The 93,218-nt window shown below is 71.8% G+C and carries 82 protein-coding genes and 1 tRNA gene (1 of these 83 running past the window's edge); 75 read left to right on the forward strand and 8 right to left on the reverse strand.

Annotated features, from left to right (window positions below):
- The 7 genes from QUG98_RS09275 to rbfA all read left to right on the forward strand — a co-directional run.
- Positions 1-94, forward strand: partial view of a cysteine hydrolase family protein gene (locus tag QUG98_RS09275; RefSeq protein ID WP_289470267.1) — the 3' portion only. 482 nt of this gene lie to the left of the window's left edge; only the last 94 of its 576 coding nucleotides appear in the window; its start codon lies beyond the left edge, outside the window; the stop codon is at positions 92-94.
- A 50-nt stretch (positions 95-144) separates the two neighbouring features.
- Complete coding sequence (gene ispG / locus QUG98_RS09280; RefSeq protein ID WP_224443121.1) at positions 145-1,278, forward strand: flavodoxin-dependent (E)-4-hydroxy-3-methylbut-2-enyl-diphosphate synthase; 1,134 nt, start codon at positions 145-147, stop codon at positions 1,276-1,278.
- A gap of 160 nt (positions 1,279-1,438) precedes the next feature.
- Positions 1,439-3,193, forward strand: coding sequence for a proline--tRNA ligase (locus QUG98_RS09285; RefSeq protein WP_289470268.1), 1,755 nt, complete (start codon positions 1,439-1,441; stop codon positions 3,191-3,193).
- Between the two features lie 143 nt (positions 3,194-3,336).
- The gene (gene nusA / locus QUG98_RS09290; RefSeq protein ID WP_289470269.1) at positions 3,337-4,332 is read left to right on the forward strand and encodes a transcription termination factor NusA; all 996 of its coding nucleotides are present in this window, start codon (positions 3,337-3,339) and stop codon (positions 4,330-4,332) included.
- 99 nt (positions 4,333-4,431) lie between these two features.
- On the forward strand, positions 4,432-4,749 hold the full coding sequence (locus tag QUG98_RS09295) for a YlxR family protein (RefSeq protein WP_082687788.1): 318 nt from the start codon (positions 4,432-4,434) through the stop codon (positions 4,747-4,749).
- Positions 4,750-4,824: 75 nt separating this feature from the next.
- Entirely contained in the window at positions 4,825-7,686 is a 2,862-nt protein-coding gene (infB, locus tag QUG98_RS09300) for a translation initiation factor IF-2 (protein WP_289470270.1), read from the forward strand.
- A gap of 88 nt (positions 7,687-7,774) precedes the next feature.
- Positions 7,775-8,221: a 30S ribosome-binding factor RbfA gene (gene rbfA, locus QUG98_RS09305; RefSeq protein ID WP_289470271.1), complete on the forward strand. Its 447-nt coding sequence runs from the start codon at positions 7,775-7,777 to the stop codon at positions 8,219-8,221.
- Positions 8,222-8,320: 99 nt separating this feature from the next.
- On the opposite strand, the gene QUG98_RS09310 is transcribed toward rbfA, so the two are convergent.
- Positions 8,321-9,187 (reverse strand): HhH-GPD family protein, encoded by an 867-nt coding sequence (locus QUG98_RS09310; RefSeq protein ID WP_289470326.1) that lies wholly within the window; start codon positions 9,185-9,187, stop codon positions 8,321-8,323.
- A 148-nt stretch (positions 9,188-9,335) separates the two neighbouring features.
- Between QUG98_RS09310 and QUG98_RS09315 the strand changes: the two genes are divergently transcribed.
- From QUG98_RS09315 to QUG98_RS09335, 5 genes are all read left to right on the forward strand, one after another.
- Positions 9,336-9,782, forward strand: a complete 447-nt coding sequence (locus QUG98_RS09315) for a hypothetical protein (RefSeq protein ID WP_289470272.1) — start codon at positions 9,336-9,338, stop codon at positions 9,780-9,782.
- Positions 9,783-9,832: 50 nt separating this feature from the next.
- On the forward strand, positions 9,833-10,795 hold the full coding sequence (gene truB / locus QUG98_RS09320) for a tRNA pseudouridine(55) synthase TruB (RefSeq protein WP_289470273.1): 963 nt from the start codon (positions 9,833-9,835) through the stop codon (positions 10,793-10,795).
- On the forward strand, positions 10,792-11,157 hold the full coding sequence (locus QUG98_RS09325; RefSeq protein WP_289470274.1) for a hypothetical protein: 366 nt from the start codon (positions 10,792-10,794) through the stop codon (positions 11,155-11,157). Before truB ends, QUG98_RS09325 begins: the two co-directional genes overlap by 4 nt.
- Before the next feature lie 72 nt (positions 11,158-11,229).
- Complete coding sequence (locus QUG98_RS09330) at positions 11,230-11,670, forward strand: hypothetical protein (protein WP_058727268.1); 441 nt, start codon at positions 11,230-11,232, stop codon at positions 11,668-11,670.
- Between the two features lie 8 nt (positions 11,671-11,678).
- Complete coding sequence (locus tag QUG98_RS09335; RefSeq protein ID WP_289470275.1) at positions 11,679-12,641, forward strand: bifunctional riboflavin kinase/FAD synthetase; 963 nt, start codon at positions 11,679-11,681, stop codon at positions 12,639-12,641.
- A gap of 211 nt (positions 12,642-12,852) precedes the next feature.
- Here QUG98_RS09335 and QUG98_RS09340 read toward each other — a convergent pair whose 3' ends face one another.
- Both QUG98_RS09340 and QUG98_RS09345 read right to left on the reverse strand, forming a co-directional pair.
- On the reverse strand, positions 12,853-14,085 hold the full coding sequence (locus QUG98_RS09340; protein WP_289470276.1) for a DUF349 domain-containing protein: 1,233 nt from the start codon (positions 14,083-14,085) through the stop codon (positions 12,853-12,855).
- A 148-nt stretch (positions 14,086-14,233) separates the two neighbouring features.
- On the reverse strand, positions 14,234-15,046 hold the full coding sequence (locus QUG98_RS09345; protein ID WP_289470277.1) for a peptidylprolyl isomerase: 813 nt from the start codon (positions 15,044-15,046) through the stop codon (positions 14,234-14,236).
- Positions 15,047-15,154: 108 nt separating this feature from the next.
- Here QUG98_RS09345 and QUG98_RS09350 point away from each other — a divergent pair, with 108 nt between their 5' ends.
- The 9 genes from QUG98_RS09350 to aroB all read left to right on the forward strand — a co-directional run bounded on the left by QUG98_RS09350 (position 15,155) and on the right by aroB (position 25,587).
- Entirely contained in the window at positions 15,155-16,558 is a 1,404-nt protein-coding gene (locus QUG98_RS09350; RefSeq protein ID WP_434533428.1) for a replication-associated recombination protein A, read from the forward strand.
- A 253-nt stretch (positions 16,559-16,811) separates the two neighbouring features.
- Complete coding sequence (gene rpsD, locus QUG98_RS09355) at positions 16,812-17,441, forward strand: 30S ribosomal protein S4 (protein WP_058726527.1); 630 nt, start codon at positions 16,812-16,814, stop codon at positions 17,439-17,441.
- Positions 17,442-17,571: 130 nt separating this feature from the next.
- A complete protein-coding gene (locus tag QUG98_RS09360; protein ID WP_289470278.1) occupies positions 17,572-17,754 on the forward strand; it encodes a hypothetical protein in 183 nt (60 codons plus the stop codon).
- A 56-nt stretch (positions 17,755-17,810) separates the two neighbouring features.
- The gene (gene alaS, locus QUG98_RS09365; protein WP_289470279.1) at positions 17,811-20,468 is read left to right on the forward strand and encodes an alanine--tRNA ligase; all 2,658 of its coding nucleotides are present in this window, start codon (positions 17,811-17,813) and stop codon (positions 20,466-20,468) included.
- An 8-nt stretch (positions 20,469-20,476) separates the two neighbouring features.
- Entirely contained in the window at positions 20,477-20,920 is a 444-nt protein-coding gene (gene ruvX, locus QUG98_RS09370; protein WP_289470328.1) for a Holliday junction resolvase RuvX, read from the forward strand.
- A 90-nt stretch (positions 20,921-21,010) separates the two neighbouring features.
- A complete protein-coding gene (mltG, locus tag QUG98_RS09375) occupies positions 21,011-22,624 on the forward strand; it encodes an endolytic transglycosylase MltG (RefSeq protein ID WP_289470280.1) in 1,614 nt (537 codons plus the stop codon).
- A 55-nt stretch (positions 22,625-22,679) separates the two neighbouring features.
- Positions 22,680-23,915, forward strand: coding sequence for a chorismate synthase (aroC, locus tag QUG98_RS09380; protein ID WP_289470281.1), 1,236 nt, complete (start codon positions 22,680-22,682; stop codon positions 23,913-23,915).
- 68 nt (positions 23,916-23,983) lie between these two features.
- Positions 23,984-24,493 (forward strand): shikimate kinase, encoded by a 510-nt coding sequence (locus tag QUG98_RS09385; RefSeq protein WP_289470329.1) that lies wholly within the window; start codon positions 23,984-23,986, stop codon positions 24,491-24,493.
- Between the two features lie 11 nt (positions 24,494-24,504).
- Positions 24,505-25,587, forward strand: a complete 1,083-nt coding sequence (aroB, locus tag QUG98_RS09390) for a 3-dehydroquinate synthase (protein ID WP_434533432.1) — start codon at positions 24,505-24,507, stop codon at positions 25,585-25,587.
- Here the strand turns inward: aroB and QUG98_RS09395 are convergent.
- Positions 25,584-25,766, reverse strand: coding sequence for a hypothetical protein (locus QUG98_RS09395; protein WP_289470283.1), 183 nt, complete (start codon positions 25,764-25,766; stop codon positions 25,584-25,586). The genes aroB and QUG98_RS09395 overlap by 4 nt on opposite strands.
- A gap of 177 nt (positions 25,767-25,943) precedes the next feature.
- On the opposite strand from QUG98_RS09395, the gene QUG98_RS09400 reads away from it, so the two are divergent.
- From QUG98_RS09400 to QUG98_RS09470, 15 genes are all read left to right on the forward strand, one after another.
- Positions 25,944-26,075 carry a hypothetical protein gene (locus QUG98_RS09400; protein WP_289470284.1) on the forward strand — a complete coding sequence of 44 codons (132 nt, stop codon included), beginning with the start codon at positions 25,944-25,946 and terminating at the stop codon, positions 26,073-26,075.
- A gap of 122 nt (positions 26,076-26,197) precedes the next feature.
- Positions 26,198-27,886, forward strand: a complete 1,689-nt coding sequence (locus tag QUG98_RS09405) for an ABC1 kinase family protein (RefSeq protein WP_289470285.1) — start codon at positions 26,198-26,200, stop codon at positions 27,884-27,886.
- 121 nt (positions 27,887-28,007) lie between these two features.
- On the forward strand, positions 28,008-28,571 hold the full coding sequence (gene efp / locus QUG98_RS09410; protein ID WP_058729119.1) for an elongation factor P: 564 nt from the start codon (positions 28,008-28,010) through the stop codon (positions 28,569-28,571).
- 11 nt (positions 28,572-28,582) lie between these two features.
- On the forward strand, positions 28,583-29,101 hold the full coding sequence (gene nusB / locus QUG98_RS09415) for a transcription antitermination factor NusB (protein ID WP_420865273.1): 519 nt from the start codon (positions 28,583-28,585) through the stop codon (positions 29,099-29,101).
- A gap of 57 nt (positions 29,102-29,158) precedes the next feature.
- On the forward strand, positions 29,159-29,767 hold the full coding sequence (gene pyrR, locus QUG98_RS09420; protein ID WP_289470286.1) for a bifunctional pyr operon transcriptional regulator/uracil phosphoribosyltransferase PyrR: 609 nt from the start codon (positions 29,159-29,161) through the stop codon (positions 29,765-29,767).
- The gene (locus tag QUG98_RS09425) at positions 29,764-30,726 is read left to right on the forward strand and encodes an aspartate carbamoyltransferase catalytic subunit (protein ID WP_289470287.1); all 963 of its coding nucleotides are present in this window, start codon (positions 29,764-29,766) and stop codon (positions 30,724-30,726) included. Before pyrR ends, QUG98_RS09425 begins: the two co-directional genes overlap by 4 nt.
- On the forward strand, positions 30,723-32,087 hold the full coding sequence (locus QUG98_RS09430; protein WP_289470288.1) for a dihydroorotase: 1,365 nt from the start codon (positions 30,723-30,725) through the stop codon (positions 32,085-32,087). The genes QUG98_RS09425 and QUG98_RS09430 overlap by 4 nt, the downstream gene beginning before the upstream one ends.
- 16 nt (positions 32,088-32,103) lie before the next feature.
- Positions 32,104-32,646: a PH-like domain-containing protein gene (locus QUG98_RS09435; RefSeq protein WP_289470289.1), complete on the forward strand. Its 543-nt coding sequence runs from the start codon at positions 32,104-32,106 to the stop codon at positions 32,644-32,646.
- Complete coding sequence (gene carA / locus QUG98_RS09440) at positions 32,646-33,875, forward strand: glutamine-hydrolyzing carbamoyl-phosphate synthase small subunit (RefSeq protein WP_289470290.1); 1,230 nt, start codon at positions 32,646-32,648, stop codon at positions 33,873-33,875. Before QUG98_RS09435 ends, carA begins: the two co-directional genes overlap by 1 nt.
- A complete protein-coding gene (carB, locus tag QUG98_RS09445) occupies positions 33,875-37,153 on the forward strand; it encodes a carbamoyl-phosphate synthase large subunit (RefSeq protein ID WP_289470291.1) in 3,279 nt (1,092 codons plus the stop codon). The genes carA and carB overlap by 1 nt, the downstream gene beginning before the upstream one ends.
- Positions 37,150-38,049: an orotidine-5'-phosphate decarboxylase gene (gene pyrF, locus QUG98_RS09450; protein WP_289470292.1), complete on the forward strand. Its 900-nt coding sequence runs from the start codon at positions 37,150-37,152 to the stop codon at positions 38,047-38,049. The genes carB and pyrF overlap by 4 nt, the downstream gene beginning before the upstream one ends.
- A gap of 56 nt (positions 38,050-38,105) precedes the next feature.
- The gene (gene gmk, locus QUG98_RS09455; protein ID WP_209823705.1) at positions 38,106-38,999 is read left to right on the forward strand and encodes a guanylate kinase; all 894 of its coding nucleotides are present in this window, start codon (positions 38,106-38,108) and stop codon (positions 38,997-38,999) included.
- Positions 39,000-39,114: 115 nt separating this feature from the next.
- Positions 39,115-39,378 carry a DNA-directed RNA polymerase subunit omega gene (rpoZ, locus tag QUG98_RS09460; protein ID WP_022906709.1) on the forward strand — a complete coding sequence of 88 codons (264 nt, stop codon included), beginning with the start codon at positions 39,115-39,117 and terminating at the stop codon, positions 39,376-39,378.
- Positions 39,379-39,383: 5 nt separating this feature from the next.
- Positions 39,384-40,598: a methionine adenosyltransferase gene (gene metK, locus QUG98_RS09465; RefSeq protein WP_058729111.1), complete on the forward strand. Its 1,215-nt coding sequence runs from the start codon at positions 39,384-39,386 to the stop codon at positions 40,596-40,598.
- Positions 40,599-40,605: 7 nt separating this feature from the next.
- Positions 40,606-42,588, forward strand: a complete 1,983-nt coding sequence (locus QUG98_RS09470) for a primosomal protein N' family DNA-binding protein (protein ID WP_289470293.1) — start codon at positions 40,606-40,608, stop codon at positions 42,586-42,588.
- Between the two features lie 90 nt (positions 42,589-42,678).
- On the opposite strand, the gene QUG98_RS09475 is transcribed toward QUG98_RS09470, so the two are convergent.
- Positions 42,679-43,134, reverse strand: a complete 456-nt coding sequence (locus tag QUG98_RS09475) for a DUF4383 domain-containing protein (RefSeq protein WP_174234689.1) — start codon at positions 43,132-43,134, stop codon at positions 42,679-42,681.
- A 93-nt stretch (positions 43,135-43,227) separates the two neighbouring features.
- On the opposite strand from QUG98_RS09475, the gene QUG98_RS09480 reads away from it, so the two are divergent.
- The 18 genes from QUG98_RS09480 to QUG98_RS09565 all read left to right on the forward strand — a co-directional run bounded on the left by QUG98_RS09480 (position 43,228) and on the right by QUG98_RS09565 (position 64,865).
- Positions 43,228-44,163, forward strand: coding sequence for a methionyl-tRNA formyltransferase (locus QUG98_RS09480; protein ID WP_289470295.1), 936 nt, complete (start codon positions 43,228-43,230; stop codon positions 44,161-44,163).
- On the forward strand, positions 44,160-45,731 hold the full coding sequence (locus tag QUG98_RS09485; protein ID WP_289470296.1) for an RsmB/NOP family class I SAM-dependent RNA methyltransferase: 1,572 nt from the start codon (positions 44,160-44,162) through the stop codon (positions 45,729-45,731). Before QUG98_RS09480 ends, QUG98_RS09485 begins: the two co-directional genes overlap by 4 nt.
- 39 nt (positions 45,732-45,770) lie before the next feature.
- On the forward strand, positions 45,771-46,430 hold the full coding sequence (gene rpe / locus QUG98_RS09490; RefSeq protein WP_289470297.1) for a ribulose-phosphate 3-epimerase: 660 nt from the start codon (positions 45,771-45,773) through the stop codon (positions 46,428-46,430).
- A gap of 113 nt (positions 46,431-46,543) precedes the next feature.
- Complete coding sequence (locus tag QUG98_RS09495; RefSeq protein ID WP_058726551.1) at positions 46,544-46,807, forward strand: phosphoribosyl-ATP diphosphatase; 264 nt, start codon at positions 46,544-46,546, stop codon at positions 46,805-46,807.
- A 74-nt stretch (positions 46,808-46,881) separates the two neighbouring features.
- Positions 46,882-47,721 (forward strand): ATP phosphoribosyltransferase, encoded by an 840-nt coding sequence (hisG, locus tag QUG98_RS09500; protein WP_289470298.1) that lies wholly within the window; start codon positions 46,882-46,884, stop codon positions 47,719-47,721.
- A gap of 62 nt (positions 47,722-47,783) precedes the next feature.
- Entirely contained in the window at positions 47,784-48,539 is a 756-nt protein-coding gene (gene hisF, locus QUG98_RS09505; protein WP_289470331.1) for an imidazole glycerol phosphate synthase subunit HisF, read from the forward strand.
- Between the two features lie 39 nt (positions 48,540-48,578).
- Positions 48,579-49,004: a phosphoribosyl-AMP cyclohydrolase gene (hisI, locus tag QUG98_RS09510; RefSeq protein ID WP_137767421.1), complete on the forward strand. Its 426-nt coding sequence runs from the start codon at positions 48,579-48,581 to the stop codon at positions 49,002-49,004.
- Positions 49,001-50,545 (forward strand): anthranilate synthase component I, encoded by a 1,545-nt coding sequence (locus QUG98_RS09515; RefSeq protein ID WP_289470300.1) that lies wholly within the window; start codon positions 49,001-49,003, stop codon positions 50,543-50,545. The genes hisI and QUG98_RS09515 overlap by 4 nt, the downstream gene beginning before the upstream one ends.
- Entirely contained in the window at positions 50,542-51,297 is a 756-nt protein-coding gene (locus QUG98_RS09520) for a Trp biosynthesis-associated membrane protein (protein WP_289470301.1), read from the forward strand. Before QUG98_RS09515 ends, QUG98_RS09520 begins: the two co-directional genes overlap by 4 nt.
- The gene (locus tag QUG98_RS09525) at positions 51,294-51,533 is read left to right on the forward strand and encodes a DUF6704 family protein (RefSeq protein ID WP_058729692.1); all 240 of its coding nucleotides are present in this window, start codon (positions 51,294-51,296) and stop codon (positions 51,531-51,533) included. Before QUG98_RS09520 ends, QUG98_RS09525 begins: the two co-directional genes overlap by 4 nt.
- Before the next feature lie 14 nt (positions 51,534-51,547).
- Positions 51,548-52,348 (forward strand): indole-3-glycerol phosphate synthase TrpC, encoded by an 801-nt coding sequence (gene trpC, locus QUG98_RS09530; protein ID WP_289470302.1) that lies wholly within the window; start codon positions 51,548-51,550, stop codon positions 52,346-52,348.
- A 62-nt stretch (positions 52,349-52,410) separates the two neighbouring features.
- Positions 52,411-53,625, forward strand: coding sequence for a tryptophan synthase subunit beta (gene trpB / locus QUG98_RS09535; RefSeq protein WP_058729693.1), 1,215 nt, complete (start codon positions 52,411-52,413; stop codon positions 53,623-53,625).
- Positions 53,622-54,425: a tryptophan synthase subunit alpha gene (gene trpA / locus QUG98_RS09540; protein WP_434533429.1), complete on the forward strand. Its 804-nt coding sequence runs from the start codon at positions 53,622-53,624 to the stop codon at positions 54,423-54,425. The genes trpB and trpA overlap by 4 nt, the downstream gene beginning before the upstream one ends.
- Positions 54,426-54,628: 203 nt before the next feature.
- Positions 54,629-55,624, forward strand: coding sequence for a prolipoprotein diacylglyceryl transferase (gene lgt, locus QUG98_RS09545; RefSeq protein ID WP_289470303.1), 996 nt, complete (start codon positions 54,629-54,631; stop codon positions 55,622-55,624).
- A 215-nt stretch (positions 55,625-55,839) separates the two neighbouring features.
- Positions 55,840-60,447: a glutamate synthase large subunit gene (gene gltB, locus QUG98_RS09550; RefSeq protein ID WP_289470304.1), complete on the forward strand. Its 4,608-nt coding sequence runs from the start codon at positions 55,840-55,842 to the stop codon at positions 60,445-60,447.
- 59 nt (positions 60,448-60,506) lie between these two features.
- Positions 60,507-61,964 (forward strand): glutamate synthase subunit beta, encoded by a 1,458-nt coding sequence (locus QUG98_RS09555; RefSeq protein ID WP_289470305.1) that lies wholly within the window; start codon positions 60,507-60,509, stop codon positions 61,962-61,964.
- A gap of 139 nt (positions 61,965-62,103) precedes the next feature.
- Entirely contained in the window at positions 62,104-63,549 is a 1,446-nt protein-coding gene (pyk, locus tag QUG98_RS09560) for a pyruvate kinase (RefSeq protein WP_058729696.1), read from the forward strand.
- Positions 63,550-63,788: 239 nt separating this feature from the next.
- Positions 63,789-64,865, forward strand: coding sequence for a VIT1/CCC1 transporter family protein (locus tag QUG98_RS09565; protein ID WP_289470306.1), 1,077 nt, complete (start codon positions 63,789-63,791; stop codon positions 64,863-64,865).
- A 60-nt stretch (positions 64,866-64,925) separates the two neighbouring features.
- On the opposite strand, the gene QUG98_RS09570 is transcribed toward QUG98_RS09565, so the two are convergent.
- Positions 64,926-65,465: an HdeD family acid-resistance protein gene (locus QUG98_RS09570; RefSeq protein ID WP_289470307.1), complete on the reverse strand. Its 540-nt coding sequence runs from the start codon at positions 65,463-65,465 to the stop codon at positions 64,926-64,928.
- Between the two features lie 176 nt (positions 65,466-65,641).
- Positions 65,642-66,202 carry a hypothetical protein gene (locus QUG98_RS09575; RefSeq protein WP_289470308.1) on the reverse strand — a complete coding sequence of 187 codons (561 nt, stop codon included), beginning with the start codon at positions 66,200-66,202 and terminating at the stop codon, positions 65,642-65,644.
- A 149-nt stretch (positions 66,203-66,351) separates the two neighbouring features.
- Here QUG98_RS09575 and QUG98_RS09580 point away from each other — a divergent pair, with 149 nt between their 5' ends.
- The 6 genes from QUG98_RS09580 to QUG98_RS09605 all read left to right on the forward strand — a co-directional run bounded on the left by QUG98_RS09580 (position 66,352) and on the right by QUG98_RS09605 (position 70,878).
- A complete protein-coding gene (locus QUG98_RS09580) occupies positions 66,352-67,035 on the forward strand; it encodes a response regulator transcription factor (protein WP_289470309.1) in 684 nt (227 codons plus the stop codon).
- Complete coding sequence (locus tag QUG98_RS09585) at positions 67,035-68,627, forward strand: sensor histidine kinase (protein ID WP_289470333.1); 1,593 nt, start codon at positions 67,035-67,037, stop codon at positions 68,625-68,627. The genes QUG98_RS09580 and QUG98_RS09585 overlap by 1 nt, the downstream gene beginning before the upstream one ends.
- Positions 68,624-69,181 (forward strand): MOSC domain-containing protein, encoded by a 558-nt coding sequence (locus QUG98_RS09590; RefSeq protein ID WP_289470310.1) that lies wholly within the window; start codon positions 68,624-68,626, stop codon positions 69,179-69,181. Before QUG98_RS09585 ends, QUG98_RS09590 begins: the two co-directional genes overlap by 4 nt.
- Positions 69,182-69,222: 41 nt before the next feature.
- A tRNA-Leu gene (locus QUG98_RS09595) sits at positions 69,223-69,303 on the forward strand.
- Between the two features lie 207 nt (positions 69,304-69,510).
- Positions 69,511-70,116 (forward strand): ANTAR domain-containing response regulator, encoded by a 606-nt coding sequence (locus QUG98_RS09600; protein WP_022903868.1) that lies wholly within the window; start codon positions 69,511-69,513, stop codon positions 70,114-70,116.
- Between the two features lie 291 nt (positions 70,117-70,407).
- Positions 70,408-70,878 carry a GNAT family N-acetyltransferase gene (locus QUG98_RS09605; protein ID WP_289470311.1) on the forward strand — a complete coding sequence of 157 codons (471 nt, stop codon included), beginning with the start codon at positions 70,408-70,410 and terminating at the stop codon, positions 70,876-70,878.
- 15 nt (positions 70,879-70,893) lie between these two features.
- Here QUG98_RS09605 and QUG98_RS09610 read toward each other — a convergent pair whose 3' ends face one another.
- The gene (locus QUG98_RS09610; protein WP_111226424.1) at positions 70,894-71,262 is read right to left on the reverse strand and encodes a PaaI family thioesterase; all 369 of its coding nucleotides are present in this window, start codon (positions 71,260-71,262) and stop codon (positions 70,894-70,896) included.
- A 101-nt stretch (positions 71,263-71,363) separates the two neighbouring features.
- Here QUG98_RS09610 and polA point away from each other — a divergent pair, with 101 nt between their 5' ends.
- The 15 genes from polA to QUG98_RS09685 all read left to right on the forward strand — a co-directional run bounded on the left by polA (position 71,364) and on the right by QUG98_RS09685 (position 92,945).
- Positions 71,364-74,036 (forward strand): DNA polymerase I, encoded by a 2,673-nt coding sequence (polA, locus tag QUG98_RS09615; protein ID WP_289470312.1) that lies wholly within the window; start codon positions 71,364-71,366, stop codon positions 74,034-74,036.
- A 424-nt stretch (positions 74,037-74,460) separates the two neighbouring features.
- Positions 74,461-76,140, forward strand: a complete 1,680-nt coding sequence (locus QUG98_RS09620) for a DUF885 domain-containing protein (protein ID WP_289470313.1) — start codon at positions 74,461-74,463, stop codon at positions 76,138-76,140.
- Positions 76,141-76,394: 254 nt separating this feature from the next.
- A complete protein-coding gene (gene rpsA, locus QUG98_RS09625; protein WP_058727787.1) occupies positions 76,395-77,864 on the forward strand; it encodes a 30S ribosomal protein S1 in 1,470 nt (489 codons plus the stop codon).
- Positions 77,865-77,953: 89 nt separating this feature from the next.
- Positions 77,954-78,556, forward strand: a complete 603-nt coding sequence (coaE, locus tag QUG98_RS09630; RefSeq protein ID WP_289470315.1) for a dephospho-CoA kinase — start codon at positions 77,954-77,956, stop codon at positions 78,554-78,556.
- A gap of 84 nt (positions 78,557-78,640) precedes the next feature.
- On the forward strand, positions 78,641-80,725 hold the full coding sequence (uvrB, locus tag QUG98_RS09635; RefSeq protein WP_434533430.1) for an excinuclease ABC subunit UvrB: 2,085 nt from the start codon (positions 78,641-78,643) through the stop codon (positions 80,723-80,725).
- Complete coding sequence (locus tag QUG98_RS09640; RefSeq protein WP_289470316.1) at positions 80,715-81,638, forward strand: SDR family NAD(P)-dependent oxidoreductase; 924 nt, start codon at positions 80,715-80,717, stop codon at positions 81,636-81,638. Before uvrB ends, QUG98_RS09640 begins: the two co-directional genes overlap by 11 nt.
- A gap of 49 nt (positions 81,639-81,687) precedes the next feature.
- Positions 81,688-84,711: an excinuclease ABC subunit UvrA gene (gene uvrA, locus QUG98_RS09645; protein WP_289470317.1), complete on the forward strand. Its 3,024-nt coding sequence runs from the start codon at positions 81,688-81,690 to the stop codon at positions 84,709-84,711.
- Positions 84,712-86,874 carry an excinuclease ABC subunit UvrC gene (gene uvrC, locus QUG98_RS09650; RefSeq protein ID WP_289470318.1) on the forward strand — a complete coding sequence of 721 codons (2,163 nt, stop codon included), beginning with the start codon at positions 84,712-84,714 and terminating at the stop codon, positions 86,872-86,874.
- Positions 86,875-86,982: 108 nt separating this feature from the next.
- Positions 86,983-87,894 (forward strand): RNase adapter RapZ, encoded by a 912-nt coding sequence (gene rapZ / locus QUG98_RS09655; RefSeq protein WP_289470319.1) that lies wholly within the window; start codon positions 86,983-86,985, stop codon positions 87,892-87,894.
- Between the two features lie 75 nt (positions 87,895-87,969).
- Complete coding sequence (whiA, locus tag QUG98_RS09660; RefSeq protein WP_137767403.1) at positions 87,970-88,950, forward strand: DNA-binding protein WhiA; 981 nt, start codon at positions 87,970-87,972, stop codon at positions 88,948-88,950.
- Positions 88,951-89,209: 259 nt separating this feature from the next.
- Positions 89,210-90,220 carry a type I glyceraldehyde-3-phosphate dehydrogenase gene (gene gap / locus QUG98_RS09665; RefSeq protein ID WP_058749583.1) on the forward strand — a complete coding sequence of 337 codons (1,011 nt, stop codon included), beginning with the start codon at positions 89,210-89,212 and terminating at the stop codon, positions 90,218-90,220.
- On the forward strand, positions 90,217-91,434 hold the full coding sequence (locus tag QUG98_RS09670) for a phosphoglycerate kinase (protein ID WP_289470320.1): 1,218 nt from the start codon (positions 90,217-90,219) through the stop codon (positions 91,432-91,434). Before gap ends, QUG98_RS09670 begins: the two co-directional genes overlap by 4 nt.
- Positions 91,431-92,210, forward strand: coding sequence for a triose-phosphate isomerase (tpiA, locus tag QUG98_RS09675; protein ID WP_289470321.1), 780 nt, complete (start codon positions 91,431-91,433; stop codon positions 92,208-92,210). The genes QUG98_RS09670 and tpiA overlap by 4 nt, the downstream gene beginning before the upstream one ends.
- A 120-nt stretch (positions 92,211-92,330) precedes the next feature.
- The gene (gene secG / locus QUG98_RS09680) at positions 92,331-92,582 is read left to right on the forward strand and encodes a preprotein translocase subunit SecG (RefSeq protein ID WP_058727797.1); all 252 of its coding nucleotides are present in this window, start codon (positions 92,331-92,333) and stop codon (positions 92,580-92,582) included.
- Between the two features lie 3 nt (positions 92,583-92,585).
- Positions 92,586-92,945: an RNA polymerase-binding protein RbpA gene (locus tag QUG98_RS09685; RefSeq protein WP_058727798.1), complete on the forward strand. Its 360-nt coding sequence runs from the start codon at positions 92,586-92,588 to the stop codon at positions 92,943-92,945.
- Positions 92,946-93,218 lie beyond the last annotated feature (273 nt).

The raw sequence follows: 93,218 nt of genomic DNA on the forward strand, positions 1-93,218 counted from the left end.
GGACCACGAGCGTGCCCTCGCGCTCATGCGCCTGTACGCGCCGCTCATCACGGTCGTGGAGCGCGGCACGGACCTGGTCACCGACCAGGTGTGACGTCACCGGGAGCGCGTAGAGTCACACCCGTGCCAGCAGTGAACCTCGGTCTGCCGAAAGTCCCCGAAACCCTGAGCCCGCGCCGGAAGTCGCGGCAGATCCGGGTGGGCAAGGTCCTCGTGGGCGGCGACGCCCCGGTCTCCGTGCAGTCGATGACGACGACCCCGACGACGAACATCAACGCGACGCTGCAGCAGATCGCGGAGCTGACGGCGTCGGGCTGCGACATCGTCCGCGTTGCGGTCCCGAGCCAGGACGATGCCGATGCGCTGCCGATCATCGCGAAGAAGTCGCAGATCCCGGTCATCGCCGACATCCACTTCCAGCCGAAGTACGTCTTCCAGGCCATCGACGCCGGGTGCGCCGCCGTCCGCGTGAACCCGGGCAACATCCGCAAGTTCGACGACCAGGTCGGCGCGATCGCGAAGGCGGCGAAGGACGCCGGCGTCTCGCTCCGCATCGGTGTGAACGCCGGGTCGCTCGAGCCGAGCCTGCTGCAGAAGTACGGCAAGGCCACACCCGAGGCGCTCGTCGAGTCGGCCGTGTGGGAAGCCAGCCTGTTCGAGGAGCACGACTTCCACGACTTCAAGATCTCGGTCAAGCACAACGACCCGATCGTGATGGTGAAGGCCTACCGCCAGCTCGCCGCCGCGGGGGACTGGCCGCTGCACCTCGGCGTCACCGAGGCCGGGCCGGAGTTCCAGGGCACCATCAAGAGCGCCACGGCGTTCGGCATCCTGCTCGCCGAGGGCATCGGCGACACCATCCGCGTCTCGCTCTCCGCGCCCCCCGCACAGGAGGTGAAGGTCGGCCTGCAGATCCTGCAGTCGCTGAACCTGCGGGAGCGCAAGCTCGAGATCGTCTCGTGCCCGAGCTGCGGCCGCGCGCAGGTCGACGTCTACCAGCTGGCCAACGACGTCACCAAGGGCCTCGAGGGCATGACCGTGCCCTTGCGCGTCGCCGTGATGGGCTGCGTCGTGAACGGTCCGGGCGAGGCGCGCGAGGCGGACCTCGGCGTCGCCTCGGGCAACGGCAAGGGCCAGATCTTCGTCAAGGGCGAGGTCATCAAGACCGTGCCGGAGCGCGAGATCGTGCAGACCCTGATCGAGGAGGCGAACCGCATCGCCGACGAGATGGGCCCGGCGGCCGCCACCGGCTCCGTCCAGGTGATCACCGCGCCGTAGCGCGCACCTGACGGACGGGAGGCGCGGTGCCGGCCGGCACCTGGGCCCACGCCGGCCGGTTCCCGGCAGACGCGCCAGCGGCTGTCGGGCCGTGCCGGTGGGGAGCCTCCCGTCCGTCACCGGGACGGCTGGGCGAGCGCCACGCCGCTAGGCTTGCCCCGTGGTCACACGGCTCTCCCATCTCTTCCTCCGCACGCTCCGCGACGACCCCTCCGACGCCGAGGTCACGAGCGCGAAGCTCCTCGTCCGCGCCGGGTACATCCGTCGTCAGGCCCCGGGCATCTTCGCCTGGCTCCCGCTCGGTCTCCGGGTCCGCGCCCGGATCGAGGGCATCATCCGCGACGAGATGGTCGCGGCTGGTGCGCAGGAGGTCCTGCTCCCGGCGCTCGCCCCGCGCGAGCCGTACGAGGCGACGAACCGCTGGACCGAGTACGGCGACGGCATCTTCCGCCTGCAGGACCGCAAGGGCGCCGACTACCTCCTCGCGCCGACCCACGAGGAGCTCTTCGCGCTGCTCGTGAAGGACCTGTACTCGTCGTACAAGGACCTCCCCGTCACGCTCTTCCAGATCCAGGACAAGTACCGCGACGAGGCCCGTCCCCGCGCCGGTCTCCTGCGCGGTCGCGAGTTCACGATGAAGGACGCCTACTCGTTCGACATCGACGACGCCGGCCTCGACCGCAGCTACCAGACGATGCGCGACGCGTACGAGCGGATCTTCACGCGCCTCGGCCTCGAGTACGCGATCGTCAAGGCCGACGCCGGCGCCATGGGGGGATCGAAGTCCGAGGAGTTCCTGCACCCCATCGCGGTCGGCGAGGACACCTTCGTCCGGAGCGCCGGTGGCTACGCCGCGAACGTCGAGGCCTACGTCACGCCGGTGCCCGACGCTCTGCCGATCGCGGGCCAGCCCGAGCCCGTGCTCCTGCCCGCCGCCGACACCCCGACGATCGACACCCTCGTGGCGCACGCGAACGAGGTCGCACCACGCGCCGGCGCTCCCTGGACCGCCGCCGACACGCTGAAGAACGTCGTGCTGGCGCTGACGCACCTGGACGGCACCCGTGAGGTGGTCGTCGTCGGCCTGCCGGGCGACCGCGAGGTCGACCTGAAGCGCGCGGAGGTGGCCTTCGCGCCCGCCGAGGTCGAGGCCGCGGGTGACGACGACTTCCGCAAGCACCCGGGCGTCTTCGTCAAGGGCTACATCGGGCCGCAGGTGCTCGGCGCCGACAGCCCGTCCGGCATCCGCTACGTCGTCGACCCCCGCGTGGTCGACGGCACGGCCTGGATCACCGGGGCGAACGAGCGCGGCGTGCACGTGTCCGGCCTCGTCATGGGCCGCGACTTCACGGCAGACGGTGTCGCCGAGGTCTCCGACGTCCGCGCCGGCGACCCTGCTTCGGACGGCTCCGGCCCGCTCGAGACCGCCCGCGGCATGGAGATCGGGCACGTGTTCCAGCTCGGTCGCAAGTACGCCGAGGCGCTCGGGCTCAAGGTGCAGGACGAGAACGGCAAGCTCGCGACGGTCACGATGGGTTCCTACGGCATCGGCGTGACGCGCATCCTCGCGATCCTCGCCGAGGCGCACAACGACGAGAAGGGCCTGGTCTGGCCGAAGAACGTCGCGCCGTTCGACGTGCACGTCGTCGCGACGGGGAAGGACGAGGTCGCCTACGACCTCGCGTCCTCGATCGTCGACACCCTCGAGGGGGACCGCTTCGAGGTCGTGTACGACGACCGTCCGAAGGTGTCGCCCGGTGTGAAGCTCCGCGACGCCGAGCTCCTCGGCATGCCGATCGTCGTGGTCGCCGGGCGGAACGCCGCTGACGGCGTCGTCGAGCTCTGGGACCGCGCGTCGGGCGAGCGCCGCGACGTGCCGGTCGCCGACCTGCTCGAGGCGGTCCGCGCGATCTGATCGCGACCCCTCGACGGATCGGAGGCGCGGTGTCGGCTGGCACCGCGCCTCCGGTCCGTCTCGTGGTTCTGGGGTACGCTGGTCGCCGACTTCCGCGCAGATCCACCCGCGGGAGCGACTCAGCTGAACACGGAGGCACCTCGGTGAAGATCGACCTCGCAGTCCTGCGACTCATGGAGCGCGAGCGGGAGATCCCGTTCGACGAACTCGTCCGCATCATCGAATCCGCCATCCTGACGGCCTACCAGAAGCACCGCGCCGAGAACGACGAGCCTGTCGACGCGCAGTCCCGCGTCGAACTCGACCGCAAGTCCGGCGAGGTCTCCGTCTACGTGCCGGAGCGCGACGAGGACGGCACCGTCGTCGGCGAGGCCGTCGACCAGCCGAGCGACTTCGGCCGCATCGCCGCCTTCGCCGCGAAGCAGGTCATCAACCAGCGGCTGCGCGACATCGGCGACGACAAGATCCTCGGCCAGTTCCGCGGCAAGGAGGGCGACATCGTCGCGGGCGTGATCCAGCAGGGTCCGAACCCGAAGATGGTGCACGTCGACCTCGGCACCGTCGAGGCGATCCTGCCGCCCGAGGAGCAGGTGCCGGGCGAGGACTACAAGCACGGCAACCGCATCCGCGTGTACGTCACGAGCGTCGGCCGCGGCGCGAAGGGCCCGCAGATCACCGTGTCGCGCACGCACCCGGGGCTGGTCCGCAAGCTCTTCGCGCTCGAGGTCCCGGAGATCGCCTCGGGCGTCGTCGAGATCACCTCGATCGCGCGCGAGGCCGGGCACCGCACGAAGCTCGCGGTGAAGGCGAACGAACCGGGGGTCAACGCGAAGGGTGCCTGCATCGGCGAGCTCGGCGCGCGCGTCCGTGCGGTCACGACCGAGCTCGGCGCCGAGAAGATCGACATCGTCGACCACTCGTCCGACCTGGCGTCGTTCGTCGCGAGCGCGCTGTCGCCGGCGAAGGTGACGAGCGCGTTCGTGCTCGACGCCTCGACGAAGGCCGTCCGTGCCCTCGTGCCGGACTACCAGCTGTCGCTCGCCATCGGTAAGGAGGGGCAGAACGCCCGCCTCGCCGCGAAGCTGACCGGGGCGCGCATCGACATCCAGCCCGATTCCATCCTGGACGGCGACGAGTAGTCGCTCCCGGTGTCGGGCGGCGGCCGTCGCCCGACACTGTTTCGCTGGTGGCGTGGCCAGTCCGGGCGCGCCGGATCGCGGTGGTCGGAGGCAAGGAGTATGGTGGTTCCCGTCAGAACATGCATCGGCAGTCGTCGTCGTGCTCCCCGGTCCTCCCTCCTCCGTGTCGTCGCCCTGAGCGACGGACGTGTCGTGGCGGACCCGAAGGCAGTCATGCCGGGACGGGGAGCGTGGCTCACCCCGACCGTCGAGGCACACGATCAGGCCGTCAAGCGCAGGGCCTACCGCCGCGCGCTCCGACTCGATCGTGAACCGGACACGTCAGCGGTACGTGACTACCTCGAGGCGCTCAGCGCCGAAGAGCAGGCGCGTCACCGGGACACGACAGAACAGGCTGAACGGCTTATGGACAACTGATGAGCGGCTCGAGATGAGACCCGTCATCCAGTGAGTCCTGCCCCCTTCGCGGGGTGGGACCCGTGAAGGAGAACTGTGGCAAAACCACGCGTACACGAGATCGCATCCGAACTCGGTGTCGACAGCAAGACCGCAATGGAGAAGCTCAAGGAACTCGGCGAGTTCGTCAAGGGCCCGAGCTCCAGTGTGGAACCCCCCGTCGCGCGCAAGCTCCGTGCTGCGCTGCAGGCGGACGGCGCCTCGACGGCGTCGAAGCCCGCGGCTCCGGCGACCCCGGGCGCTCCCGCGAAGACCGCCGCCCCGCGGTCCGGCGCCCCGAAGCCCGGCGGTCCCCGCCCGGGTCCGGCACGTCCGGCACCCGCACCGAAGGCCGAGCCCGAGGTCCAGGCGCCCGCCGCCGAGACCCCGATGCCCGCCGCGCCGAAGTCCGTCGCGCAGCGGCAGGCCGAGGCCGAGGCCGCGCAGAAGGCCGCAGCCGCCGAGAAGGCAGCCGCAGCCGAGAAGGCGGCTTCCGCGGCGCAGTCCGGTGGTGACGCGAGCGCGCCGAAGAGCGACTCCGTCAAGCCCGGTGGCGCGCCGAAGCCCGGCTCCGCCGCCGGTCCGAAGCCGGGTGGCCCCAAGCCCGGTGCACGCCCCGGCAACAACCCCTACGCGTCCAGCCAGGGCATGGGCTCGCGCCCGCCGCGTCCCGGCAACAACCCCTACGCGTCCAACCAGGGCATGGGTCAGCGTCCCGCCGGTGGTGCCGGTGGCGGCAACGGCATCCCGCGTCCGGCCCCGCCGCGTCCCGGCGTGCCCCGTCCGGGTGCTCCGCGTCCGGGTGGCCCCGGTCAGGCGAACCGCCCGAACGGCTTCGGGCAGCGCCCGGGCCAGGGCGGCGGCCGTGGCGGCCCCGGTGGTCGTCCGGGCGGAGCCCCGGGTGCCGGTGGCGGCTTCCCGCGTCCGGCCTTCAGCGGTCCGCGTCCCGCCGGTGGCGGTGGCCGCGGCCGTGGTCCCGGTGGTGGGACCGCCGGTGCGTTCGGTCGCGGTGGCGGCAAGAGCCGTGCCCGCAAGTCGAAGCGGACGAAGCGCGCCGAGTACGAGATGCGGCAGGCGCCGTCGCTCGGCGGTGTGCAGGTCCCTCGCGGTGACGGCAACACGGTCGTGCGACTCCGTCGCGGTGCGAGCATCTCGGACTTCGCGGACAAGATCGACGCGATGCCCGGCAACCTGGTGACCGTGCTCTTCCACCTCGGTGAGATGGCCACGGCGACCGAGTCGCTGGACGAGGCCACGTTCGAGGTCCTCGGCGAGGAACTGGGCTACAAGATCCAGATCGTCTCGCCGGAGGACGAGGACCGTGAGCTCCTCGAGGGCTTCGACATCGACATCGACGCCGAGTACGCCGACGAGGACGACTCCGTCCTGCAGCAGCGTCCCCCGGTCGTCACCGTCATGGGTCACGTCGACCACGGCAAGACCCGCCTCCTCGACGCCATCCGCAACTCGAAGGTTGTCGAGGGCGAGGCCGGCGGCATCACCCAGCACATCGGTGCGTACCAGATCGTCACCGAGCACGAGGGCGTCGACCGTCCGATCACGTTCATCGACACCCCGGGTCACGAGGCCTTCACGGCCATGCGTGCCCGTGGTGCCCAGGTGACGGACATCGCGATCCTCGTGGTCGCGGCGGACGACGGCATCATGCCGCAGACGATCGAGGCGCTGAACCACGCGCAGTCGGCCAACGTGCCGATCGTGGTCGCGGTGAACAAGATCGACAAGGAGGGCGCGAACCCGGCGAAGGTCCGGCAGCAGCTCACCGAGTACAACCTGGTGGCCGAGGAGTACGGCGGCGACGTCATGTTCGTCGACGTGTCGGCGCGCAACAACGTCGGCATCCAGGACCTGCTCGACGCGGTGCTGCTCACGGCGGACGCCGGTCTCGACCTGCGTGCGAACCCCGACAAGGACGCCCGCGGTGTCGCGATCGAGGCCCGACTCGACAAGGGTCGCGGTTCGGTCGCCACGGTGCTCATCCAGTCCGGGACGCTGCACGTCGGCGACGCCATCGTGGCGGGCACGGCCTACGGCCGCGTCCGTGCGATGACCGACGAGAACGGTGTCGCGGTCAAGGCGGCGACGCCGAGCCGTCCGGTCCAGGTGCAGGGTCTGTCGTCGGTGCCGCGCGCCGGTGACACCTTCCTGGTCACGGAGGAGGACCGCACGGCCCGTCAGATCGCCGAGAAGCGTGAAGCGGCCGAGCGCAACGCCCAGCTGGCCAAGGCCCGCAAGCGCATCTCGCTCGAGGACTTCACCCGTGCTCTCGAGGAGGGCAAGGTCGACTCGCTCAACCTCATCATCAAGGGTGACGTCTCCGGTGCCGTCGAGGCACTCGAGCAGTCGCTCCTGGACATCGAGGTCGACGACAGCGTCCAGCTCCGCATCCTGCACCGCGGTGTGGGTGCGATCACGGAGTCGGACATCGACCTGGCCACGATCGACAACGCGATCGTCGTCGGCTTCAACGTCCGCCCGGACGTCAAGGCCCGCGAGCGTGCGGCCCGCGAGGGCATCGACGTGCGCTTCTACTCGGTCATCTACAACGCACTCGAGGACATCGAGCAGTCCCTCAAGGGCATGCTCAAGCCCGAGTACGAAGAGGTCCAGTCGGGTGTCGCCGAGATCCGCGAGGTGTTCCGCTCCTCGAAGTTCGGCAACATCGCCGGTGTCATCGTCCGCTCCGGCACGATCACGCGCAACGCCAAGGCGCGCGTCATCCGTGACGGCGTGGTGCTCGCCGACGGCCTGGCCATCGAGTCGCTGCGTCGCTTCAAGGACGACGTCACCGAGGTCCGCACGGACTTCGAGGCCGGTATCGGTCTGGGCAAGTACAACGACATCCAGATCGGCGACGAGATCGAGACCACCGAGCTCGTCGAGAAGCCGCGCGACTGACGTCTGGCTATCCTGGACCCCGCTCCTCCCTCGGGAGGGGCGGGGTCCGTCCCGTTCCACCAGTAGATCCCTGCCCCAGGAGGCACCCATGGCCGATCCGCAGCGCGCACGCAAGATGGCGGACCGCATCAAGGAAGTCGTCGCACGGCGGCTCGACAAGGGGCTGCGCGACCCGCGCCTCGGTTTCGTCACCATCACCGACGTCCGGGTGACCGGCGACCTGCAGCACGCGTCGGTGTTCTACACGGTGTACGGCACCGACGAGGAGCGCGCCGACTCCGCCGCGGCGCTCAAGGCCGCGACCGGCATGCTCCGGAGCGAGGTCGGCAAGAACATCACCGCACGGCTCACCCCGTCGCTCGAGTTCATCGCCGACGCACTGCCGGAGACGTCGGCGCACATGGAGGACCTGCTCGTCCAGGCCCAGCAGCGCGACGCGCAGGTGCGTGCCGCGTCGGCCGGGGCGCAGTACGCCGGTGACGCCGACCCGTACAAGCACGACGACGAGGACGACGAGCGCGACGAGCGCGCCTGATCCACCGCAGCACCACGACGGCCGTCGGACACATCGTCCGGCGGCCGTCGTTGTGTGTTGAGTGGCAGGCCTCGGGTGTCGTGTGTCCGGCGTCGCGTGTCAGGCGTCGGGCAGGCGGTAGCCCGCCGTGTCGTCGCCGACGACGAGTCCGTCGCGCAGCAGTGACGCGAGCGCACGGGCCCGCTGCTCGGCGTCCGGCCAGACCAGGTCCACCTCGTCCCGCGTGACGGGGACGTCGCTCGCCCGCAGCTCGGCCATCACGAGGCCGCGCACCTGGCGGTCGCTGCCCGCGAAGCGCGCCTGCCTCGGCACGCGCGGCCCGTCGTGCTCCGGGTACCCGGCAGCGCGCCAGGCACAGCGGTCGGCGATCGGGCAGACGTCGCACGCGGGGGAGCGGGCGACGCAGACGAGTGCACCGAGCTCCATCACCGCGGCGTTCGTCGCGGCGGCCGCCTCGCGGTCCTCGGGGAGCACCGACTCCATGAGCGGCAGGTCCCGCTTCGCCTTCGCCGGTCCGGGCTCGCCCTCGCCGAGGACCGCCCGGGCGAGCACCCGCCGCACGTTGACGTCGACGACGGGGTGCCGGTCGCCGTAGGCGAAGACCGCGACGGCCCTGGCGGTGTAGTCGCCGATGCCGGGCAGGGCGAGGAGCGCGTCGACGTCCCGCGGGACCACGTTGTCGTGCTGTTCGGCGATCGCCGTCGCGGCCGCGTGCAGCGCGAGCGCGCGCCTCGGGTACCCGAGCCGGTCCCAGGCGCGCACCGCCTCGCCGGGAGGCGACGCGGCGAGGTCCGCAGGGGTCGGCCACCGGGTGAGCCACGCCTCCAGGCGGGGGACGACCCGCGCGACCTGCGTCTGCTGCAGCATGATCTCGCTCACCAGCGTGCCCCAGGCGGGGAACCCCGGGCGCCGCCACGGCAGGTCGCGCGCCTCGGCGCGGAACCACGCGACGAGCGGGGTGGCGATGTCCGGTCGGGGCGTGACCGTCGTGTCCGCGGCTGCCGTGTCCACAGCCGACGTGTCCGCAGCCGTCGTGTCCTCCACAGCCGGCTCGTCGTCCACAGGCTGCCGGGAGGCTCCGCGCGCGTTCACCACGACAGCCTACGGTGGGTGCATGGCACGCTGGGCACCGCAGGAGACCGACACCATGGCCGCGATCGCGGGCGAGGTGATCGCACAGGTCGGCACGAACCGCACCGTCGTCGGCATCGACGGCCAGGACGGCACCGACCTCGAACGGGTCGCCGCGGCGCTCGTCGGGGGCTTCCAGCAGCACGGGGTGTCCGCGATGGCCGCGGCCGCCCCCTCCGCCGACCTCGACGTCCTCCGGGCCGACGTCGTCGCGCCGTTCCGCACGACCGGTGCGGGCGAGGGTGTGCTCGTCGTGCACGGCCAGGGGCTGCTCGCGACGGGCACCAGGAACCTCTGGCGCTGGTCGCTCTGGGTGGAGCAGGAGGACGGTCGCCTCGAGCGGCGCGCGGACGTCAAGACCGCCGCGTCGGCCGTGCTCGACGTGACCGACCCGGACCACCCGCGTCGTGAGTGGAACGACGCCTGCTGACGCGGTCCGACCGATCCCGTGCGGGCGCGCCGCGCTGGTAGCCTCGTCCGGTGGTCGCTCCTCAGCCTGACGGCATCCTCCTCGTCGACAAGCCGCAGGGCATCTCCAGCCACCGGGTGGTGTCGATCGCACGTCGGCGTCTCGGCCTGAAGAAGATCGGCCACGCTGGCACCCTCGACCCGATGGCGACGGGACTGCTGCTGCTCGGCGCCGGGCCCTCCACGAGGCTCCTGACGCACCTGGTCGGCCTCGGGAAGACCTACACGGCGACGATCCGACTCGGCGTCGGCACCGACTCCGACGACGCGGACGGCACGCCGACCTCGGCGGCGGGTGTCGCGGCGGCGGACGTGTCGGACGACGCGATCGAGCGTGCGGTCGCCGCACAGCGCGGCGTCATCGACCAGGTGCCCTCGACGGTCAGCGCGATCAAGGTCGACGGTCGCCGAGCCTACGACCTCGCCAGGAAGGGCGAGGAGGTCGTCCTGCGCTCCCGCACCGTGACGGTGTCCCGCTTCGTGGTGACCGGCCGCGAGGACCACACGGTCACCGTCGACGGTGCCGACGTCCCCGTGGTCGACCTCGACGTCGTGGTGGACTGCTCGTCGGGGACGTACGTCCGGGCACTGGCGCGGGACGTCGGTGCGGCACTCGGCACCGGGGCGCACCTCACCGCCCTCCGCCGCACCGCGGTCGGACCCTTCGACGTCGCGGACGCGGTGGACCTCGAGGACGACTCGGTCGACGTCGAATCAGCCCTCGCCCGGCCGGCGGACGTCGCACGTCGACTGTTCGACGTCGTGGCACTCGACGCAGCCGCAGCGAAGGACCTGACCGACGGCAAGCGGGTCGCCGTCGAGCACCCCGACCACGACGGCCCGGTCGCGGCCGTGGCGCAGGACGACGACCGACTGGTCGGTCTCGTCTCCGTCCGGCGTGGTCGGCTGCGGGTCATCACGAACTTCCCGGCGCCGGCCCCGGTCGGCACCACGACGGACGGAGCACGCGCGTGATCGAGTGGTTCATGTGGGTGCAGCTCGTTGTGGCCGTGGTCGCCGGGCTGTTCGCCGTGGTCGTCGGGTTCGTCGGCTGGAAGCCGAACGACTACACGGTCGGGTCGCTCGCCCTGATCGAGCTCCTGCTCGTGGCGCAGGGCGTGGTCTCGCTCGTGCTGCCCGCGGTCGGCAGCCCGCCGCAGGGCAACGCGCTCGAGTTCGGGGTCTACGCCGTGTCGGTGCTGCTCGTGCCGCCGGCCGCGATCCTGTGGGCGCTGATCGACCGGACGAAGTGGAGCACGGTCGTCCTCGGGGCAGGTGCGTTCACGGTCGCGGTGATGGTCTACCGGATGTACCAGATCTGGTTCGCGCTCAACTGACGCGCCGTCGACTGCCGTCGGCCGTGCCGGCGGCGTCCGCGCACGTCACCCGTCGTCGGTAGACTCGTCGCCGTGGCGAACAGATCCTCCCTCGCGACCGGCGTCGGCCGCGTCCTCATCGCCGTGTACGGCATCCTCGCCCTCGCGGCCACCGGGCGCAGTGTCGTCCAGATCATCGAGAAGTTCTCGTTCGCGCCGTTCGCCTACACGCTGAGCGCGGTCGCGGCCGTCGTCTACATCGTCGCGATGATCGCGCTCATCGTCCCCGGTCGAGCCTGGTACCGCGTCGCCTGCGTGACCATCGGCTTCGAGATGGCCGGGGTGCTGATCGTCGGCACGCTGTCGCTGCTCGACCGCCAGCTGTTCCCCGACGACACCGTGTGGTCGTACTACGGCCTCGGCTACGTCTTCGCGCCGCTGGTGCTCCCGATCGCCGGTCTCTGGTGGCTGCGCAAGCACCACCGGGCAGCCGTCGCCGAGCCCGCGGCCGCGTCGGCCACGGTCGGCGAGTAGGGCCCGGCGTGCAGTACTACGACGACGTCGCCGACGTGGCGCAGGGCTTCGGTCCGAGCGCCGTCACCATCGGCAAGTTCGACGGGGTCCACGTCGGTCACCGCGCCGTGATCGCGCACCTCGAGCGTGCCGCCCGTGAGCGGGGCCTCGTCTCCACGGTGGTGACGTTCGACCGCCACCCCCTCAGCGTCATCGACCCCGACCGCGTGCCGCCCGCGCTCACGAGCACCGCGCAGCGCCGCGAGCTCCTCGAGGACATCGGCGTCGACGCGATGCTCCTGCTGCGGTTCGACCAGGACCTGCAGTCGCAGGCGCCGGAGGCCTTCGTGTCCGAGGTCCTCGTCGGCACCCTGCACGCCGAGCTGGTCTTCGTCGGCAGCGACTTCCGCTTCGGCGCCCGCGGTGCCGGCGACGTCGACCTCCTGCGTCGTCTGGGGGAGCAGCACGGCTTCCGCGTCGAACTCATCGACGACGTCGACCTGCGCGACGACGTCCGCCCGTCCGACGAGCGACGCGTCTCCTCGACCTGGATCCGCGAGCTGCTCGGTGACGGCCGCGTGGCCGAGGCCGCCCGGCTGCTCGGTCGCGAGCACGTCGTGCGGAGCACCGTGGTGCACGGCAACCAGCGTGGTCGTGCGATGGGGTACCCGACGGCCAACCTCGACCCGGCGTGCGAGGGCTTCGTCCCCGCGGACGGCGTCTACGCGGCGCGGGTGCTGCACGAGGGCACCGTGTACCCGGCGGCGGTGTCGGTCGGCAACAACCCGACCTTCCAGGGCGTGCCCGCGAAGCAGATCGAGGCGCACCTGCTCGACGTCGACATCGACCTGTACGGCGACACGATCTCGGTGCTGTTCGTCTCGTACGTCCGCGGCATGGTCGCGTTCTCGTCGATGGACGAGCTCGCGGCGCAGATGCGACAGGACGACCTCGACATCCGTCTGCTGCTCGGGCTGCCCGCACCGGTCTGACGCCGGTCCCGGCCTGCCGCGCGCTCGGCCTCGGGGCGGCCCGGCTATGTGCGAGTCTCGGCCTGAGCGACACGTCTCGCGCGTCCGAGCACGAGAACCGACGCACGGCCCGAGTCTCGGACACGCAGCCCGCACCACGCAGCCCGCACCACGCAGCACGACGCCCCGCGACCGATCGACGGTCGCGGGGCGTCGTGCTGCGTGGTGCTGGTCAGCTGCCGAGCGCGTCGAGCCAGATCTTGCGGGCGTCCAGCGCTTCCTGGGCCTCCTTGATCTTGCGCGAGTCACCGGAGGCCTGCGCGGCCTCGAGCTCGGCCTGGAGCTTGCCGATGGCGTCCTCGAGCTGGCTGGCGAGCCCGGTCTGCCGTGCCTTGCGCTCCGGGTCGGACGCCTTCCAGTGCTCGTCCTCGAGGCTCCGCACGTGGTCCTCGACCGCACGCAGACGGTCTTCGATGCGACGGACGTCGCCGCGCGGGACCTTCCCGATCTCGTCCCAGCGGCGCTGGATGTCCGTCAGCGTGCGACGGGCGGCGACCCGGTCCTGCTGCTGCAGGAGCGGCTCGGCCTCGGTGAGCAGGGCCTGCTTCGCGACGAGGTTCGCGGAGAACTCCTCGTTCTCGACCGCGGCCTCGGCGTGGCGCTGCTCGAACAGCACGTCACCGGCGGCCTTGAAGCGTGCCCAGAGTGCGTCGTCGTGGCGCTTCCCGGCACGGCCGGCACGCTTCCAGTCGTCGAGCAGCTCGCGGTACGCGGAGATGCCGTCCGACCCGCGGGACGCGAGCGCCTCCGCCTGCTGGACGAGCTCCTGCTTGCGGTTCCGCGCGTCGCGGTGCTGCGCGTCGAGCTCCGAGTAGAAGGCGCGGCGGTGCTGGTCGACGGTCGAACGGGCGGCGCGGAAGCGCTTCCACAGCTCGTTGGCCTCGTTCTTCGGCAGGCGCGGGCCGTCGTGCTGGTGTTGCTGCCAGCGGGCGAAGACGTCGTCGAGCTGCGCGGTGATCTGCTTCCACTGCGCCCGAGCCGGGTCGACGGCGGCGAGCGACTCGGCTTCCTCGACCAGCGAGGTCCGGTACGCCAGCGCGTCGGTGAGCGCCTGCTGCGCCTGTGCCTGCTGCTCCTTCGTCAGCGAGCCCACCTGCTCGGACAGGGCGGCGACCCGGTTCTCGAGCGACTTCAGGTCGCCGACCACACGGGCTTCGGCGACCTGCGTGCGCAGGTGCTCGACGGTCCGGGCGACGTCGTTCGCCGAGGCGCCGCGCTGGACGCGCTGCTCGGCGATCTTCACCTGCCCCTCGAGGTCGGCGTACTTGCGCGCGAAGTACGCGAGGGCCTCGTCCGGGGTGGCGTCCGGGTACTCGCCGACGGCCTTCTCGCCGTCGTCGTACCGGACGTACACCGTCCCGTTCTCGTCGACCCGGCCCCAGGTCGTTGCTTCGTCAGGTCCCACAGGTCTCGCCTCGATCGTGGTCGTGCATCGCCGACGTCCCCGTCGGCACGGTCAGGTCGTCAGCCTATTGCACCGGAGGGGCCCGGGGGCCAGTCGGACGTGCGGGCTGTGGACGACCGGACTCCGGTGTCGGGGCCGACCGGTCCGGTCAGTCCTGCTCGCGGATGGTCGCGCCGGTGATCGTCGTCGCGACCTTCGGCGCTCCGGTGCCGTCCGACCCCGCCGACGCGATGCCCTTCGACGTGATCTGGCGCTCCAGGTCGTCGAGCCCGCTCGTGACCTTGCCGACCACGGTGTACCCGCCCGTCGAGCCGTCGAGCGTCGTGTCGCCGTAGACGATGAAGAACTGCGTCGACTGCGAGTACGGCGACGCACCGCGTGCGATCGCGAGGGTGCCCGCGGTGTACCGGCCGTCGCTCGGGACGTTCTCGAGCGGCCCGTACTGGAACCCGGCATCGCCCGTGCCGTCGCCGTTGGCGGAACCGCACTGCAGGAACCGGAAGTCCGCGCTGTCGGCGAGCCGGTGGCACGTGGTGCCCTCGTAGAACTGCTTGCGGATCAGGTCGATCTCGACGCTCGCCGCCTGCGGCGCTGCCTTCCCGTCGAGCTCGATGCCGAGCCGGACGTCCTCGTTCAGGGTCAGCGTGCCGGTCCAGGTCGTCCCGGCCGCGATGTTCTTGCTCGGCACCGTCCCGGTGTTGCCGGCCGTCGCACTCGCCGAGGGGGTCGGGGTGGACGACGCGCTCGCGCTGGCGTCCGGTGCGCTCCCGGCCTGCGACCCGGCGAAGGCGAGCTGCGACCCGGTGGCCAGGGCCGCGACCAGGACGAGCACCCCCACACCGACGACGTCGTCCCGCACCCGCCGGCGTCGCTGCCGGTCGTGCAGGCCCTGTCGGGCCTGGTACAGACGGAGCCGCTCACGCGCCTCGCGGTTGTCGCGCGCCTGGTTCTTCGGTGCCACGGTGCTGATCGGACCTCTCGTCGACTGTGCCGACGAGCGTAGCGGACCGAGGGGCGGCGCCGGCCTGGAGGCACGCAGCACGTCGGTGGTGCGGCCTACGATCGGAGCATGGCAGCGGATCGATCGGGCATGCGCGCGCCCACGACGGGTGGTCGCGCCGGGTTGGCTCAGGGGTCCGTCCCGCTGGCGGTGCGGATGCGGCCGACGAGCCTCGACGAGGTCGCGGGGCAGCAGCACCTGCTCGGGCGCGGCAGCCCGCTGGTGCAGCTCGCCACCGGCACGCGCGAGAACCCCGGCGGGGTCTCCGTGATCCTCTGGGGTCCGCCCGGCACCGGCAAGACGACCCTGGCCCAGGCGATCGCCCGGCAGTCCGGTCGCGAGTTCGTCGAGCTCTCCGCCGTGACGGCCGGCGTGAAGGACGTGCGCGAGGTCATGGAGAAGGCCCTGACGCACCGCGACCTGTACGGCTCGACCACCGTGCTGTTCCTCGACGAGATCCACCGGTTCAGCAAGGCCCAGCAGGACGCCCTGCTGCCCGGCGTCGAGAACGGGTGGGTGATCCTCATCGCAGCGACGACCGAGAACCCGTCGTTCTCGGTGATCTCGCCACTGCTCTCACGTTCCCTCCTGCTGACGCTCAAGCCACTGACCGACGAGGACCTCGGCATGCTCGTCGACCGGGCGGTCGAGGACCCGCGCGGTCTCGGCGGCTCGGTCGTCCTCGGTGACGACGCCCGGGCGGCGATCGTCCGACTGTCCTCCGGCGACGCCCGCCGGGCGCTCACCGCGCTCGAGGCCGCGGCGTCCTCCGCGATCGCCGCAGCGGCCACGGACCCGGACGACGACGAGGTCCCGCTCGACGACGTCGCGACGGTCCCGCTGGTCGATGCCGACACCGTCGCCGCAGCCGTCGACCGGGCGCTGCTGCGGTACGACCGGCAGGGCGACGAGCACTACGACGTCATCAGCGCCTTCATCAAGTCCGTGCGGGGGAGCGACGTCGACGCGGCGCTGCACTACCTCGCGCGGATGATCGAGGCGGGCGAGGACCCGCGGTTCATCGCCCGCCGGATCATCATCTCGGCGTCCGAGGACATCGGCATGGCGGACCCGCAGGCCCTGCCGATCGCCGTCGCCGCCGCGCAGGCGGTGCAGCTCATCGGGATGCCCGAGGGGCGCATCCCCCTGGCCGAGGCCGTCGTCTACCTCGCGACCGCGCCGAAGTCGAACGCGTCCTACAACGGGGTCAACGCGGCGGTCGCGGACGTCAAGGCCGGGCGGATGGGCGTCGTCCCGGTGCACCTCCGCGACGCGCACTACCCGGGCGCGAAGCGGCTCGGGCACGGCAAGGGCTACGTCTACTCGCACGACGCCGAGCACGGGGTCGCCCGCCAGCAGTACCTCCCCGACGCGCTCGAGGGCACGGAGTACTACACGCCGACCGGGAACGGGTACGAGCGCGAGGTCGGTCCCCGGCTCGAACGACTCCGGAGGATCACACGCGGCGAGTGAGCCCGGTGCTTCACCCGGCGTCCCGATGCTGCTATCGTTGACGGGCCTACGTCCTGGTCCTCGCGTGCGGCTGCGCCGAGGACAGAGTCCCACCCCGGTGGGACGGGGGCAGAGGTTCGGACTGTAGCCGTCCGATCCCACAGGCTCATCCCTCTGGATCCCGTCGTCGGGATCGACCACCCACGTGCGCCCGTCGCCCGCGGTCGGTCGCGTGCCCGGCGAGTCATTCAGTTCAGACAGAGAAAAGGACCCTGTGTCTACCAAGTCACGCACCCGCAGCAAGACCCGCCTCTCGCGCGCGCTCGGCATCCCGCTGACGCCGAAGGCGGCCCGGTACCTCGAGAAGCGCCCCTACGGCCCCGGTGAGCACGGCCGCACCCGCCGTCGTGCGGACAGCGACTACGCCGTCCGCCTCCGTGAGAAGCAGCGTCTGCGCGCCCAGTACGGCATCCGCGAGAAGCAGCTCCGCATCGTCTTCGAAGAGGCCCGCAAGACGAAGGGCCTGACGGGTGAGAACCTCGTCGAGCTCCTCGAGCAGCGCCTCGACGCCCTCGTGCTGCGTGCCGGCTTCGCCCGCACCACCGCGCAGGCCCGTCAGCTGATCGTGCACCGCCACATCCTGGTCGACGGCAAGCTCGTCGACCGTCCGTCCTTCCGCGTGAAGGAGGGGCAGCTCATCCACGTGAAGCAGCGCTCCGAGTCCCTCGAGCCCTTCCAGGTCGCCGCCGCCGGTGGGCACCAGGAAGTCCTGCCGAAGGTCCCGGGCTACCTCGAGGTCGAGATCGACAAGCTCCAGGCCCGCCTGGTCCGTCGCCCGAAGCGCGCCGAGGTCCCCGTGACCTGTGAAGTGCAGCTCGTCGTCGAGTACTACGCAGCTCGCTGATCCACGGATCACACCCGAACGGCGGGTCGTCCTCTCAGGAGGACGGCCCGCCGTTCGGCGTCCCGGCCGCCCCGCGCCACTACACTCGTTCGGGCACGCACCGCTCGCGTGCGCGAGAGGGAGAGGCACCGTGAAGCAGCTGTTCTTCGTCGCCGTCGGCGTCGTCATCGGGTTCGCCGCCGCGCACCGGATCGCGCACACGCCCGGTGGCGCACGGCTCTTCGCGGACGTCGACGCCCGGACGAAGGCGTTCACCGACGCCGTGGCCGACGGGTACCGCTCCCGCGAGGCCGAACTCCGCAACGACGCCTGAGCGTTCCCGCGCCCCGGCTCCCACGCACCCTCCGCCGACCTGAATCAGGAAGCACCATGCAGACCGCAGAGATCCGCCGCCGTTGGCTCCAGTTCTTCGGTGACCGCGGACACACCGTCGTCCCGTCCGCGTCGCTCGTCTCGGACGACCCGTCGCTGCTCTTCACGGTCGCCGGCATGGTCCCGTTCATCCCGTACCTGACCGGGCTGATCCCCGCGCCGTACCCGCGTGCGACCAGTGTGCAGAAGTGCATCCGCACGAACGACATCGAGGAGGTCGGCAAGACCCCTCGCCACGGCACGTTCTTCCAGATGAACGGCAACTTCTCGTTCGGGGACTACTTCAAGGAGCAGGCGATCCAGTACGCCTGGGAGTTCCTGACCACCGCGGAGGCGGACGGCGGCCTCGGGTTCTCCGCCGACGACCTGTGGGTCACCGTGTACGAGGACGACGACGAGGCGATCGCCTTCTGGAAGCAGCACTCGTCGCTGCCGGACGACCGCATCCAGCGCCTCGGCAAGGACACGAACTACTGGTCCACCGGCCAGCCCGGTCCCGCGGGACCGTGCTCGGAGATCTTCTTCGACCGTGGTCCCGAGTACGGCGTCGACGGTGGCCCCGCGACCGACGACGACCGCTACGTGGAGATCTGGAACCTGGTCTTCATGCAGTACCAGATCGCCGACGTGCGGTCGAAGTACGACTTCACGATCACGGGCGAACTGCCGAACAAGAACATCGACACCGGCATGGGGCTCGAGCGCGTCGCCTTCATCAAGCAGGGCGTCGACAACATGTACGAGATCGACCAGGTGCGCCCGGTCCTCGACGAGGCCGCGCGCATCTCCGGTCGTCGGTACGGCGCCGTGCACGAGGACGACGTCCGGATGCGTGTCATCGCCGACCACGTCCGCTCCTCGCTCATGCTCATCGCGGACGGTGTCACCCCGTCGAACGAGGGTCGTGGCTACATCCTCCGTCGTCTGCTCCGTCGCACCGTCCGGGCCATGCGCCTGCTCGGCGTCGAGGGCGCGACCCTCCCGCAGCTCTTCCCGGCGTCGCGCGACGCCATGCGGGAGGCGTACCCGGAGGTCGCGAGCGACTTCGACCGCATCGCCCGGATCGCCTTCGCGGAGGAGGAGACGTTCCTGCGCACGCTGGCACAGGGCACGACGATCCTCGACGTCGCGGTCGAGCGGGCGAAGCAGGACGGCGCCCCGGCGATCGGCGGCGACACGGCGTTCCTGCTGCACGACACCTTCGGCTTCCCGATCGACCTGACGATGGAGATGGCGGAGGAGGCCGGCGTCCGCGTCGACCGCGGTGCGTTCGAGACCCTGATGTCGGAGCAGCGTGCCCGGGCGAAGGCCGACGCGAAGAGCAAGAAGACCGCCCTCGCCGACCTCAGCGTCTACAGCGCGTTCCGCGCGCAGGGCGAGACGGTCTTCCTGGGCTACGACGCGCTCGAGGCCGAGTCCGCCGTGCTCGGGATCATCGTGGGCGGTGTCAGCGTCGACCGCGCCGTGGCCGGGGACATCGCCGAGGTCATCCTCGGCGAGACGTCGCTGTACGCCGAGTCCGGTGGTCAGGACGCCGACCAGGGCTCGATCGTCGGCAACGGCTTCGACCTCGAGGTGCTCGACGTGCAGCGCCCCGTCGCGGGCCTCTGGAGCCACACGGTCCAGGTCCGCTCGGGTGAGGTGGGCGTCGGCGACGCGGCCACGACGGTCGTCGACGCCGAGTACCGCCGCGGGGCGACCCAGGCGCACTCTGCGACGCACCTCGTGAACGCGGCACTGCGCGACGTGCTCGGTCCGGAGGCACTCCAGGCCGGCTCGTACAACAAGTCCGGCTACATGCGCCTCGACTTCTCGTGGTCGCAGCCCGTCTCCGGCGCCACCCGCTCCGAGATCGAGGAGGTCGTGAACGCCGCGATCCGCTCCGACCTCGCCGTGCAGACCCGTGTGCTCCCGCTCGACGAGGCGAAGGCCCTCGGCGCGCAGGCGCTCTTCGGCGAGAAGTACGGGGCCGAGGTCCGCATGGTCGACATCGGCGGCCCGTGGTCGCGGGAGCTCTGCGGTGGCACGCACGTGGCCTCCAGCGCGCAGGTCGGTCTCGTGAACCTGGTGGGGGAGTCGAGCGTCGGTTCGACCAACCGCCGCGTCGAGGCGCTCGTCGGGCTCGAGGGCTTCCGGGACCTCGCCGTCGAGCGGACGATCGTGTCGCAGCTCTCGACCGCCCTGAAGGCCCCCCGCGAGGACCTGCCGACCCGCGTGCAGGGCCTGATGGAGGACCTCCGCACCGCGCAGAAGCGGATCGCCGAGTTCGAGTCGGCGAACCTGCAGCAGCGGGTGCCGTCGATCGCACGGCAGGCCGCGACCGTCGGCGCCGTGACCGTCGTCGCCGAGACGGTCGACGGGCTGCAGTCCGGCGACGACCTGCGCTCCCTGGCGACCGGCGTGCGCGGGCAGCTGGGTGACGGGGCCGCGGTCGTGGTCCTCGGCGCCGTGGTCAACGGCAAGCCCGTGGTCATCGTGGCGACCAACGACGCGGCCCGGGCTGCCGGTGTGCAGGCGGGACCGCTGGCCAAGGAGGCCGCCGGTGTGCTCGGCGGCGGCGGTGGCGGCAAGCCGGACCTCGCCCAGGGCGGTGGTACGGACGCGGCGGCACTGCCCGCGGCTCTGCGCGCCGTGACCGCGCGACTGGCGGGCTGAGCGTGCCGATCCGTCCGGGGCGCCGCCTCGGGGTCGACGTCGGCAAGGCCCGCATCGGCGTCGCAGTCTGCGACCGGGACGGCCTGCTGGCCACCCCGGTCGAGACGGTGGCGCGGGCGCAGGCGGCCGACGTCCGTCGGATCGTCGAGCTCGCCGACGAGTACGACGCGATCGAGATCGTCGTCGGGTTGCCGCTGTCGATGTCCGGCGACGACACCCCGTCGACCGCGGACGCCAGGGCGTTCGCGGAGCTGCTGGCCCAGCACCGGCCGGTCCGGCTGGTCGACGAGCGGCTGTCGACGGTGACGGCGCAGCGCGGTCTGCACCAGGCCGGCAGGAACACGAAGAAGTCCCGGGCCGTGATCGATCAAGCGGCCGCTGTTATCATCCTGCAACACGCGCTCGACCACGAGCGTGCGTCCAGCGCCGCTCCCGGCGCAACGCTCCCCTGACCGACCGGCCCCGGGACGGGTCGGGAGACCGTCGTCCCCGGACCGACGGGGCCCAGGTGGAGCCCCCCGACCCGAGAGACCGAGGATCCCTTGGCAGACGACCTGGACTGGGACGCGATCATCGCGCCCGGCGACGACGCCGGGCGGCGACGGCGGACGACCGAACCCGCCGCGGAGCCCGACCGACCGATGTCCCGCCGCGAGGCACGCGCTGCCGAGGCTGCGGAGTCCGCGCGCCCGGTCTCGGCTCCGGCTGAGGAGCCCGACGGTGCCGCCGCCGCGGAGCCCGGTCCGCGTGCGTGGGGGTCGGAGTCGGCCGCGGCGCGACCGACTTCCCCGGCGGACGCTCCGGTCGCACGCTCGGACGACGAGCTCCACCCGGACGTCCGCGCGCTGCTCACGGGCGAGCTCCGGGCGCCGGACGCGCAGGCCGTGCGCGAGGCCCGCGCCGGTGCTCGACAGGACCCGGAGGCGCGGGGCGCGAGCGGTCCCGCCGGACCGCCGGCCGCTGCGAGCGGGGCCGCTGCTGCCGCGAGCGGACCTGCCGGGGGCGACCACGGCGTCGGCGGGACCGGAGGCGGACGTGGGCGAGGGGGCGGAGGCGGTGGAGCCTCCCGGCCGCCCCGCGAACCGCGACCGAGGCGGCGTCGCGGACCGCTGATCGCCGGGATCGTGATCGTCGCGCTCGTCCTGGTCGGCGGCGTCGGTGCGTACGCGTTCGCCGCACCCAAGGTGCAGCAGCTGGTCAGCGCGATCGGCGGGTCGAGCGAGCCCGACGACTACACGGGCGACGGCACGAGCAAGGTGACGATCACCATCAAGCAGGGCGACATCGGCGAGGACGTCGCCAAGACCCTGCAGCGCAGCGGGGTCGTGAAGAGCTCGAAGGTCTTCTACAAGCTGCTGCTGACCTCGCCGGACGTCTCGTTCCAGCCAGGGTCGTACGAGCTGAAGAAGGAGATGAGCTCGAAGGCGGCCCTGGCCGCGCTCAAGGACTCCGACAACCGCGTCCAGGCCTCGATCGTGATCCCCGAGGGGACCGCGCTGCAGGACATCGAGGCGGGCATGGTGTCGAAGGCGGGTCTGTCCGAGGCCGAGGTGACCGCAGCCGCGAAGGACGTGCAGGCGTACGGCCTGCCCGCGGGGACGACGACGCTCGAGGGCTGGCTCTTCCCGGCGACCTACCCGATCAACCCCGGGTGGACCGCCGAGCAGTACTTCCAGTCGATGGTGGACACCATGAAGGAGCACCTGGCGGCCGCTGGCGTCGCCGAGGCCGACCAGGAGCGCGTGGTCGTCTTCGCGTCGCTCGTGCAGAAGGAGGCCGGTCTCGCCGCCGACTACCCGAAGGTCGCCCGCGTGTTCCAGAACCGGCTCGACATCGACATGCCGCTGCAGTCGGACGCGACCGTCGCCTACGGGACGGGCAACACGCACAAGGTGACCACGACGGACGCCGAGCGTGCCGACGCCGGGAACCCGTACAACACGTACGTGCACAAGGGGCTGCCGCCGGCGCCGATCTCGAACCCCGGCGACGTGGCCATCAAGGCCGTGACGAACATGGCCGACGGGAAGTGGCTGTACTTCGTGACGGTGGACCTCGACACGGGGGAGACCGTCTTCTCGGACACGTACGCGGAGCACCAGGTCGCCGTGAAGCAGTTCCAGGCCTGGCTCCGGGCACACCCCGAGTACCAGTAGGCCCGCTGGGGTCCGGTCGCGTCGCACGACCGGACCCTGTGGGAGGATGGTCGACATGCTTCGTTGGTTGACCGCTGGTGAGTCCCACGGACCCGAACTCATCGCGATGCTCGAGGGCCTGCCCGCCGGCGTCCCGGTGTCGTTCGAGTCCATCCGCACCGACCTCGCGCGACGGAAGCTCGGCTACGGGCGTGGGTCGCGCATGAAGTTCGAGCAGGACGAGCTCCACGTCTCCGGGGGCGTGCGCCACGGGTACTCCCTCGGCAGCCCGATCGCCATCCGCATCGGGAACACCGAGTGGCCGAAGTGGGTCGAGGTGATGAACCCCGAGCCGATCGAGTCCACCGAGATGTCCCGCGGCCGCAGCGCGCCCCTGACCCGGCCGCGACCCGGTCACGCCGACCTGGTCGGCATGCAGAAGTACGGCTTCGACGAGGCACGGCCGATCCTCGAGCGCGCGTCCGCCCGCGAGACCGCGGCACGGGTCGCCCTCGGCGCGGTCGCGAAGTCCTTCCTGGCCGAGCTCGGCATCCGGTCCGTCGCCCACACGCTGCAGGTCGGGACCGTCCGCGTACCGGACGGCACCCCGCTGCCCCTGCCGGACGACGTCGACCGCCTCGACGAGGACCAGCTCCGCTGCGCCGATCCCGAGACCTCCGCACGGATGGTCACCGAGGTCGAGGCCGCGAAGAAGGACGGCGACACCCTGGGCGGCGTCGTCGAGGTGCTGTTCTACGGCGTCCCGCCGGGGCTCGGCTCGCACGTGCACTGGGACCGTCGTCTCGACGCCCGGCTCGCCGCCGCGATCATGGGCATCCAGGCGATCAAGGGCGTCGAGGTCGGCGACGGCTTCGCCACCGCCGCACGCCGCGGGTCCGAGGCCCACGACGAGCTGTACCGCGAGGACGGCGAGATCGTCCGGACGAGCGATCGTGCCGGGGGGACCGAGGGCGGCATGTCCACCGGCACCGTGCTCCGTGTCCGCGCGGGCATGAAGCCGATCGCGACCGTGCCGCACGCGCTGCACACCATCGACGTGGCCACCGGCGAGGACGCCGCGGCCCACCACCAGCGCAGCGACGTCTGCGCCGTCCCGGCCTCGGGCGTCGTGGCCGAGGCGATGGTCGCGCTCGTGCTCGCCGACGCCGTGCTCGAGAAGTTCGGCGGCGACAGCCTGACCGAGACCAAGCGCAACCTCGACGCCTACCTCGCCGCGCTCCCGGAGACCCTGCGCACCCGCCGGACGGACGGGGCGGAGCCCCTGGCGGCGGAGCCGTCGTCGGTCCGGTGAGCGGCGCCCCCGCGTCCGTCCCCGCTCCGACTGCGCGGCTCGACGCGCCGGTCGTCGTGATCGGACCGATGGGTGCGGGCAAGTCGAGCGTCGGCAAGCGCGTCGCGAAGGCGCTCGGCGTGCCCTTCACCGACACCGACCGGATCATCGCCCGGACGCACGGTCCCATCCCCGGGATCTTCGCCGATCGCGGTGAGGCGGCCTTCCGCATGCTCGAGGCCGAGGCCGTCCGGGAGGCCGTCGCGACCGGAGGCGTCGTCTCGGTCGGCGGCGGAGCCGTCACGCACCCCGACACCCGCGCCGCCCTGCGCGGCGCGCGCATCGTGCTGCTCACGGTGTCACCCGAGGCCGTCGCCGCCCGGATCGCCGGGAGCGACCGGCCGCTGCTGGCACAGGGCGGGATCGACGCCTGGCAGACCATCGCCGACGCACGGGCGGCCACGTACGCGGAGCTCGCGCACGCGACGTTCGACACCTCGCGGCGCCCGATGTCGCACGTCGTCCGCGACGTCGTGGCGTGGGTGACCGAGCAGCAGACCGGCTCCGACGAGGAGCACACCACCGGAGGGACACCGTGACCGCGACGAACCTGCCCGAGGGCACCACCGAGATCCGCGTCGGCGGCGAGGGCGGGTCCGTCGTCGTGGTCGGCAACGACCTCTTCGGCTCGGTCCCGGCGCTGCTCGGGCCCCGCGTGGCGAAGGTGCTCATCGTGCACGCACCGACACTCGGCGCCCGGGCGAACGAACTGCGTGCCGTCCTGGTCGACGCCGGTCTCGACGCGCTCATCGCCGAGGTGCCCGACGCCGAGGCCGCCAAGCGCGTCGAGGTCGCGGCGTTCTGCTGGCAGGTCATGGGCCAGGCGGACTTCACCCGGACCGACGCCGTCATCGGCCTCGGCGGGGGAGCCGTCACCGACCTCGCGGGGTTCGTCGCCGCGACGTGGCTCCGCGGCGTGCCGTTCCTGGCGATGCCGACGAGCGTGCTCGGACTGGTCGATGCGAGTGTCGGCGGGAAGACCGGGATCAACACCAACGAGGGCAAGAACCTGGTCGGGGCGTTCCACCACCCGCGCGCCGTGGTCGCCGACCTCGACCTGGTCCGGACGCTGCCCCGCAACGACGTGCTCACCGGGTTCGCCGAGATCGTGAAGGCCGGGTTCATCGCCGTCCCCGAGATCCTGGACGTCATCGAGGCCGACGTCGACCGCGTCACCGACCCGACGACGCCGGAGTTCCGCCGCGTGGTCGAGCTCGCGATCGCGCTGAAGGCCGAGGTCGTCTCCGAGGACTTCACCGAGCAGGGCCGCCGGGAGATCCTGAACTACGGGCACACCCTCGGTCACGCGATCGAGCACGCCGAGCGCTACCAGTGGCGGCACGGTGCGGCGGTGTCCGTGGGCATGGTGTTCGCCGCGGAACTCGCCCGACTCACGGGGCACCTCGACGACGCGACCGTCGACCGGCACCGGTCGATCCTCGCGTCGTTGGAGCTCCCGACGACCTACGGGATCGGACGGTGGGAGGGCCTGCTCGCGACGATGCGCCGCGACAAGAAGGCCCGTGCGGGCATGCTCCGGTTCATCATCCTCGACGGGGTCGGCAAGCCCGTGACGCTCGAGGGCCCCGAGGACCACCTGCTGTTCACCGCCTACCAAGAGGTCGGCGTCTAGCGGAGGGTCGGGCGGGTCCGACGCCACCACCACTTCAGACGCATGGAGAGCGTGAGCACGCCCGTGCGTTCCCATTCGCGGAACTCGTCGACCGTTGCGCCGTTCTCCCACGCCCAGTACTCGTCTCCGTCGCGATCGGGGTCGAGCGCGTCGGGCAGTGGCTTGAAGATCCGCATCATCCGAGGTCTCCTCCTGTCGATCCGTCCGATCGCTGGCCGGGATCCGAGCGGCCTCGTAGTGCGCGGTGCGCCAGCCGCCGGTCGGCCTTCGGCCACCACGCTACGGTCGCGAGGTTCCTCAGCACAGCGATCGAGATGTCGTGTGCACGGTCCCCGGGACGTTGTCGGAGCGCCCAGGTGAAGCGTTCCCAGGCGTGGTGCCGCACCGCGGTGCGCCTCGCCTGGAACGCGCCGAACCAACTGACGACGGCGGCCGCGATCGACGCGGCGGCCGCGATCACCGTGGTGACCAGTGCGGTGTCCATGTGAGGAGCGTCTCGCAGTGAACCCGGCCGGATGCGGTGGATGAGCCGACCTGTGGACGGTGCGCCGCGCCTCCCGACTGTGCAGGAGCGGAGCGGGTCCGCATGGCCGGGGAGCAGACTGGTCCGGTGCCCACCCCGCCCCGCCTGAGCGACCTCGGCCAGCAGGACGTCGCCGTCGGCAGCCTGCGCTCCCGCGCCCGTCGCTTCGCCGAGCTGCTGTCGATCGCCCGCCGCCACGAGCTCGTGCCCTTCCGTCGGCTCGACTTCACCCGTGACCCGGAGACGTCGGACCTGCGCCGACGGCAGGCCGAGCACCTGCGCCGTGCCCTCGAGGAGGCGGGTGGCGGCTTCGTGAAGATGGGACAGCTCCTGTCGACCCGCGACGACCTGCTGCCGGACGAGTGGACCGAGGGGCTCGCACACCTGCAGCGGAGCGTCCGCCCCGCCGACCCGGCCGAGGTCGCCGTGCTCGTCGAGGAGGAGCTGGGGGCGCCCGTCGGCGAGGTGTTCGCGTCGTTCGACGCCGAGCCGGTGGCCGCGGCGTCGATCGCGCAGGTGCACCGCGCGACCCTGCGCGACGGCACGGTCGTCGCGGTGAAGGTCCAACGACCCGGCATCGACGCCGCGGTCCGCCGCGACGTCGACATCGCACTGCGAGTGGTCCGGTTCCTCGCGCGGACGAGCACCGAGGCCCGACAGGTCGGGGTCGCCGACGTCGCGCAGCAGTACGCCGACGACCTGGTGCGGCAGGTCGACTTCACGTCGGAGATGCGGAACCTGACCGCCCTCCGTACGGCACAGGCGCGGAGCGCCCGGCCCGACGCGGTCGCCTACCCGGAGCCGTACCGCGACCTCTCCGGGCGTCGGGTGATGGTGATGGAGTTCCTCGAGGGGGAGACGCTCAGCGCACTGCGGGCAGCAGGCACCGGACAGGACCTCGACACCCCGATGCGTGCCGTGCTCGACGCCTTCCTCCGGCAGATCGTCTTCGACGGGATCTACCACGCCGACCTGCACCCGGGGAACGTCGTGCTGCTGCCGGACGGCCGGCCGGCCCTGATCGACTTCGGGTCCGTCGGGCGACTCGACCCGGGTCTGCGCGGCACCGTCCAGGACCTGCTCGCCGGCTACATCCAGGACGACACGGAGCGGATCGCCGATGCGGTGATGCGGATGGCGCCCGTGCGCGACGCCGAGGACGAACCGGACTTCCGTCGGGACATCGCGGCGTTCGTGGCGGACGAGCTCGGGCCGGGGGCGCGGATCGGCGTCGAGACCGTCGACGACGCCGTCGCCGTGTTCGGGCGATACCGGCTCAAGCCGCCGCCGGACTTCGTCGCTGCAGCCCGTGCGCTGGCGATCTTCGAGGGCACCCTGCGGAGCCTCGCACCGTCGTTCGACCTGCTCGAGGAGTCCCGCGACCTGGCCCGGCAGCAGATCCGCGACCAGCTGCGGCCGAGGGCCGTGCGGGACCTCGCGGTCCGCGAGCTGTTCGGGGTGGTGTCGGCCGCGCGGAAGCTGCCCCGACGGGTCGACCGGATCACCGAGGCGCTCGAGACCGGCAAGCTCGCGGTGAACATCCGGCTGTTCTCGGACCGGCGCGACCGCGAGGTGGTCTCCGGACTCGTCCGGCGCGTCCTGCTCGTGCTGCTCGGAGCCGGGGCCGGGGTGCTGGCGATCGTGTACCTCGCCTCGCCGGCGCGACCGACGGCGGTGCTCTCCACCGGTGCGGCCGGTGGGATCCTGGGCGGGACCGCCGTGGTGCTGCTGGTCTGGGCCGCGGTCGACGCGTGGCGGGCGCGACGGCGGCGGTGAACCCGGTCCGACGGTCCTCGTCCGCTACACTCGTCGGGGCGTCGGCGCGGGCACACCCCGTCGTCGCCGGGACCGGACGCACGTCCGGGAGACCTTCACAACACCATCGAACGGAAGACCCATGGCGAGTACCACTGACATCAAGAACGGCGCCGTTCTCATCATCGACGGGCAGCTCTGGTCGGTCGTCGAGTTCCAGCACGTGAAGCCGGGCAAGGGCGGCGCCTTCGTCCGCACCAAGCTCAAGAACGTCGTCTCGGGCAAGGTCGTCGACCGTACGTTCAACGCCGGTGCGAAGATCGACACCGCGACCGTGGACCGTCGCGACTACCAGTACCTGTACCAGGACGGCGAGTCGTACGTGTTCATGGACACCGACACCTACGACCAGGTCCCCGTGTCGGAGACCGTCGTCGGCGACGCCAAGAACTACCTGCTCGAGTCCGCCATGGTCACCATCGCGATGAACGAGGGCAACCCGCTCTACATCGAGCTCCCGACGTCGATCGTCACCGAGGTCGAGACCGAGCCGGGCCTGCAGGGCGACCGTTCCTCCGGCGGCACGAAGGACGCGACGATCATCGCGACCGGCCACCGCATCCAGGTGCCGCTGTACCTGGAGAACGGCACCACCGTGAAGATCGACACGCGCGACGGCAGCTTCCTCGGCCGCGTCAACAACTAGGCGTCCGCCACATGAGTGCTCGTTCGAAGGCCCGCAAGCGCGCCCTCGACATGCTGTACGTCGCCGAGGTGCGTGAGCTCCCGATCGCGGACGTGCTGGCCACCGAGACGGTGCGGCACCTGGACCAGCCCGAGCGTGCCTCGAGCTGGGACTACGCCCGGCAGATCGTCACCGGTGTCGACGACGACCGCGCGGCGATCGACAAGGTGATCGTCGAGCACGCGCAGGGCTGGTCCATCGCCCGCATGCCGGTGCTCGACCGCTGCATCCTGCGGATGGGTGTCTGGGAGCTCCGGTACAACCCGGAGGTCCCGGACGCCGTCGCGATCGCCGAGGCGGTCGAGCTCGCGCAGTCGCTCTCGACGGACGACTCGGCCGGCTTCGTGAACGGTGTCCTCGGGGCCGTGGCGGGCGGCCGTGCACCGTCCGCCCGGAGCACCGGACAGGCCGCCGCACCGTCCGGAGCGGGCGCTGCGCAGGCCGCCGCACCGTCCGGTCGGACTGTCGCGGGGGACCAGGAGTCCGAGTAGGGTTGTCCACGTCAGCATCCTTTAAGTCCGTCCGGTGAGGCGGGGAAGGAGGTCGGCGTGGGCACCAGAACGGTCCTGCAGCACCCCGACATCACGCGTGCTCTGACACGCATCGCGCACGAGATCCTCGAGGCCAACCACGGCGCCTCGGACCTCGTGCTCCTGGGCATCCCGACGCGGGGTGCCGTCCTGGCCGAGCGGCTCGACCGCATCCTGGCCGACATCGACCCCGAGTGGGCGGCGCAGCGCGACCAGCGGCTCGGGACACTCGACGTCACCATGCACCGGGACGACCTCGGCCACGGCATCGGTCGCGCGCCGCACCGGACGACGATCCCGACGAGCGGCATCGACGGCAGGGTCGTCGTGCTCGTCGACGACGTGCTCTTCTCCGGGCGCACGGTCCGCGCAGCGCTCGACGCGCTGCAGGGGATCGGCCGGCCGCGTGCCGTCCGTCTCGCGGTGCTCGTGGACCGGGGACACCGCGAGCTGCCGATCCGTGCGGACCACGTCGGCAAGAACCTGCCGACCGCCTCCGACGAGCGGGTCACGCTGCGCCTGACGGAGACCGACGGCACCGACGAGGTCGTCATCGAGCAGCCCGACGCGCAGCAGGGGGACACCCGGCGGTCGCAGCAGCCGACCGAGCAGGGAGGGACGGCGTGAAGCACCTCCTCTCCACCGCCGACCTGTCCCGCGACCAGGCCGTCCGGATCCTCGACGTCGCCGAGGAGATGGCCGAGGTCAACACCCGCGAGGTCCGGAAGCTCCCCGCACTGCGCGGCAAGACCGTCGTGAACCTCTTCTTCGAGGACTCCACCCGGACCCGCATCTCCTTCGAGGCCGCCGCCAAGCGCCTGTCCGCCGACGTCATCAACTTCGCGGCGAAGGGCTCCAGCGTCTCCAAGGGCGAGTCGCTCAAGGACACCGTGCAGACCCTCGGCGCGATGGGCATCGACGGCATCGTCATGCGGCACCCGGCATCGGGCGCCCCGCGGGTCCTGGCCGAGGCCGACTGGATCGACGTCCCGGTCGTCAACGCCGGCGACGGCACGCACGAGCACCCGACGCAGGCCCTGCTCGACGCCTTCACGATGCGGCGTCGCCTGCACGGCGAGGCCAGCCGCGGCAAGGCACTCGACGGCGTCCGGGTGACGATCGTCGGCGACGTCCTGCACAGCCGCGTCGCCCGGAGCAACGCCTGGCTGCTCCGTACGCTCGGCGCCGAGGTCACCTTCGCGGCCCCGCCGACCCTGCTCCCCGCGGTGGACCGCCCGTTCGGTGCCGCCGTGCACCACGACCTCGACGTGGCCCTCGCCGAGGACCCGGACGTCGTGATGCTCCTGCGCATCCAGCAGGAGCGGATGAACGACGCGTTCTTCCCGAACCCCCGCGAGTACACCCGCCACTTCGGACTCACCGCCGCACGCGCGGCCGGCCTGTCCGACCGGACGCTGATCATGCACCCGGGGCCGATGAACCGCGGCCTCGAGATCGCCGGCGTCGCTGCGGACGACCCGCGCTCGACGGTCGTCGAGCAGGTCGCCAACGGTGTGTCGGTCCGCATGGCCGTCCTGTACCTCGCCCTGACCGGCGAGCACGAACCGAAGGAGTCCGTCGCATGACCGCCCACCTGATACGCGGCGCGCAGCTGGTCGACGGCTCGCGAGCCGACATCCGTCTGGAGGGACGGCGCATCACCGCGGTCGGCTCCGGTCTCGACGCGGCCGGCGCCACGGTCGTCGACGCGGACGGCCTGATCGCCCTACCCGGTCTCGTGGACCTCCACACGCACCTGCGCGAGCCCGGCTTCGAGGAGTCGGAGACGGTGCTCACCGGATCGCGCGCAGCCGCCGCCGGTGGCTTCACCGCGGTGAACGCGATGGCGAACTCGTCGCCGGTCGCCGACACCGCTGGTGTGGTCGAGCAGGTGCAGGCGCTCGGGGACGACGCCGGGTACGTCACGGTGCGTCCGATCGGCGCGGTGTCGCAGGGGCTGCAGGGCACGCACCTGTCCGAGATCGGTGCGATGGCGACGAGCCGCGCGAGGGTCCGGGTCTTCTCGGACGACGGCTCGTGCGTCGCCGACCCGCTGCTCATGCGCCGGGCGCTCGAGTACATCAAGGGCTTCGGCGGCGTCCTCGCGCAGCACGCACAGGAGCCCCGGCTGACGATCGGCGCGCAGATGAACGAGGGCCGGCTGTCGTCGGAGCTCGGGCTCGCGGGCTGGCCGGCCGTCGCGGAGGAGGCGATCATCGCCCGCGACGTGCTGCTCGCCGACCACGTGGGCGCACGCCTGCACGTCTGCCACGTCTCCACCGCCGGCAGCGTCGAGGTGATCCGCTGGGCGAAGTCCCGCGGGATCGACGTCACGGCCGAGGTCACCCCGCACCACCTCGTCCTGACCGAGGACCTGATCGCCGGGGTCGACGGTGCGCCCGGGTACGACGCCCGGTACAAGGTCAACCCGCCGCTGCGCTCCCGCGAGGACGTCGACGCCCTGCGCGCCGCACTCGCCGACGGCACGATCGACATCGTCGCGACGGACCATGCGCCGCACACCGCCGAGGCGAAGTGCTGCGAGTGGCCGGCCGCCGCGAACGGCATGGTCGGACTCGAGTCCGCGCTGAGCGTCGTGCACGCCGCAGTGGTCGAGGACGGCCGGCTCGACTGGGCCGACGTCGCGCGGGTGCTCTCCGAGGCCCCCGCCCGGATCGGCCAGGTCGAGGGACACGGTCAGCGCATCGCCGAGGGCGCCCCGGCCGAGCTCACCCTGTACGACCCCGCGGCGGTGCGGGAGTTCTCGGTCGACGACCTCGCCGGACAGTCGCAGAACTCGCCGTACCTCGGCATGCGGCTGCCGGGTCGTGTCGTCGCGACGTTCCACCACGGGTACCCGACGCTCCTCGACGGCACGCTCGTCGACGCCGAGCGTGTGGCCGCGGCGGCTTCGGCGGCGGGCGCGGCGAAGGCGGCGACCGCGTGACCCCGGCGGTGACCCGGTGAGCGGCGACGCGCTGCGCTGGACGACCGGAGCGGTGATCCTGCTCCTGGTGGCCGCGCTGTTCGTCGCCATGGCACGCACCTGGCGGACCCGGACCCGCGCGCAGACCGCGGCCGTGCCTCCCGTCCCGGTCCCGACCGGGCTTGGACCGGCGGCCGGGTCGTGGGACGGCTTCACCGTCGCGACGACCCGCGCCGACCAGCCGCTCGAGCGGATCACGGCGGGCGGACTCGGGTTCCGGGGCCGCGGCGGCGTGACCGTGCACGACACCGGGGTGGTCCTGCACCACGCCGGCGCCGAGGACCGCTGGATCGCCGCTGCCGACGTCCGCGGTGCGGACCGCGCCACCGCGGCCATCGACCGGGTGGTCGAACCCGGGGGACTGGTCCGTCTGCGATGGACGGCGACCGGCGCCGCAGCCGCGACGGACCTCGACACCTACTTCCGGTTCCCGGAGGGCGGCGCAGCAGCACTCGCCGCACTGCAGGGACTGACGACGACGCACGAACACCCGCACACCGCGGGCGAAGGGACGAACTGATGACACGCGAACGGGCCGTACTGGTCCTCGAGGACGGCACCCGCTACGACGGACGGGCCTACGGCGCCCGAGGCCGATCCCTGGGAGAGGTCGTCTTCGCCACCGGCATGACCGGCTACCAGGAGACGCTGACCGACCCGTCCTACGCCGGTCAGATCGTGGTGCAGACCGCGCCGCACATCGGCAACACCGGCGTCAACGACGAGGACCCCGAGTCCCGTCGCATCTGGGTCGCCGGCTACGTGGTCCGCGACCCCAGCCGCGTCGTGTCGAACCACCGCGCGAACGCGACCCTCGACGACCACCTGGTGCGCGACGGGATCGTCGGTATCTCCGGCATCGACACCCGTGCACTCACGCGCCGCATCCGCGACGCGGGCGCCATGAAGGGCGGCGTGTTCAGCGGAGCAGACGCCGAGCTGTCCGCCGACGAGCAGCTGCAGATCGTCCGTGACCAGGCCGGCATGGCCGGAGCGAGCTTCTCGTCGATCGTGTCGACCCCGGAGACCTACGTGGTCCCCGCGGTCGGCGAGCAGATCGGCCGGCTCGCCGTGCTCGACCTCGGCGTCAAGGCGTCGACCACCCGGTACCTCGCCGAGCGCGGGTTCGAGGTGCACGTCGTGCCGCAGGACATCACGGCCTCCGCGCTGCAGGAGCTCGACCCCGATGCGCTCTTCTACTCGAACGGCCCCGGTGACCCCGCCGCGAGCGACGCACAGGTCGAACTGCTGCAGGCGTCCCTGAAGACCGGCCGCCCGTTCTTCGGCATCTGCTTCGGCAACCAGCTCCTCGGCCGCGCGCTCGGCTTCGGCACGTACAAGCTGCCGTTCGGCCACCGCGGCATCAACCAGCCCGTGCTCGACACCGCCACCGGCAAGGTCGAGATCACGAGCCAGAACCACGGCTTCGCGGTCGACGCGCCCCTGGGCGAGGTCCTCGAGTCGCCCGCCGGGTTCGGCCGGGTCGAGGTCTCGCACTACTCCCTGAACGACCAGGTCGTCGAGGGCCTCCGCGCGCTCGACGTGCCCGCGTTCAGTGTGCAGTACCACCCCGAGGCGGCGGCCGGTCCGCACGACTCCATGTACCTGTTCGACCGGTTCGCGGACCTGGTCCGTGCGCGACGCGAGGGGAAGCCGCTCGACCCGGCGACCGCCACCGCCACGACCCCCGCAGCCGACCCGACGACCGACGCGGGCGCGTCGGCCGCGCAGAACGAAAGCAGCAACTGATGCCGAAGCGCGCAGACATCAACTCCGTCCTCGTCATCGGCTCCGGTCCGATCGTCATCGGTCAGGCCGCCGAGTTCGACTACTCCGGCACCCAGGCGTGCCGGGTCCTCCGCGCCGAGGGCGTCCGGGTCATCCTCGTCAACCCGAACCCGGCGACGATCATGACCGACCCCGACTTCGCGGACGCGACCTACATCGAGCCGATCACGAGCGCCTCCCTCGAGGAGATCATCAGGATCGAGCGTCCGGACGCCGTGCTCCCGACGCTCGGCGGCCAGACCGCGCTGAACGCCGCGATCAAGCTCGACTCCGAGGGCATCCTCGCGAAGTACGACGTCGAACTCATCGGCGCGAAGGTCGACGCCATCCAGCGCGGCGAGGACCGCCAGCTCTTCAAGGAGCTCGTCCTCGAGTCCGGCGCGGACGTGGCACGGAGCCACATCGCGCACACGCTCGAAGAGGCCAAGGCGTACGCGCAGGACCTCGGCTACCCGCTCGTCGTCCGGCCGTCCTTCACGATGGGCGGTCTCGGTTCCGGCTTCGCGTACAACGAGGAAGAACTCGTCCGCTTCGTGGGCGACGGCCTGCAGTCCAGCCCGACCACCGAGGTGCTCCTCGAGGAGTCGATCCTCGGCTGGAAGGAGTACGAGCTCGAGCTCATGCGGGACAACTTCGACAACACGGTCGTCATCTGCTCGATCGAGAACGTCGACCCGGTGGGCGTCCACACGGGTGACTCGATCACCGTCGCCCCCGCGCTGACGCTGACCGACCGCGAGTACCAGAACATGCGGAACATCGGCATCGACATCATCCGTCGCGTCGGTGTCGACACCGGTGGCTGCAACATCCAGTTCGCCGTCGACCCGTCGAACGGCCGACTGATCGTCATCGAGATGAACCCGCGCGTGTCGCGGTCGTCCGCGCTCGCGTCGAAGGCGACCGGCTTCCCGATCGCGAAGATCGCCGCGAAGCTCGCCATCGGCTACCGCCTCGACGAGATCGAGAACGACATCACCCGCGTGACCCCGGCGAGCTTCGAGCCGACGCTCGACTACGTCGTCGTGAAGACCCCGCGGTTCGCGTTCGAGAAGTTCCCGGCCGCCGACGCGACGCTCACCACGACCATGAAGAGCGTCGGCGAGGCGATGGCCATCGGCCGCAACTACGCCACCGCGCTGCAGAAGTCGCTCCGCTCCCTCGAGAAGCGCGGCTCGAGCTTCCACTGGGACACCCCGGCGGCCGAGCTCGACAAGGACGCCCTGCTCGAGGAGGCGCAGACCCCGACCGACGGCCGGATCGTCACGGTCCAGCAGGCCCTCGTCGCCGGTGCCACCGCGGACGAGGTGTTCGAGGCCACGAAGATCGACCCCTGGTTCATCGACCAGATCGTCCTCATCAACGAGGTCGCGGACGAGGTGCGGGCCGCCGAGACGCTCGACGCCGACACGCTGCGCTGGGCCAAGGAGCACGGGTTCAGCGACGCCCAGATCGCGTCGCTGCGGGGCATCTCCGAGCAGGAGGCCCGCGACGCACGGCACGCCGCAGGCATCCGCCCGGTCTTCAAGACCGTCGACACCTGCGCCGGCGAGTTCCCGGCCCTCACGCCGTACCACTACTCGTCGTACGACAACGAGACCGAGGTCGCCCCGAGCGACCGCAGGAAGGTCGTCATCCTCGGGTCCGGCCCGAACCGCATCGGTCAGGGTGTCGAGTTCGACTACTCGTGCGTGCACGCCTCGTTCGCACTGTCGGACGCCGGGTACGAGACGATCATGATCAACTGCAACCCGGAGACGGTCTCCACCGACTACGACACCTCGGACCGGCTGTACTTCGAGCCGCTCACCACCGAGGACGTCCTCGAGGTCATCGAGGCCGAGGCCGCGTCCGGCGAGCTCGTCGGCGTCGTCGTGCAGCTCGGCGGGCAGACCGCCCTCGGCCTGGCGAAGCCGCTCGAGGCCGCGGGCATCCCGATCCTCGGCACGACCCCGAGCGCGATCGACTCCGCCGAGGAGCGCGGCCAGTTCGCCGCGATCCTCGAGCAGGCCGGCCTGCTGGCACCGCGGAACGGCACCGCGCACGACCTCGCCAGCGCGACCGCGGTCGCCGAGGAGATCGGCTACCCGGTCCTCGTCCGCCCGTCCTTCGTGCTCGGCGGCCGTGGCATGGAGATCGTCTACGACCCGGCGGCCCTGGCGGACTACTTCGACCGCATGGCCGACCAGGCGATCATCGGCCCGGACCTGCCGCTGCTGGTCGACCGGTTCCTCGACGACGCGGTGGAGATCGACGTCGACGCGCTCTTCGACGGCGAGCGGCTGTACGTCGGCGGCATCATGGAGCACATCGAGGAGGCCGGGATCCACTCCGGTGACTCGGCCTGCACCCTGCCGCCGGTCGGCCTCGGCAAGGCGGAGATCCGCGGCGTGGTCGAGGCAACGGAGAAGATCGCCCGCGGCATCGGCGTGCAGGGGCTGCTCAACGTGCAGTTCGCGATCGGCGCGGGCGTGCTCTACGTCCTCGAGGCGAACCCGCGCGCCAGCCGCACGGTCCCGTTCGTGTCGAAGGCGCTCGGCATCCCGCTCGCCAAGGCGGCCAGCCGGGTGATGACCGGCACCACGATCGACGCGCTCGTCGCCGAGGGCCTGCTGCCGGAGCGCGACGGTTCCTCGGTCCCGCCGCAGGCTCCCGTCGCCGTGAAGGAGGCCGTGCTGCCCTTCCGTCGCTTCCGCACGCACGACGGCCAGGTCGTCGACTCGGTGCTCAGCCCCGAGATGCGTTCCACCGGCGAGGTCATGGGCATCGACCGCGACTTCCCGCGGGCGTTCCTCAAGTCGCAGGACGCCGCGTACGGCGGTCTGCCGACGAGCGGCACGGTCTTCGTGAGCGTCGCCGACACCGACAAGCGTCAGGTCGTCCTGCCCGTGCACCGCCTGCAGCAGCTCGGGTTCACGATCACCGCCACCGAGGGGACCGCCGAGGTCCTGCGTCGCAACGGCATCGAGGTCACCCTGGTCGGCAAGTACAGCGAGGGCGGCGAGAGCGTCGTCGACCTGCTCGCCCGCGACGCGGTGGACATCGTCATCAACACGCCGTCCGGTGCCGCCGGTCGTGCGGACGGCTACGAGATCCGCGCGGCGACCGTCGCCGCGGACAAGCCGCTCTTCACGACCATCGCGCAGCTCGGCGCGGCGGTCGCGGCGATCGAGACGATCGGCACGCCGCTCAGCGCCCGCAGCCTGCAGGACTACGCGCTCGAGCGCGCGACCTGGTGACGGCAGCCGACGTGACGATCGTGCAGCCGGGAGGCGCGGCCTCCTTCGGCGTCCGGCTCGCCGCCGCCGTGGGGGAGCGTTCTCCGCTGTGCGTCGGCATCGACCCCCACGCCGCCACCCTGGCGGCGTGGGGGCTCGGCCGCGACGAGCAGGGTCTGACCGCCTTCGGTGCGACCCTGGTCGACGCGGCCGCCGGCCGTGCGGCGATCGTGAAGCCGCAGATCGCCTTCTTCGAGGCGGCCGGGGTGCCCGGCTACCGCGCGCTCGACGCGACCCTGCGTCGGGCGCGTGATGCGGGCCTCCTGGTCGTCGCCGACGTGAAGCGGGGCGACATCGGTTCGACCGGTGACGACTACGCGCTCGCGTGGCTCGACCGGGACGGCCCGTTCCGGGCGGACGCGATGACCGTGTCGCCGTACCTCGGCTACGGCTCGCTCGCCGGTACCGTCGAGGTCGCCCGACGCAACCACGCCGGCGTCTTCGTGCTCGCCGCGACGAGCAACCCGGAGGCGCGCGTGCTGCAGACCGCGGTGCTCGCCGAGGGGCCGCGTGCCGGGCGGTCCGTCGCGGCCGGTATCGTCTTGCAGGTGGCAGACGACAACCGGACCGGCGGCGAGCAGCCGCTCGGGGACGTCGGGCTCGTGCTCGGCGCCACCCTCGACCTCGACGACTTCGGCATCGACGCGGAGAGCATCGGCAACGCGCCGGTGCTCGCTCCGGGCTTCGGCGCCCAGGGTGCGCGCATCGAGGACCTGCGCGCCCGGTACGGCGCGCGGGCCGAGCAGGTGCTGGTGAACGAGTCCCGCGGTCTGCTGACCGACGGCCCCGACGGCGTCGCGGCCCTGGTGCAGGACCGCGTCGACCGCATCCATGCCGCGCTCGGAGCCGCCGCGTGACGGACCAGACCCCCGCGACCCCGACCCCGGCAGCCGAGACCCCCGACCGCACCGAGCTGCCCGCGCACCGGAACCCGCCGGAGGTCGACCGTGTCGCCGCCGCCCGGGCCGCGGTGGCCGCACGTCGCGCCCGTGCGGCGGTGAAGGCGCAGGTCGCGTCGGGGGAACGGAGTGCCCTCGAGGTCGCCCGTGCAGCCTGGTCCGACGAGGACCTGCCCGCCGAGAAGTCCCTGCGCGTCCGGGACCTGCTCACGAGCATGTCCGGCATCGGTCCCGCGCGTGCCGAAGCCGTCATGGGTGAGCTGCGCATCGCGCCGTCGAAGCGCCTCGGTGGGCTCGGCACGCGCCAGCGCACCGCCCTGGCGGACTGGCTCGCCGCGCGCGGCCGGAAGCGCGGCGCGTCGAAGCTCGTCGTGCTCGCCGGACCCACCGCGGTCGGCAAGGGCACCGTGAGCGCGCACATCCGGGAGCACTTCCCGGACGTGAACCTCAGCGTCTCGGCGACGACCCGCAAGCCCCGCCCGGGCGAGGTCGACGGGGTGCACTACTACTTCGTCGACGACGCCGAGTTCGACCGGATGATCCGCGACCGCGAGCTGCTCGAGTGGGCGGTCGTGCACAACTCCTACCGGTACGGAACGCCGCGGCCGCCGATCGACCGCGCGCTCGACGCCGGCGACAAGGTGATGCTCGAGATCGACCTGCAGGGCGCGCGGCAGGTCCGCGACGCCATGCCCGAGGCCGTCCTCGTCTTCCTGCTGCCGCCGACGTGGGAGGAACTCGTGCGCCGGCTCATCGGCCGCGGCACCGAGTCCGCCGAGGAACAGGCCAGACGGCTCGAGACCGCGAAGGTCGAGCTGGCCGCGCAGGACGAGTTCGACGTGCGCATCGTGAACTCGGATGTCGGCACCGCGGCACGCGAGGTCGTAGACTTGTTCTCTGCGCCCTGACACGGCGCACGCGCGTGTGCCCCCGGGGCGCCGCGTCCGCGCAGCCCGACCCCGGTCGGGCGGTCCGATCCGGTCGGACCCGCGCCCCACGCATCCGCAGCCGACAGGAGACACCATGGCCAACCCCCAGGGCATCATCGACCCGCCCATCGACGACCTGCTCGCCAAGGTGGAGTCGAAGTACGCGCTCGTCATCTTCGCCTCGAAGCGCGCACGGCAGATCAACGACTACTACGCCGACCTGCACGAGGGCTCGCTCTTCGACAACGTCGGCCCGCTCGTCGACTCGACGATCGACGACAAGCCGCTGTCCGTTGCTCTGCACGAGATCAACGAGGACAAGCTGACCGTCACCAAGCAGCAGCAGCCCACCGACTGACCCCGGTGAGCGGCACGAACCTGCGCCTCTTCACGTCCGAGTCGGTGACGGAGGGGCACCCCGACAAGATCTGCGACCAGATCTCGGACACGATCCTCGACGCGCTGCTCGCGGTCGACCCGCACGCGCGCGTCGCGGTCGAGACGATGGTCACGACCGGGCTCGTCCACGTGGCGGGCGAGGTCACGACCTCGGGCTACGTCGAGATCCCGAAGCTGGTCCGCGACGTCATCACGGGGATCGGGTACGACTCGTCCGAGGTCTCCTTCGACGGCCGGACCTGCGGTGTCGAGGTGTCGATCGGCGCGCAGTCGCCGGACATCGCCCAGGGCGTCGACGAGTCGCTCGACAGCCGGTCCGGTGCCGGCGTCGACGAGCTCGACCGCCAGGGTGCGGGTGACCAGGGCATCATGTTCGGCTTCGCGACGAACGAGACCCCCGAGTACATGCCCGTCGCGATCTGGCTCGCGCACCGCCTGGCGGAGCGGCTGGCCGAGGTCCGCAAGACCGGTGTGCTCGACTTCCTCCGCCCGGACGGCAAGACCCAGGTCACGGTCGGCTACGACGGTGTCGTGCCGAAGACCGTCGAGACGGTCGTGCTCTCCACGCAGCACTCGCCCGCGGTCACGCTCGACGAGCTCACGGCGCTGATCACCGAGCACGTGATCCGCCCGGTGCTCGACCTGGTCGACCTGGACTCGTCGCACGTCGACGTCATCGTCAACCCGACCGGCCGGTTCGAGATCGGCGGGCCGCAGGGCGACGCCGGGCTCACCGGGCGCAAGGTGATCGTCGACACGTACGGCGGTGCCTCCCGGCACGGCGGTGGTGCGTTCAGCGGCAAGGACCCGTCCAAGGTCGACCGCTCGGCCGCGTACGCGCTGCGCTGGGTCGCGAAGAACGCCGTCGCGGCGGGGCTCGCGGACCGGCTCGAGGTCCAGGTGGCCTACGCCATCGGCCGCGCGAAGCCCGTCGGCCTGTACGTCGAGTCGTTCGGCACCGGGCACGTCGACGACGCCACGATCGAGGCGGCGATCACCGAGGTGTTCGACCTGCGTCCGGCCGCGATCATCCGCGACCTCGACCTGCTCAAGCCCCGGTACGCCCAGACCGCGGCGTACGGCCACTTCGGCCGCGAGCTGCCCGGCTTCACCTGGGAGCAGCTCGACCGCGTCGAGGAGCTCCGCGCCGCAGCAGGACTCGTCACCGCCGCCGTCTAGGCACCGTGTGACCACCGTCGCGCGCGTCGTCCTCGACTCGCCGCTCCCGCAGTTGGACCGTCTGTTCGACTACCGGGTGCCGGCCGAGCTCGAGGACGACTGCGTGCCGGGGGTCCGCGTGAAGGTGCCGCTGCGCACCGGTGCCCGCATGTCCGACGCGTACGTCGTCGAGGTGGTGTCCGAAGGGGACTGGCCGGGGGAGCTCAGCCCCGTCGAGCAGGTCGTGTCACCGGTGCCCGTGCTGGCCCCGGAGATCTGGACGCTCGCGCGCGCCGTCGCCGACCGCGCCGCCGGCGTCGCCTCCGACGTGCTGCGGCTCGCCGTGCCGACGCGCCAGGTCCGCGCCGAGAAGGCATGGCTGGCCCGAGACACCACGTGGTCGCCCCCGGCGGTCGACCCGACGCCCGTCACCGGCTACGCGGACGGCGTCCTGGAGGCACTGCTCGCCGACCATGGGCGCGCTGCGGTCGACGCCGTCCCACACCCGGTCGACGTCGGGACCGCCGACGAACCCGTCTGGGTCCCCGGATGGGCCGCCACGCTCGCGCAGGCCGCGTCGCAGGTGGTCGCCCGGGAGCAGTCCGCCGTGCTCGCCGTGCCGGACTTCCGCGACGTCACCGACCTGGAGCGCGCGCTCCTCGCGGTGCTCCCGCCCGAGCGCGTCGTCCGGTTCGACGCGAAGCAGACGAACGGTCAGCGGGCGAAGGCGCTGCTGCAGGCGCGGACACACGCCGTCGTCGCGATCGGCAACCGGACGGCGGCGTTCGCACCCGCGACGGAGCTCGGGCTCGTGGCGATGTGGGACGACGGCGACGCGTCCTTCGTCGAGCCCCGCGCGCCGTACGTGCACACGCGTGACGTCGCCCTCGTCCGGACCGCCCAGTCCGGCGCCGCGCTCCTCTTCCTCGCACACGCCCGGTCGACCGACGTCCAGCGGCTCGTCGAGCTGCACTGGTTGCACGAGCTCGCGCCCCATCGGATGCCGACGCCGAAGGTGATCCCGACCGCGCAGCAGGCGAGCGCCGAGGGCTTCGCCGCACAGGCCCGCATCCCGAGCACCGCCTGGCGCGCGGCACGTGAGGCCAGTCAGCACGGCCCGGTCCTGGTGCAGGTCGCGAACCCGGGCTTCGGCACCGGGCTCGTCTGCGCCGACTGCGGGGAGCGCGCGCACTGCCGGGTCTGCGGAGGGCCCCTCGGCAGCCCGCACCGGAACGCGACCCCGCAGTGCCGGTTCTGCGGCGCCCTCGCGGTGGGTTTCCGGTGCCCGACGTGCGGTGGGGGGAAGCTGAAGCCCGTCGGGCAGGGGGCGCAGCGCACCGCCGACGAGCTCGGCCGGGCGTTCCCCGGTACCCGGATCGTGGTCGCGGACGGTTCTCGCCCGCTCGACGAGGTCCCGGCCCGTCCTGCGGTCGTCGTCGCCACCCGCGGCGCGGAGCCGAGCGTGCCGGGCGGCTACGCGTGCGTGCTGCTGCTCGACGGCGAACGGCTCCTGGCACGCGAGGGGCTCCGGGTGCAGGAGGACGTGCTCCGGTTCTGGACGAACGCCGCGGCGAAGGGCGCGCCCGGAGCCGAGGTGTACCTCGTCGGCATCGGCGGGAAGCTCGCCACCGCGATGGCGCTCTGGCGGCTCGACGGGCCGGCGCACGACGAGCTCGTCGACCGACGGGCCCTGCACTTCCCGCCGGCGGTGCGGGTGGCGACCCTCACCGGGACCGACGAGGCGGTGACCGCGGCGGTCGAGGCCCTCCGCGACGCGGTCGTCGGAGCGGTCCTCGGACCGGTGCCGGTGCCGGAGGACCCGGCGCCGGGGACGGTCCGTGCGATCGTGCGGTTCCCGTACGCGCACGGGGCGGAGGTCGCGGCGACGCTCAAGGCCGAGGTCATCCGCCGCTCGTCGACCCGGCGGGTGCTGCCGGGCGGGAACCGCCGTCGGGCGGCGCCGACCCTGCGCGTCCGGCTCGACGACGCCGAGCCGTTCACCGAGGTCTGACCCGACCCGGCCCCCGGAACGGAACGTCGGCGGCTCCTCGCAGGGGTGTACCGCTGCGAGGAACCGCCGACGTTGCGTGGTGCGGAGGGATCAGGCGCCGACGGGGCGACGACGCTCCCGCGGGAAGACGACGCCGAGCGCGACCATCCCGATCGCGAGCACGAGGTGCAGCCAGTTGTCCGCCCAGTTCAGCGGGACGAAGTTCGCGCCGGACATCGTGCCCGCCGTGAACAGGCCGTAGACCCAGAGCACGAAGTAGACGACGCCGCCGATCACGAGGTACATCCGCGAGCCCGTCGCACGGTTCGCCGCGAGCAGCCCCACGACGCCGAAGAGCAGGTGCACGATGTTGTGCAGGACCGACACCTGGAAGATCCCGAGCAGCATCGCCATCGAGTGGTGTCCGGCACCGCCCAGGTCGCCGGAGGTCAGCCCCGGCACGAACCCGGCGATCCCGACGAGCAGGAACACGATGCCGACGACGAGCGCGACCTTCTGGATCGACGAGCCGGCGTAGCGGTTGGTGGAGGTGGTGACGTCACTCATGGTCCGGACGATACCCAGCCGACTCGCAGTCCGTTCTCGGTCGACGGCGTCCCGCGCGCGTCGGACCCCGTCCGCCGTGGGACGATGGACCCCATGCGTCTCGTCGTCGCCGGCAGCCCTGCTGCGGCCGTCCCCACCCTCCGACGTCTCGCCGCCTCCGACCACGAGATCGCGGCCGTCCTCACCCGACCCCCGACGCCGCAGGGCCGGAAGCGCGTCCTCACGCCGACGCCGGTCGCGCAGGTCGCGGCGGAACTCGGGCTGCCCGTCATCGAGGCGACCCGTGTGGACGACACCGTGACCGCGCAGCTCGTCGAGCTGCAGGCCGACCTCGGCGTCATCGTCGCGTACGGTGCGCTCCTCCGCCGTCCCGCCCTGGACGCTCTGCGTCTCGGCTGGGTCAACCTGCACTTCTCCGACCTGCCGGCGTACCGCGGAGCTGCGCCCGTGCAGCGTGCCGTGATGGCCGGCGACACCAGCACCGCCGCGACCGTCTTCCAGCTCGTCGAGGCGCTCGACGCCGGCCCCGTGTACGCGTCCGACCCGTTCGCGATCGACCCGGACGCCACGAGCGGGGACGTCCTCGCCGCGATGGCCGAGACCGGAGCCGACACCGTCCTCCGGGTCGTCGACGCCCTGGCCGACGGCACCGCGGTCGCGACCGAGCAGTCCGGGACGGTGTCGCTCGCCCCGAAGCCCACCGTCGACGACGCACACGTCCGGTTCGACGAGCCGGCTGTCGCCGTCCACGCCCGGATCCGCGGTGTGACCCCGGAGCCCGGCGCGTTCGCCCACCTCGGCGAGACCCGCGTGAAGCTGCTCCGCAGCGCGCTCCTGCCGGGAGGCACGGCCTCCTCCGCCCCGCACCTCGCGCCGGGCGCGCTCGCGCTGGTCGACGGTCGACTGCTGGTCGGGACGGCCGACGTCCCGCTCGTGCTCGCGGAGGTCCAACCCGCCGGCAAGAAGGCGATGGACGGCGCGGCCTGGGCGCGCGGTCTCGGCTCGCTCGAGGGCGTGGTGCTCTCGTGAGCCCCGCACAGCAGAGGCCCCGGCGGGCACCGGGCGACCGTCGACCCCGTCCGACCAGTGCTCGGCGGGTCGCGTTCGACGTCCTGCGTGCGGTGCAGGTCGACGACGCCTACGCGAACCTGCTCCTGCCGACCCGGATCCGTCGGGCCGGGCTCTCCGCCCGCGACGCCGCCTTCGCCACCGAGCTCACCTACGGGTCGATCCGGATGCTCGGCCGCTACGACGCGATCGTCGGCGTCGCGTCCGGCCGTCGCGTCGACAACATCGAGTCCGACGTGCTCGACGTGATGCGGCTCGGGGTGCACCAGCTGCTCGGCATGCGCACGCCGACGCACGCAGCGGTCTCGGCGACCGTCGAACTCGCGCGCGAGGTCGGTGCCCGCCGCGCCACCGGCTTCGTGAACGCCGTGCTGCGCAAGGTCGCCGCGAAGACCGACGACGAGTGGGACGCGCTCATCACCGAGGGACGGAGCGGCGACGCGCTGCTCGCCACTCGGTGGTCGCACCCGTCGTGGGTCGTCGCCGCGCTCCGTGACGCGCTGGCCGCCGAGCGGTCGCGTGACGAACTCGCCGCGCTGCTCGCCGCCGACAACGTGGCCCCGCGCGTCCAGCTCGTGGCGCTCCCGGGCCTCGCCACCGACGAGGACGTCCGCACCGCGACTGTCGGCCCCGCCGCGACCGACGACCTGACCGGCCCCGACGACGCGACCGGCACCGACGACCCGACCGGCACCGACGACGCGACCGGCACCGACGACCGTGCCGGGGTCGCCGACGCGACCGGCGCCGCGCCTCCCGTCCGCATCCCCGGCGCCGACGCCGGTCCGGTCTCACCGGTCGGCATCCGCGGGACCGCCGGCGACCCCGCGCGGGTCCCCGGTGTCGCCGCCGGTCGTCTCCGGGTGCAGGACGAGGGGTCGCAGCTCGCGGCCCTCGCCCTCACGCGGTCCTCCGCCGTCCGCCCGGGGGAGCGGTGGCTCGACATGTGCGCTGGACCCGGCGGCAAGGCCGCGCTCCTCGCCGCCGAGGCCGCACAGGGCGGCGCGACCCTCGTGGCGAACGAGCTCGTGCCCGCCCGCGTCGGTCTCGTGCGGAAGGCGCTGGCCACGGTCGCGGGCGACGACACGGTCACCGTCGTCGAGGGCGACGGACGGCGGTTCGGCAAGCCCGGCGACGAGCCGTTCGACCGGATCCTGCTCGACGCCCCCTGCACCGGTCTCGGCGCCCTCCGCCGTCGTCCGGAGGCACGGTGGCGCAAGCAGCCCGAGGACGTCCCCGAGCTCGCCGCGCTCCAGGCCGAGCTGCTCGACGCGGCCGTGCGCGCGCTCGCGCCCGGCGGGACCCTGGCGTACGTGACGTGTTCGCCGCACCTCGCCGAGACGCGCGGGCAGGTCGACGCGCTGCTCGAGCGGCACGGAGACGTGCTCGAGCAGCTCGACACCGCCGGCATCGTCCGCTCGGTGGCGGCCCGGGACCCGCAGGTCGCCGACGGCCCGACGGTGCAGCTCTGGCCGCACCGCATCGGTACCGACGCCATGTTCGTCGCGCTGTTCCGCCGCCGCCCCTGACCGGCCGTCCTCGATGGCGGTGCTCGGTAGGGTTGCACGGTGACGATCCGCATCTCGCCGAGCATCCTGTCCGCCGACTTCGCCAACCTCGAGCGGGAGCTGCACCGCATCGAGAGCGCCGACATGGTGCACGTCGACGTGATGGACAACCACTTCGTGCCGAACCTCACGCTGGGCCTGCCGATCGTGCATCGCCTGCAGGAGGTCTCCCCGGTACCGCTCGACGTCCACCTGATGATCACCGACGCCGACACGCAGGCGCCGAAGTACGCCGAGACGGGCGCGTCGAGCGTGACGTTCCACCTCGAGGCCGCAGCCGACCCGGTGGCGACCGCCGCGGCGATCCGGTCGAACGGGGCCCGCGCGGCCGTCGCCGTGAAGCCCGGCACGCCGATCACGCAGGTGCTCCACCACCTCGACGCCTACGACATGATCCTGCTCATGACGGTCGAGCCCGGGTTCGGCGGCCAGTCCTTCATGCCGTCCGTGATGCCGAAGCTGGCCGACGCCCGCGCCGCCGTCGACGCCTCCGGGCTCGACGTGTGGCTCGAGGTCGACGGCGGCATCGCGGTGGACACGGTCCCGGAGGCCGTCCGCAGCGGCGCCGACACGCTCGTGGCCGGGTCCGCCGTGTACGGCGGCGAGCCGGCGCAGCGCATCGCCGACCTGCGCGAGGCGGCCGCGGCGGCGCGCGCGTGACCGGCGTCGCAGGCCGCGGGACGACCGACGCCGCCGACGAGGCGGACGCGACCGGTGCCTCCCGTCCGGACGGTGCGTCGGCCGTGTCCGCGCAGGACGGTAGCCTGGACCCCGTGAAGACGTTCGACGACCTGTTCGCGGAGCTGACCGAGAAGGCGCGCACGCGCCCCGAGGGCTCCGGCACCGTCGCCGAACTGGACGCCGGCGTGCACCAGATCGGCAAGAAGATCGTGGAAGAGGCCGCCGAGGTCTGGATGGCGGCCGAGTACGAGGGCGACGAGCGCACCTCGGAGGAGATCTCGCAGCTGATCTACCACCTCCAGGTGCTCATGGTCGCGAAGGGGCTCACCCCGGCGGACGTCTGGCGACATCTGTAGGCACCCGCGACGCGCCGACGAGCGCAGCCGCGACCCGCAGTCGTCCCGACCTCCAGCAGAAAGCAGACCCCCTGATGCTCCGCATCGCCGTGCCCAACAAGGGCTCGCTGTCCGAGACCGCCTCCGAGATGCTCAAGGAGGCCGGGTACGCCGGTCGCCGCGACCCGAAGGCGCTCCACCTGCTCGACGAGCGCAACGGCGTCGAGTTCTTCTTCCTCCGTCCGCGCGACATCGCGACCTACGTCGGCTCCGGCGCGCTCGACGTCGGCATCACCGGTCGCGACCTCCTGCTCGACTCCGGGTCCGCGGCGCACGAGGTCGACGCGCTCGGGTTCGCCGACTCGACGTTCCGGTTCGCCGGGACCCCCGGTCGGTTCAGCGACCTGCAGGACCTCGACGGCGTCCGGGTGGCGACGAGCTACCCGGGTCTGGTGGGGGAGTTCCTCGCCCAGCACGGGGTTACCGCGACGCTCGTGAAGCTCGACGGTGCCGTCGAGAGCGCGGTGCGCCTGGGCGTCGCCGACGCCGTGGCCGACGTCGTCTCCACCGGCAGCACGCTCCGGGCGGCCGGGCTCGAGATCTTCGGCCCGGTCATCCTCGAGTCGACCGCGCTGCTCATCTCGACCGACGAGTCCATCCCGGGCATCGACGTCCTGCGCCGCCGCCTGCAGGGTGTGCTCGTCGCCCGCGGCTACGTGATGCTCGACTACGACATCCCCACGGACCTGCTCGAGCAGGCGACGGCGGTGGCCTCGGGCATCGAGTCGCCCACGGTCTCCCCGCTGCACGGTCGCGACTGGTCCGCGGTCCGGGTGATGATCCCGCGCGAGGACGCGAACCTCATCATGGATGCGCTCTACGACCTCGGCGCGCGTGCCATCCTCGTCAGCCCGATCCACGCCGCACGCCTGTGAACGCGGCAGCGCAGCCGGACGGAACGGCGCCGGACAGCGGCGCCGCCGGTGTCGCCGGTGGGGTGTCGGTCCGGGTCGTCCCGTGCCTCGACGTGCAGGGCGGTCGCGTCGTCAAGGGCGTGAACTTCCTCGACCTGCAGGACGCCGGCGACCCGGTCGAACTCGCCGCCCGCTACTACGAGCAGGGCGCGGACGAGCTCACCTTCCTGGACGTCGGGGCGACGGTCGAGAACCGCGCGACGATGTACGACACCGTGACCCGGACAGCCGAACAGGTCTTCATCCCGCTCACCGTCGGCGGCGGCGTCCGGAGCGTCGACGACGTCTCCCGCCTGCAGCAGTGCGGTGCGGACAAGATCGGTGTGAACAGCGCGGCGATCGCCCGGCCGGCGCTGGTCGGCGAGATCGCGGACCGGTTCGGCGCGCAGGCGGTCGTGCTGTCGCTCGACGTGAAGCGTTCGGACCGGATGCCGTCCGGCTTCGTCGTCACGACACACGGGGGGCGCACGGAGTCCGACCTCGACGCGATCGCCTGGGCCCGCGAGGGCGTCGAGCGGGGCGCGGGCGAACTGCTCGTGAACTCGATCGACGCGGACGGCACGAAGAACGGCTTCGACCTCGAGCTCATCGCCGCGGTGCGCGCGGTGTCGCCGGTCCCGGTCATCGGTTCGGGAGGCGCTGGTCGCGTCGAGCACTTCGCCCCGGCCGTCGACGCGGGAGCGGACGCCGTCCTCGCCGCCAGCGTCTTCCACCGCGGCGAGATGACCATCGGGGACGTCAAGGCAGCGCTGCGCGCCGCCGGCCACCCCGTCCGCTGACACCCGTCCGCCGACACCCCGCCGTAGGCTAGGAGTCCCATGACCGACAGCACCAGCACCAGCACGGAGGCGGTCCTCGACCGCGCACGGTTCGGGCACGACGGGCTGCTCCCCGCAGTCGTGCAGGAGGAGTCCTCGAAGGACGTCCTCATGCTCGGCTGGATGGACCGCGAAGCCCTCCGCCGTACCCTCACCGAGGGCCGCGTGACCTTCTGGTCGCGCTCGCGCCAGGAGTACTGGCGCAAGGGCGACACGTCCGGGCACGCACAGTACGTCCGTGCCGCGGCGCTCGACTGCGACGACGACACCCTGCTCGTCACCGTGCAGCAGGTCGGCGCGGCGTGCCACACCGGTGCCCACAGCTGCTTCGAGGTCGACCCGCTCGACCCCGTGACGGCGTCCGCGCCGGCCGGGGCCGTGACCGACGCGCACGGAGTGAGCACGGCCGTGGAGGAGACCCGATGAGCACCGCCACCGGCGCGGAGGAACCGCGCACGACCTCCCGGCAGGCCTTCGACGAGCTGCTCGACGGCCACCGCGTCGTCCCCGTCGTCCGCGCCCTGTACGCCGACAGCGAGACGCCCGTCGGCGTCTACCGCAAGCTCGCGGACGGCCGTCCCGGGTCGTTCCTGCTCGAGTCCGCCGGCCAGGGCGGGCTCTGGTCCCGGTGGTCGTTCGTCGGGGTCCGGAGCTTCGGCGTCCTGACCCAGGACGGCGACCGGGCCGCATGGATCGACACGGGCATCCCGGCGTCCCGCGCCGTGGACTCGCTCGACGGCGCGCCCCTCGACGTCCTGGCGCGCCTGCACGACCGGTGGGCGACCCCGCGCGTGCCGGGCACCCCGCCGCTCGTCGGTGGCACCGTCGGGTTCATCGGGTGGGAGGCCGTCCGGCAGCTCGAGCACCTGCCGGACGTCCCCCCGGCCGACTTCGAGGTCCCCGGCCAGGCGCTGGCCTTCGTGTCGGAACTCGCGGCGCTCGACCACCGCACGGGCCTGGTGCTCCTGGTCGCGAGCGTCCTCAACGACGGGACCGACGACGCCGACACGATGTGGTCGGACGCCCAGGTGCGGCTCGACCGGATGCAGGCGGACCTGGTGCAGCCGAGCCCGGCGACCGTGGCCGAGGCGTTCGAGATCGCCGAGCCGACCCCGCGCCACCGGACGACACCCGAGGACTACATGGCCGCGGTCGAGCGGTCGAAGGACTTCATCCGCGACGGCGACGTGTTCCAGGTCGTCATCTCGCAGCGCTTCGACCACGACGTCACGGCCGACCCGCTCGACGTCTACCGCGTGCTGCGGACCCTGAACCCCAGTCCGTACATGTACTTCCTCGCGCTGGCGGACACCGACGACGAGCGCTTCTGGATCGTCGGGGCCTCGCCGGAGGCCCTCGTGAAGGTGCAGGACGGTCGGGCCATCACCCACCCGATCGCCGGCTCCCGGCCGCGGGGCGCGAGCCCGGTCGAGGACGTCCGCCTCGGCGACGAGTTGCTCGCGGACCCGAAGGAGCGCGCGGAGCACCTGATGCTCGTCGACCTCGCCCGCAACGACCTGCAGAAGGTCTGTGAGCCGGGGACCGTCGCGGTGACCGAGTTCATGACGGTCGAGCGCTTCAGCCACATCATGCACCTGGTGTCGAGCGTCGAGGGGTCGGTGCGACCGGGAGCCTCGGCGATCGACGTCTTCCGGGCGACCTTCCCGGCCGGCACGCTGTCGGGCGCGCCGAAGCCGCGAGCGCTCGAGATCATCGACGAGCTCGAGCCGGCGAAGCGCGGCGCGTACGCGGGGGTCGTGGGCTACTTCGACTTCGCCGGCGACGCCGACCTGGCGATCGCGATCCGCACCGCCCTCATCAAGGACGGCGTCGCGCGGGTCCAGGCCGGCGCCGGACTCGTCGCCGACTCCGACCCGCACACCGAGCACGTCGAGGCGGTCAACAAGGCCGCCGCCCCCCTGCGTGCCGTCGCGACCGCGAACCGCATGCGCGAGGTCCGGTCGTGAAGCGTTCCCGCCCGCTCGTCGTCGTCGCCGGCCTCGCGGTCGCGGGGATCGTGATGCTCTCGTGGACCCAGACGTGGTTCACGCTGCACCTGCACGCCGGCACCGCCGTCGTACCTCGGGTCGTCGCCGACGGTGCCGCCGTCGTTCCGCAGTACACGGCACTGGCGATCGCCAGTCTGGCGCTGTTCCTCGCGTTGACGATCGCCGGCCGGGTGCTCCGTGTCGTGCTCGCGGCGGTCGAGGTGCTGCTCGGCCTCGCGGTCGTCGCGACCGGCATCGGTGCGTTGGCCGACCCGGTCGCCGCGTCGAAGGGCGCGGTCGGCGAGGTCGCCGGCGTCAGCGACACCGCGGCCGTCCGCCAGGTCGTCGACCGGGTCGACGTCACCGCGTGGCCCGCCGTGGGCATCGCCGGCGGTGTGCTCGCCGTCGTCCTCGGCATCGTCGTGTTCGTCGTGCAGCGGAACTGGCCGGGTCCGACGCGGAAGTACGCGGCCGCGACCGCGGGCGCCGCGGCGGACGCCCGTGCCGCCGCCCCGACCCAGCGCGACGCGATCACGGACTGGGACGACCTGAGCGCCGGGGACGACCCGACTGCTGGTCCTGTCGCCGGACCTGCTGCCGGGCACGGTGGCGACACCGCCGCGGTGACGCCCGGGGTCGGCGCGGTGGGGGAGTCGCCCACGACCGACACGGTAGGATCGGATCGGCGCCGATCGGACGACGGCGCCGGAGCAGAACGAGGAGCACCGTGAGCAACACTGAGCCCGCAGAACTCGGCGAAGGCCACTCGCCCGCCGCCTGGACCGCCGTCGTGATCATGCTGATCGGCTTCGCGGCAGGCACGCTGTTCTTCTGGTTCGACCTGGCCTGGGGCGTCTGGGCCTCCGCTGCCGTCGTGGTGATCGGTCTCGTCGTCGGCGCCGTGATGGCGAAGGCGGGCTACGGCGTCAACGGTCCGAAGTTCGTCCCCAAGCACCACTCGGAGTAGTCACCGTGCCGAACGTGCTCGAGACCCTCGTCGCGGGCGCGCTCGAGGACGCAGCCGCCCGTCGTGCCGACCGTCCGACCGCCGACGTCGAACGTGACCTCGACCGGGTGGCGTCGCCCCTCGACGCCCTCGCGTTCCTGGCGCCCGGCGACCGGGTGAAGATCCTCGCCGAGGTCAAGCGCGCGAGTCCCTCCCGTGGCTCCATGGCGCCCATCGAGGACCCGGCAGCCCTCGCCGCCGACTACGAGCGCGGCGGCGCGTCGACGATCAGCGTCCTCACCGAGGGGCGGAAGTTCCTCGGCAGCCTCGCCGACCTCGAGGCGGTCAAGGCGCGCGTGTCGCTGCCGGTGCTCCGGAAGGACTTCATCGCCGAGCCGTACCAGGTGCTCGAGGCCCGTGCGGCCGGCGCGGACCTGGTGCTGCTCATCGTGGCGGCGCTGGAGCAGCGGAAGCTCGTCGAGCTGCACGAGCTCGCCGAACAGCTCGGCATGCGCGTCCTGGTCGAGGCGCACTCCGGGGACGAGGTCGCCCGTGGCCTCGACGCCGGCGCGCGGATCCTCGGCGTCAACGCTCGTGACCTGACCGACTTCTCGCTGGACCGCGACCTGTTCGGCTCGCTCGCCGACCGCATCCCCGACGGGGTCGTGCGCGTCGCCGAGTCGGCCGTCGCCGGTCCCGCCGACGTCGCCCACTACCGCGCTGCGGGGGCCGACGTCGTCCTGGTGGGGGAGGCGCTCGTCACGGGCGCGGACCCCGCCACCACCCTCGCGTCGTTCATCGCCGCAGCGGACGGCTCCGGCCGCCCGCGCGCCTGACCGACACCGTCCCACCGGTCGCTCCGCACGTCGGGGTGACCGAACACCCCGGGAGTCCCACCGTGACCTCACTCCGTGACCTGCAGGGCCCGTACTTCGGCGACTTCGGCGGACGCTTCGTCCCCGAGTCGCTCGTGCTCGCGCTCGACGAGCTCGAGACCGCCTTCCGCGAGGCCTGGGCGGACCCGGCGTTCCGCGCGGAGCTCGACACGCTCCAGCGCGAGTACACCGGTCGCCCGTCGATCATCACCGAGGCGCCGCGGTTCGCGAAGCACGCCGGTGGCGCCCGGATCATCCTCAAGCGCGAGGACCTCAACCACACCGGCTCGCACAAGATCAACAACGTGCTCGGTCAGGCGCTCGTCGCCAAGCGGCTCGGCAAGACCCGGCTGATCGCCGAGACCGGTGCCGGCCAGCACGGCGTCGCCACCGCGACGGCCGCCGCCCTGTTCGGCATGGACTGCGTCGTCTACATGGGGGCGGTCGACACCGAGCGCCAGGCCCTGAACGTCGCCAGGATGCGGCTGCTCGGCGCCGAGGTGATCCCCGTCGAGACCGGTTCGCGCACCCTGAAGGACGCGATCAACGACGCCCTGCGCGACTGGGTGGCGAACGTCGACTCGACGCACTACCTGCTCGGCACCGTCGCGGGACCGCACCCCTTCCCGGAGATGGTCCGCGAGTTCCACAAGGTGATCGGGGAGGAGGCCCGTCAGCAGGTCCTCGACCGTGTCGGTCGCCTGCCGGACGCCGTCGCCGCGTGCGTCGGCGGCGGGTCGAACGCGATGGGCATCTTCGAGGCCTTCCTCGACGACGAGTCCGTCCGGCTGCACGGCTTCGAGGCCGGCGGCGACGGCATCGAGACCGGTCGGCACGCCGCGAGCATCTCGCTCGGCCGCACCGGCGTGCTCCAGGGCACGATGTCGTACCTCATGCAGGACGAGGACGGCCAGACCATCGAGAGCCACAGCATCTCCGCGGGCCTCGACTACCCGAGCGTCGGCCCGGAGCACGCCTACCTGGCGTCGATCGGCCGCGCGCAGTACAGCCCGGTCACCGACACCGAGGCGATGGAGGCCTTCCGCCTGCTCGCCCGCACCGAGGGCATCCTGCCGGCGATCGAGTCGGCGCACGCCCTGGCCGGCGCGATCACGCTCGGCAAGGAGCTCGGCCCGGACGGTGTCGTGCTGGTGTCCCTGTCCGGACGTGGTGACAAGGACGTCGCGTCCGCCAGTCGCTACTTCGGCATCCTCGACGAGAACGCGGTGCAGCTGTGACGAACACCGAGACGAACCGGTCGGTCGCGACGACGATCGACACCGCCAACGCCGAGCGTGCCGGAGCCGTCGTCGGCTACCTGCCCGCTGGGTTCCCCGACCTGCGGACGAGCGTGGACGCCGCGGTCGCCCTCGCCGAGAACGGCGTCGACGTCATCGAGCTCGGCCTGCCGTACTCCGACCCGGTGATGGACGGCCCGGTCATCCAGCGCGCGGCCGAGGAGAGCCTGGCGAACGGCTTCCGGGTCGCGCAGGTCTTCGACGCGGTCGACCAGATCACGAACCGGGTCGACGTCCCCGTCCTCGTGATGACGTACTGGAACCCGGTGCTCCGCTACGGCGTGGACCGCTTCGCCGACGACCTGGTCTCGGCCGGCGCGTCCGGCCTGATCACGCCGGACCTCATCCCGGACGAGGGTCGCGCCTGGGTCGACGCGTCCGAGCGCACCGGGCTCGACCGGGTGTTCCTCGCCGCACCGTCCTCGACGGACGCCCGCATGGAGCAGGCGGTCCACTCGAGTCGCGGCTTCGTCTACGCGGTGTCGACGATGGGCGTCACCGGTGCACGGGTCGGTGTCGACACCGCCGCCCGCACCGTCGTGTCACGACTCCGTGACGCCGGCGTGGAGCGCACGTGCGTCGGTCTCGGCATCTCGACCGCCGACCAGGTGCGCGAGGTCCTCGAGTACGCGGACGGCGCGATCATCGGCTCCGCCTTCGTGCGTGCCCTCGCCGACCTCGGCGTCCAGGGGGTCGCAGACCGCGCGGCCGACCTGACGAGCGGCGCCGTGCGCGGCTGACGCAGCCACCCCTTGCGGACGGGAGGCGCGGTACGGGTGGGCCGACCGGCTCACCGGTACCGCGCCTCCCGTCCGTCCGGATCACGGTTCCCACAGGACCGGCCTCCTGGTTCCTGGTGGGCGCGGTTCCCGCGCTACAGTGAGCGGGGCCGACCCTCCAGCGGCACCGCGGCCGTCCAGCACCGAAAGGCGACAGCACCTCCATGCCCCTCCTGAGCATCCCGAGCCCGAGCACCGCGTGGCAGTACTTCGACCTGACCGCCTGGGTACGCGACGTCTTCGGGTGGTCGCTGCCGCTCGACTTCCGGATCCACGCGTACGCCATCTGCATCCTGCTGGGCATCGTCGCTGCCGTCGTGCTGGCGAACCGTCGGCTCAACGCGCGCGGGGTCGAGCGCTGGATCATCATCGACATCGCGATCTGGGCGGTGCCGGCGGGCATCATCGGTGGTCGGCTCTTCCACGTGTTCACGCACGTCAGCGACTACTTCGGTCCGGGGCGCGACCCGCTGTCGTTCCTCTACGTGTGGGAGGGCGGTCTGGCGATCTTCGGCGCGCTCATCCTCGGGTCGCTCGGCGCGTACATCGGGTGCCGCCAGGTCGGCCTGCGCTTCTCGACCCTGATCGACGCCATCGCCCCGGGCGTCCTGCTCGCCCAGGCCTTCGGCCGCCTCGGCAACTACTTCAACCACGAGCTCTTCGGCATGCCGACGAGCCTGCCGTGGGGTCTCGAGATCGAGTCGACGAACGCCGCGTTCCCGAAGGGCCTGCCCGAGGGCACGCTCTTCCACCCGACCTTCCTCTACGAGATCATCTGGAACGTCGTCGGCGTCGTCGTGATCCTGCTGCTCGACAAGCGCTTCCGGCTGCAGTGGGGCAAGGTCATGGCGCTCTACCTGATCTGGTACGGCACCGGTCGCTCGGTGCTCGAGTCCATCCGCGTCGACACGAGCGAGACCTTCTTCGGGATCCGCACCAACGTGTGGATGTCCTTCGCTGCGATCCTGCTCGGCATCGTGATCTTCCTCGTGCAGACGCGTCGGCACACCGGTGCGGAGCCGAGCCCGTACCTGCCGGGTCGCGAGCCGCGTCGGACCTCCGATGTAGACTCGGACGACACCTGGTCGGAACACGACGACGACGCTCCGGCGACCGACGTCGACGCCGATCCGGTCCCTGCAGCAGGCCGCGCGCGGTAACTCCGCGACCGGCAGCACCCGCTCCGCGGACGGCACCCGCCGGCCACGGTGCACCCTCCGCACGGTCGGGTCACCACGAGTGACCCCACCACCTCGCGCGTCGTCTGCGCACCCTCCACGGCGACGCGCACGGGCACCAGTCCCGCCCGCTCGGGCGGAACGCACCACCGGGCCACCGACGTCCCTGTTCCACTTCCTCGTGAGGACGGTTCCCCATGGCGCTCCAGCCAGACCCTGCCCCCCGTTCGACGCGCTCCCTGCAGCCGGCACACCGACGCTTCTCGGCCGTGCCCGAGGCCACCGGTGCGTACGACCCGGCGAACGAGAAGGACGCCTGCGGCCTCGCGATGGTCGCGACGCTCCGCGGCACCGCCGGGCACGACATCGTCGACGCCGCGCTCGGCGCGCTCCGGAACCTCGAGCACCGTGGTGCCGTCGGCTCCGACGCCGGCACCGGTGACGGTGCGGGCATCCTGTGCCAGGTGCCGGACGCGTTCCTCCGCGACGAGGTCGACTTCGACCTGCCCGCGGCGGGGGAGTACGCCGTCGGCACGGCGTACCTGCCCGTCGACGAGGACGAGCGCCACGCGGTGAAGGGCGCCGTCGAGCGCATCGCCCGCGAAGAGGGCCTGAAGGTGCTCGGCTGGCGCGAGGTGCCCGTGCGACCCGAGGTGCTGGGCACGCTCGCGCGTGCCGCGATGCCGGCGTTCGAGCAGCTCTTCGTCGCCTCGACCCGGCACGACGTGCACGGTGCCGCGTGGAGCGGGATCGCCCTCGACCGGCAGGCCTTCCGGCTGCGCAAGCGCGCGGAGCACGGTGTCGAGGTCTACTTCATGTCGCTGTCGAGCCGGACGATGGTCTACAAGGGCATGGTCACGACGCTCCAGCTCGAGCCGTTCTACCCGGACCTCAGCGACGAGCGCTTCGCGTCGAAGCTCGCGATCGTGCACTCCCGGTACTCGACCAACACGTTCCCGTCCTGGCCGCTGGCGCAGCCGTTCCGCACGCTCGCGCACAACGGTGAGATCAACACCGTCCGCGGCAACCGCAACTGGATGCGGGCACGCCAGTCGCAGCTCGAGAGCGAGCTCCTCGGCGACCTCGCCCCGCTGCTGCCGATCGTCAGCCCGGGCGCGAGCGACTCGGCGTCCTTCGACGAGACCCTCGAGCTGCTCACCCTGACCGGCCGCTCGCTGCCGCACGCGGTGTCGATGATGGTGCCGGAGGCCTGGGAGAACCAGGTCGGGATGGACCCGGACCTCCGAGCGTTCTACGAGTACCACTCGATGCTCATGGAGCCGTGGGACGGACCGGCGGCGATCACGTTCACCGACGGCGCGGTCGTCGGCGCGACGCTCGACCGCAACGGCCTGCGCCCGGGGCGCTTCCTGGTCACCGACGACGGGCTCATCGTGATGGGGTCGGAGACGGGTGTCATCGACGTCCCGCCGGCCAAGGTCGTGCGCAAGGGCCGCCTGCGCCCCGGCCGGATGTTCGTCGTGGACACCGAGGCCGGGCGGATCATCGAGGACGACGAGGTCAAGCGCGAGCTGGCGACCTCGGGGCCCTGGGCGCAGTGGCTCGAGCAGGGCCGCATCAACCTGAGCGACCTGCCGGAGCGCGAGCACATCGTGCACACCCCGGCATCGGTCACCCGTCGCCAGCGCGCCTTCGGCTACACCGAGGAAGAGGTGCGCATCCTGCTCCGCCCGATGGCGCAGACCGGCGCGGAGCCGCTCGGCGCCATGGGTTCGGACACGCCGATCGCCGTGCTCTCCGAGCGCCCCCGCCTGCTGTTCGACTACTTCACGCAGCAGTTCGCGCAGGTGACGAACCCGCCGCTCGACTCGATCCGCGAGCAGGTCATCACCTCGATGGGGATGGGCCTCGGGCCGGAGCGCAACCTGCTGAGCGCCGGGCCGGAGCACGCGAAGCAGATCGTGCTCGACTTCCCGGTCATCGACAACGACGAGCTGGCGAAGATCCAGCACTTCGAGACGGAGTCCGGTCGCCACCTCACGGTGACGATCAAGGGCCTGTACCGCGTCGACGCGGGCAAGAAGGCGATGCAGAAGCGCATCGCGGCGGTCTGCGACGAGGTCGACCAGGCGATCGAGTCGGGCAAGCAGTTCATCGTGCTGTCCGACCGTGACGGCAACGCCGAGCAGGCGCCCGTCCCGAGCCTCCTGCTGCTCGCGGCCGTGCACCACCACCTCATCCGCACCGAACAGCGCATGAAGGTCGGGCTCATCGTCGAGGCCGGCGACGTGCGCGAGGTCCACCACGTCGCCACCCTGATCGGGTACGGCGCTTCGGCGATCAACCCGTACCTGGCGATGGAGACGTGCGAGAACCTCGTGCGTTCGGGCATGATCACCGGCATCACGCCGGAGCAGGCCGTGAAGAACGTCATCAAGGCGCTCGGCAAGGGCGTCCTGAAGATCATGTCGAAGATGGGCATCTCAACGGTGTCCAGCTACGCCGGTGCCCAGGCGTTCGAGGCGGTCGGCCTCAGCCAGGAGTTCGTCGACCGGTACTTCACCGGGACCTCGTCGATCCTCGGCGGCGTCGGCATCGAGGTCATCGCGAAGGAGAACGCCGAGCGCCACGCCCAGGCGTACCCGCAGGACGGTGCGGTGCTCTCGCACGAGCGGCTGCAGACCGGCGGCGAGTACCAGTGGCGTCGCGAGGGTCCGCCGCACCTGTTCAACCCGGACACGGTCTTCCGGCTGCAGCACGCCACGCGGGCCCGTCGGTACGACATCTTCCGCGAGTACTCGCAGGCGGTCGACGACCAGTCCGAGGAACTCATGACGCTCCGCGGGCTGTTCCGGTTCCGCCACGGCGTCCGGAAGCCGATCGCGCTGGACGAGGTCGAGCCGATCGAGTCGATCGTGAAGCGGTTCAACACGGGCGCGATGTCCTACGGGTCGATCTCACAGGAGGCCCACGAGACCCTCGCGATCGCGATGAACCGCCTCGGTGCGCGCTCGAACACGGGCGAGGGCGGCGAGGACGTCGAGCGCCTGCTCGACCCGGAGCGCCGCAGTGCGATCAAGCAGGTCGCGTCCGGGCGCTTCGGCGTCACGAGCATGTACCTGACGCACGCCACCGACATCCAGCTGAAGATGGCGCAGGGCGCGAAGCCCGGCGAGGGCGGCCAGCTGCCCCCGACGAAGGTGTACCCCTGGGTCGCGCGCACCCGCCACGCGACCGCCGGCGTCGGGCTCATCTCGCCGCCGCCGCACCACGACATCTACTCCATCGAGGACCTCAAGCAGCTCATCTTCGACGTCAAGCGGGCGAACCCGTCCGCTCGCGTCCACGTGAAGCTGGTGAGCCAGTCCGGCATCGGCGCGGTCGCCGCGGGCGTGACGAAGGCCCTGGCCGACGTCGTGCTCGTCTCCGGCCACGACGGCGGGACGGGGGCGTCCCCGCTCAACTCGCTCAAGCACGCGGGCACCCCGTGGGAGATCGGCCTGGCCGAGACCCAGCAGACCCTCATGCTGAACGGGATGCGCGACCGGGTGGTCGTGCAGGTCGACGGGCAGATGAAGACCGGCCGCGACGTGGTCGTGGCGGCGCTGCTCGGCGCCGAGGAGTACGGCTTCGCGACCGCTCCGCTCGTCGTCGAGGGCTGCATCCTGATGCGCGTCTGCCACCTGGACACCTGCCCGGTGGGGGTCGCGACGCAGAACCCCGAGCTCCGCAAGCGCTTCACGGGCAAGCCCGAGTTCGTCGTGAACTTCTTCGAGTTCATCGCACAAGAGGTCCGTGAGCTCCTCGCCGAGCTCGGCTTCCGCTCGCTCGACGAGGCGATCGGGCAGGTCGACGCGCTCGACACCGACCGTGCCGTGGAGCACTGGAAGGCGTCCGGGCTCGACCTCGGGCCCGTCCTGCACGGACCCGAGTTCGCCCGCGACGAGCCGCGCCGGCACGTCCGCGAGCAGGACCACGAGCTCGACGAGCACTTCGACGTGCAGCTCATCGCGCAGACGGCGGACGTCCTTGAGCACGGTGGCTCCGTCGCGCTCGACCTGCCGATCCGCAACACGGAGCGGGCCGTCGGCACCATGCTCGGCCACGAGGTCACGCTGCGGCACGGCGAGCACGGCCTGCCCGCGGGGTCGATCGACGTCACGCTGCGCGGATCTGCCGGACAGTCGCTCGGTGCGTTCCTGCCCGCAGGCATCACGCTCCGCCTGGTCGGCGACAGCAACGACTACGTCGGCAAGGGCCTGTCCGGCGGCGCGATCGTCGTCCGCCCGGACACCGAGTCCGGCTTCGACCCGTCGGAGAACGTCATCGCCGGCAACGTCATCGGCTACGGCGCGACGCAGGGGAGCATGTTCATCCGCGGCATCGTGGGCGAGCGCTTCCTCGTCCGGAACTCCGGCGCCACGGCGGTCGTCGAGGGTGTGGGCGACCACGCACTCGAGTACATGACCGGCGGGCTCGCGCTGATCCTCGGCGAGACCGGTCGGAACCTCGGCGCCGGCATGTCCGGCGGTACCGCGTACGTCCGCGGGCTCCGTCGGGAGCACGTGAACGCCGACGCACTCGCCACCGGCGAGCTGCGACTCGAGGAACTCGACAGCGCCGACGTCGAGATCGTCAGCGACCTGCTCCGGCAGCACCTCGCGGAGACCGGGTCGAGCGTCGCCGGCGACCTGCTCGAGTCAGGCGACCTGGGCGACTTCGTCAAGGTGCTCCCGCGCGACTACGCCGCGGTGCTCGCGACCCGTCAGCAAGCGGTCGACGAGGGCCTCGACCCGGACGGCACCGTCGTCTGGAACCGCATCCTGGAGGTGACCGGTGGCTGACCGCACCGCGACCCCCACGTCCATCCCCAGCACCACCCAGCACGAGCAGGAGGCGAACCGTGGCTGACCCGAAGGGCTTCCTCAAGGTGCAGGAGCGCGAGCTCCCGCCCCGTCGACCCGTCCCCGTGCGGCTCATGGACTGGAAGGAGGTCTACGAGCAGCAGGAGTCCGGCGCCCTGAAGCGGCAGGCCGGTCGCTGCATGGACTGCGGCGTGCCCTTCTGCCACCAGGGCTGCCCGCTCGGCAACCTCATCCCGGAGTGGAACGACCTGACGTGGCGCGGTGAGGGCCGCCAGGCGATCGAGCGGCTGCACGCCACGAACAACTTCCCGGAGTTCACCGGCAAGCTCTGCCCGGCCCCGTGCGAGGCGTCCTGTGTGCTCGGCATCAACCAGCCGCCGGTGACCATCAAGCAGGTCGAGGTCTCGATCATCGACGAGGCGTACAAGAACGGCTGGGTGACCCCGCACCCGCCGGAGCGCCTGACGGGCAAGACCGTCGCGGTCGTGGGCTCCGGTCCCGCCGGCCTGGCCGCCGCCCAGCAGCTCACGCGGGCGGGGCACACCGTCGCCGTCTACGAGCGTGACGACCGGATCGGCGGGCTGCTCCGCTACGGCATCCCGGACTTCAAGATGGAGAAGCGGCAGATCGACGCGCGCCTCGCGCAGATGCAGGCCGAGGGCACCCGCTTCCGCGCCGGTGTCGAGATCGGTGTCGACATCACGTGGGACGACCTGAAGTCCCGCTACGACGCGGTCGTCGTCGCCACCGGCGCCACGGTGCCGCGCGACCTCCCGATCCCGGGACGCGACCTCGCGGGCGTGCACTACGCCATGGAGTACCTCGTCCAGCAGAACAAGGCGAACGCCGGCACGACCGTCGACAACCAGGTCACGGCCGAGGGCAAGCACGTCGTCGTCATCGGCGGCGGCGACACCGGCGCGGACTGCATCGGCACCGCCCACCGCCAGGGCGCACTCAGCGTCACGAACCTCGCGATCGGCAAGCAGCCGCCGCTCGAGCGTCCGTCCGAGCAGCCCTGGCCGATGTTCCCGACGGTGTTCGAGGTCACGAGCGCCCACGAGGAGGGCGGCGAGCGGCACTTCCTCGCCTCGACCGTCGAGTTCCTCGGCAACAGCGCCGGCGAGGTCCGCGCACTGCGGGTCGCCGAGACCGAGTACCTCGACGGCCGTCGGGTCCCGAAGGCCGGCACCGAGCGGGAGATCCCCGCGGACCTGGTCCTCATCGCGATGGGCTTCACCGGCCCCGAGACGGACACGATCGAGCCGCAGCTCGGACTGCCCACCTTGGTGTCCGGCGCGGTCGCGCGCCAGGCGGACTACTCGACGAACGAGCCCGGCGTGTTCGTCGCGGGCGACGCCGGCCGCGGCCAGTCGCTCATCGTCTGGGCGATCGCCGAGGGGCGCGCCGCCGCCTCGAAGGTCGACGCGTACCTCGAGGGCTCGACGATCCTGCCGGCACCCGTCAAGGCGACCGACCGCGCACTCACGGTCTGACGCCGTGAGCGCACACGGAACACCGGTCCACCGATGAGCAGCAGGCCACCGGCACTCGATAGGGTGCTGGTGGCCTGCTCTCGTTCCGCGCGGCCCCACAGCGCGGAAACCGGCACCACCCACCACACGAAGGAATCCATTGAGACGCGCAAAGATCGTTTCGACGCTCGGTCCGGCTACGTCGGACTACGAGACCGTCAAGGAGATCATCGAAGCGGGCGTCGACGTCGCCCGCCTCAACCTCAGCCACGGTGACTACAGCGTCCACGAGGCGAACTACGAGAACGTCCGTCGCGCCGCCGCGGACCTCGGCAAGCCGGTCGCGATCCTCGTCGACCTGCAGGGCCCGAAGATCCGCCTCGCGAAGTTCGCCGACGGCCCGCACGAGCTCGCCGTCGGTGACGTCTTCACGATCACCACCGAGGACGTCCCCGGCTCGAAGGAGATCTGCGGCACGACGTTCAAGGGCCTGCCGCAGGACGTCAAGCCCGGCGACCCGCTGCTCATCGACGACGGCCGGGTCCGCCTGCGCGTGCTCGACACCGACGGCGTGCGCGTGCGCACCGAGGTCGTCGTCGCCGGCACGGTCTCGAACAACAAGGGCATCAACCTGCCCGGTGTCGCCGTCAACGTCCCCGCGCTGAGCGAGAAGGACGAGGCCGACCTCCGCTGGGCGATCCGCCAGGGCGCCGACCTCATCGCGCTCTCGTTCGTGCGCAACGCCGCCGACGTCGACCGCGCCCACGAGATCATGGACGAGGAGGGCAAGCGCCTCCCGATCATCGCCAAGGTCGAGAAGCCGCAGGCAGTCGACGCCCTCGAGGAGATCATCGATGCCTTCGACAGCATCATGGTCGCCCGCGGCGACCTCGGCGTCGAGCTCCCGCTCGAGGCCGTCCCGATCGTGCAGAAGCGCGCCGTCGAGCTGTCCCGCCGCATGGCGAAGCCGGTCATCGTCGCGACGCAGATGCTCGAGTCGATGATCTCGTCGCCGATCCCGACCCGCGCGGAGACCTCCGACGTCGCGAACGCCGTGCTCGACGGCGCGGACGCGGTCATGCTCTCCGGCGAGACCAGCGTCGGCGAGTACCCCGTGCAGACCGTCCGCACGATGGCCCGCATCGTCGAGTCGACCGAGGACCACGGCCTCGAGCGCATCGCCCCGCTCGGCACGAAGCCGCGCACGCTCGGTGGAGCGATCACGCTCGCCGCGGTCGAGATCGCGGAGTTCACCGAGGCGTCCTACCTCTGCGTGTTCACCGAGTCCGGTGACTCGGCACGTCGCATGTCGCGCCTCCGCCACGGCCTGCCGATCATCGCGTTCACCCCGAACGAGGCCACGCGTCGCCGCATGGCGCTCACCTGGGGTGTCCGCTCGTTCCTCGTGGAGCGCAAGACCCACACCGACGAGCTGTTCTCGCAGGTCGACGACGTGCTGCTCGCGAACGGTCTCGCCGCCCCCGGTGACCGGGTCATCGTGACGGCGGGTTCGCCCCCCGGACTCGAGGGCTCGACGAACGACCTGCGGGTGCACCGCGTCGGCGACGCGCACGCCGAGGCGGCCCCCGCCTACGTGCGGGACTGACCCGGTCACCGCACCCGGTCACCACGCCGACAGGGCGCGGACGGGAGGCACGGCGCGACACCGCGCACGGCCTCCGGTCCGCGCCCTGTCGCGTTCCCCGGTGGGGCCACCCGGCACCCGTGCACCCGTGCGCGGTGTGCCGGCGTCTGGTACAGCTCGTCGACCACGGGGCGCGCCGGACCGGACGGTGGACGTGCGGAGGTGACCGGGCGTCGGACGGATCGGGCAGGATCGTCGGTGTGAGCCTCCAGGACGCCCCCCGCACCGCACCGACCGCAGCGGACGTCCGCCGCTGGCGCCGCTACCTGGCGGACGAGCGGGCGGAGGCCGCGGTCTACCGGAACCTCTCCACCCGGCGCACGGGCGAGGAGCGTGAGATCCTCGCGGCGCTGGCCGAGGCGGAGGGGCGGCACGAGCAGCACTGGCTCGACCTGCTCGGCGACGACGTCGGCCGACCGCTCCGCGGCAGTCTGCGTACCCGGGTCCTCGCCGCGCTCGCGAAGCGGTTCGGGTCGGTGTTCGTCCTCGCGCTCATGCAGCGCGCTGAGGACCGCTCGCCCTACGCCGACGACGACGACGCGACCGCGCGCATGGCAGCCGACGAGCGGATCCACGGCGAGGTGGTCCGCGGGCTCGCGAACCGCGGACGCATGCGGCTGTCCGGCACCTTCCGCGCCGCGGTGTTCGGGGCCAACGACGGGCTCGTGTCGAACCTCGCGCTCATCATCGGCATCAGCGCCTCCGGGGCCGACCGACACTTCGTGCTGCTCAGCGGCATCGCGGGGCTGCTCGCCGGCGCCCTGTCGATGGGCGCGGGGGAGTACGTCTCGGTGCGGTCCCAGCGTGAGCTCCTCGACGCCTCTGCACCGCACCCCGACGCCGGGCGGGCGGTGGCCGACCTGGACGTCGACGCGAACGAGCTCGCCCTCGTCTACCGTGCGCGGGGCATGGACGAGGCCGCGGCGCAGGAGCACGCGGCAGAGGTGCTCGGCGGTCGGACGGTCACCGCCGCCACCGCGACCGACGAGCACGAGGCCGTGGGGAGCGGGACGAGCGCGGCCGTCTCGAGCTTCTGCTTCTTCGCCTCGGGAGCGATCATCCCGGTGCTGCCGTACCTGTTCGGGCTCGAGGGGTGGCCGGCGATCGTCCTCGCGGCGGTGCTGGTCGGCATCGCGCTCCTCGGCACCGGCGCGGTGGTCGGTGTGCTGAGCGGGGCCTCGCCGCTCAAGCGCGCGCTCCGCCAGCTCGCGATCGGGTTCGGTGCGGCCGTCGTCACCTACGGGCTGGGGCTGCTGTTCGGCACCGGGAGCGCGTAGCGGCGCCGCAGGCGGAAGCGATCGAGCACCCCGCCGGTGGGTGGCTGCGGTCGGAGCGCCTCAGCGGCGAGCAGCCGCGCGCGGCGGCAGCAGCAGGAGCGCCGCGGCGCCGACGACGACCAGCGCGATGCCCGAGAAGACCGTGAACACCGTCAGCGCCAGTCCGGGGGCGACGAGCACGACCACACCGCCGATGAGCGAGAGCAGTCCGCTCACCACGGTCGGCAGTCGCGACGACCCCGGGTGCCCCACGAACGCGCCGACGAGCGCGGCGACGCCCTCGAGCAGGAACGCCACCCCGGCGAGCACGGCGTAGACCAGCAGCGGGACGGCCGGGTCGACCAGGGTCACCAGGCCGGCGATCCCGACCAGGCCGCCGACGGTGCCCGACGTCCACCGCCACAGCGCGGTCGTGCCGTGTCCGCGCACCGCCGCGACGACACGCATGGTCCCCGCCGCGACCAGGTAGACGCCGAACACGAGTGCGACGAGGACGAGCGACGGCTCGGGCCAGACCACGGCGACGATGCCGAGCACGATCGCGACGACGGCCGTGACGACGACGAACGCGCGGAACGAGCGCACGGCGCGAGAGTCCACGGCTGCCCCTTCCGCTCGGTCCGCGTGGTCACCGACGGTACCCGCGGGCGGCGGTCGGCGTCCGCGGTCGGTTCCGGTCGCCACGGTCACCCCGGTCGCCCCGGTCGGGCCGGGAGGCGCGACGTGCGTCGACCGGTCGGCCGACGACGTGCGCCTCCCGCGCCCCGCCGCCCGGGTCAGGACCCGGAGGTCGGTGCGGGGGTGGCGGACCCGTCCGTGCCGCGGTCCTGGTCCGGCTGCGGCGGCTTCGGGGCGTCCGACCCCTTCGGCGGGGTGGGGGCGTCGCCGTCCTTCGGCTTCGGTGCCTTCTCGTCCGTCGGCGGCTTCGGGGCGTCCGACCCTGTCGGCGGCTCCGGCGCGTCGGAGCCCGTCGGGGGCTTCGGTGCGTCGCCGTCCTTCGGCTTCGGTGCGTCGCCGGTTGCCGGCGGAGCCGCCACGCAGCCCGGGGCCGGAGCGGCGCCCTTCCCGGTGCCCTCGGTACCCGGTGCGGCGGGGCCGCCCTTCGCGCCGGGCGCGGGAGCGCCGCTGGGAGCGCCGCTCGGAGCGCCGCTGGGTGCACCGCTGGGCGCTCCCGTCGGTGCGCTCGAGGCGCCGGAGCCGTCGGCGACGGCCGCGGTCACGCCGAGTCCGCCGAGGAGCAGCGCCGCGGCTGCCGCGGAGCCGATGCCCACGCGACGCAGCGTGCGTCGGCGGCGGTCGGGAGCGGTGACGGGCTGGTCGTGTCGTTCGTCCTGCATGGTGTGCCTTCCGTGTCGGTGTCACCGGACCGGGGCGGTCCTGCGACGTGGACGACGGTCGAGCTCGAATCTGAAGCAGGACTGAAGCACAGGGATCCTCCAGCGTCCTCCATGCTCCTTACAGGCAGTGCCCACCTACCGTGTCCGCCGTGAACGCACCCGCACGTGTCCTGGTGGTCGAGGACGACGACTCCCTCCGCACCGCCGTCGCCGCGACCCTGCGCGCCGAGGGCCTCGTCGTGTCCGAGGCGTCCGACGGGCGCTCGATCGCCGAGGACCTCGACCGCGCCGCCCCGGATCTCGTCCTGCTCGACTGGATGCTGCCCGGCCCGAGCGGCATCGTGCTCGCAGCGCGGGTCCGCACCCGATCGGACGCGGCCGTCGTGATGATGACCGCGCGGGACGAGCTCGACGACCGGCTGCGCGGCTTCGCCGAGGGCGCCGACGACTACGTGGTGAAGCCGTTCGCGATGGCCGAGCTCGTGGCCCGTGTCACGGCGGTGCTCCGGCGACGAGGGAGGGTCCCGTCGGTGATCGAGGTCGGGGACCTGGTGCTCGACCCCGAGGGCGCGACCGTGCGGCGCGGTGGCGTCCTGCTCGACCTGACCGCCACCGAGTTCCGGCTGCTGCGGTTCCTCGCCGAGAGCCGGGGCCGGACGGTCTCGAAGGGGCAGATCACGACCCAGGTCTGGGGGTACGAGGACATCGCGCCGAACCTGGTCGAGGTCCACCTCAGCGCCCTACGCCGGAAGATGGAGGCGCACGGACCCCGACTCGTGCACACGGTGCGCGGGCTGGGGTACCGGCTCGCCGTGGACCGGGGTGCGGCGTGATGGCCTCGGGCGGTCGGCTGCGCACCACGTCGCTGCGGTTGCGCACCGTCGTCGCGGTCCTCGTGCTGCTCGCGGTCCTGCTCGCCGGGCTCGTCGTCGCGGTCGAGGCGGTGCTCGGCGCCCGGCTCCGCGCGCAGGTCGAGGACCGACTGCGGGACCGGGCCGCCGCAGCCGCCGCGCTCGTCGGGGTGCTCGATGCGGACGACCTGGCCGACCGCCTGTCGGCGCAGGGGCTCTCCGTGCGGATCGTCCAGCCCGACGGCGCCTCGGTCGAGGCCGGTCCGACCCCCGACCAGCTGCGCTCGGGTCCGCCGGATCCCGGAGGCCTGCCGGGACCGGCCGCGCGCGAGCGGTCCTCCGGGTCGACGGGCCCCGGGTCGGCGGGTTCCGGGTCGTCGTCGGCCGGATCGTCGTCCTCGGGGTCGTCCGGCTCCGCGTCCGGGTCCGGCGCGGCGACGTCGGGCGCGTCGGTCGTGTCGTCCAGCGTGCGCGACGACGACGGTGTCCTCACGCTCCGGTCCGTCCTCGACGACGGCACCCGCATCACCCTCACCGCCGGGACGCGCGACGTGCAGGAGACCCTCGCGCAGCTCGCTTGGGTGATGGGCGGAGCCTCCGCGGCGTTCCTCGGGGTCGCCGTCGTCGGCGTCGTCCTGGTCGTCCGGCGGGCGCTGCGCCCGCTCGACGAGGTCACCGCGACGGCGCGGTCCATCGCCGACGGCGACCGTGGTCGTCGTCTGCGGCCCGCACGGACCGACACCGAGATCGGCCGCGTTGCCGCGGCGTTCGACGAGATGCTCGACGCCGTCGAGGGCGCGGAGGCCCAGGCCGTGGCCGCCGAGGAACGGGTGCGCGGCTTCCTGTCCGACGCCGCACACGAACTCCGCACGCCCGTCGCCGGGGTCCGCGCAGCGGCGGACACCCTCGTGCGGAGCGGCGGTGACGACCCGGCGACGACGGAGGTGCTCGCCGTGCACGTCGTCCGCCAGGCGGACCGGGCGTCGCGGCTCGTCGACGACATGCTGACGATGGCGCGGCTCGACCGCGGCATCGCCCTCGACCGGCGGACGACCGACCTCGTCCCGTGGCTGCGTGCCGAGGTCGACCGGCTCGAGCTCCGGTTGCCCGGCATCGCCCTGCACACCGAGCTGCCCTCGGGCTCCGTCGTCGCCGAGGTCGACCCGGACCGACTGGCGCAGGTGCTCGGCAACCTCGTCGACAACGCCGCACGCGCCACCGGCGGTAGGGGGACGGTGCGCGTGACGCTCGGCGGGGGCGATGACGAGGCGGTGCTCGTGGTGGAGGACGACGGGCCCGGGATCGCCCTCGCAGACCGGGAGCGGGTGTTCGACCGGCTCGTCCGGCTGGAGGACTCCCGCGACGTCCGGTCGGGTGGCGCCGGGCTCGGCCTGCCGATCGCCCGCGGGATCGCGACCGCCCACGGCGGCACCCTCGTCCACGGGGAGGACGGCACGCTCGGCGGTGCGCGGTTCGTGCTCCGCCTGCCGCTCGCCGGCCGGTCGGTCGACCCCGTACCGGGGGCCGACCGGACTGTCGGTCGAGCGCCCGCGTCTGCCACGATGGGGACGTGAGTGCACTTCAGGAGCCCGGTCGGATCGTCGCGGTGGCGCGCGACACCGAGCACCGGTTCAGCAAGCCCGTCGTCGAGGAGATCACCCTGGTCGCGGGGTGGGGTGTCGAGGGCGACGCGCACGCCGGCACCACCGTCCAGCACCGGTCGCGCGTCGCCCGCGACCCCTCGCAGCCGAACCTGCGGCAGGTCCACCTGCTGCACGCCGAGGTGTTCGACGAGGTCGCGGCGGCCGGGCACGTGGTCGTCCCCGGGGACATGGGCGAGAACGTCACCACGCGCGGTGTCGACCTGCTCGGGCTGCCGACCGGGGCGCTGCTCCACCTCGGCGACGAGGCGTGTGTCCGCGTGACGGGGCTCCGGAACCCGTGCCAGCAGATCAACGACTTCGACCCCGGGCTGCTGCGCGCGGTCCTCGGTCGGGCGGAGGACGGCACCGTGGAGCGCAAGGGCGGCGTGATGGGCGTCGTCGTGACGGGCGGTGTGGTCCGTGCCGGAGACGCCGTCAGGGTCGAGCTGCCGGCCGGGGAGCCGCAGCCGCTGGTGCCGGTGTGACGACCGGGGCCGGCTGACGGTCCTGCTAGCCTGGTGCCCTCGCGAGTGTGGTGGAACGGTAGACACGGGGCACTCAAAATGCTCTGCCTCACGGCGTGCGGGTTCGAATCCCGCCACTCGTACTGGATCGCTCACGGCGTGCGGGGCTGCACAGACCGAGCGTCCCGTCACTCGTACTGGATCGCTCACGGCGTGCGGGGCTGCGCAGACCGAGCGTCCCGTCACTCGTACTGGATCGCTCACGGCGTGCTGGGCTGCGCAGACCGAGCGTCCCGCCACTCGTACACAGCTGACGGAAGCCGCGCGCTCCGTCTAGTAGGCTCTCGGTCGTGAGTGACACAGAAGCAACCCCAGCAGCACCGCGTCGCGTCGTCGTCGCCGAGGACGAGTCGCTCATCCGTCTCGACATCGTCGAGATCCTCCGCGACAACGGGTTCGACGTGGTCGGCGAGGCCGGCGACGGTGAGACCGCCGTCCAGCTCGCGACCGACCTCCGCCCGGACCTCGTGGTCATGGACGTCAAGATGCCCCAGCTCGACGGCATCTCCGCTGCCGAAAAGCTCTCCAAGAACCACATCGCTCCGGTGGTCCTCCTCACGGCGTTCAGCCAGAAGGACCTCGTCGAGCGCGCGACCGAGGCCGGTGCCCTGGCCTACGTCGTGAAGCCCTTCACCCCGAACGACCTGCTCCCCGCGATCGAGATCGCCCTCTCGCGGCACCAGCAGATCATCACGCTCGAGGCCGAGGTCGCCGACCTGGTCGAGCGGTTCGAGACCCGCAAGCTGGTCGACCGTGCCAAGGGTCTGCTCAACGAGAAGATGGGCCTCACCGAGCCCGAGGCGTTCCGCTGGATCCAGAAGGCGTCGATGGACCGCCGCCTGACCATGCACGACGTCGCGAAGGCGATCATCGAGCAGCTCAGCGCCAAGAAGTAACGAGCACCCGCTCGCTCACGCGGAGAGCGCCGCCGGACCCGGTCCGGCGGCGCTCTCCGCGTTCCGACCCAGGCGGCCGTCGATGCGCGTGCACCGTGCGACACCGCACCGGTCGATCGACGCGCACGGTGTCGGTCGATGCGCCTGCATCGGGTGCGCCCGCACGGTGCGACATCGCACCCGTCGAACGACGCGAGCGATGTCGGATACGGCGCGAGCGCGCGGCAGACCACCGGGCCGGGAGGCGCGGGTCGGCCCCGCCGCCGCCCGACCACGTGGCAGGGTGGGGGCATGGACGACGTGGTGATCCGTGCCTCCCGACCGGCGGACATGTCGGCGGTCGCCGACCTGCGGTGGCGGTGGAGCGTCGACGAGGACGGACGCGCACCGACGGTGACGCGCGAGGAGTACCGCGAGGCGATGACCGCCTTCGCCGGCGAGCACGCCGACTCGCACCGGTGCGTCGTCGCGGAGCGGGGCGGTGTCGTGCTGGGGATGGCGTGGCTCGCGCTGAACGCCCGTCCGCCGGTGCCGCACCGGCCGCGGGGACGTGTCGCGGCCGAGCTCCAGAGCGTCTACGTGCACCCGGACCTGCGCGGCGGGGGCGTGGCGAAGGACCTCGTCGCGGCGCTGCTGGACGTGGCGGACGACGCCGGCGCGGAGCGCGTCGTGGTGCACTCGAGCGTCGTCGGGGAGACGCTCTACCGGCGGCTCGGGTTCGGGGACGCGCGCCTGCTGCTGCAGCGACCGCCGGAGGACTGAGCGCGGTCGGCGGCCCTAGCGCCGCTCGCGGATCATGTTCGTGATCCGCACGGTCGAGCAGCGGCGCCCCTCGTCGTCGGTCAGGACGATCTCGTGGGTCGTCAGGGTGCCGCCGAGGTGGATCGCGGTGCAGGTCCCGGTGACGCGGCCGCTCGTGGCGCTCCGCGAGTGCGACGCGCTCAGCTCGATGCCGACGGCGTAGCGACCGGGGCCGGCGTGCACGTTCGCGGCCATCGAGCCGAGGCTCTCGGCGAGCACGACGTACGCACCGCCGTGCAGCAGGCCGACGGGCTGGCGGTTGCCCTCGACGGGGATCGAGCCGACCGCACGCTCGGCGGTGAGCTCGGTGATCTCCATGCCCATCTTCGTGGCGAGCTCGCCCATCCCGCGGTCGGCGAGCCGTCCGTCGACGGGTCCGGTGGTGGTCGCTTCGTCGGTCACGCGCGCAGGACTCCCGTGTCGGATGGCGTCGGTAGGCTGTCCGGGTGTCGGACTCCGCAAAGCCTACCCTCATGGTCATCGACGGCCACTCGCTCGCCTTCCGGGCCTTCTACGCGCTCCCGGTCGACAGCTTCGTGAACCGCGAGGGGCAGCACACGAACGCCATCCACGGCTTCATCTCGATGCTGCTCATGCTCCTCCAGCGCGAGAAGCCGACCCACCTGGCGGTCGCGTTCGACATCTCCCGGTTCTCGTTCCGCACGCGTGAGTACGAGGACTACAAGGGAACCCGTTCCGAGACCCCGGCAGAGTTCAAGGGCCAGATCCCGCTCCTGCAGCAGGCGCTCGAGGCGATGGGCATCACGACGGTCACGAAGGAGGACTACGAGGCCGACGACATCCTCGCGACCCTCGCCCGCCAGGGGTCCGAGCAGGGCTACCAGGTCTACGTCGTGTCCGGTGACCGCGACTCCATCCAGCTCGTCAACGACGACGTCACGCTGCTCTACCCCTCGGTGCGCGGCGTCTCCGAGCTCACCCGCTACGACCGCGACAAGGTGTACGAGCGGTACGGCATCGAGCCGCACCAGTACCCGGACATCGCGGCCCTCGTGGGGGAGACCAGCGACAACCTGATCGGCATCGACAAGGTCGGCGAGAAGACCGCGGTGAAGTGGATCACCGCGTACGGGTCGCTCGACGGGGTGCTCGAGCACGCCGACGAGATCAAGGGCGTCGTCGGCAACAACCTCCGCGAGCAGAAGGACCGGGCCGTCCGGAACCGCAGGCTGAACCGGCTCGTGAACGACGTCGAGCTGCCCGTCGGCCCGGCAGACGTCGCACTCCGACCGCTCGACGAGCAGGCGGTGCGCGACCTCTTCGCGAAGCTGCAGTTCCGCACCCTGCTCGACCGGGTGTTCAAGGTCGCGGGCACCGGTGAGCCGAGCGAGCCGAGCGACGCCCCCGGTTCGGTCGACGGCGGCGCCCCCATCCCGCCGAAGGTCACGACGGTCATCGACGAGGAACTCGGCTACTGGCTCGAGCGCAAGGGCGCGAACGACGCCGAGAACGGGTTCGGCGTCGCGGTCGAGGTCATCGACGGCCGCCTCAGCACGATCGGCATCGCCACCCACGACGACGCCGTCCTGGTGCCCGGCGGCAGCGGTGCGAAGGACTACGAGCAGCTCGCCGCCTGGTTCGCGTCGGACGCCCCGAAGCACTTCCACGACGCCAAGGCCGCGATCAAGGCCCTCGGCACGGTCGGCATCACCGTGAACGGCATCGCCGGCGACGCCCGCATCACCGGGTGGCTCGCCCAGCCCGGCAAGCAGGGGCAGCCCCTCGCCGACCTCGTGTACCAGGAGCTCGGCGAGGAACTGCCGACGGCCGACCCGAACCAGCTCGTCCCCGAGACCGAGCCGGTGAACGTCGGCGTGCACGCCTGGTACGTGCTGCGCGTCGACACCGCCCTGCGCTCGCGGGTCGACGAGTCCTCGCTCCGTGTCCTCGACACGATCGAGCTGCCGCTCGTCCCGGTGCTCGCGGGCATGGAGACCATCGGCGTCGGCATCGACCGTCCCGTGCTGACCGGGCTGTCGCACGACCTGGGGGAGCGGGCCGCCGAACTGGCGCAGCAGGCCTTCGCCGAGATCGGGCACGAGGTGAACCTCGGCTCGCCGAAGCAGCTGCAGGAGGTCCTGTTCACCGAGCTGGCGATGCCGAAGACCCGGAAGACCAAGACGGGCTTCTCGACCGACGCCGCGAGCCTCGCCGACCTGCAGGAGCAGCACCCGCACCCCTTCCTCGGCCTGCTGCTGCAGCACCGTGACGCGACGAAGCTCCGGCAGATCGTCGACACGCTCGACGCCGCGGTCGTCGACGGTCGCATCCACACGCGCTACGAGCAGACCGGCACGAGCACGGGCCGCGTCTCGTCGACCGACCCGAACCTGCAGAACATCCCGGTGAAGACCGCCGTCGGGCGCCGCATCCGGTCGGCCTTCGCGGTCGCCGAGCCGTACACGACGCTGGTCACCGCCGACTACTCGCAGATCGAGATGCGCATCATGGCGCACCTGTCCGGCGACCCCGGGCTCATCCAGGCCTTCAACGAGGGCGAGGACCTGCACCGCTTCGTCGGCGCCCGCGTCTTCTCGGTCGAGCCCGCGGACGTGACGCCCGAGATGCGCACCAAGGTCAAGGCGATGTCGTACGGCCTGGCGTACGGTCTCAGCCCGTTCGGCCTGTCGAAGCAGCTCCGCATCGAGCAGTCCGAGGCCCGGACGCTCATGAACGAGTACTTCGCGCGGTTCGGTGCCGTGCGCGACTACCTCCGGGGTGTCGTCGAGCAGGCCCGTGAGGACGGGTACACCGAGACGATCTTCGGTCGCCGTCGTCCGTTCCCGGACCTGAAGAGCCCGAACCGCGTGCTGCGCGAGAACGCCGAGCGCGCCGCGCTGAACGCGCCGATCCAGGGTTCGGCCGCCGACATCATGAAGATCGCGATGCTCGGTGTCGACGAGGACCTGCGCGAGGGGTCGCTCGAGTCGCACCTGCTGCTCCAGGTGCACGACGAACTGATCCTCGAGGTCGCGCCCGGTGAGCAGGAGCGCGTCGAGGAGATCCTGCGGACGCGGATGGGGGCGGCCGCAGAGCTGAGCGTCCCGCTCGACGTCTCCGTCGGCGTCGGCCCGAACTGGGAGGCCGCGGCGCACTGAGCGCGGGGGGGGGGGGGTTGCGCGTTGCGGGTCCGCGTGCCGCGGGACCGGGCGCCGCGGGTCCGAGCGCCGCGGGACCGGGCGCGGCGGGACCGGGCGTGGCGGATCCGGGCGCCGCGGGACCGGGCGCCGCGGGTCGCGACGCGGCCACGCCACGGACGGGAGGCACGGTGCCAGCTGGCGCCGTGCCTCCCGTCCGTGGTCCCGACGCTGGTTCTGGGTCGCGCGCGTTCCTGCCCATCGCACGTGACCTGGGATGCCAATCCGCGCGAGGGAAGCAGGAAGGAATGGCCTCCCACGAGCGGAATGGCCTCCCACGAGCGGAACGGCCTCCCACGAGCGGAACGGCCTCCCACGAGCGGAACGGCATCCCGCCTCCGGCCGCCTCCTCGGCCTGCGTCACGCCGGTCGGTAGGGTCGGGGCATGAGCGAAGACCGACCCGTCCGCCAGCCGTCCGCCGTCGACCGCGTCGCCGAGGACTGGGTGTCCACCCTCGTCGACCTCGACCCCACCGTCGCCACCTACATCGGCGTCCCGGGGCGCACCGACGGGTACGGTGACACCTCGCCCGCCGGCGCCGACGCGATGGCCGACGCCGCCCGCTCGGCCCGCCGCGCCCTCGACGCCGCCGAGGCCACGGACGACGTGGACCGCGTGACGAAGACCGACCTCGGCGCGGAGCTCGACCTGGTCGTCGAGTCGCACGAGCGGAAGCTGCACCTGCGGGACCTCAACGTGATCGCGAGCCCTGCGCAGGAGTTCCGCGACGTCCTCGACCTGATGCCGACCGCGACGACCGACGACTGGCAGGACGTCGCCGGGCGCCTCCACGCGCTGCCCGACGCCCTCGAGGGCTACCGCGAGACCCTGCTGCAGGGCACGCGCGAGCAGGTCACGCCCGCGAAGCGCCAGGTCGAGCTCATCGCCGAGCAGGCCGCGCGCAACGGAGCCGAGGACGGCTTCTTCCGGCAGCTCGTCGACGGTGCCGCGCTGGAGGGCGGCGCGCCGGTCCCGGACGCGCTCCGCGCCGAGCTGGTCCGCGGCGCCGAGGTCGCAGCCGCCGCCTACCGGTCCTTCGGCGGCTTCCTCGAGCACGAGCTCCTGCCGCTCGCGACCCCGGTGGACGCCGTCGGGCGCGAGGACTACGAACTGCACTCCCGACGCTTCCTCGGAGCGGTCGTCGACCTCGACGAGACGTACGAGTGGGGCATCGAGGAGCTCGCCCGCATGCGTGACGAGCAGGAGCGCATCGCGGACCGCATCGAGTCCGGCGCCTCGGTGGCGCGCGCGATCGAGGTCCTCGACGCCGACCCCGCGCGGGTCCTGCACGGCACGGACGCCCTGCAGCGGTGGATGCAGGAGACGAGTGACGCGTCGATCCGGGCGATGGACGGGGAGTACTTCGACATCGCCGACCCGATCAAGCGCCTGGAGTGCCGGATCGCCCCGACGCAGGAGGGCGGCATCTACTACACCGGTCCGTCGGACGACTTCTCGCGTGCGGGACGCATGTGGTGGTCGGTGCCGCAGGGCGTCACGGAGTTCGGCACCTGGCGCGAGAAGACGACGGTCTACCACGAGGGCGTCCCCGGTCACCACCTGCAGATCAGCCAGGCGGTCTACAACCGCGGCGAGCTCAACACCTGGCGCCGCCAGCTCGCGGGCCCGTCCGGACACGTCGAGGGCTGGGCGCTCTACGCCGAGCGGCTCATGGAGCAGCTCGGGTTCCTCGACGACGACGGCGACCGCCTCGGCATGCTCGACGGCCAGCGGATGCGGGCGGCCCGTGTGGTGCTCGACATCGGCGTGCACCTGCAGAAGACGAACCCCGACGGCGGCGGTTGGACGTGGGAGTACGCCCTCGACTTCATGGGCCAGAACGTCAACATGGCCCCGGAGTTCGTGCAGTTCGAGGTCGCCCGGTACTTCGGCTGGCCGGGGCAGGCTCCGTCGTACAAGGTCGGACAGCGCGTCTGGGAGTCGATCCGCGACGAGCTCGCCGCCCGCGAGGGCGCCGCGTTCGACCTGAAGGCGTTCCACCACCGCGCGCTCGCGCTCGGCGGCGTCGGCCTCGACACGCTCCGGAGCGCGCTGCTCGACTGAGCCGACCCGGGCGCTGTCGGCGGTGCACCGGACGGGAGGCACGTGGCGGCACCGCCACGCGCATCCCGTCCGTCCCGCGTCGCCGGCCGACACGCCCGGTTGTCACCGTGGACGCGCACCGGTTAGACTCGAGCGGCGCAATCCGCGCCACCACACACACCGCTGCGACGGCTCGCACCTGCGACAGGTGCGGACCAGGGGGTCGCTCCCTCGCCGTCACGGCCCGACTCATGTCCGTTCGGAGCAATCTCTACATGACAACCACCACGACCAAGGCTCCCAAGCAGGTCGCCATCAACGACATCGGCTCGGCTGATGACTTCCTGGCCGAGGTCGAGAAGACCCTGAAGTTCTTCAACGACGGAGACCTCATCTCCGGCACCGTCGTGAAGATCGACCGCGACGAGGTCCTCCTCGACGTCGGTTACAAGACCGAGGGTGTCATCCCCTCGCGCGAACTCTCGATCAAGCACGACGTCGACCCCAACGAGGTCGTCGAGGTCGGCGACGAGGTCGAGGCCCTGGTCCTCCAGAAGGAGGACAAGGAAGGTCGCCTCATCCTGTCGAAGAAGCGTGCGCAGTACGAGCGCGCGTGGGGCGACGTCGAGAAGATCAAGGAGTCCGACGGTGTCGTCACCGGCACGGTCATCGAGGTCGTCAAGGGCGGTCTTATCGTCGACATCGGCCTCCGTGGCTTCCTCCCCGCCTCGCTCATCGAGCTGCGTCGCGTCCGCGACCTGACCCCGTACCTGGGTCAGGAGCTCGAGGCGAAGATCCTGGAGCTCGACAAGAACCGCAACAACGTGGTCCTCTCGCGCCGCGCCCTGCTCGAGCAGACGCAGTCCGAGTCGCGCACCACCTTCCTCAACAACCTCCACAAGGGCCAGGTCCGCAAGGGCATCGTGTCGTCGATCGTCAACTTCGGTGCGTTCGTCGACCTGGGTGGCGTCGACGGTCTCGTCCACGTCTCCGAGCTCTCCTGGAAGCACATCGAGCACGCCAGCGAGGTCGTCGAGGTCGGTCAGGAAGTCACCGTCGAGATCCTCGAGGTGGACCTGGACCGCGAGCGCGTGTCGCTCTCGCTCAAGGCCACGCAGGAGGACCCGTGGCAGGTCTTCGCCCGCACCCACGCGATCGGTCAGATCGCGCCGGGCAAGGTCACGAAGCTCGTGCCGTTCGGTGCCTTCGTCCGCGTCGCCGACGGCATCGAGGGTCTCGTCCACATCTCGGAGCTCTCGAACAAGCACGTCGAGCTCGCCGAGCAGGTCGTCTCCGTCGGTGACGAGGTCTTCGTCAAGATCATCGACATCGACCTCGACCGTCGCCGCATCTCGCTCAGCCTCAAGCAGGCGAACGAGGGCGTGGACCCGGAGGGCACCGAGTTCGACCCGGCGCTCTACGGCATGCCGACCGAGTACGACGACCAGGGCAACTACAAGTACCCCGAGGGCTTCGACCCGGAGACCAACGAGTGGCTCGAGGGCTACGACACCCAGCGCACCGAGTGGGAGGCCCAGTACGCGGCCGCCCAGTCGCGCTGGGAGGCCCACAAGGCGCAGGTCGCGAAGACCATCGCCGACGAGGAGAAGGGTGGCTTCGACCTCCCCGCCTCGGCCTCGAGCTCGTCCTCGTCGTCCTTCTCGAGCGAGTCGAACGGTCAGGGCACCCTGGCCGACGACGCCTCGCTCGCGGCGCTCCGCGAGAAGCTCAGCTCGAACAACTGATCGAGCGGGTCGCACGTCCCGGAAGCCCGGCATCCCTGATGGGGTGCCGGGCTTCCGGCGTTCCACGACGTGCTGGGTAGCCTGGTCCGGTGCGCATCATCGGTCTGACAGGCGGCATCGCCGCGGGCAAGTCCACGGTCTCCCGGCGCTGGGCGGAGCACGGCGCGGTCGTCGTCGACGCCGACCAGCTCGCGCGGCAGGCGGTCGCGCCGGGCAGCCCCGGGCTCACCCGCGTCGCGGAACGGTTCGGGACGGGCGTGCTCGCGCCGGACGGTTCGCTCGACCGTCCCGCTCTCGGCAGCATCGTGTTCTCCGACGCCGCCGCCCGCAAGGACCTGGAGGGGATCACCCATCCCGAGGTCTGGCGCCTCGCGCAGCAGGCGTTCGACCGGGCCGAGGCGGCCGACCCCGACGTCGTCGTCGTGTACGACGTCCCGCTCCTCGCCGAGGCTCGGGGCAGTCGGCCGATCCGGTTCGACGCCGTCGTCGTCGTCGACGCCCCCGCGGCGCAGCGCGTCGAGCGGCTCGTCGCGCACCGGGACCTGCCCCGTGCGGAGGCCGAGCGACGGGTGGCCGCGCAGGCGTCCGACGAGGAGCGACTGGCCCTCGCGGACCACGTGGTCGACGCCACCGGCTCGCTCGCCGACACCCTCCGGTCGGCGGACGAGGTGTGGGAGCGCATCGCCGGGTGACGGGGTCCGGCCTCGTCCCACACACACTCAGCTGTGGGCGATCAGGGCCGCGTGGTGTCAGGGGTCACGACTACCGTTGACGGCATGGCAGTGTCGATCGAGCCCACCCGGGCGATCCGTCCCTTCGAGGTGATCAGCGAGTACTCGCCGAGCGGTGACCAGCCGGCGGCGATCGCCGAGCTCGCCGGTCGGATCAACGCCGGTGAGACCGACGTGGTGCTCCTCGGTGCGACCGGCACCGGCAAGTCGGCCACGACCGCCTGGCTCATCGAGCAGGTCCAGCGTCCGACGCTCGTGCTCGCGCACAACAAGACCCTGGCCGCGCAGCTGGCCAACGAGTTCCGCGGACTGCTGCCGAACAACGCGGTCGAGTACTTCGTCTCCTACTACGACTACTACCAGCCCGAGGCGTACGTCCCGCAGACGGACACCTTCATCGAGAAGGACTCGTCCGTCAACGCCGAGGTCGAGCGACTCCGCCACTCGACGACGAACTCGCTGCTCAGCCGGCGAGACGTCGTGGTGGTCTCCACGGTGTCCTGCATCTACGGCCTCGGGACGCCGGAGCAGTACATGAACGCGTCGATCGCGCTGCACGTCGGCCAGACCATCTCGCGCGACCAGCTCGTCCGCAAGTTCGTCGGCATGCAGTACCAGCGGAACGACGTCGACTTCGCGCGCGGCACCTTCCGCGTGCGTGGCGACACCATCGAGATCATCCCGATGTACGAGGAGCACGCGATCCGCATCGAGATGTTCGGTGACGAGATCGAGGCGCTCACCTCGCTGCATCCGCTGACCGGCAACGTCATCGCGGACCTGCCCGGTGTCTCGATCTTCCCGGCGTCGCACTACGTCGCCGACACGGACGTGATGCACCGGGCGATCGAGCGCATCAAGGACGAACTGGCCGAGCGGCTCGCCGAGCTCGAGGGCCAGGGCAAGCTGCTCGAGGCGCAGCGGCTCCGGATGCGCACGACGTTCGACATCGAGATGATGGAGCAGATCGGGTTCTGCTCGGGCATCGAGAACTACTCGCGGCACATGGACGGGCGTGAGGCGGGCGAGGCGCCGCACTGCCTCATCGACTACTTCCCGGACGACTTCCTCATCGTCATCGACGAGTCGCACGTCACGGTGCCGCAGATCGGTGCGATGTACGAGGGCGACGCGTCCCGCAAGCGCACCCTGGTCGAGCACGGGTTCCGCCTGCCGAGCGCCCTCGACAACCGCCCACTGACGTGGGAGGAGTTCCTCGAGCGCGTCGGTCAGAAGGTCTACCTGTCGGCGACCCCGGGCAAGTACGAGCTCGGCGTGACGGACAGCGTCGTCGAGCAGATCATCCGTCCGACCGGCCTGGTCGACCCCGAGATCGTGGTGAAGCCGAGCGACGGCCAGATCGACGACCTGCTCGAGGAGATCAAGCTCCGCGTCGAGCGCGACGAGCGGGTGCTCGTCACGACCCTGACCAAGCGGATGGCCGAGGAGCTCACCGACTTCCTCGGGAACGCGGGCGTCCGCGTGCGGTACCTGCACTCCGACGTCGACACCCTGAAGCGCGTGGAGCTGCTGACCGAGCTGCGCCAGGGCGTCTACGACGTGCTCGTCGGCATCAACCTGCTCCGAGAGGGTCTGGACCTGCCCGAGGTGTCCCTCGTCGCGATCCTCGACGCCGACAAGGAAGGGTTCCTGCGCTCGTCGACGTCGCTCATCCAGACGATCGGCCGTGCCGCCCGCAACGTGTCGGGCCAGGTGCTCATGTACGCCGACAAGATGACCGACTCCATGCAGCAGGCCATCGAGGAGACCGACCGGCGCCGCGAGAAGCAGGTCGCGTACAACCTCGAGCACGGCATCGACCCGCAGCCGCTCCGGAAGAAGATCGCCGACATCACCGAGGTGCTGCAGCGCGAGAGCGACGACACCAAGGCCCTGCTCGAGGGTCGCCCGGCAGCCGACGGCCGCCGCTCGCCGACGCCGAACCTGCGCCGCGAGGGCATCGCCGGCGAGGGCGCGACCCAGCTCGAGGCCACCATCGCCGACCTCAACGACCAGATGCTGCAGGCTGCGGCCGAGCTCAAGTTCGAGCTCGCGGCACGGCTCCGCGACGAGGTCCAGGACCTCAAGAAGGCACTGCGCCAGATGGAGTCCGCCGGGCATGTCCGCTGACACCCCGGAGACCGGGCGGCGCACCGTCGTCGTCACGGGCGCGAGTGCCGGGCTCGGCTACCACGCCGCGGAACAACTCGCGGCGCAGGGACACCGGGTCGTGCTCGCGACGCGCAACCCGGACCGCGGGGCCGCTGCCGAGCGGAGCATCCGGAAGCACGTGGACGACGCCGACCTGGTGCACCTGCACCTCGACCTCGCCGACCTCGGCAGCGTCCGCCGGGCGGCGTCCGAGTTGCGGGGACTCGGGCCGGTGCACGCGCTCCTCAACAACGCCGGCGTCGTCGGGTCCGCCCGGCCGCAGCGCACGGCGCAGGGGTTCGAGCTGCAGGTCGGGACGAACCACCTCGGGCACTTCGCCTGGACCGCCCTGGCGCTGCCCGCGCTCGACCAGGAGACCGGCCGGGTCGTGCACCTCGGCTCCATCGCGCACCGCTTCGCCACGCTCGACCGCGCCGACCCCCTCGCGGTCGGCCGGTACGAGGGTCACCGGCAGTACAGCAGGAGCAAGCTCGCGGTGATGCTGTTCGGCTTCGAGCTCGCGCAGCGGCTCGGTGACGCGGGGTCGCGGGTCCGCAGCGTCGTCGCGCACCCGGGCCTGGCCCTCGACGCCGCCGCACCGCCCCGCCCGGACGTCGCCCCGACGCGCTCGGAGCCGGCGTGGATGCGCGCGGGCTCGGGCTGGGTGGCGCAGGGCAAGGACGCGGGGGCGTGGCCGCTCGTGCACGCAGCGGTGGGCGACGGTGTGCGCTCGGGGGAGTACTGGGGGCCCGGCGGTCCGCTGCAGTTCGCCGGTCCACCGACGCTCGTGCCCGCGCGACCGCGTGCGCACGACCGGACCGCCGCAGCGCGGCTGTGGACGGCCAGCGAACGGGCGACGGGTGTCGCGTTCGCTCTCGACGCACTCGGGTAGCCCGCCACGCCCGGACGGATGTCGGTGCTGCTTCGTAGAATCGTTTGCGATGACCATCACCTCTGACCGCGGCACCGCGACCCCGGGCCGGAACGCCTTCGGCGAGCCCGCAGACCTCCACATCCCCGGCGGGACGGCGCCGCACAGCACCTCGACGCTCAGCGTCCGGGGGGCTCGCGTCCACAACCTGCGCGACGTCGACCTCGAGATCCCGCGCGACTCGCTCGTCGTCTTCACGGGGCTGTCCGGGTCGGGCAAGTCCTCGCTCGCGTTCGACACGATCTTCGCCGAGGGCCAGCGTCGCTACGTGGAGTCGCTCTCGGCGTACGCGCGCCAGTTCCTCGGCCAGGTGGACCGCCCCGACGTCGACTTCATCGAGGGGCTCTCCCCGGCGGTCTCGATCGACCAGAAGTCGACGAACCGGAACCCGCGCTCGACCGTCGGGACGATCACCGAGGTCTACGACTACATGCGCCTGCTCTGGGCGCGCATCGGTGTCCCGCACTGCCCCGTCTGCGGTGAGGTGATCAGCAAGCAGAGCGTGCAGCAGATCGCCGACCAGCTCATGGAGTTCGAGAACGGCACGCGCTTCCAGGTCCTCGCGCCGGTGATCTCGAAGAAGAAGGGCGAGTTCGTCGACCTCTTCCAGGAGCTCGCCGCCTCCGGGTACGCCCGCGCGATCGTCGACGGCGAGCGTGTCCAGCTGAGCGACCCGCCCAAGTTGAAGAAGCAGGTCAAGCACGACATCTCGGTGATCGTCGACCGCCTCGTCGCGAGCGACGACATCCTCGGCCGCCTCACCGACTCCCTCGAGACCGCCCTGCGGCTGACGGGTGGCACCGTGGCGATCGACCTGGTCGACCACGAGGGGCCCGGTGCGGTCCGGACCTACTCCGAGAACCTCTCCTGCCCGAACAACCACCCGCTCGCGCTGACCGAGATCGAGCCCCGCACGTTCTCGTTCAACGCCCCCTTCGGTGCCTGCCCCGAGTGCTCGGGGCTCGGCACGCGCATGTCCGTCGACCCGGACCTGGTGCTCGGCGATCCCGAGGCGTCGCTGCGTGACGGCGTCCTGCTGCCCTGGACCGGCACGAGCGGGCTGTACTCGTACTTCGAGAAGCTCCTCGCCGGCCTCGGCAAGGACCTCGGGTTCAGCCTCGACACCCCGTGGAACCAGCTCGACCCCACCGTGCAGGCCGCGATCCTGACCGGCAAGGACTTCCAGGTCTCGGTGTCGTGGAAGAACCGCTTCGGCCGCGAGATGCGGTACACGAGCGGCTTCGAGGGCGTCATGCCCTACATCGAGCGCAAGTTCGCCGAGGCCGAGTCGGACTCCCAGCGGCAGCGCTTCCAGGGCTACCTGCGCGAGGTGCCCTGCCCGGTGTGCGACGGCACGCGCCTCAAGCCCGAGGTCCTCGCCGTGACGGTCGACGGCTGCAGCATCGCCGACGTGACCGACATGTCGCTCGACCAGGCCTACGGCTTCATGGAGGAGCTCACGCTCACCGAGCGCGAGGCGCACATCGCCGCCGCGGTGCTCCGTGAGATCCGGGCGCGCCTGGAGTTCCTGCTCGAGGTCGGCCTCAACTACCTCACCCTCGCGCGCGGGGCCGGCGGCCTCTCCGGCGGCGAGGCGCAGCGCATCCGCCTCGCGACCCAGATCGGGTCGGGCCTGACCGGCGTGCTCTACGTGCTCGACGAGCCGAGCATCGGTCTGCACCAGCGCGACAACCGGCGGCTGATCGACACCCTCGTCAAGCTCAAGGACCTCGGCAACACCCTGATCGTCGTCGAGCACGACGAGGACACGATCCGTACGGCCGACTGGGTCGTGGACATCGGACCGGGCGCGGGGGTGAACGGCGGCAAGGTCGTGCACTCCGGCTCGTACGAGGGCATCATCGATAACCGTGAGTCCGTGACGGGTGACTACCTCGCCGGCCGGCGTGCGATCGAGGTGCCGACGGAGCGCCGGAAGGTGAACCCGAAGCGCGTCATCAGCGTCCAGGGTGCGCGGGCGAACAACCTCAAGCAGGTGGACGTCGACTTCCCGCTCGGTGTCTTCACCGCGGTCACCGGTGTCAGCGGCTCCGGCAAGTCGACCCTGGTGAACGACATCCTGTACAAGGTGCTCGCGAACCAGCTCAACGGGGCTCGGCACATCGCCGGCAAGCACACCCGCGTGAAGGGCCTCGATCAGCTCGACAAGGTCGTGCACGTCGACCAGGCGCCCATCGGCCGCACGCCGCGGTCGAACCCGGCGACCTACACCGGAGTGTTCGACCGCATCCGGCAGCTGTTCGCCGAGACCCCCGAGGCGAAGGCCCGCGGCTACCAGCCCGGCCGGTTCAGCTTCAACGTCAAGGGCGGCCGCTGCGAGAACTGCTCCGGCGACGGCACGATCAAGATCGAGATGAACTTCCTGCCCGACGTGTACGTCGCGTGCGAGGTCTGCGGCGGTGCTCGCTACAACCGCGAGACGCTGCAGGTGCACTACAAGGGCAAGGACATCTCCGAGGTCCTCGACATGCCGATCAGCGAGGCGGCCGAGTTCTTCGAGCCGATCTCCGCGATCCACCGCTACATGGCGACCCTCGTCGACGTGGGCCTCGGCTACGTGCGCCTCGGGCAGAGCGCCACGACGCTCTCCGGTGGCGAGGCCCAGCGCGTCAAGCTGGCGACGGAGCTCCAGCGCCGCTCGAACGGCCGGACGGTCTACGTGCTCGACGAGCCGACGACCGGTCTGCACTTCGAGGACGTCCGGAAGCTGCTGCTCGTGCTGCAGAGCCTGGTCGACAAGGGCAACACCGTCATCACGATCGAGCACAACCTCGACGTGATCAAGTCCGCGGACTGGCTGATCGACATGGGGCCCGAGGGCGGCGCCGGCGGCGGGACGGTCCTGGCCGTCGGGACGCCCGAGCACGTGGCCGACGTCCCCGAGAGCCACACCGGTGTCTTCCTGCGCGAGATCTTCGACGCGCAGGACGCCCGTGTCGGCAAGGAGCAGGCCGTCGGCGCACGGCAGGCGACCCAGAAGCAGCAGGGCAAGCAGAAGGCGGGTGCTCGGTAGGTGGCGGACACCGTCTCCTGGCGGCCGAAGGCGGGGGAGATCCCGACCGACCCAGGCGTCTACCGGTGGCGTGACGAGGCCGGCCGGGTGCTCTACGTCGGCAAGGCGAAGAACCTCCGTGCCCGGCTGAGCAACTACTTCGCGCCGCTGCCCACCCTGCACGAGCGCACCCGGCGCATGGTGCTCACGGCGCGGAGCGTCGAGTGGACCACGGTCGGCTCCGAGATCGAGGCCCTGCAGCTCGAGTACACCTGGATCAAGGAGTTCGACCCGCCCTTCAACGTCAAGTTCCGGGACGACAAGTCGTACCCGTACATGGCGATCACCCTGGGCGAGGAGTCGCCGCGGGTGATGGTCACGCGCAACCGGAAGATCAAGGGCGCGAAGTACTTCGGGCCCTACCCGAAGATCTGGGCGGTGCACGACACCATCGACCTGATGATCAAGGTCTTCCCGATCCGCACCTGCTCCGACTCGTCGTACAAGAAGGCGATGCAGACCGGCAAGCCGTGCTTCCCCGGGCAGATCGGCAAGTGCGGTGGCCCCTGCTCGCAGAAGGTCACGATCGCGGAGCACCGGGCGATCGTCGAGGAGTTCGTCCGCTTCATGGGCAGCTACGACCGCCGGGTGATCACGACCCTGCGGCAGCGCATGGCCGCGGCGGCCGACGCGATGGACTACGAGCAGGCCGCGAAGTACCGCGACCAGGTCGGAGCCCTCGAGGCGGTGCTCGAGAAGTCGGCCGTCGTCCTCCGCGACTCGGTCGACCTCGACCTGTTCGGCGTCGCCGAGGACGAGCTCGCAGCCGCCGTGCAGCTGTTCTCGGTCCGTGGTGGGCGCATCCGCGGTGTCCGGGGTTGGGTGGTCGACAAGGAGCTCGACATCAGCACCGGCGACCTCGTCGAGCAGATCGTCCAGGGCCAGTACGCGACGAGCGACGACGTCCCGCGCGAGGTCGTCGTCCCCGAACTCCCCGAGGACGCCGAGGCGCTGCAGCAGTGGCTCAGCGAACGGCGCGGTGGACGCGGCACGAAGCTCAGCACCGCCCAGCGCGGCGATCGTGCTGGCCTGGCCCGGACGGCTGCGCAGAACGCCGCGCAGGCGCTCATGCTCTACAAGACGAAGCGCAGTGCCGACTACACGACGCGGTCGGCCGCCCTCGCGGACATCCAGGACGCCCTCGGCATGACCGAGGCCCCCCTGCGCATGGAGTGCTACGACATCTCGCACCTGCAGGGCACGAACGTCGTCGCGTCGATGGTGGTTTTCGAGGACGGGCTCCCACGGAAGGACCAGTACCGCCGGTACACGATCGCCGAGACGACCGACGACACCGACAGCATGTACCAGGTGCTGTCTCGCCGGTTGGCGCGCCTCGACGAGGACGCCTCGGTCCCGGACGTCGCGGACGCCACCAGCGACGAGGTCGTCGAGGGCACGAAGCCGACGAAGCGCTTCGCCTACCGCCCGCAGCTGCTCATCGTCGACGGCGGACAGCCACAGGTGCAGGCGGCGAAGCGGGCGATGGACGAGGCCGGGGTGCACGACATCGCCCTGGTCGGCATCGCGAAGCGGCTCGAGGAGCTCTGGCTGCCGGACGACGACTTCCCGGTGATCATGCCGCGCAACTCCGAGGCGCTCTTCCTGATCCAGCGGATCCGAGACGAGGCGCACCGGTTCGCGATCACCCACCAGCGGACCCGGCGGAAGCGCGACGTCCGGTCGCAGCTGTCGGAGATCCCGGGGCTCGGTCCGACGCGGGTGAACGCCCTGCTCAAGCACTTCGGGTCGGTGGCACGCCTGCGCGAGGCGACGGCGGAGCAGATCGCCGAGGTGAACGGCGTCGGCCCGGCCACGGCTGCAGCGGTCGTCACGAAGCTCGCACAGACGCCCCGCAGCGCACCGGAAGCGAGCGCACCGGAAGCCAGCGCGCCGGAAGCCAGCGCACCCGACACGGACGCGTCCGACACGGATGCGCCCCGCAGCGCACCCGGAGTCGGTGCGTCGTCGGCCAGTGCACCGGAACCGGCCACGGCGGTCGGCCCGGACGAGCGCGGGGCGACCGACGTGGCGGAACGCAGCCGCGCCTCCCGGCCGGTCGCCCCGACGGGTCCTGTCCGCGTCCCCGCCGTCTCCGACGACGGACCGTCCCGTCCCCGGTGACCCGCGCCACCCCGGACGGGGGACGGTAGCCTGGACGAGCAGCCGGCACCCGCAGCCGAGACCTCCCCGGGCCCTGGCCCGGCCCGCCACGACGGAGCCCTCCCACACATGAGCGACACGAGCGACGACCGACCCGCCCAGACGTCCGCGTCGCAGCAGCACGACATCCTCATCGTCACCGGCATGTCCGGTGCCGGACGCTCCACCGTCGGCAAGGCGCTCGAGGACCTCGGCTGGTACGTCGTCGACAACCTCCCGACGCAGATGCTCGGCCCGCTGACGGAGCTCGCCGACCGCGCCGGCGAGAAGATCCCGAAGATCGCGACCGTCGTCGACGTCCGCGGCGGCAGGTTCTTCACGGACCCGGAGCAGGCCGTCGAGCAGGTCCGGGCGGGCAGTTCCGCACGGGTCCGGGTGCTCTTCCTCGAGGCGACCGACGCCGTGCTCGTGCGCCGGTTCGAGCAGGTCCGTCGCCCGCACCCGTTGCAGGGCGACGGGACGCTGCTCGACGGCATCGGCCTCGAGCGGTCGCGGCTGTCCGCGCTGCGCGAGGCGGCGGACGTGGTCATCGACACCTCGGACCTCAACATCCACCAGCTCGCGAACGCCGTGACCGAGCGGTTCGCCGACGACCACTTCGTGGGTGTGCAGGTCACCCTGATGAGCTTCGGGTTCAAGTACGGGCTGCCCGCCGACGCCGACATGGTGGCCGACGTGCGGTTCATCCCGAACCCCTACTGGGTGCCGGAACTCCGGCCCCACACCGGCCTCGACGCCCCCGTCTCCGACTACGTCCTGTCGCAGCCGGGAGCCCGCTCGTTCGTCGAGCGGTACGCCGCTGTGCTCGAGCCCGTGCTGGCGGGATACCAACGCGAGAACAAAAGACACGCTACGATCGCCATCGGCTGTACCGGCGGCAAGCACCGCTCGGTCGCCGTCGTCGCCGAGTTGGCGAACCTCCTCCGCGGGATGTCCGACGTCGCCGTGCGTGTGAAGAACCGAGATCTCGGCCGGGAGTGACCGTTCCTCCGGCCGCTCCACACCACGTGCGCCGGACCCGCGGACCCCACCAGAGAAAACGTTAGGAATGATGCTGTGCCGTTGACTGCCGAGGTCAAGGACGAACTGGCCAGGGTCGTCGTGAACCGCAACACGGTCCGCGCCGCCGAACTCGCGACCATCCTGCGGTTCGCGGGCGGCCTGCACGTCATCTCGGGCAGGATCGCGGTCGAGGTCGAGCTCGACACCCGGATCATCGTGCACCGCGTGCGCAAGGACCTGGCGGAGCTGTACGGCGTTCGGAGCGAGGCGTCGGTGGGGTCGTCCGCCTCCTCCCGCCGCGGCACCCGCTACCTGGTCCGCGTGCTCGAGGCGGGGGAGACCCTCGCCCGCCAGACCGGGCTCATGGACGCCCGCCGTCGCCCGGTGCGCGGCCTGCCGAACCGGCTGACGACCGGCAACCGCGAGGACCTCGCCGCCATCTGGCGCGGTGCCTTCCTGGCCTCCGGCACGCTGACCGACCCGGGTCGCGCCGCCGCGCTCGAGGTCACCTGCCCGGGCAACGAGGCCGCGATGGCCCTGGTCGGCGCCGCGTCGCGCCTCGGGATCGCCGCGAAGGGCCGCGAGGTCCGTGGCGTCCACCGCGTGGTCATCCGCGACGGCGAGGCGATCGGGCAGATGCTCACCGTCATGGGTGCCGCCCGCACCACCGCCGAGTGGGAGGAGATGCGCCAGCGCCGGGAGGTCCGCGCCACCGCCAACCGCCTGGTCAACTTCGACGACGCGAACCTCCGCCGTTCGGCGCAGGCCGCCGTCGCCGCGTGCGCCCGCGTCGAGCGTGCGCTCGAGATCCTGGGTGACGAGGTCCCCGACCACCTCAAGTACGCGGGCTCGCTGCGCCTGCAGCACCGGGACGCGTCGCTCGACGAGCTCGGCCAGCACGCCGAGCCGCCGATGACGAAGGACGCGATCGCGGGGCGCATCCGCCGCCTGCTCGCGATGGCCGACAAGAAGGCGTCGGACCTCGGCATCCCGGGGACCGAGGCCAGCGTGCCGGAGGAGCTCGAGGGGGCGTAGCCCCTGACGTTCCCGTGTGCCGGACTGGAGGCGCGGTGTCGGCTGGCACCGCGCCTCCAGTCCGTCCCGGGGTGCGTCCACCGCCGCTCGCACCACCCGTCCGGACGGACCGTCATCCGGCGCGGGCGCGCAGTGACCGACTGCTAGGGTCGTTACGGCGACGTTACGGGGCGTATCGTCCACCACACGTGGGTCCGCAGGGCCGCACGACTCCGAAAAGCAGCGCCCCCGGGGCGCTCCACACCCACCAGGAGATCCATTGACCGTCAAGATCGGCATCAACGGCTTCGGCCGCATCGGCCGTAACTTCTTCCGGGCCGCCCTCGCCAAGGGCTCCGACCTCGAGATCGTGGCGGTGAACGACCTCACCGACAACGCAGCCCTCGCGAACCTGCTGAAGTTCGACTCCATCACGGGCCGTCTCGGCGTCTCCGTCGAGCTCGACGGTGACAGCATCGTCGTCGACGGCAAGCCGATCAAGGTCCTCGCGGAGCGCGACCCCGCCAACCTCCCCTGGGGCGAGCTGGGTGTCGACATCGTCATCGAGTCGACCGGCTTCTTCACCAAGGCGGCCGACGCGCAGAAGCACATCGACGCGGGCGCCAAGAAGGTCATCATCTCGGCCCCGGCGACCGGTGACGACGTCACCATCGTCCTCGGCGTGAACGAGGACCAGTACGACCCCGAGAACCACAACATCATCTCGAACGCGTCGTGCACCACGAACAGCCTCGCGCCGCTCGCCAAGGTCTTCCACGACAAGTTCGGCATCGAGCGCGGTCTCATGACCACGGTCCACGCGTACACCGCCGACCAGAACCTGCAGGACGGCCCGCACAAGGACCCGCGTCGTGCCCGTGCCGCTGCGCTGAACATCGTCCCGACGTCGACCGGTGCGGCGAAGGCCATCGGCCTGGTCATGCCGGAGCTCGCCGGCAAGCTCGACGGCTACGCCCTGCGCGTGCCGGTGCCGACCGGTTCGATCACCGACCTCACCCTCGAGACGTCGTCCGAGGTCACCGTCGACGAGATCAACGCCGCCTACAAGGAGGCCGCGGAAGGCCCGCTCAAGGGCATCCTGCTCTACAGCGAGGACCCGCTGGTGTCGACCGACATCACGACGGACCCGCACTCGTCGATCTACGACTCCGGCCTGACCAAGGTCATCGGCAAGCTCGTCAAGATCACCTCGTGGTACGACAACGAGTGGGGCTACTCGAACCGCCTCGTCGACCTGACCGAGTACGTGGGCGAGCGACTCTCGGCATGAGCCTCCGCACCCTCGAGGACCTCGGCGACCTCGCCGGCAAGCGCGTCGTCGTCCGGTGTGACCTGAACGTCCCGCTCAAGGACGGCACGATCACCGACGACGGCCGCGTCCGCGCGTCGCTGGGCACGCTCAACACGCTCGTCAACGCCGGGGCGCGGGTCGTCGTGATCTCGCACCTCGGTCGTCCCGACGGCACGCCCGCGCAGGAGTACTCGCTGGCCCCCGTGGCGCAGCGGCTCTCGGAGCTGCTGGGCAAGGAGGTCACCTTCGTCGGCGAGACCGTCGGCGACGAGGCGACCGCGGCCGCCGAGGCCCTCGGGGACGGCGACGTCCTGCTGCTCGAGAACCTCCGCTTCAACCCGGAGGAGACCTCGAAGGACGCGTCGGAGCGCCAGGCGTTCGCCGAGCGGATCGCCGCACTCGGCGACGCGTTCGTGTCGGACGGCTTCGGTGTCGTCCACCGCAAGCAGGCCTCGGTGTACGAGCTCGCGGCGGCGCTGCCCAGCGCGGCCGGCTCGCTCATCGAGTCCGAGCTGACGGTGCTCGAGCGGCTGACGAAGGACCCGGAGCGGCCGTACACGGTCGTGCTCGGCGGGTCGAAGGTCAGCGACAAGCTCGGCGTCATCGAGCACCTGCTCCCGCAGGTCGACACGCTCTGCATCGGTGGCGGCATGCTCTTCACGTTCCTCGCGGCCCAGGGCCACGGGGTCGCGAAGTCGCTCCTCGAGCAGGACCAGCTCGACACCGTCCGGGCGTACCTCGCCAAGGCGGACGAGCTCGGCGTGACGATCGACCTGCCGACCGACGTCGTCGTGGCCTCCGGGTTCGCGGCGGACGCCGACCACGAGACCGTCGCGGCCGATGCGATCGAGTCCTCGACGTTCGGTGCGGACGGCATCGGCCTCGACATCGGCCCCGAGACGGCTGCGCGTTTCGCGTCGGCGGTGTCCGGGTCGAAGACCGTGTTCTGGAACGGGCCGATGGGCGTGTTCGAGTTCCCGGCCTTCGCGGCGGGGACGAAGACCGTCGCCCAGGCCCTGACCGAGGTCGACGGCCTCGGCGTGGTCGGCGGCGGCGACTCCGCGGCGGCCGTCCGGTCGCTCGGGTTCTCGGACGACCAGTTCGGGCACATCTCGACGGGTGGTGGCGCGAGCCTCGAGTTCCTCGAGGGCAAGTCGCTGCCCGGTCTCGAAGCGCTGGGGTGGTCCCGATGAACCGCACGCCGTTCATCGCAGGTAACTGGAAGATGAACCTGGACCACCTCCAGGCCATCGCGACGGTGCAGAAGCTCGCGTGGACGCTGAAGGACGCGCGCCACGACCACGACGACGTCGAGGTCGCGGTGTTCCCGCCCTTCACCGACCTCCGCAGTGTGCAGACGCTCATCTCGGCCGACAAGCTCTCCATCGAGTTCGGCGCGCAGGACCTCTCGCAGTACGACTCCGGTGCCTACACCGGTGACGTCTCGGGTGCGTTCCTCGCGGCCCTCGACGCGAAGTACGTCATCGTCGGGCACTCCGAGCGTCGCACGATGCACGGGGAGACCGACGAGGTCGTCGCTGCGAAGACCGCTGCCGCCGTCAAGCACGGTCTGGTGCCGGTCGTCTGCGTCGGTGAGACCGGCGAGGAGCGCGAGCAGCGCGGCGCCGGTGTCGTACCGGTCGAGCAGCTGCGGGTCGTCCTCGACGCCGTGAAGCCGTCCGAGATCGTCGTCGCGTACGAGCCGGTCTGGGCCATCGGCTCCGGCCAGGCAGCCACCCCGGAACAGGCCCAGGAAGACTGCGCCGCCCTGCGCCGCGGGATCGCCGAGGCCTGGGGCGACGACCTCGCGGCGAGCACCCGCGTGCTCTACGGCGGTTCGGTGAAGTCGGGCAACATCGCCGGCTTCCTCCGCGAGCCCGACATCGACGGCGCGCTCGTCGGTGGCGCCTCGCTCGACGTGCAGGAGTTCGCGGCCATCGCGCGCTTCCGGCAGCACGTCGGCCTCTGATCCACCCCGCTCAGGCCGGTCACGTCCGCGTGGCCGGCCTGAGCCACGCCCTGCCCGGTGTCCTGGCTGCTCGCGCGGCCCGGTACACTTGCAGGGCTGACTTCACACGAAAGGTACGTCGTGGCGATACTCTCCGTCGTGCTGCAGGTCCTGCTCGCGATCACGAGCCTCCTGCTCACGCTCCTCATCCTCCTGCACAAGGGCCGCGGTGGCGGTCTCTCCGACATGTTCGGCGGCGGCGTGACGAGCAACCTCGGGGCGTCCGGCGTCGCCGAGCGCAACCTCAACCGCATCACGGTGATCCTCGGTCTGGTCTGGATCGTGTCCATCATCGTGCTCGGTCTCATCAACAAGTTCACGGCGGGGAGCTGATCCATGGCAACCGGAGGCAGTGCAATCCGAGGGTCGCGCGTCGGCGCAGGCCCGATGGGGGAGCAGGACCGCGGCGTCCAGGCGGAGCGCGTGGCCGTCTCGTACTGGGACGCCCTCGGCAACGAGGTCGTGCGGTACTTCTCGGCGACCCTGCCGGAGGACGAGATCCCGGAGACGGTCGATTCGCCCTCCACGGGGCTCCCGGCCGGTCGTGACAAGGAGAACCCTCCCGTCGTCGCGAAGACCGAGCCCTACAAGACGCACCTCGCGTACGTGAAGGAGCGCCGCACCGAGGAAGAGGCAGCGCAGCTCCTCGAGGACGCGCTGCAGCAGCTCCGGCAGCGTCGCGGTACCGCGAAGTAGCACGAGACGCCCGAAGGCCCCCGCACCGATCCGGTGCGGGGGCCTTCGTCGTCCGTGGGCGCCGGTGCCGAGGGCAGGAGCCGCCGAGCGCGTGCTCCCGGAGCCGTTCGCTCGGGTTGCACGACTTGCCGCCCGTGGCCGTTCCGGTCGCACGACATGCCGTCGGCGGCGAAGGTGAGCGGCAAGTCCTGCGACCAGAAGCCCACCACGGCGGGGCCGCCGGCAGACGGACGGACGGGAGGCGGGGGGGCCGGCGGGCCCCCCCCCCCCCCC

This window comes from Curtobacterium subtropicum (genome assembly GCF_030362975.1).
Lineage (GTDB): Bacteria > Actinomycetota > Actinomycetes > Actinomycetales > Microbacteriaceae > Curtobacterium > Curtobacterium subtropicum.

Bases quoted from the DNA above. Each gene is read 5' to 3' on its own strand.
- rpsA (WP_058727787.1), top strand. From the start codon at position 76,395: ATGACAACCACCACGACCAAGGCTCCCAAGCAGGTCGCCATCAACGAC.
- QUG98_RS09315 (WP_289470272.1), top strand. From the start codon at position 9,336: ATGGCACGCTGGGCACCGCAGGAGACCGACACCATGGCCGCGATCGCG.
- QUG98_RS09350 (WP_434533428.1), top strand. From the start codon at position 15,155: ATGGCAGCGGATCGATCGGGCATGCGCGCGCCCACGACGGGTGGTCGC.
- uvrA (WP_289470317.1), top strand. From the start codon at position 81,688: ATGACCATCACCTCTGACCGCGGCACCGCGACCCCGGGCCGGAACGCC.
- QUG98_RS09475 (WP_174234689.1), bottom strand. From the start codon at position 43,134: ATGAGTGACGTCACCACCTCCACCAACCGCTACGCCGGCTCGTCGATC.
- carB (WP_289470291.1), top strand. From the start codon at position 33,875: ATGCCGAAGCGCGCAGACATCAACTCCGTCCTCGTCATCGGCTCCGGT.
- aroC (WP_289470281.1), top strand. From the start codon at position 22,680: ATGCTTCGTTGGTTGACCGCTGGTGAGTCCCACGGACCCGAACTCATC.
- QUG98_RS09585 (WP_289470333.1), top strand. From the start codon at position 67,035: ATGGCCTCGGGCGGTCGGCTGCGCACCACGTCGCTGCGGTTGCGCACC.
- carA (WP_289470290.1), top strand. From the start codon at position 32,646: ATGACACGCGAACGGGCCGTACTGGTCCTCGAGGACGGCACCCGCTAC.
- hisI (WP_137767421.1), top strand. From the start codon at position 48,579: ATGACCGACAGCACCAGCACCAGCACGGAGGCGGTCCTCGACCGCGCA.
- hisG (WP_289470298.1), top strand. From the start codon at position 46,882: ATGCTCCGCATCGCCGTGCCCAACAAGGGCTCGCTGTCCGAGACCGCC.
- rbfA (WP_289470271.1), top strand. From the start codon at position 7,775: ATGGCCGATCCGCAGCGCGCACGCAAGATGGCGGACCGCATCAAGGAA.
- QUG98_RS09480 (WP_289470295.1), top strand. From the start codon at position 43,228: ATGCGTCTCGTCGTCGCCGGCAGCCCTGCTGCGGCCGTCCCCACCCTC.
- tpiA (WP_289470321.1), top strand. From the start codon at position 91,431: ATGAACCGCACGCCGTTCATCGCAGGTAACTGGAAGATGAACCTGGAC.
- QUG98_RS09610 (WP_111226424.1), bottom strand. From the start codon at position 71,262: ATGGGCGAGCTCGCCACGAAGATGGGCATGGAGATCACCGAGCTCACC.
- QUG98_RS09670 (WP_289470320.1), top strand. From the start codon at position 90,217: ATGAGCCTCCGCACCCTCGAGGACCTCGGCGACCTCGCCGGCAAGCGC.
- QUG98_RS09385 (WP_289470329.1), top strand. From the start codon at position 23,984: ATGGGTGCGGGCAAGTCGAGCGTCGGCAAGCGCGTCGCGAAGGCGCTC.
- rpoZ (WP_022906709.1), top strand. From the start codon at position 39,115: ATGGCCAACCCCCAGGGCATCATCGACCCGCCCATCGACGACCTGCTC.
- QUG98_RS09620 (WP_289470313.1), top strand. From the start codon at position 74,461: ATGAGCGAAGACCGACCCGTCCGCCAGCCGTCCGCCGTCGACCGCGTC.
- QUG98_RS09430 (WP_289470288.1), top strand. From the start codon at position 30,723: ATGACCGCCCACCTGATACGCGGCGCGCAGCTGGTCGACGGCTCGCGA.
- gltB (WP_289470304.1), top strand. From the start codon at position 55,840: ATGGCGCTCCAGCCAGACCCTGCCCCCCGTTCGACGCGCTCCCTGCAG.
- uvrB (WP_434533430.1), top strand. From the start codon at position 78,641: ATGGCAGTGTCGATCGAGCCCACCCGGGCGATCCGTCCCTTCGAGGTG.
- nusB (WP_420865273.1), top strand. From the start codon at position 28,583: ATGAGTGCTCGTTCGAAGGCCCGCAAGCGCGCCCTCGACATGCTGTAC.
- efp (WP_058729119.1), top strand. From the start codon at position 28,008: ATGGCGAGTACCACTGACATCAAGAACGGCGCCGTTCTCATCATCGAC.
- QUG98_RS09295 (WP_082687788.1), top strand. From the start codon at position 4,432: ATGGTGGTTCCCGTCAGAACATGCATCGGCAGTCGTCGTCGTGCTCCC.
- QUG98_RS09575 (WP_289470308.1), bottom strand. From the start codon at position 66,202: ATGCAGGACGAACGACACGACCAGCCCGTCACCGCTCCCGACCGCCGC.
- lgt (WP_289470303.1), top strand. From the start codon at position 54,629: ATGCCCCTCCTGAGCATCCCGAGCCCGAGCACCGCGTGGCAGTACTTC.
- QUG98_RS09515 (WP_289470300.1), top strand. From the start codon at position 49,001: ATGAGCACCGCCACCGGCGCGGAGGAACCGCGCACGACCTCCCGGCAG.
- alaS (WP_289470279.1), top strand. From the start codon at position 17,811: ATGCAGACCGCAGAGATCCGCCGCCGTTGGCTCCAGTTCTTCGGTGAC.
- QUG98_RS09640 (WP_289470316.1), top strand. From the start codon at position 80,715: ATGTCCGCTGACACCCCGGAGACCGGGCGGCGCACCGTCGTCGTCACG.
- QUG98_RS09605 (WP_289470311.1), top strand. From the start codon at position 70,408: ATGGACGACGTGGTGATCCGTGCCTCCCGACCGGCGGACATGTCGGCG.
- QUG98_RS09395 (WP_289470283.1), bottom strand. From the start codon at position 25,766: ATGATGCGGATCTTCAAGCCACTGCCCGACGCGCTCGACCCCGATCGC.
- QUG98_RS09685 (WP_058727798.1), top strand. From the start codon at position 92,586: ATGGCAACCGGAGGCAGTGCAATCCGAGGGTCGCGCGTCGGCGCAGGC.
- rapZ (WP_289470319.1), top strand. From the start codon at position 86,983: ATGAGCGACACGAGCGACGACCGACCCGCCCAGACGTCCGCGTCGCAG.